Genomic DNA, 115,343 nt, shown 5'->3' on the forward strand with positions numbered 1-115,343 from the left:
GCCCAAGCGCTAGGACAATGCTATGCTGATGCGAACACGGTAAAGTCGGGCTAGCCCTCGACCGCATCCGGCTCTATCGTGGTGGATGTGCTTGAGTACGTCCTTTGTCTCCTCTCCAACCGGGGACGGCACACACCGTTTGCGCGGTCGGAAGTTCACTGCGGGAATGACCGAGGCAATAGTGGCCGGGGCCTTACCATTCATCGTCTTCGGTTCACGAAACATATGAACGGACAGGGGATAATCAGCTAGGCTTTTGTCCGTCAGGTCCAGCCCTTCGTCGAACAATCACTTTTCCATCATTTTCAGCAGAGACTTGTAGGTCGCACGTAACGCGCCAGATCGCGTCTGATAGCCGCACGCCAGCCGGCTTGCGCGCTGGAACACTCTTTTGTCCTGATCGGCCCAAGTCCTCCGACGCCTGCGGGTGTCTGCCACCACCATTCGTTGCCACACTAACGCTGACAACCGGCCAAACTAACGCTGACAACCGATTCCTCATAGTTCGCCTCCGGTAGGGTAAATACGGGGCAACTCAAAAATCTGAGCGTCAAACAGACAAAAGATTCAGCTCAAATGAGATTGCGCCCCGTATGGGTCAAAATGTCCGGCGTAGTAGACTGGGCGAGAGCAATCGGATTCCGTCCAGGATGGCATCCTCCGGAGGAGGCGGGCCGCGGCCCCCATGGAGCAGATTTTCACCTTTCTCTTCAAATACCGGCCCTTCCACTTCAGGGAGGGAGAGTTCCTCCTGCAGTGGCGCCTGGAAGGGTGGTTGTTGGCGATCCTGGTCTGCGCCGTTCTGCTCGCAGCGTGGCTGCCCTATCGGGGATGGTTGGGCCGGGGCGCCCCGCGAGCGTGGATCCTGCCGGCCGCCAGAGCGGCTTTTCTCCTGGGCATCATGGTGCTGCTGATGCGGCCCAGCCTGGTCCTTTCCACCCTGGCGCCGCGGGAGAACGTGCTGGCTCTGCTGGTCGACAACTCATTGAGCATGGGGATTGCCGACGAAGAGGCGCCGCGGGGCGAGCCGGTTCGGACGCTGCTGGAGGCCGGCAGCCCGTTGCGCCAAGGTCTGGATGATCGATTTCGGCTGCTCCGCATGGGGTTCGACGCCGAATCCCGCCTGCTGCGGGAGGACGGAAGGCTGGACTGGCGCGGGAGCCGCACCGACATCGCGGGCGCCCTCCGGGACGTTCTGACCCGCACCCGGCACGAAGCCCTGGGTGGAATCGTCCTTTTCAGCGACGGTGCGGACAACGGCGTCGGCGGCTTCAAGGAGATCCTGGCCGATCTTCAGGCGCGAAGAATTCCGGTGCACACCGTGGGCGTGGGTCCCCGGGTCCAGGAGCCCGACCTGGAGCTGGCCCGGGTGAGCCTTCCGCGGATCCTGGTTCCCGAGACCCGGACCATCGCCCGGGTCACGGTCAGGATCAACGGCTACCAGGGACGCGAGAGCCGCCTGGAGGTCTGGGAGGGAAACTCTCTGATTCAGGAACAGGAAGTGAAGCTGCCGTTTTCCCAGACGGCCCTGGTGGAAGTTCCCATGACCCCTCGAAGCCGAGGCATTCGAATCTACCGCTTCAGGATCCGGCCACTCGACGATGAGGCCCTTCAGGAGAACAACGAACGGTCGGCGGTGCTTCACGTCCGGGACCTGGAGAACCGCATTCTGTACGTGGAAGGGCGTCCCCGCTGGGAATACAAGTTCATCCGGAGCGCGGTCTCCGGCGACCGTCACCTGCGGTTGGAGAGCCTGTTGCGAACCGCCATCAACAAGTACTACCGGCAGGGCATCGAGGAGGAGAGCACCCTGGCGGCCGGCTTTCCTGCGACCCGGGAGGAGCTGTTCTCGTACCGGGCCCTGGTGGTGGGGAGCGTGGAATCCTCCTTCTTCACGTATCCTCAAATGGAGATGCTCCGGGAGTTCGTGGACAAGAGGGGCGGCGGGTTCCTCATGTTGGGAGGCAGTTCCTCTTTCTCCGCGGGGGAATACCAGAACACGCCGGTGGAGGAGTTCCTGCCGGTCTGGATGCTGCCGGACGGAGACCGGGCGCCATCCGCCACCCTCTACCGGCGGGGGTCCGCCCGGGTCCGGTTGACTCCCCAGGGGCTCCGGCATCCCGCCCTGCAATTGGGCGCCGGAGATGCGGTCAACCGGCGGCAGTGGGAAGAGATGCCCGACCTCAGGGACTGGAATCGGGTGGGGGAGCTCAAGCCGGGCGCCACGGTCCTGGCCCGCCTCCAGGATTCCCGGGACGGGACCGACGTCCCCTTGATGGCCTTTCAGCGCTATGGGCGGGGCTTGGCCATGGTCTTTCTCACCGGCAGCAGTTGGCGCTGGCAGATGCTTAAGGAACATGAGGACCGGTCACACCAGAACTTCTGGCAACAGGTCCTGCGCTGGCTCGTGAACTCGGCCAAGGATCCCGTGGAAGTGGAAACGGAACGGGAACTCTATTCCCAGGGGGAGGAGGTCAAGGTTCAGGCTCAAGTTTACGACCCCACGTTCAACCCGGTCCAATCAGCCCGTCTGGCGGCGACCCTGGTCTCTCCGTCGGGCAATGAAACCGGGATCGATTTGGACTGGAGCCCCCGGGACGGCGGCATCTATGAAGGGGTGACCCGGCCCGTGGAAGAGGGGCTCCACCAGGTCCGATTGGAGGCGGAGGGGGTCCGCGGCGCGGATCTGATCTCCTATGGCGCCGGCGACGCCTACTTCCTGGCGCAATCCGGCCTCAGGGAGTTTCACGACGCCAGCCGCAAGGTCGAGTTTCTGAATTGGCTGGCCCAGGAGACGGGAGGCCACTATTACAGTCTGGATGACGTGGGGGATCTCCCGGAGGAGGTTTCCTACGTCGAATCCCAGACGTCCGTTCCCCAGACTCTGGAATTGTGGGACATGCCCGCGAACTTCCTTTTTCTGGCGGCTCTGCTGCTGACGGAATGGGTGATGTGGCGGCGTCTGGGAGGGATGTAAGGGCCGGTGTCCGGATCAACTCCACGGGAGACGTCCCCGAAAACCGTTGCGGCCGGCGGCATGGGCCGGTTCCTTCCGCGACGCTCGATCTCCTCCCGGCTTGCGGCGCTTCTCGGGGTAATGATCCTCTGCTCCTCTCCGATCCGGGGAGAGAGTTTCGACCGCATCAGCCTCATCGTCACGGGACTCGCCGGAATGCCGGAATACGGGGCCAATTTCGCCGATTGGGCAAACCGCATGGAGGAGGCGTTTCAGGGAGAACGGTCCCGGGTGCTGCGAATCGACGGGAGCGTCCGGACCCGGGATGAGATCCTGCGGACCGCCAGGGAGGAGGTGAAAAAGCTCCCTCCCCACGGCGAGTGGTGGCTGATTCTCGTCGGACACGGCAACTACGACGGGCGGCGGTACAAGTTCAATATCAAGGGTCCCGACCTCACGGACCAGGACCTGGGACAGCTCCTGGAGGGACTGGACGGGCCCAGAGCGGTCGTCGTTGCGGGGACCAGCTCGGCCGGCGCGCTGGTTCCGGCGCTGCGAGGCGCCAATCGAGTGGTGGTGGCTGCAACGCGGGAGCGCGAGCGGCAACCACCCCTGTTTCCCCGTTTCTTCGCCGAGGCCCCGGAATCGCCGGATGCGGACCGGGACAAGAACAATCGCGTGTCGCTGCTGGAAGCTTTTCTGTACAGCCGGCAAAAGGTGAGCGCCTGGTTCGAGGAAGCGGGCCGAATCCAGACCGAGCACGCCATACTGGACGACTCGGCCCGGTTTCAGTTGGCCAAGGAGGACGGCGATTCCCAGGCGGAGGTCCGGCAGGGAACCGGTTTGCTGGCCGCCGTCTGTTACCTGGACCCGGCGAGCGCGCCGGCCGAGCGACCGGAGGAAGGGAGCCGAGCGGAGACCCGGTCCCGGATCCAGCGGCAGATCGACGAACTCAAGCTGCGCAAGGGAGAGTTCACGGAAGGTGAATATTTCCGGAGGCTGGAAGCGTTGATGGTGGAGCTGGCGGCCAACGAGGAGGCGGAAGGCGCCGCCGAAAAGGAGGACCAGCCTTGAGCAGACCGTGGGCGCCCACGGGGGGCGCCTCAGCACTTTTCCTTGGCACCCTTCTTCTGACGGGGCTTCTGGCGGCGGCCGGTTCCCGGCAGGAGTCCCCCGCCCCGCTGAAGGAGGTCTTGGAACTGATGGAGGCGGGGTCGTACCAGGCTGCCGGGGAGCGGCTCTCGACCGGCGGAGACCGGAACCCCCATGTCCTGCGCCTCAGGCTGGAGCTTGCGGAGCGCGGCGGAGACGAGTCGGGGATGCGGCGCCTCGCCGGACGCCTGCTCGGCCTCTATCAATCGGGCGCTCTTCAATCCCCCGCGGAAATCGCCGAGGCCGCCTACGCCGCCCGGCAAATGGAGCAGTGGAAGCGGGCCAACCAACTCTACCTGGAGGCGGCTCGGGGCTCCGGGGTTCCTCTCTGGGTGTACGTGGACTGGGGCAACCTGTATCTGGAGAAGCACAACGGAGCCGAGGCCGAGTCCATTTTCCGGGATGCCCTCAAGGCTCCTCAGCCGGACGGGTGGTCCCGCTGGGAAACGGACGACGCCCGGCTTGGCGTGGCCCGGTCCCTCAAGGCCCAGCAGATGAGCGGGGTGAACGCGGCGCTGGAACACGTCCTCAAAGAGAACCCGGGGAACCTGGACGCGCACGTCCTAAAGGGGTTGCTGGCCATGGAGGCGGGCGACTGGAAGGAAGCCGAAGAATGGATTGAGCGGGGACTGGACGAAAACCCCAACTACGTCCCCCTGCTGGAGCTCGAGTGCGTCCAGCTTCATTTCCGGGAGCAAAACGAGCGTTACGAGGAACGCCTGAAAAACCTCCTGGAGATCAACCCCCGCAACGGGAGCCTCTACCGGATCATGGGAGATTTCACCGCCCTCCGGCGCCGCATGGAAGACGCCATCGGCTACTACCGGGAGGCGGTGAGAAGAAATCCCAGGGAATGGCCGGCCCTCGCCTCGCTGGGCGTCAATCTGTTGCGAATGGCCCGGGAGGAGGAGGGCAAGAAGGTCCTGGAACGGGCCTACGAGAACGACCCCTACAACGTCTCCACCGTCAACACGCTGCGCCTGGTGGACAGCTTCGACCGGTTCGTCCGCAAGGAGACGCCCCGGTATTGGCTCCGGCTGCACCGGAAAGAGGCCGGGGCTCTGGGGCCCTATGTGCGGAGGCTTCTGGACCGGAGCATTTCCTTCCTGGAGAAAAAGTACCGGCACCGTGTCGACCACAAGTTCCTGGTCGAGTTCTATCCCGACCACGAAGACTTCGCCGTGCGTGCCCTGGGCCTCCCGGGACTGGGCGCGTTCGGAGCCACTTTCGGCCGCATCCTGGCCATGGACTCTCCCTCTGCGCGTCCCAAGGGAAGCTATCACTGGGGATCGACACTGTGGCACGAGATGGCCCACGTGGTCATCCTCTCGCTGAGCCAGGACCGGGTGCCCCGCTGGCTCACCGAAGGGATCTCCATGATGGAAGAGCGCCTTGCGGGACCCGGCTGGGGCGATGGCTTGAGCCCGGCCCTGGTGAGAGCCTACGAGCGGGGAGAGATCGCTCCCGTGAAGGACCTGAACAAGGGATTCGAGAGTCCCCGGACTCGCGAGCACCTCCAGATCAGCTATCTTCAGGCCGGATTGGTGGCCCGGTACCTGGAGGACCGCCACGGGACCGAAAGGGTGCGGGCGCTGGTGGAGGGCTTTTCGCGGGGGCTCGACCTGGAGGAGTCGTTCCAGGAAGCGTTGGGGATCTCCCCGGCCGACTTCGACCGGGAATTTCAGAAAGAGCTGGACCGGACCCTGAAACCGCTGGTCGAACGCATGCGGCCCCCGGAGGTTCTGAGGGACCGGGCCAGGAGCCAGTCCCGGGACGAATATCTGAAAACTCTGCTGGAGGCGGCGAGCGAGGACGAGGAGAATTACTTTTTGAACCTGGCCCTGGGCGAGACGCTTGACGAGGCCGGCAGGAGCGACGAGGCCGTGCCCTTCCTGGAACGGGCGATTCGAACCTTTCCCGACTTCGCCACCCCGGAGAGCCCCTACGGGGTTCTGACCCGGATTCACCGGAGGAGCGGCGACACCTCCAAGCTGATCCGGATCCTGGAACAGTGGTACGGGGCGGCTCCGCAACTGGCGGAAAACGGCCTCGAGCTGGCCCGCCTGCTGGCTGACGCGGATCAGGACGAGCGGGCGGCCGGGGTGTTGGAACAGGTCCTTTTTGCCGATACGCTGAATCCGGAGGTTCACCGGTTGCTGGGCAGTCTTTACCTGGAACTGGGACGGGGACCGGAAGCGGCGGCGGAATACCGGGTCCTGTTGGAGCTGTCGCCGCTGGACACGGCGGACGCGCACTACCAGTTGGCCCGCGCCCTGGATCTGTCCGGCGACTCCGCTCAGGCCCGCCGCCAGGTGCTGCTGGCCCTGGAGATCGCGCCGGGTTACCGGGACGCCCAGAAGTTCCTGCTGGAGCTGGTCCGAAGATGAAGCGATACGTTTCGTGGGCACTGCTGCTGGCCGCGCCGCTGCTCCTGAGCACCGGTCCGGAAGTCGCCGCGGACCCGGAGCCCAACGACTCCACCCTCTTTCAGTTCGTGCGGATCCGCTACAACGGATTCGTCTCGAGTTGGGGCGGTGGTCGGGGACGATGGGTCCCCCCCTGGATGCACGACTACCCTCGGGCCGAGCAGAACTTCCTGAAGATCTTCATGGAGCTGACGGGAATCGAGACCACGCCCGAATCCTACCTGGTGCTGGATCTGAACGACCCGCGCATCATGAACTACCCGGCGCTTTACGTGAGCGAGCCGGGCTACTGGAACATCACGGACGAGGAGGCCGCCAATCTCCGCGAATACCTGCTGCGCGGGGGCTTCATCATCTTCGACGACTTCCGCGGCGCCAGGGAATGGCACAATTTTACGACCTGCATGCAGCGGGTCTATCCGGAGCGCGGCTTCGAGGAGCTGACGACGGATCATCCGGTGTTTCACTGTTTCTACGACATCGACAGCCTGGACATGGTGCCGCCCTACAACGTCCCGGGAAAGCCCCGCTTCTACGGCCTGTCGGACGAGGAGGGGCGGCTCCTTGCCGTGGCCAATTTCAACAACGACATCGGAGACTACTGGGAGTGGTCCGACGATTCGCTGGTCCCCATCAGCGCTTCGAACGAGGCCTACAGATTCGGAATCAACTATTTCGTATACGCCCTCACGCACTGAACGCGGGTCGGCGGAGGACCGAACATGCACGAACAGGACCGCACAACGGAGGTTTCCACCGCCGAGTTGATCGATTCCATGCGCGACTCGCAGACCCGCATCCTGACGGAGCTGCACAAGGCCATCGTGGGACAGGACCAGGTGATCGAAGAGGTGCTCATCTCCCTCTACGTGGGAGGGCATTCCCTCATCACCGGCCTGCCCGGCCTGGCCAAGACGCTGCTCGTGCGCAGCATCGCCAAGACCCTGGGCCTCTCCTTCAGCCGCATCCAGTTCACGCCCGATCTCATGCCTTCGGACATCACCGGAACCGAGATCATCGAGGAGGACCGCGCCACCGGGAAGCGGGTGCTGCAGTTCGTGCCGGGGCCGGTCTTCACCAACATCCTCCTGGCCGACGAGATCAACCGGACGCCTCCCAAGACCCAGGCGGCCCTCTTGGAAGCCATGCAGGAACGGCGGGTCACGATCCGGGGCATCACGCACGAATTGGACCTGCCGTTTTTCGTGCTGGCGACCCAGAATCCCATCGAGCTGGAGGGGACCTATCCGCTTCCGGAGGCCCAGTTGGACCGCTTCATGTTCAACATCCACATCGGCTATCTGAACGAGGAAGAGGAGATCCAGGTGGTTCTCCAGACCACCGGGGAGGGCGGGGAGGAGGTTCGGCAGGCGGTCACGGGGGAAGAGATTCTTCGCTTCCAGCGGCTGGTGCGCAAGGTGCCGGCTTCGGAATCGGTCAGCCGCTACGCGGTCCAACTGGTCCGCAGCACCCGTCCCGGGGACGAACTGGCGCCCGGCTTCGTTCGAGACTGGGTCAGCTACGGCGCCAGCCTCAGGGCTTCCCAGTACCTGATCCTGGGAGGGAGGGCGCGGGCCCTGATGAAGGGCCGCTACCATGTCTCCTACGAGGACGTCCGGGAGCTGGCCCTCTCGGTCTTCCGCCACCGGATCCTGATCAACTTCCACGCCGAGTCGGAGAACGTGACCCCCGACCAGATCGTCCAGCGCCTTCTGGAGGCGGTTCCTCCTCCCGCCTCGGGACTGTGACCCGCTGGGGAATTCAACCTGGAAACAATGCAAGCCAGATTCATCGACCCGGCCCTGCTGGCCAAACTCGGCAATCTGCAGTTGGTGGCCAAAACCGTGGTGGAAGGGTTCATTCTGGGGATGCACCGTTCGCCCTACCACGGGTTCAGCCTCGATTTCGCCGAGTACCGGCAGTATGCGCCGGGAGACGACATCCGGACCGTGGACTGGAAGGTCTACGGCAGGACCGACCGCTTCTACGTCAAGAAGTACGAAGGCGACACCAACACCCAACTGCACATCATCCTGGACGGCAGCCGAAGCATGTCATTCGCCGGCAACGGCCTGTCCAAGCTGGACTACGGACGCTTCCTGGCGGCTTCCCTGGCCTACCTGTCCGTCCGCCAGAACGACGCCACCGGGTTGGCCGTCTTCGATTCGGATGTCCTGGAGGCGGTGCCGCCGCGCGCCCAATACCGGCACTTCCTGTCCATTCTCCACCTCCTGGAGCGGCTCCAGCCGGGCGGACGAAGCCAGATCACCGAATCGCTGGGCCAGGTCTCCCGCTTCATCCGCAAGCGGAGCATGGTGGTGATCATCAGCGACTTCTACCAGGACGCCTCCTCCCTTTCCCGGGCGCTCCACTACCTGCACCACCGGGGGAACGACGTGGTCCTGTTCCACGTTCTGGACCCGGTCGAGCTGGAACTCCCGCTGGAGGCCGTGAGAACCCTGGAGGACCTGGAGACGGGCGAGCACCTTCCCTATGTTCCCGGAGACTCCCGGCAGGCCTATCTGGACCTGCTGGAAAACCACATCCAAGAACTCAGAAAAGAGTGCCGCGACATCTTCATCGACTACCAGTTGTTGAACACCCGGGAGCCGCTGGACCGGGCGCTCCGCTCCTACCTGGTGGCCCGCCGGAGGAAATACTGATGGGCGCAGGAGGGGGGACTTTCCTGTCCCCCTCTTCATCTCTTCATTTTCGACCCCCCACCGGCACCGAAGCTTCTGACCTCGTAGAACCATGCAATTCCTGACCCCCCTCTTCTTCCTCGGAGCCTTGGCCGTGGCCGGTCCCATCCTGCTTCACCTGGTTCGCCGCGACCAGAGAAACCGCATGCTCTTCCCCTCCCTCATGTTCCTGCGCCGGGTTCCCATCCAGGAGTACCGGCGCCGCAAGCTCCGCTACCTCCTGCTCCTCTTCCTGCGCTGCCTGGGCCTGCTCCTGCTAGTGGCGGCCTTCGCCTCGCCCGTGACCCATCTGGCCTGGTTCGGGGCCGTCAGCGGCCAGGTCTCCCGGTCGCTGGTGGTGCTGTTGGACAACTCCATGAGCATGGCCCGGCCCGGAGTCTGGGACCGGGCCCTGGAGAAGGCCCGCGCCAAGATCCGGTCGATGCAGGGAACGGACCAGGCCTGCCTGATCCTGTTCGCCGCCAAGCCGGCCGTCCTCTCGGCATGGGAATCCCGCTCCGCGCGATTGCTCCAGATCCTGGAGAGCCGGGCGGAGCCCTCTTTCGAGAGCACCTCGTACCTGGAGGGACTGCGGGCCGCCGCCCAACAGTTCGACGAGGAGGTGCCGGGACGCCGGGAGATCTACCTGATCACCGACCTTCAGCAGACGGCCATGCCCCGGGACGTCCAGTGGTCGCTGGACGGCGGCGTGCGCCTGGAGGTGGAGGACGTGGGGGAGCCGTCCACCAACGTCTTCATCCAGGAAGCGGACCTGCAGCGGCTCGTGTATTCCCAAGAGTATCCGCAGCCGGTCCGGGTTCAGCTTCGCTCGTCTCCTCCCGGGTCCGTCCGCGGCGAGCTTCAACTCTTCGTCGAAGGGCGGATGGTGGACCGCCAGTCCTTCGAGATGGACCAGGAGGGGTCGGCGCCTGTCACTCTCCGCCCCTTCGAGCTCAAGGAGGGCATCTTCCGCGGGCGGCTGGTGCTGGCCGTCGAGGACGCCCTGGAAGCGGACAACGTCTTCCATTTCGTCGTGGAGAGGACCACCCCCGGACGAATTCGGGTCCTCTCGGATCGGGGGGCCGGCTCCGTCTATCTGAGGAACGCCCTGGGGGCGGGCCGCAACCTGCCCTTCGCGGCGGAGTTCCCGGACCCGCGCGACACGGCGGAAATGGACCCGGAGCGGGTTTCCCTGGTCATTCTGGACGACCTGAGGACGCCTCCCCGCACCGATCGGCTGAGCCGCTACCTGGAGGCGGGAGGAGGCCTCATCGTGGCTCCGGGCAAGCGGGTCGATGGCCGCGCGTACAATCGCTCGGAATTTTTCCCCGCCCGGTTGGCCGAACCCCGGTTCGTCCGGGGCCGCGGACGGTCCTTCACCTCCATCACCCAGGTGGACTGGAGCCATCCCGCCTTCGCCATCTTCCAGGACCTCCAGCGGACGGCCCTGGCGTCGGTTCGCTTCTACGGACATTGGAGACTTGAGCCGAGGGCGGATTCCCGGGTGCTCGGACGTTTCGACGAGGGCGATCCGGCGCTGGTGGAGGGACAGGCCGGCGCCGGAAGAGTCCTGGTCCTGGCCTATCCCCTGGACCGGGTCTGGTCCGATTTTCCGTTGCGTCCGGCGTTCCTGCCCTTCTGGCAGAGCCTCGTGCATCACATGGGCGGGGTCCGGCAACAGGAAGCGGCCCTGCGAGTCGACCAGTCGCTGGCGCTGCGGGAGGAACCGGGGGCGGCCGAGTCCGGGAGCGGCGCACGATGGAACGTGCTGGATCCCCGGGGCCGGAGAGTGGTGGATCTGGACCAGCCCGCGCCCGCCGCCATAGATTTGCAGTTGCCGGGACACTATGAAATAAGAAAGGACAAGAAGACGGACTGGGTGGCGGTCAACCCCGATCCGAGCGAGTCCGATATCCAGCCTCTTCCCGTGGCCATGCTGCTGGACCGATTCCAGGCTGCAACCCTGGCCGCCGGTGAAGGCGTTTCCGGGAACGCCTCCGAAGCGGACGCGAGGGAGCCTCTCTGGTGGCTGTTCCTGCTGACCGCCGTCGTGGTCCTGGCGGCCGAGTCGGTGGTCGCCGGCCGCACCCGGCCGCGGTGAAGGTTCCGCTTGGAGCGGACCCGAGTCCAATCATGCTGGAAATCATCTCAACGGTGAGGCGGAAGCTCCTGGGGGAGCGGTTGCTCAGAGGCCTCGCCGTCGTGCTCCTGGCCACCATCCTGGCTTCCGTCCTCTTCAGCTACGTTCTGGCCCAGCACAACTTCTCGGAGCCGGCTCTCTTCTGGGCCCGGTTGCTGGGGGGAGTGATTCTGATACTGCTGCTGGCAGGCGGCCTCCTGGCCCCGTTTCTGCGCCGCCGCTATTCCCCCGGGCGCCTGGCCCGTTTCCTGGAGGAACGGAATCCGCAACTGGAGCAAGGGCTCTCCACCGTCGTGGAGATCCGGGAGGGACAGGCGCCGACCGATCCCGAGCTGAGGCGCCTGCTGGAGAGTGACGTGAGGCGGAAGCTGTTCCGCGTCTCACAGCCCCGCTTCTACGATCCCCGGGGCAGCCTCCTCTCGCTGTTGACGGGGGCGGTTTCGGTGCTCCTCTTCGGCTACCTCTTCTTCGGAGGGCCCGAAGCCTATCGCTACACTCTGGACCGGCTATTCCTGGGCTGGACCGCCGACGGCACGCTCCCCCTCTACTCAATTCGGGTCACGCCCGGCAGCGCCACCGTCGCCAAGCACGCCGACGTGGAGGTCCGCGCCGTGCTGGCGGGCTTCGAGAGCCAACGGGTCAGTCTTCTCGTCCGGTACGGGGAAGATCCGTCGTGGGAGGAGGTCCGGATGCGGCCCGATCCGGACTCGGGAGGGTTCGTCTTCCTCTTTTTCGACATCCGCGATCCCATGGACTACTTCGTGGAGGCCGACGGGATCCGGTCCGAGACCTTCTCGCTCGAGGTCTCGGAGATTCCCCGGGTCAACTCCCTCCAGGTCCGCCTGGTCTTTCCCCGGTACACGCGTTTGGAACCGGCCGTGCAGAAGGACGAGGGAGACATCGAAGCCCTGGTGGGCACCACCGCGCATTTTCGCATCGAGAGCGACCAGCCCATCCGGGGAGCGCTCCTGAAGCTGGAGGAGGGCGGCTCCATCGGGCTCGAAGCGGACGGCTCCGGCGGATACCGGGGTTCCTTCAAGATCGAACGCAGCGACTACTACCGCATCCACCTCCAGAATCAGGAGGAGGTGTGGAACCCCGGAACCAACGAGTACGTGATCCTGGCGGTGGAGGATCAGCCCCCCCGGATCGTCTTCAGGCAGCCCGGACGGGACCGGCGGGTGAGCAACATCGAAGAGGTCTTCATGGAGCTCCAGGCCGGCGACGACCACGGGATCCGGACCTTGGCGCTCCGCTACTCGGTCAACGGCGACGCGGAACAGGCCGTCGAGCTGACGCCGGTGGCCGGCGCGGGTTCATTCACCGTCAGCCACACCTTCTTCATGGAGGAGCACGACCTGGTGCCGGGGGATTTCGTCTCCTATCACGCCCGCGCCTCGGACGCCGTCTCCCATTCGGATACCGACATCTTCTTCCTGGAGGTCCAGCCGTACGACCGGGAGTACTACCAGTCCCAGACCGGCGGGATCGGCCTTCCCGGCGGCGGCTCCCAGGAGCTGGAGCTGTCCAAGCGCCAGAAGCAGATCATCATCGCCACTTTCAAGCTGCAGAAGGATCGGGCCTCGACGCCGGCGGAGGAGTTCAAGGAGCAGAGCCAGACGGCGGCTCTGGTGCAGCAGCGCCTCCGGGAGGAGGTCCAGGTGATCGCCGAACGTCTGGAACGCCGCCAGGCGGCCGCGTCCGACGAGCGCTTCGGCAAGATGAGGGAACGGCTGAGCGAGGCCATGACCCACATGGAGCCGGCCCACGAACGGCTCAACGAGCTGGAGCCGGAGCAGGCCCTGCCCCATGAGCAGAAGGCGTTCCGCCAGTTGCTGAGCGCCGAGTCCCTGTTCAAGGAGATCCAGGTCTCCTTCGGCGAGTCCCAGGGAGCCGGCGGCGCCACTTCGGAGGAATTGGCCGATCTTGTGGACCTGGAACTGGACCGCACCAAGAACCAGTACGAGACCATTCGCCAGAACCAGCAGTTCCGCCAGGAACAGCAGTTGGACGAGGCCCTGGAGAAGCTGAAGGAACTGGCGCGCCGCCAGGAACAGGCGGTGGAACGCTCGCGGCGCATGGCCGGCCGCGGCTCCGGCGCCGACCGGCTCACCGCCCAACAGCTCCGGGAGGAGATCGAGCGATTGACCCGCCAACTGGAGCGGCTCTCCCGTCAGGAAGAACAGCGGGAGCTGTCCCGGGTCAGCAACCGGCTCCGGGAGGCGGCGCGCGACCTGGGGCAGGGCGGAAGCGGCCAGACCGGGGAACGGCAACAGATGCTCGCCGAGCGCGCGCTCGAGCGTATGAAAGAAGCCCAGGAGGCTCTGGAGAAGGCCCGGCAGGAGCAGATCTCGGAGAAAATCCGGCAGTTGTCCCAGGACTCCCGCCGCATGCTGCACCAGCAGGAAGGGACGCTCGAGGGGATGGATGGGGTTGAGAAACGGCTGAATCAGGGAAAGGTGGACCGGGAAACCATCAACCAGATACGAAGCCTGCTCCGTGAGAAGGGTGAACTCCAACAGGAGCTTTCCCGGGTGGAAGGGGAACTGCACCAGACCGCCAAGCGGACCGCATCGCGGGAGCCTCAGGCGTCTCGCGAGCTGAAGCAGGCCGGGAACAAGATCCGGGACGACAGAATTTCCGAAAAGATGCAGGAGGGCTCCGAGTTGCTTTCCCGGGGCTGGGTCGATCTGGCCCGCGACCGCGAGGACGGGGTGACCAAGGGGTTGCAGGAGCTGGTGGAGAACATCGACGAGGCGGCCAAGGCCTTGGGCCGGAAGGGGCCGCCCGGCGCCGAGGAGAGCCTGAAGCAGGCCGGGGAAGAGATCGCCGAGCTGGTGGAGGGCCTTGAATCGTTGCGCCGCCGCCTTTCTCAGGGCAATGCCGACGGGATGGAGGGTTCCGAGGGAAAAGAGGGTTCCGGCGAAGGCGACGGCGAGTTGTCCGGCCGGGAGGGATCCCAGGGCGAAGGAGATTCGGGGTCACGGCCCCAGGGCAAACCGGCGGACTCCAGGCAGGCCGGCAGCCGCGCCAACCTCTCCGGCATCGACCCGCGCCAATTGAGACGGGAATGGCAGGAACGGCTTCAGGACGCCGAGTCCATATCCCGCCTGCTCCGGGAGGAGCATTCCCTGGGGAGGGACGCGGCGGCCCTGTCCCGGGAAATGCGGGAACTGGCTCTGGAGCGGATCTTTTCCGACCCGGAGGAGATCGCGCGGCTCAAGTCCAAGATCGTCCACGGCTTCCAACAGTTGGAACTGGAGATCAACCGCGCCCTGGACCGGGAAGAGGAGAACCTCGTATGGCTGTTCCAGGAGGAGGAGGTTCCCCCCGTGTTCCGCGATCGCGTCGAGGAGTACTACCGGACCCTCTCCAACGAACGCGGCGCCCGCTGATGCGCCCGGGCACTCCAACGGCCGCTTCCCCGTCCCCAATGAGAATATCGCGCCGCCGGGCACTGGCGAATCTGGGCGGAGGAGCCGCTCTCGCCTCGCTCTCGCCGCTGCTCTCGTGCGCCCCGGGCGGAGGACCGGGGGAATCCGGTTCCGAACGAATCCGGGTGCGGGAGCGGCAGTCGGGCGCCCCCGGTCTGGAACTCATCCTGGGACGGTCAAACGAGATCTTCCCGCGCCACTCGGAAGGGGACCTGGTTCAACTTTCCGATGGACGCCTGCTGGCCGTCTGGTCCCGTTTCTCGGGGGCGAGCGACCATGCCAGATCCCAGATCGTGGGCCGATACTCGGAGGATATGGGCCAGAGCTGGGGACCGATCCATCCGGTGGCCTCCCTGAGCGAACCGGAGCACGCCGCCAACTCGAACCTCATGAGCGCCAGCCTCCTGCGTCTCTCCGGCACCGAAGAGATCCAACTGTTCTACATGGGCAAGGAGGAGACGGAGCCGGAGAACCCGGCCTTCCACCGCAAGATCCGCAGCAGCATTCACACCCGGGTGTCCCAGGACGGCGTCAACTTCTCGAAGCCCGTTCGGCTCTCGGACCGGGACCACTACTACGTGACCAACAACGCCCGGGTCCTGCAGCTCTCCAGCGGCCGGATCCTGGTCCCCTCGGCCGTCGCCCTGGACCCGGGGAAGGAACTGGGCTGGGAGAAGCAGTCGGCCCTGGCGCACTACTCGGACGACGGCGGGAAGACCTGGACCCGCGGAGAGTCCTGCACCTTGCGCCGCGAGGACTACCCCGGCCATGAGTACTGGCAGATCACGCTTCAGGAACCGGGACTGGTGGAGCTGACCGACGGCCGGATCCTGATGGTGAACCGGACCAAGCTCAACCATCCCTACAAGTGTTTCTCGAGCGATTCGGGAGTGACCTGGAGCGACCCGGAGCCGATCCGGGAGATCGTCGCTCCCACCTCGCCCCAGACCCTGTTCCGGCTGCCCTCAGGGCGCCTGGCGATGATCTACAACAACAATCCCAAGGGAGCCGAGGCGAAATGGACCGAACGCCGGCCCCTGGCCTTCGCCGTCAGCGAGGACGAGGGGAACAGCTTCCGGTACGCCAAGACCATCGAGGAGGTGGAGGGACGCTGCTGGGCCTACCACTCGGTGCGAATCTATGGCGAGAACGTCTACCTCCTCTACTACGAGTGGCACCAGGGGCACCCCACCTTCTTCTTCTGCGACAAGAAGCTGTCCATCATCCCGGTGGAGTGGTTCGAGAGCTGATTCTCTCGCAACGTGAATTGGGATCCGGCGGTTAGGAAACCGCCGCTCCATCGTCGCCGCGGAGAAGGTACGTCCGGACCAGGTCGAGGGCATAGAGGCTCGTGCGGGTCCGGTCCGGACGGCCGCGGCCGGCCATCCCGAAACTGCGGGTTTGCATGGTCCGCCCGTCGGTGACGCAGAAAAAGGATTGGCCTTTCGCCAGGTTCCGGCTCCGATCCTCCGGGTCCGGAATCCCGTGCACGGCCAATCCCAGGTCGGCATGGCAGACCGTCCTGAGGGCCCGCGCCAGTTCCCGGGTCCGGAGCTTCGGGTCCGGCATCGGCGCGTCGGATCCCGCCGCCTCCAGGACCCGACGGGCGGAATCGGGATCGCCGGCGATGACCCCTTCGACAAAGCGATCCGGATCGGCCAGTTGCAACCGCTCCGCCACCATCCCACCGGTAATGTCCTCGTAGACGGCGATCCTCAGATCGGCCCGCCGCAACAGCTCCCCCACCGAATCCTCCATGGATTCCTCGTCGGCGCCGAAAACATGGTGTCCCAACAGGCCGCGGACCTCCTCCTCCACTGGAGCGATCAACCGCGCGGCCGCTTCCCGGTCGCGGGCTTTGGCGGCGATTCTCACATCCACCTGGCCGGGATGAGCCAGAACTCCCACGGTGGGGTTGGTGGATTCGGTGATCAGGTGACCGATCAGGTGATCCACGTGGCTCTCCCCCATGGCGGAGACCTTGAGGATGCGATAGACGATGATGCGGTCCAGGCGAAAGCGTCTCCTGAGACGGGGAATCACCTCATTGTCGAAGAGCCATTTGAGCTCGTGAGGCACTCCCGGAAGAGCGATGACGACGCCTCGCGGGTCCTCCACGAGGAAAGCGGGGGCGGTGCCGTTGGGGTTGCGGATCGGCACGGCCCCCTGCGGAATATCGGCCTGACGCTCGTTGTTGGCCGTCAGGACAAAACCCCGGTTGCGGAACCGGGTGTGGAGCTCCTGCAGCAGATCCGGGTCCCGGACCAGCGTCCGGCCCGTTACCCGGGCGATCACTTCGCGGGTCAGGTCGTCCCGGGTGGGACCCAGTCCTCCGCCGGTGATCACGATGTCGGACCGATCCAGGGCCCGGCCGATCACCTCCTCCATCCGGCCCGGGTTGTCCCCCACTACGGTTTTGTAGAAGAGATCGACGCCCAGCCCGGTCAAACGATCGGCCATCCAGGCCGAGTTGGTATCGACGATCTGACCCAGGAGCAGTTCAGAACCGATGGCGACGATCTCCGCGTTGGGCATTGAGGTCTCCTTTTCGAGAATCCTGTTGCCGGGAATCTTGGGGCATCCCGTTCCCGCTGTCCAGATTTCGGAACCGGCAAGGAGCGGCGACGCCTACGAGGGGCTGCTATACTGCCAGACTTGAACGCCAGTTCCATCGAAGGGAGCCGGAGTGGCGGAATTGGCAGACGCACCAGACTCAAAATCTGGCGGGTGGCGACACCCGTGGGGGTTCGACTCCCCCCTCCGGCACCAACTTTTTTGGGGGGGGCGTTGACTTCCCTTTTGTCTCTTGCTATACAAGTTCAAACGTGTGCATCCCAGTGCTACGTGCGTGCTCTTAAATGATGGGTAATCCGCACGACTTGGAATTTCGCTGCCTGATTTTTCCCAGCCGACACCAACAGATTTGTGTCATGGCCCACAGTGACGGCCGAATTCCGGGCACCCGCAACGGACGAGAACACCTCGGTTCCGCAATACATTAAGTAGGAGGGTTCATGAGACCGAAAATCCACCTGTTTACCTGCTGTCTACTGGTGCTGATCCTCGGCTTCCAGCTCGGTGGACCGGTTCAGGCGCAGCGCGCCCAGCAGGGCGCCGGAAACATCCAGGGGACCGTCACCGACGAATCGGGCGGCTTGATCCCGGGTGTGGAGGTGACCGCGCGAAACGTGGCCACCGGCATCGAGAGGATGTCGGTGACCGGCGACAGCGGCTACTACCTGATCCAGGCCCTCGGGATCGGCGAATATGAGATCTCGGCCGGCTTGACCGGATTCAAGACCAAGGTCGTGACCGGACAGCGAGTCACCTCGGAACTGACCCGGACGGTCGATATCGTGCTCGAGGTCGGCGACGTGACCGAAACGGTCACCGTCGCGGGTCAGGCGACACTGGTCAAAATGACCGACACCACCGTGGCCCACGCCCAGGACTCGGAAGTGCTGGAAGTCCTTCCGGTCCACATGAGCTTCTTTGTCCGGCAGTCCATGGTGCTGATCAACACCCTGCCCGGTGTGATCTTCAAGCCCACCTGGGACGGGAACAAGGGGACCATCCACGGTGTGGGCGACAACGGACCCCACCGGAACCCCCTCGGGTACAACACCGACGGTCATCAGAGCAGCATCAACTGGCATCAGGGGCTGCGCGACGAAACGGGACCGGCTCCCGAGTTGATCGAAGAGTTCCGCATCGAGACCAATCAGGACGCGGAGAAGGGGTTCAACTCCGGGGTGTCCGTCGAGATGATCACCAAGTCGGGGACCAACGAATTCCACGGGAGTGGTTTCCTGTTTCACCGCAACGACATCCTGGACGCGCGCCGGTGGACCGCCTCCGGGAAGGGCGAACAGATCCAGAACGAGTGGGGCTTCATTCTGGGGGGCCCCATCGTCCAGGACAAGGCCTTCTTCATGATGAACTACACCGGTTATGAGTGGTCCACGCAACCGAGCGGAAGGATCGGAACCGTCCAGACCGAACTCATGCGGCAAGGGAACTTCACCGAGATCCTCGGTGCATCCCTTGGGACCGACACCATGGGACGGGACGTCCGGGCCGGCATGATCTACGATCCCCTCACCACCCGGCCAGACGGGCAGGGGGGTTTCCTGCGGGATCCCTTTCCCAACAACACGATTCCCTCAAGCCGCATCGGCGGCGTCGCCAAGCACCTCCTGACCGCATATCCGGGACCGAACAGAGGCGGCGGATTGACCAACAACTACGAGGGCGAGGGTTCCAACATCTTCGACATCGACAAGGTCTATCTCAAGACCGACATCGAGCATGAAGACCACAAGGTCACCATCGGTTGGGAAGACACGCCGAATATGAAGCTGAGCTTCCTGTCGCCGCCGAATCGGCTGAACAGCGTCGCGGTCGAAAGCCGCGGCGTCCGGGTTCGCCTCAATCACCTTTGGACGGTAAATCCGTCTCTCCTCTTCAGCACCCGGCTCGGAATCAACCGGATCACCTACGGAGAGGGAAAATTGCCGCCCGCCTCGGACCACTGTCCGGGTGGTTGCGTCCAGGGTGCGTTGACCACCGCGATTCCCAGACTAAGGATTCAGAGCGCGGTGGGAGGCGGTTTCGGCGACAACACCGACACGGCCCAACACTTCCAGTCGACGGTTCCCGTCTTCATGGACCTGTCCTGGACCAGCGGGAACCACAACGTGAAGGTCGGCGCCCAGCTCAGCATCTGGGCTGGAAAATTTCTCGTGGAAAACCACACGGCCGGCACCTACACCTTCCGCAACCGCACCAGCGGCCTGCCCGGTTATCCGGACACGGGTGACGGATTTGCCTCCTTCCTCATGGGCGACGTGGACGAAGTCCTCCAGGAGACCGCCAGCGCCCGGAAGGTCACCAGCTACAGTTGGGCCTTCTACGTTCAGGACTCCTGGCGAACGACGCCGAAGCTGACCATCAACTACGGCCTCCGCTGGGAGATCCCCATACCTTTCCACGAGTCTCACCGGCGCTGGGGCCTCATGGACATCCACACTCCCAATCCGGAGGCGGGCGGCCTCCCGGGCGGCCTCACCTTCTACGGAGAGGGAGAGGGACGCAACGGGCGGGTCCGGGCGTTCAATGTCGGCTTCAGGAGTTTCGGGCCGCGGCTGGGTTTTGCCTATCAATTGAACGAAAAGACCGTGGCGCGGGCCTATTACGGACTGATGTACTTCCCCATGAACGGGGAAATGGGCAATGGCTCCGGCATGCCCAACCAGGGTTTCGGCGCCTCGGTGACCGCAACGACCCCGGACTTCGGTCTGACGCCGGCCCTCAATTGGGATCAGGGAATCAGCATTCTGCCCACCAACCTGCCTTTCCTGAATCCTTCCCTGATCAACGGCTCCTCGGTCGGTTTCGTGGACGTCAACGAGACCCAGCAGGGGACCGCCCAGAGGTTGGGTCTGGCCATCGAGCGGGAGCTCCCCTGGGATATGGTGTTCACCGCCGAATACATCGGTCTCTTGGGCCACGGCGTCATCGGCACCCAGATCGCCCGTTACAACCAATTGCCCCTGAGCTATCTGGCTCTCGGCAACCTCCTGCTGCAGGATATCGATTCCCAGGCTGCCAGAGACGCCGGCTACACCCGGCCCTATCCGGGATTCACCGGGACCGTGGGGCAGTCCCAGCGGCGCTTTCCCCAGTACAACTGGGTGGCCCAGTTGAACTCCCACTCGGGTTTCAACCTATACCACTCGGGCATCTTCATACTGCAGAAGCGGTTCTCCTCCGGGTTGAACTTCATGTTGTCGCACACCATTGCCAAATCGCTGACCTCGGGGGACGTCCGGGAGAGGGGCAGCTTCGCGCCCCGCGCCGGTTCCTCCCTGCAGCATTGGGATACCTGGAGTTCCTCCAAGACGCTCGTGCCGTTCAACCGCTCTTGGGCGACCAAGGCGAGCTTTTCGTGGGAACTGCCCTTCGGAAGAGGCAAAGCCATCGGCGGCGGCGTTGGCCGATTGGGCAACCTGTTGGTCGGCGGCTGGAGAGTCGCCGGTCACATCGTCTACCACGCCGGCAATCCCCTGACCGTCGGGACGGGACAGTTCCTTCCCTATATGGGACCTGCGTGGGCGGTCTGGAATCACGGCGTCGGGGTCACGACCGGCGTCAATTGCGGCGACTACGATCCCAACCAGACGGGACGAGACCGTATCTTCAATCCCGCAGCATTCAGCACCGCGCCCAATTTCACGTTGGGGAACTTCCGCGTCCATCCCAGTGCGCAAAACTGCGGATTCATGCAGGAAGACATTTCCATCATGAAGGATTTCCAGATCAGCGAGGGCGTGAGTTTCCGCTTCGCGGCGGAGATGTTCAACGCCTTCAACCGGGTCAACTGGCGCGAGGCGGGCAACAACGTGGACAGTCCCCAGGGTTTCGGAAAAATCGGCAACACCTTGGATCCGCGGATCATTCAGCTCTACTGGAAGATCAACTTCTGAGGATCGCCGCCGACGGGCTGCACCATGGAAACAGGGTTGTCACCATTCAGATGCAAAGGTCATAAACAATGAAAGCCATCTCTTTGTTCCTTACGGTCCTCCTGGTCTTCTCGACGAGTCTGCAGGCTGGACCTATCCCGGCTCAGAAGGCGATTCACTCGGTATCGATCGAGGATCTGAAGGGCCAGATCTCGGAACGGACGGCCGAACGCGCCGAAAATATTCGTGAAGTTCAGACCCTGCTTCGCCACCAAGCGGTGCAGGATCGTCTGGGACACCTCTACGACCTGGAGCAGATCGCGGTCGCTGTCCCCACGCTGGACGACGCGACGCTGGCCCGGCTGGCCCGGGAAAGCAAGCAGATGAACGAGCAGTTCCAGGCCGGCCTGCTCGGTCTGTCCTTCATGAGCTGGGTGGTCATCACCGGGCTCATCGTCTTCACCGTGCTCGTTCTGATTCACACGTACGACCGGGGCGAGCCTTGACGCGTCACCGCGTGTAGACGCGCTCTTTGCTTTCCGCTCGGAAATCTCACCATCGGGCTGGCCGCGCATGCCGCGGCCAGCCCGATATTTGTTATAGTCGCCTGATACGGCGTTCGGTTCCGCTCGCGAGTCCGGGAACGCTTCGACCAGTCGCGATTATGAAGAAGCAACACCACCCTCCGTTGCTGTCTCTGCTCCTCCTCATTGCGTCGCTTTCCTTTTCCGGCCCCGTGCTGGCCAAAGAAAAGGACGAGAAGAGAGACACCTCCGCCGTTCAAAAAGAGGAAGCGGAGGATTACTACCAGCGCTGGCTGAACCAGGATGTCACCTACATCATCAGCGACGAGGAGGAATCGGTCTTCAACAGCCTGACCAGCCCGGAGGAGAAGGAGTTGTTCATCGAACAGTTCTGGCGTCGCCGGGACCCGGACCTGAGGACGGCCATCAACGAATTCAAGGAAGAGCACTATCGGCGCATCGCCTACGTCAATGAGCGATTCTACGCCGGGGTGCCGGGCTGGAAAACGGACCGGGGGATGATCTACATCCTCCATGGACCGCCTCATGAAATTGAGAGCTATGTGACCGGGGGCAATTACAATCGCTCCTTCAGCGAGGGCGGCGGCAGTACGGTGGTCCACCCCTTGGAGGTGTGGCGCTACCGGCACCTCGAGGGTGTCGGGGACGACATCGTTCTGGAATTCGTGGACCGCACCTACACGGGGACGTACAAGCTGGCCCTTTTCCCCGACGAAAAGGACGCTCTGCTCCATTTCGACGGATATGGCCTGACCCTGTCGGAACAGTGGGGCATCAGCGACAAGCAGCATCGTCCTTCCCTGATCGGCGGCAGGAGCACCGCCTACGAAACCCGGCTCCACAACAACAACCCCTTCCAGCGCTACGAGATCTTCTCCCGGGTCATGGTCCCCAAGAAGATCAAGTACAAGGACCTCAAGGAGTTGGTCAAGGTGGAGATTGGTTTTTCCAACCTCCCCTTCCGAGTTCAAAGCGACTACTTCAAGCTCAACGACGGTCAGGTCCTGGTTCCCGTCACCGTCGAGATCCGAAACAAGTTCCTTTCGTTCGAGGCCGACGGCGAAGTACACTCGGCCCGGGTCGGACTCTACGGCGTCGTCACCAGCCTCACCAACAAGTTCATCGAAGAATTCGATCAGGACCTGGTGATTTCGTTCGGACCCGAACGGCTGATGAGGGGCCTGGAGGGGCGGGCGACCTACCAGAAGGTCCTGCTACTGGACAGCGGAACCCGGTACAAGCTCGACCTGATCATGAAGGACCTGACCAGCAACAACATCGGCGCCGTCAAGCACGGCATCATCCCACCGTCCAGCATGCGGCAAAGGGAGAAGCTGAGCAGCAGCTCCATGCTGCTTTCCAATTACATGCAGGAGCTTCCCGAGGCGCCGGACCAGGACCAGATGTTCGTCCTGGGAGACGTCAAGATCCGGCCCAGTCTCGACAAGAGCTTTTCCAAGAAGCTCCCGCTGGGCGTCTACCTGCACCTCTACAATTTCGGCATGGACCAAGCCTCAAATTCTCCCCAGATGCAGGTGTCCTACCGAATCTCCCGCGACGGCGAAGTCATCGGTGAAGCCACCGACAGCCGCGGAGAATCGGTCCAGTTCTTCTCCGACCGGAGAATGGTCCTGTTCAAGAGGCTGAGCCTGCGCACCCTGGAACCCGGCAAATACCGGCTCGAAGTCGAGGCCTGGGACCAGGTCAAGGACGTCAGGACCAGGATCCAGGAAAACTTCCAGGTCCAGGGAAGCTAGGAGCATAGGAGGGGACTCTTCTGTCCCCTCTTTGCACCCCGATCCCAAAAAATCGGCGGCTGGTAGTCACGGTAAGGAATCGTCAGGCAATTCCAGCCTGAATTTTCAATGCTGAAGTCGAGTAACTCCTTTATTTCCCGGCATGGACCGTGAGGATGATTCGGGCGACGACATAAATGTCTGTTTCTCCCGCACGGAGCGTTAACCGATTAACCCGCATTCCTCACCAGGCCGCTTTGCATATGATGAGAAAGAGTATGTGTTTGAGCATTTACGAGATTTTTTCCGAGTTTTCTCCGGGACACACTGCGCTGAGCGCGCGCTCGCTGGTGAGAAATGCGGTTTGAAGGCACCAATGAAGCTCGTCTGTGGACAATTTGGAAAGTGGAATGCCAAGAGTCGAATTCATCGGAGCAGTTGGTGGCTTGGCCGGTGAGATCAGCAACGAGTCGTGTACCGCACGTGTAGCTCCGAAAAGCCGTTCTGGTAGGGTAGAGTTCAGAGTGCAAGCATGACGAGGCTTAAACTCCCCATCGGCATTCAGACCCTCCGCAAGATTCGCGAGCAGAATCACTATTACGTCGACAAGACGGGCTACATTCGAACGCTCCTCGACGAAGGTTCGTATTTCTTCCTTTCGCGCCCTCGGCGATTCGGCAAGAGCCTGTTTCTGGACACGTTGAAGGAGTTGTTCGATGGCAACGAGCCGCTATTCATGGATCTGGACATCCACGATCACTGGGACTGGTCGGTGCGCCATCCCGTCGTACGCCTGAGCTTCAGCACGGGAAACTTCAAGGAGCCGGGCTACCTTCACGCGAACTTGATGGCGCAACTGGATGCGGTTGCGGAAGAAGCTGGTGTCGTCGCTCGCTACGATACCGGGCCAGAGCGCTATGGCGATCTGCTGCGGGCGCTGCATCGACAGGCCGGCCGGTCCGTCGTGGTGCTGGTGGACGAGTACGACAAGCCGATCCTGGACGCTTTGGACGTACCCGACGTAGCCAGGGCCAACCGCGACTACCTGCGCGGCGTCTACGCGGCCATCAAGGACAATGATTCGCACATCCGGTTCGTCTTCCTCACGGGCGTCAGCAAATTCTCCAAGGTGAGCCTGTTCTCCGGGCTCAACAATCTCAAGGACATCACCCTCGACCCCCGCCACTCCTCGATCTGCGGTTATACCGATGCGGACCTGGATACGGTGTTCGGGCCGGAACTGCCGGGCCTTGACCGGAACAAGATTCGTGACTGGTACAACGGCTATAGCTGGTCGGGTAGCGAGAAGGTGTACAACCCGTTCGACATTCTCCTGCTCTTCGACAGCCGAAAATTCAAGGCGCACTGGTTCGAGACCGGTTCGCCGTCGTTCCTCGTCGAGACACTGCTCAATCGGCGGGTCGGATCGCTGGCACTCGAAGACATGATCGGCACCGACGGCCTTCTGTCCAGGTTCGATGTAGACGACATCGCCACCGAGGCCCTGTTGTTCCAAACCGGCTACTTGACGATCACCGAAGAGATGAATCTTGGCGGCAAGACCCTCTACCGGTTGGGCTATCCGAACCGAGAGGTGAAGCAGAGCCTGAACGAGCACCTGCTGCACGGCCTGGGGCCGGACCCATCGCGCCAGGGGGCGCACGACATCCGCCTGTACGAACTGCTAACCGCCAACGATTTCGTCGGCCTTGAGGCGCAGTTCCGAGCGTTCTTCGCCAGCATCCCTTTCGAGTGGCACATGAACAATGCCATCGCCAACTACGAGGGTTACTACGCCAGCGTGTTCTATTCCTGGTTCGCGGCGCTGGGCCTCGACACGGCGGTGGAGGACAGCAGCAGCCGAGGTCGGATGGACATGGCGGTTCGCTTCAACGGCAACGTCTACGTGTTCGAGTTCAAGGTGGTCGAGTTGGCGCGTAAGGGCGCCGCGATGGCGCAGTTGAAAGAGAGGCGCTATGCGGAAAAATACCGGGGCCTGGGCCAGCCGATCTGGCTCGTCGCCGTGGAGTTCAGCCGGAAGGCTCGAAATCTGGCGTCGTTCGACGTGGAGCGTGCATGAACGTGGCGGCCCGTCGGAACATGAGTTAAGAGTGAATCGATGAACACAGTCATGCTCGGCTTGCTGGCCGAGACTCCCGATCCATTCCGGCGGCCGAGGACCACTGGCATAACTTTTTTTGGAACTTCGGGTCAGAACCCGGCGTCGAACTGACTGCTGGAAAGCTATGAAACCCGGTTCAATGGGATCCTCCAGCATTTGGGGCAGCGCCGGCAACCAGCGGCGGCAGTTTTCATCCGACGCTCAAGGCACGTGTGGGACGGCGCTTCGGCCATGCCGTGGTCACCAGCACATTGGGAGGCCGGACGTCGTTCTCCGAGTCCTTCCGCATCCTCGGCATCAGGAAGGCATCGACCTTCCGCAGTTTCACGGCAAGCCTGGAAATAGGAAGGTAGATCGCCTATCTCCTCGGCGGCTAGAAGCCGTTGCTCCAAGCCCCCGCTCCAACGCTGGGAAGCCCGGCCCAGTGATGAAAGGTCCGGCTACGAGTATCCAGACCCAGAAAGACATTCAGGAAATCCTGACCCAACACTCTGAAACGAACCCCCACCCCAACGTCCTGAAACCACTCCGCCGCTCCACCTAAAAACGGCCTGCCCGAGACGAACGCCGTATCGCTGAAGACGAATCCCCCCACCTCGAGGAGCCCCCACCTCCACAGCCTCCGCCCCAGTTCCGCGCCCAGGAGAACAAAATCGCGCCCCATGGGACTGTTCCCTTTCCGGCTGTCCCGCAGTTCCGGATGAGCCTTGAGAGGCAACCGCGCGTCGGGCCCGATCCCGAAGAGAAAATAGTGATCCAGCGGCAGGTCCCGGCCGGAGACTCCACCCTGAATCGACAATCTCAACCGGGACTCCGTTTTCCTGGCCAGCGTCCAATCGATCCCCAAGCCCGACATCATCCTGTGGGAAGGATCCCCCCCTCCCGCGAGAGGCGAAAAGGCATCGAACCGGGCCATCCAACTCAACCGGGCGTTCTCCCCGGCGTCGAGGCCCCAAAGCTGATTCCATTCCAGTCCCGCGGCCAGAAGGTGAGGACTCTGTGTATGCTGGCTGGCGTCTCCGCCGAATCGAAATTCCTGGCGCTGGTATCCGCCGTGAAAAGCCAGGGACCTGCGTGCGGACATCAACCATTCGTAGCCGCCGAAGACCTTTTCCGTCCGGTAGTCATATTCCGTACCCGATGCGGTGTGGCTCCACTCCTCGTCCCGGACATCGAAGCCAAGACGCAACAGGTCGGAAGAAGACGAAAAAAACGGAAACCAGGCGGATGCTCCGGCCCGTTTCCGGGGAGCGTCCCACCGAGCCCCTCCCGCCAATCGCCGGCCCCGGCCGTCCCGCAACCCGAGACCGATCTCCCGATTGAAGACGGCTCGGGAGGAATTCTCGATCAGAAACCCGGTCTTGTTGGAAAAAGAGTCGCTGGCTGGAGGAAGGTCGACACTTAGATCCCAACGTCCCCCGGGCTGCGGGTCGAGCTGCCATCCGAACCGGGGTCCCAGCCTGAACCTGGTCTGGACCCAATACGCCTGTAGGAGCTGCCTCCGCTCCAGGACCTCCTCTTCATTGAATCGGAAGAGGGACTCCACCAGTTTCGGCGCCGCGTCCTCGGAAGCCGCGACCTGGATCTGAGCGATTTGAGGCTCGCCCAGCAGATTCCAGTGGTGCAGAGCCTCCAACCGCCGGTCCTGGAGGTAGGAAAGGATGGCCAGGAAGCTCCGGGCGTAGCTGTTCTTCGGGTCCAGCTTCAGCGCTGTCCCCAGGCTGGCTCGGGCCTTGTCCCTCCGATCCTGTTTGAAATAGACGCCGGCCAGCTCCGCATGGGCCGCCGCGTCGCCGGGCCTCAGGAGGACGGCGCGCTCCAGTTCCCGTTCGGCATCGGCCCAACGCTCCTGCTTGGCCAGGGCCATGCCGAGCAGAAAGGTGGCCTCGCCGTTGGACGCCTCCTGTTGCAGAGCCTGCCGGAAGAGCAACTCAGCAGACTCGTATCGCTCCGCCTCCAGTTCCGTTCGGCCGCGGGAGAGTAGCTCTTCCGTGCCGGAGGCCAGGCCGGCCGAAGCGAAAAGCAGGCTCAGCAATACCAAGAGGGAGACGCGGACGGAAATCGGCGCCGGCCGGAAGTGCCCGAGCATACGCCGGACATTGTAGTCAGTCGCGATTTCGGTTGTTGCCGCAGCCGGCTCAGGATGGAGTCTCGGGGATGACCAGAAGCGTCCAGTTTTCCAGCCGCGACCGCTGACGCGCCATTTCTCCCGCCGGCCGCCGCTGATAGGGTCCCTTTACGGGATCGTGCACGATCCATTCCCGGCGGGATTCGTCCCAGCCCACCAGCACCACGTAGTGATTGTTGGTCGTCAGGATGGACGGGTCGATCACGGTGATCAGTGGCCGTCCCTGCCGCAGGTGATCGAGCATTTCGGTCGTGTCGCCGGCGAAGGAGTAGGCCTGGAACCCCTCCGCAGTAGCCAGCTCTTTCAGTTCGAGACCGCTCAGGCCCTTTTTCGGAAAGGGTTGGAAACGTCCCGCCAACTCACGGTGATCGGCCGGATGTTTCCAATAGCGCAGGAGCATGGCGAGCACGGCGGGACCGCAGTAGTTCTCCGCCTGGCGGACATAGGGGACTTCCAGGAAGAATCCCTTGGCGGGCGATTCCTCTTCTGCGTGTACGGTGAGGACCGATAGGGCCAGCATCAGAATGGAAAGGGCCCAGGCCGGACGCCTCAACAATCCTGTCGGAAAACTGGTGGGAGCGGCGGCTTTCTTGCCGCAGATTCTCGGGAGTGCGGGCGAAAGAAAGAATGGGCGACAGGAAAGTCGCCCCTCCCAATGGGGGACACGAATGTCCCCCCTCCTGGCGGTTATCCGAATCACCCGAAGAGGTTCCTGGGAAGACCGGTCTGTTGGAACGCCTTGGCTCCCGCTTCGACGTGGCGCTTTCCGCGCTCCAGGGAGAATGCCAGATGCGACGGGAGCAGAGCGTCGAAGTCGTAGTTCAGCAGCTTTTGCATTGAGGCCGCGCAGTCCTGAATGCTCGAGTCACGGACGTTCTGGAGAACCACCGCACCGCCCCAGAACACCTGGTCACCTGCCATGAGATAGGTCCGGTCCCGTCCCTTCAGCAGGAGGGAATAGTGGCCGCTGCAGTGACCCGGAGTGGCGATGGACGTGAGTTCCAGACCTCCCACTTCGAACCGGTCCCCGTCCGCCATTTCCCCCTCGACGTCACAGGCCTCCCAGTGGAAGTCCGCCGGATAGAAGCCGAAGTCCTGTGCCCAGGCCAGACCGGTCTGTTCCGCATCCCCCTCGCGGATCGTCGGCGCGGCTTCTTTTCCGGCGATGACGGAGGCGCCCAGTTCGCGCTTCAGTTGAGCCAGCGCCCCCACATGGTCGGCGTGGTAGTGGGTGACGAAGATCCGGCGGATCTCCCCCGGATCCAGGCCGTCGTTCTCGATGTTGCGGAGGATCTTCCCGGGCCCGTCAAATCCGGCATCCACCAGGGCCAGTTCGCCGTCCCCCCGGATCACGAACACGTGGCAGTCCATTCGATTGGAGATGTTGAAACCGGTGTCGCCGCCGCCCACCAGATAGACGTCATCCGTCAGCTTCATGTCGATCGGTCCTCAGCACAGGGAAGAAAACTGATTGCGGAGCGTCACTCCACCAGGGACGGCGCGGCGGTTTCCTTCGGCGCGGCTGCGTCGTACACCGCGGCCAGGCGGGAGTACTCCTGCTCCTTGGCGTCCATCTCCGCCTCGAGCCGCTTTCTCTCGTCCCGGATGATCTCGTTGGCGTTGGTCGAAGCCCATCGCGAGTTGGGAACGTTTTTCAGGCCGTCGTGGAGCCTCTGCACATGCCCCTTGGCCGAGTTGGCGGCCGGCCCTTCCACCACCGCCGCGCGGGCATAGGCCAACAGGGCGGTATCGTAGTCGTGGGTTCGGGACGCGGCGAATCCGAGACGGAACGCGGCATAGCCGTGTCCGGGATTCATCTTCAGAGTCTGTTTCAGGTGCTCCACCGCCTCCTCAAGGTCCGAAACCGGCTTTTTGGGAGACTTGGTCCACACTTCGAGGATCGAACGCCCCATTGCATAATGTGCGTCCGCCGCCCAACCCTGCTTCATGGCGATCCAATCGGCCGTGTTCTGGCCCATCGGTTTCTCCAACTGATCCAACAAGCCGAGGGCCCGGGTGGCGTAATCGCTTGCCCGGTCGATCCTTTTGCTCTCGGAGTAGATATTGGCCAATGGCGCCAGCAGCTCGACCGTGTCGGGAAGCTCCAGCAGAGCCTCCTCTCCGTGCCGAATGAAACGATCGACATCGTTGCGCGAAAAAGCCGCGTTGGCAATCGCAAGGTGGGCCCACGCGGTCAATCCACTGTCGGGAAATTTCTTCAGGAATCTCTCTGCCAACCGGGACTGCTTGCGAACGTCGCTGGTCTCTCTGATCTCCTCCCACGCTCGGAATTCCTCTCGGGACCGGGGCTTGCCCACGGTGCGGGCTTCGTCCAGCACCTGGTCTTCTACGAACTCCACCGGCGGGTCACCCTCGGATTGTTTCTTGTCCTGAGGCGAGAGCGGGCGGGCTGGAGTCGTGGCCACCGTCATGGCCAACAACAGAACGGAGGAAAGCAATCGTGGATTCTTTATCATGATGTCCAAATCTACCGGATTTCAGGACTTCCGGCCACGGAGCGGCGGTTTCCTAGCTGCCCGTTCCTCCTCGCTCCAATCATTATTCCAAGAATCGGCGGTTGGAAACCGCCGCTCCTTCTCGGCGATTGGAAATCGTCCCTCCAAGGTTCAAGCCAAAAGCTTGGTCACCACCTCGCCGCCCACGTCGGTCAGCCGGAAGTCTCGTCCCTGAAAGCGGTGGGTCAACCGGAGGTGGTCGATGCCGAAGAGATGGAGGATCGTGGCGTGGAAGTCATTGATGGAGACGGGCTCCTCCTCGACTCCCCAGCCGATGTCGTCCGTCCTGCCGATGACCTGTCCTCCCTGGATGCCACCGCCGGCCATGAAGACGCTGAAGGCGAAGGGGTGGTGATCCCGGCCGGTGTTGATTTCCTCTTCTCCTCCGTTGTTCTCCGCCAACGGGGTCCGGCCGAATTCCGCGGCCCAGACGACCAGCGTCTCGTCCAGCATGCCGCGCTGCTTCAAGTCCTGAATGAGCGCGGCCACCGGCTGGTCGACGATCCCGCAGTTGGTGGGCAATTGTTTGTCCAGACTGCTGTGATGATCCCATGAGGCGTGATAGATGTTGACGAATCGTACGCCCCGTTCCACCAGGCGGCGGGCCAACAGGCAGTTGCGTGCGTAGCTGCCGAACACCCCATTGGTGAAGCCGCGTCCCCGACTGCCGTCGGGATCCTTCCGGTTGACCCCGTACATCTCCAAGGTCTTCTCGCTTTCCTGGGAGAGGTCGATGAGTTCCGGCGTCGCTGACTGCATCCGGTACGCCAGCTCATAGGAGGCGATTCGAGACAGGATCTCGGGGTCGCGGGCCTGCTTGTAGTGCTGCCGGTTGAGCTGTTTCAGCGCCTCCAGGCTCCGGCGCTGGCATTCGTGCGGCAGGCCCTCAGGATTGGACAGGTGCAGCACCGGGTCTCCCTGGTTTCGGAAGAGCACCCCCTCGTAGCTCGAAGGCAGGAAGCCGCTGGACCAGTTGGAGGCGCCGCCGCTGGTCCCCCTGCCGGCCGTGAGCACGACGTAGCCCGGCAGGTCCTCCGACTCGCTGCCCAGCCCGTAGTTGATCCAGGAGCCCATCGACGGACGGCCGAAGGTGGGCACTCCCGAATTCATCATCAACTGTCCCGGATGATGGTTGAAGGCCTCGGTGTGCATGGACCGGATCAAGGCGATGTCGTCGGCGCAGCCGCCGATATGGGGCAGGTATTCGGAGATCCTGATGCCCGATTCGCCATGTTTGGGAAACTTGGCATTGCTGCCCATCAGCACCGCCGACTCCTTTTTGATGAAGGCGAACCGGACCTTCTCCAGCATGGACTCGGGCATGGGTTGGCCGTTCAGCTCCGTCAGTTTCGGCTTGGGATCGAAGAGGTCGATCTGGCTGGGAGCGCCCGCCATGAATAGGAATATGCAGCTCTTGGCCTTGGCCGGGAAATGGGTCGACGTCATCTGCTGTCCCAGGGTTCCGGCGGCATTCGCCTGCCCCAGGAGTCCCTTCTCCGCCAGCATCGTCGTCAGCGCGATACCGCCCAGACCGCTGGCGCTGCTGGTCAGGAAGTCTCGACGCGATTCCAGAATTTTTTCCCTCAAAGAACTCATGTCCTACTCCCGAGTGACAAACTCGTCCAGGTTGAGGATGGTGCGCGCCACCGTCGTCCAGGCGGCGGCCTGCTCCTGGGACAGCTCGCCGGGGAATCCCGGCCCCGCGACCTTGGCGGCCGACCCTTCCCCCGCTGCGAAGACCTGTTCCTGGTCGTCCAAAAGCTTCGTCAGAACGCTCATCTCGACCGGGTCCGGCTCTCTCGCCAACGCTCTCCGAAACGCGTAGCGGAGCCGGTCCTCGTCCGTGGACTTCACCTCGGTGATCTTCCTGGCGAACGACCGGGCGCAGTCGACGAAGACGTGATCGTTGAGCAGCGTCAGCGCCTGCAGCGGCGTGTTGGACCGGGTTCGGCGAATACAGGCGGTGTTGGAGTCCGGGCTGTCGAAGGTCATGAGCATGGGATACGGAACCGTGCGCTGAAAATGGATGTAGAGCCCGCGGCGGTACTTGTCTGTCCCCTGACTCTCGGGCCATTTGACGCCGGAACTGTACCCCACCTTCGCCACGTCTTCGGGCAGAGGCGGACGAATGCTCCGGCCGCCCACCCGGCGTTCCAACAGGCCTCCCACGGCCAGGAAGAGATCCCGGGTGACTTCCGACTCCACGCGGAATCGGCTCTGCCGGGACAACCACACGTTGTTGGGATCGGTCTTGAGGAGTTCCGGATCTACTTGAGAGGACTGCTGATAGGTCGATGACAGAACGATCGTTTCGATCAGGTCCTTGCGGCTCCAACCCAGATTCACGAACTCGCGGGTGAGCCAGTCCAAAAGTTCCGGGTGGGAAGGCTTCTCTCCACGGGTCCCGAAATCGTCGCTGGTCGCCACCAGTCCCCGTCCGAAGAGCTTTTCCCAGATTCGATTGACCTCCACGCGCCCCGTGAGCGGATTGGACGGGCCCACGATCCACCGGGCCAGGTCGAGGCGATCCGGCCGTTCTCCCCGCCAACGCATGGGAGGCAGCACGCCTGGAGTTCCCGGCATCACCTGCCGGCCCTTGCGCAGGAAATCGCCCCGGACGTGGATATGGGTCTTGGGCGGTTCCGGGTTCTGGGCGATGGTCTGGGCCAGCGTCTCGGGGACCTGAGGCATCGCCTTGTGATGCCCTTCCAGTGCGGCGTGCCATTCCCGCATCCGCGGCTGCTGGTCGACGGCGTAGTCCAGCAGCAAGGCGGTCTGCTCGTCGGACCGGTCCCGCGGCTCCAGGGCCAGCACCCGCTCCACGTCGATGGGGACCAGGGACTGCAGCAACTCCCTCGGGGCCGTCGTCGCCGAAAGCCGGAACCGGCCCATGGTCCGGTGGTCGCCGAGGCGCTGCTCCAGCTTGAAATGGAAGGTGATTCCGGATGAAGAACCGGCGTCCTCCTTGAGGATCACGACAATCTGACGGTTGTGGTTGGGTCCGTCGAGCCCGCCCGGCGACCAACCGGTCACCTCTTCCCCGTCGACGGCTCGAGCAACCTCGAACCCGTCCAGCTCCTGCAATGCCACCGCCGAATCGATCTCCAGCTCCTGGGGTTCCTTGCCCTCTTCACCCGTTGAAGCTTCAATGCCCACTTCCGAAAGCGCGAATTCTCCCTGGGCGGCCCGGCCCGGACCCGAATTCGGAAGCGTCGGGTCCTTGAGCGCCTCGATCCGGAACCCGGTGATTCCGGCCAGTGAGCTCCTCACCTCGACCTTGTAGTTGTTGTGGGCGGGATTGGCGCCCCGGGCCAACAGGCTGCCGTCCTCCTGCTTGACCAGCTCGGCCTCCTTGGAGTCGGTGGTGGTGAAGCTGACGGGATCGAGCACCTGCCACTGGCCCAGCAGAGGATACGGATTACGCGCCTCCCAATCGTCCAGCGTCGGGGCCAACTCCTCCTCCAGAGGCGTTCGCTCGGCCTCCATCTTCCCCATGAGCATCTCCTGCCTCAGGTCCCATTCCCGCTTGGCTCGCCAATAGGCCGCCATCTCCGGTTCCAGGGTCGCCGGGAGGTTCTTTTCCTCCGCTTCGTTGAGAAAGGCGAAGAGTTCGTAATACTCCTGCTGAGAAAGGGGGTCGTACTTGTGGTCGTGGCACTGGGCGCAGGCCATGGTCAGGCCCAGAAAGACCGAGGCCGTGGTATTGGTCCGGTCCACGATCTGCTCGATGCGAAACTGCTCCTTGTCGACTCCCCCCTCGCGATTGGTGAGCGTGTTTCGGTGAAACCCGGTCGCCACGCGCTGTTCGATTCCGGCATCCGGCAGCAGGTCTCCCGCCATCTGCTCGATGACGAACCGGTCATACGGAAGGTCCCGGTTGATGGCCTCGATCACCCACTCCCGGTAGCGCCACGCGTGGGGGCGGACGCCGTCCTTCTCGAATCCGTCGCTGTCGGCATAGCGGGCCAGATCCAGCCAATGCCGGGCCCAGCGTTCCCCGTAATGGGGCGAGGCAAGGAGCTGGCGGACCAGACGTTCATAGGCATTGGGGAGCGGGTCGTTTACGAACGCCTCCACCTCGGCGGGGGTGGGCGGGAGTCCCAGCAGGTCCAGGTGCAGTCTTCGAACCAGGGTTTCCCGGGAGGCCCGGGACGAGGGCTGGAGTCCCCGTGTTTCCAGGGCTTCCAGCACGAACGAGTCGATGGGATTCCGAACCCGGTCCGGGTTGCGCGTCGCCGGGACTGCGGGGGCACTGATCTCCTGAAACGACCAATGGCCGTTCGCGCCCGCCTGCAGGTCGGCGCCGGCGACGTCAGTCTCCGCCGGCCAAGAGGCGCCTTCGTCGATCCAGGCGCGGAGGCGGTCGATGAGGACGGCGCTCAGCGGATCGCCTTGAAGCGGCATGATCATGCCGCCCTTCCCCGAAACCATCTGGATCAATCGGCTCGCCGAGCTGTCGCCCGGGACGATGGCGGGACCCGAGGCGCCACCCTTGAGGGCCGATTCCCGGAGATCGAGGCGCAGACCGCCGGACGCCTGCCCGGGACCGTGGCAATGGTGGCATCGCTGGCTGAAGATGGGCTCGATGTCACGCTTGAAATCCGGTGCTTCGGCCGATTGATTCTGACCCAGGCCGGGCACTGCCACGAGCGCCAGGGAGAACAGAACCAGTCCTGAATACCACCGTCGATAAATCAGCATAAGTTGCTCAACAATATGGATTTGGCGCGATTTTACCAGAACCCCCTTGAACCGGGAAGGAGAGAGGAGTACAGGTTACGAACGGGAAGGGAGTCCGACCATTCAAGGAGGCTGGAACATGACACTTCAACAGGGATGGAGCCGCCGCAGGTTTCTCGGCACCGCTTTCGTCGCGCCGGCGATGCACCGGAGCTCATTCACGACACCGGCGCCTCCCGAAAAGCCGGGTGGAAAGCCTGCACTGGTCATCGACAACCATGGACACGTCGGGGCCCTGAAGCCCGAGGATCTCGTGGAGGGCTACAATCCACAATTGGACCGCACCATCTTCCAGGTCACCGAATCCAAACTCGGGCTGTCTCCCCGCCAACTGATTGAAGTGATGGATACCCACGGAGTGGACATGGCGGTGCTCCACACGCTCAGAGTGTGGGCCAACAAGTACCAGGCCCGGGTCCTGCGGGAGTTCCCCAACCGATTCATTTCCGTGTGCAAGCTCGACGAGCAGAAAGCGTACAAGAGTGAACAAATCGACAAGCTTCATCGCTACGTCGGAGATTGGGGTTTCCGGGGGTTGTACTACGATCCTCCACCCGGCTCCGATGGCCACGACAGCCTGGCCACATCCAAATACGATCCCTTGTGGAAGGCGGTGGACTCACTGAAGATTACCGTCTCCTTCGTGACTTACACCGGCAGTCCCTCCATCGGCTACGGATCGAATTTCGAGAGCCTGTGGCCCATTCTCCTGCGGCTGCTGGAGAAATTTCCCGACCTTCCGGTCGTGATCGTCCATGGCATCCCACCGCAGCCCTGCCTTCAACCGGACAACTCGGTCAAGCTCCCGGAAAAGGCCATCCGGCTGGTCAAGGAACACAACGTGATCCTTGGCATTCTGGCGGGACACCTGAACTATGGACCCAACGACGAAGTCCTCAAGAGCCTCTACGACAACTTCGGTCCAGGGAAATTGGCCTGGGGTTCGGAATTCGTCAAGAAGGGACTGAGCAGTCCAGCCGAGTACTCCCGGAGGTTCCACTACCTGCAAAACAACTGCCCCTACATGTCCCAGGAGGACCTGAGCCTCATCCTCGGACGGAACGTCCAGCGACTCTACCGCCTGGAGCCGAAGGCTGCCGGACTTCAGTCCCCGCCGCGAGCATGAACGTCCGGAAAAGCTCGTCGGACGCACAACATCTATCTTTTCTGTTTCCCCCTTAAATGGCCAGGAATAGCAACATAAATGTATTTATATACTGGAAATTACTGGCCTTTTCCACCCTTTTATCCCCCTGATTAATCACCCTTTTTGTATCAGCATTTGGATCTCCCTACGGGAGATCTCATTGGGGGGAAGCGGGGCGGCTGTCGGTGACGGACACCTCTGCTTGTTTTCCCCACGGCTCCTGATGTAGAATTTTGATCAGCAGTACGCCTAACGGAGATCTCTACATGCGATCCATTCCGGCCCTTCTGATTCTGGCTTTCCTTTCGGTTCAACTCGAAGCCGCAGATCCGCCTGCCAGGCCCAAGCTGGTCTCCCTGTATCCCTTGGGAGGACAGGCGGGGGACACGCTGGAAGTCGAGCTCGTGGGCAAGCATCTGGACCCGCTCCAGGTGGCCTGGTTCCGTTACGATCAAGTGGAGGCGGAGGTCCTGAAGCTGGAACGGACCGAGGAAGTCGAAAAGGCCGGCGCCGGCCAGGAGCAGGGCGCCGAATCCAAGCCGTATCAGGGGAAATACCGGGCGCTTCTGAAAGTTCGTATCTCCCCCGACGCCGAATTGGGAGCCCACTACTTCCGCGCCGTGACCCCCGGCGGGATCTCCAACCCGCTGAGGTTCCGGGTCACTTCCGAGCCCAACGTGCTTGAAGTCGGCACCAAACACAACGAGTTGGACACTGCCCAGCCCATCGATGGCTTCCCGATCGTGATTCAGGGCAGCCTGCCGGAGCTGGGCGAGGTGGATTTTTACGCGTTGCAGGCCACCCGCGACCAGGTTCTCTGCTTCCAGGTGGACTTCTTCTCGAGCACCGCTCCGCTCGGCCTGTGGACGATGCGGCCGAAGCTGAGCATCCATGAGCGGGGAGGCAGCTGGTTCGATCCCGGCCGCGATCATCGACTGGTCATCAACGACCCCATGCAGCATCGGCCGACCTTGGCCTACAAATTCCCCAGGGACGGCGAATTCTTTCTGGCCGTGGCGGAGGTTTCGGGCAAGGTCGGGATGTTTGAGAATCCCGGCTACCAGTTGAAGGTCTTCCCCGGCGGGGCTGCCGGGGAGGCACCCTGTTCCTTCACCGCGGATCGGCCCGCCCATGACGGACCCCTGCAATGGACCTGGGCGGGAGAAGCTGCCCAGGCCCTCGTGCCCACGGTGTCCGAACGGGACTTCGGCCGGAAGATCGAAGCGGATTGGATCGAGAGACTCCATGCCAGGGGCGTCCCGGAAGAAACCAACGAGGCGTCCGGCGGAGGCATCTCGTTCGAGTCTTTCGCCGAACAGGAGCCGAATGACCAGCCGGCACAAGCTCTCGACGTGGGAGCCATCCCCGCAGCTCTGGAAGGGACCATCGGCGGGCCGGGTGACATCGACACCTTCAAGTTCAAGGTGGCCGACGGAACCCTTGTCGCATTCGAGATCGAGACCCCGCTGAGGAAACCGTCATTTTTCGTCCCCTGGATGAAGGTCACAAACGCCGACGGCGAGGAAGTCGTGGAAAACCTCAACAAAGTGTGGGGCAGAAGCGGGAACTTCGTCGTCAAGCACCTGGAGGCGAAGACGGTCTACACCTTTGAGAAGGGGGGCGAGTACACCCTCCAGGTTCGCGACATCACATCCCGGAACGGAGGTTCCGATTTCAGGTACAGAGTGCTGGTCCGGGACCAGGTTCCGCACGTCGGATCGATCCGGCCTGAGGAAGATCACCTTCGGATCACGCCCGGCCAGGCCAGCACGTTGACGTTGTCCGTGGACCTGGAGGAGGGATTCCAAGGCGACGTCCTGCTCAGCGTCAAAAACCTTCCGCCCGGCGTGAAGGCGTTTCCGGTCATGGCGCGTCCGAAGGAGAGCCGGTCAACGGAGGACCTGCCTCCATTGAGGGACCAGAAACGCTACAAGCCGGCCACGCAAAGGGCCATGATCGCGTTGATGGCCGACTCCAGCGCCTCGCCGAGCCGTACCCCCTGGCTCATCGATCTGACGGCCCGGCCCATCAACGGGGGAAAAATAGGAGAGGCATTCGCCATCGGCACGCTCCCGCTGCTGGTGGATGGGAGTGAGAAAGAGCGGCAGCTCGCCTCCAATCGGTAAGAGCTGCAAGGAACAGGCACCGTGAGTCTGCAAGAACCGAAATTCGCGAGCGGCCTCGGCGTATCCACAACGATCCTGCCGTTGGTGCTGGCCATCGTCCTGAGTCTGTCCGTTGCGTCTCCCCAGGGAGAGCCGTTGGCGCCGGCCAGCAGCCACGCCCTGACCCTGGTCTCCGTCGAAATGTTTCCCGAGAAGGTGGATCTGAGAGGAGCGGATCCTTCACAGCGGTTCGTGGTGCTCGGCACCTTCTCCGACGGGCTGCAGCGTGACGTGACCTCGCGCAGCAGTTTCCATGTGGACAACGACGAGGTCGCCAAAATCGACGGGACTTCCCGAATCGTCGGCGTCTCCGAGGGCGAGACGAGAGTCCGGGTGGAGGTCGAAGGCCACACGGCGGAAGCGGCCATCCAGGTTCAGGACCTGGTCCGGGAAAAGACCTACAGCTTCACCCGGGACGTGGGCTCGATTCTCACTAAGCACGGGTGCAACAGCAGCGACTGCCATGGCGGCGTCAAGGGGCAGGGCGGATTCAAGCTCTCGCAGAACTCCCTCTACCCCGAGGATGATTACAAGTGGATCATGGAGGGCGGCACCTTCCATGTCCTCACCGACAAATCGGACGAACCGAAGGTCCCCCGGATCGACCTGAAAGAACCGGAGAAGAGCCTGCTGCTGATGAAGCCGACCATGGCCATGGCACATGGAGGCGGACCCAGATTCGCTCTGGACTCTCCCGACTACCGGACCATTCTGGGTTGGATTCAAGCGGGGGCTCCTTTCGGCGATGCGGCCGACAAGGAATCCGCCGGAATCGACGGCGTGGAGGTGTTTCCCCACAAGTTCGTGCTGGAGCCGGGCGGGACCCAGCAACTGGTGGTAATGGCTCACCTTTCGGACGGGCGGAGCCAGGATATCAGCGACCAGGTGCTCTACTCCTCCATCAATCCCGCGGTCGTGAGCGTGGGCAACGACGGGACGGTGAAGGCGGTCGGCAAGGGAGAGACGGCGATCATGATCCGCGCGGCCGGCCACGCGGTCAGTGCGCTCGCCGGCGTGATCACGGACCTGATTCCAGACTACCCGGCCGTTCCCGAAGAGAACTACATCGACGAATACGTCTTCTCCAAGCTCCGGCGCTTCAACATCGTTCCTTCCGGTCTTTCGAGCGATGCCGAGTTTCTGAGACGAGTGTGCCTCGATCTGGCGGGCACGATGCCGCCGCCCAACCGCGTCCGCGAGTTCCTGGCTTCCGAGGACCCGAAAAAGCGGGAAAAACTGATCGAGACGCTGCTCGACTCCCCAGAATACGTCGACTACTGGACGTATCGATTCTCTCAACTGTTTCGAGTGGGACGCCTGGTGAACGGCGGCACGACCGAGTTCAACGCGGCGTATTGGGAATGGATCCGGGACAGCGTCATCGACGGAAAACCGTACGACCAGATGGCTCGGGAACGGATCTCCGCCCAGGGATGGGACGGGCCCTCCCGGCATTTCACCCGGTTCGCTACCGAGAACGATCCCACCGGTCCCCAACAGGTGATGGGGGAGCAGATCCGGCTCTTCATGGGCCGCCGGCTGGATTGCGCCCAGTGTCACAACCACCCCTTCGACAGTTGGAGCCAGGATCAGTTCTGGGGGCTGACGGCTTTCTTCGGCAGCCTGGTTCAAGTCGGATGGTCTGACGAGACCGACATGGTGATCTTCGACAACCCCGCCGGCCGGGACTATGCATGGGGCCAGCCTGAGGAAGTCGCCAAGGTCATTCATCCGCGCACCAAGAAAGAAGTGAAAGCGACCCTGCCCGACGGCGCTCCTCTACCCGCGGACAGGCAGTTCGACCCGCGGATGGCCCTGGCGGAATGGATCACCGAACATCCCCACTTCGCGGAAGCGACGGTGAACCGGATCTGGAGTTATTTCTTCGGGCGAGGGATCGTCGATCCGGTGGATGACTTCCGGTCCACCAATCCCCCCTCGCATCCGGACCTGCTCGCCGCCATGGCCGATGAATTCAGGAGCCAGGGGCACGATATCAAGAAGCTGATCCGGACCATCGTTCGCTCCCGGGCCTATCAGTTGACGTCGGTCCCCAACGAGACGAACCGGCACGACACCACGAATTACTCCCACTTCCAGCCCCGGCCGTTGGACGCCGAGCTGTTCCTGGACGCCATTTCCTTCGTGACGGGCGTGACCGACGAGAAGTACCTGGATACGACGAGAGGCCATGAGCCGGTGGGAACCCGGGCCATGAACCTGAAAAACTGGTCCATCGACCATAGCAGTTTCATGGAGGTCCATGGCCGCTACGACCGGGCCGGCAAGCCGAACAAGCCCGGACCCACGCTGTTGCAGGCCCTGCACTCTTTTGCGGGCCGGACCTACAACGAGAAACTGGGACGCGAGGGCGGAAGGCTGGACCGGATGATCCGGAGCGGCCACTCCAATGAAGAGATCGTGGAAGAACTTTATCTGTTAGCGTTTACCAGATTCCCGAGCCGGGACGAACTCGATCGCCTGTTGCGGTTGCTTGAGGAGAGCCCCTCCCGGAAGACGACTCTGGAGGATCTGACCTGGGCTTTGATCAGTTCCCGGGAGTTTGCGTATAACCATTGAGCGCCTTTAGGCTTTTTTGAAGCCGCCCAAGGAGAAGCCAACGATGTTGAGAAAAGCAGGTTGCCTGGATTACCGGCTCGCCAGTCGAAGGGACTTCTTGCGATTGGGGTCTCTCAGCCTGCTGGGAGCCAACCTCACGCAATACCTTCAGTTCAAGAGCCTGATGGCAAGTGCGGGAGTGGATGTCGAGAAGGAGGCCACGGCGAAATCGATCATCGTGCTCTGGCTGGAGGGTGGAGCGAGCCACATCGACACGTACGATCCCAAGCCGAACAGCTCGTTCAAGCCGATTTCCACCAACGTTCCTGGGATTCAGGTGACGGAGCTCTGTCCTCTCGTCGCCCAGCAGATGGACAAGATCGCAGTCGTTCGGTCCGTCCGTACGGAGGAATCCAACCACCTCGAGGGCGCCCACAACGTGCTCACCGGACATCGTCCCAGTGCGGCCATGGCGTTCCCCAGCGTCGGTTCCATCATCACCAAGGAGTTGGGTCCCATAAACACCATGCCCCCGTACGTCCTGGCCCCCCAGTTCGACGTGGACCGGCAATACGAAGTGCTCTGGAAGAGCGCCCACCTGGGGGCGAAATACGACCCCTTGATCCTGGGCGACCCCACGGGGTGCAGCTTCAAGGACATCACCACGGTCTGCGACCCCGATTTCGCGGTCGCGGATCTGACGCTCCCCAAGGGATTGCCGGTGGAGCGGTTGGAGTCCCGGCTTTCGATGCTGGAGATGGTCGACTCCATCTACCGGAAGAAGGTGGAAAAGGCCGAATTCACCGCCATGGACGGTTTTCGTGAGCAGGCATTGCAGATGATTCTGAAGCCCGAGGTCCGGGAAGCGTTCGAACTGACGCGGGAGCCGGAAAAAGTCCGAAACGCTTACGGCCGAAACGGCTTCGGACAGAGCGTGCTCCTGGCTCGGCGCCTGGCGGAAAGGGGATCCCGTTTCGTGACGGCGGCCGGCTACAAGTTCAACGAGTGGGACACGCACGGCAACAACGACAAGCAGCACAAGGACGCGTTGGTTCCGCCCCTCGATCAGGCCCTCTCCGCCCTGCTGGTCGACCTGGACGAGCGAGGGATGCTGGATACGACCATGGTCATCGTCATGGGCGAGTTCGGACGGACACCGACCCACAACGCCAGCGGCGGACGGGACCACTGGCCCCATGCCTGGACCCTGCTCATGTCCGGCGGCGGAGTCAAAGGCGGCATGGTGCTCGGAGCCAGCGATGAGAGGGGCGCCCACGTGGCGGAGCGCGAGGTTTCCATCGGAGACATCTACGCCACCGTCTACAAGGCGATGGGAATCGACTGGACCAAGGAGTACATGACTCCGGTCGGACGTCCCGTAAAGATTGCCAACTCCTTCGAGGACAAGACCGGGAAGCCCATCCCCGAACTGCTCGGCTAGGAGGAGCGGCGGTTTCCAACCGCCGATTCCCAAGGAACACTGAAGAACAGAGGGGGACAGGAATGCCCCCCTTCCTTTCGCCTCTACGGGGCTCGATTCAATTCTCTCAACAGATCCAAGGCGGACTGGCGGATGGCGGGGTCCGGGCTCTCGGACGCCTTCCGCAAATGGGTCATCGCCTGTTGCAGATTCCCCGAGAGGGCGAGGACGGCACCGTAGCTGTAGTGCGTCCGATGATGGGCAGGGTTCAGTTCCAGGGCCTTCTCGAAATAGGTGACGGCCTCTTCGATCTTGCCATCTGACGCCAGAATCTCTGCCATCAAACTGTGAGCGTCCGGCCGGCTGGGGTCCAGCTTGAGAGCGTCGTCCAGATAGCTCCGAGCCCGCTCGTAGAGCCCCCTCTGGGCCAGGATGGCCGCATAGTCCAGGTAGATCTGCACGTCCGACGGATTGTTTTCGATAGCCCTCTCAAGATGAAATTCCGCCTCGCCCCAGTCTCCCCGAGCCACCAGGACGGTGGCGAGATTGTGATGGGCGGCCGGCAAATCCGGCTCCAGTCGGACAGCCTCGCGCAACACCGTTTCCGCCTCGCCGAACAGTCCCTTTTCAAGCAGAAGCGCTCCCAGGTTGCTGTGCGCCTCCGAGCGCTCCGGGTCCGGCTTGATGGCTTCCCTCAAGGTCTTCACCGCTTCGTCGACCCGCCCCGCTTCCCGGTGGAGGAGAGCCAGATCGTTGAGAATCGCTCCCGGCTCCGGATCGTTCCGTGACGCCCGCTCCAGGACGGTCACGGCCCGGGAAAGCTGGCCGGATCTGGCCAGGGCCAGTCCCTGGCGGTGAAGGGCGGTCCAAAAATCGGGCTGCCGGCGCAGGGCCTCCTCATACATGGGAATCGCCTTGGCGAACTGCCCCGTCTCGAAATAGGCCTCGCCCAGATGATGGTAAAACTCGGGCTCCGACGGCTGGTGGGTCTGGATCGCTCTCTCCAGATTCGCGATTCCCGCTTCCAGATTCGACTTGTCCTCCACTTGCGCCACGGCCAGATAGAGTTCCTTATCACGCGTTGCGACCCGGCTCGGATAGTAGAGCTTCACCTCTCCTCGATACGGCCTCCGGTAAAAGGGTTCCTCCTTCAATGGGGCCAGAAGATCCCGCTCCGGCTTGAAACGCTGGATGTAGTGATCGGTCATCACCGCATGAACGACGTCGTCGGTCCGGCGCTTCGGCATGTGACAGGTCAGGCATTCCGACGACGAAGTGTGTTCCCTTGACGCGATCTGCTCGTCGAGCGCCGACGCGTGGCAGCTCCGGCAGACTTCCGCGTAATGGCGCGCGGCGGCCTCTCCCCGGGGGATGTCATGAGGATCATGGCACGTGACGCAGGTCATCGCTCCGCCGCTCTTCTGGAAACAGAGCGACTGTCGCAGCCGGTACGCCGCATTGACGATGACGAACTTGTCGTCATGTCCGGCGCCCGGGGCATGATCGAAATGGAGGACGTAGTTCGCCAGTTCCTCGCCCGGCCGAAAGGAGAACACACCCCGCCCGTAGCGGTGAATGAACGGCGGCAGCCGGGCGCTGGTGGTCTCCAAATGGCACTGCATGCAGACTTCCATCTGCCGCTCCGGACTCATCCTTCCCGGGTTTTGAATGCTGGCTCGAACCGCTTCCAACGAGCCGTCCTCCTTCTTTGCCACGGCGACGTGGTCCTGCCCGGGCCCGTGGCAGCGCTGACAGTCGATGCCTTCCGGGATGTTCCCCCTGAAATAGGAGGGCCGTCCGAAGGAGTCGCTTCCCGGCTCGATCTCCGGATACGCGTTGTGACAGAACATGCAGCCGTGATGGATTCTCCGCTGGAATCCATGGTGGGAACGGGAGTCGTAGCCGGGACTCATGGCCCAGAAAGACCCCTTTTCGCTGTACCAGCTCACCGGAAGCTCGAAAAGCTTGCCGTCGGGCGCGTGGTGGAGATAGGTCCGCGTCCGGTTGCCCGAGCCCACCACGAAGTGGATCTCCTTCTCCACCACGTTGACTTCCTTGCCGCCGTACCCGATCTGGTGGCGGCGCTGGAAGTAACGGCCGTCCCGCTCGAACATGGTGTAGTAGCGCTTCGAGGCCGCGTGGTAGTAGACGTTGTTCCCGGTCCAATCTTCGACCGCTTTTTCGGGCCGCATGCGATAGAAGGAGCGGCCCATCCCCGTATGTTGGTAGGTTTCGTAGATGTCCGAGTGGCAAGGCCGGCATGATTCGGCATTGACGTAGCCCGCATCTTTCCCGGCAACGAGAAGAGGTTCCGGGTCCTGACCGGAATGCCAGAAGGCGGCGCCGAGAATGAAGGCTGGAATCAGCAGAAGCAAGGCCGGGGAGGACTTCAAAACCGCCGTCAGGATAGCAAAAGCTCCGAGAATCGCTCAAACATGATTTTGTTGGTCCTACACTCCTCCCTGCCTTCTGGCCGTTGTATACTCAACGCCGACGCCAACCCCCACGGAGTTCAGAAGCGATCGCAAGCGTCTCGAATCGGCTCGGCATTTTCTCACTATTCGCGCTCCTGCTGTCCCTCGGCGGCACCGCTCTGGGAGCCAGGCTCGACGCACTCGACGCCAAGGAAACCGAAGAAGGCGTCTTGATCACGGACGGCGGCCAACCGGTCCTCTTCTACCAGCGGCGCACCAAATCTCATCAGGGCAAGATGCCCCGGGCCAACTACATTCATCCGCTGTACGATCTGGATGGCCAGATGCTGACGGAAGATTTTCCTGAGGACCATCTTCACCACCGGGGCGTCTTCCTCGGGTGGCACCAACTCACCGTGGACGGAAAGCCTGCGGGAAACCCGTGGCGGGCCGAGAACATGGAATTCGACGTGCGCGACGTGGAGGTCCTGTCCGATGACAAGAATCGACTGACTCTCGCCACCCATGTCTGGTGGAGATCCCATTTCCTGCGCGAATCCAATGGCGATCCCAAACCGATCGTTCGGGAAAAGGTGAGGGTTCGAGTCGGCGCCGTCCGGGACGACATCCGTCCCATCGACTTCGACATCCGGCTGCAAGCCATGGTCGATGGTGTCCGGCTGGGCGGGTCCGCGGGAAAGAAGGCCTATGGGGGCTTCACGATCCGGCTCGGCTTGCCGGAAGACACCCGTTTCACCGGCGAATTCGGGCAGGTCGAGCCCATAGAAACTCCGCTGACCGCCGGCCGGTGGATGGATCTGACCGGCACGTTCGATTCCAACACGGGTCTCTCCGGATTGACCATCCTCTGCCATCCGGACACGCCGGGTACGCCCCGGCGCTGGGTCTTGCGCCGGGGCAGAAGCATGCAGAACCAGGTCTATCCCGGACGAATTCCGGTCCCGATTTCCAAGGAGACACCGGTCCGGCTGCGATACCGGGTGCTGATCCACCGGGGTGAGCTGGCCCCGGAAAGAATCGCGGAAATGTTGCGGCAATATGGAGAGGATCAGTGATTTACGTCCCTCCGAAGCGGAGAGCCTCTCCTTCCTGATTCCCTATGCAACCTCCAGCCTACAAGGTGGCTGCCGCTCACGTGGCCCCGGTGTTCCTCGACCAAGAAGCCACGCTGGAAAAGGCCTGCGCCCTGATCGGCGAAGCCGCCCGCAACGGCGCTCAGCTCATCGTCTTTCCGGAGACTTACATACCGGCCTTTCCGCTCTGGTGCGCCCTGCAGGCCCCCATTGAAAACCATGCTCTTTTCTGCCAGCTCGCTGCCGGCAGTCTGCGGGTGGACGGGCCTGAAATCGCCAAGGTTGCAGACGCGGCCCGCCGCAACGGCATTTTCGTCTCCCTGGGATTCAACGAGGTCTCGCCGATCAGCGACGGGTGCCTCTGGAACGCCAACCTCCTCTTGAGCGACCGGGGGGACCTGCTCTGCCACCACCGCAAGCTGGTTCCGACCTTCTACGAGAAACTGGTCTGGGCGCCCGGGGACGGCAGCGGACTTCAGGTGTCCGAGACCCGGCTGGGTCGAGTGGGGATGCTGATTTGCGGAGAGAACACCAATCCGCTGGCCCGTTTTGCCCTGCTGGCCCAGGGCGAACAGGTCCATCTCTCCACCTACCCGCCCATGTGGCCCACCCGAAATCCCGCCACCGGCGGCAACTACGATCTCAAGCAGGCGATACTGATTCGGGCCGGCGCCCATTCCTTCGAAGGCAAGGTCTTCAACGTGGTGGCCTCCGGCTTCCTGGATACGGCGGCCCGGGAGCTTCTGGGCCGACTGACCCCGGAGGCGGGGAGCGTTTTGGACGGGAGCCCCAGAGGCATCTCGGTGGTCATGGGTCCGGAGGGAACCCCGGTCAGCCAGATTCTCCAGGACGAGGAAGGCCTCCTCTACGCCGAAATCGATCTCTCCCAAACGGTGGCTCCCAAGCAGATCCACGACGTGGTGGGCGGGTACAACCGGTTCGACGTCTTCAAGCTCACCGTGGACCGGTCCTTTAGATCGCCCGTCAACTTCGAAACCACAGACCCTCGTCTCGAATCGGTGGATGCCGACCCACTCGAAGAGGAGGAATGACCAACGTGCCCGCGACGCCAATATTTCCTCGTCCTTTGCCGCTCTTTTCTCATTCCTCATTCCTGTAGACTGACGCAATGATTCGACCAGCGAAGCAGCACTCCACATTCGGCCTTCTTGCATCGATCTCCTTCCTGCTCCTTGGTTTCGCTGCCTGCAGTCCTCCCGAGAGCGCCCCTGATGTCCAGACATCTGGTGAGACTTCGGAAAAGCCGAACATCGTCCTGATCCTGGCGGACGATCTGGGTTACGGAGACCTGGGCCTCTACGGCCATCCCGAGGCCAAGACTCCCAACATCGACCGCCTGGCCAAGGAGGGCGCGCATTTCACCCAGCATTACGCCAACGGGCCGGAGTGCACGCCGACCCGGACGGCACTCTTGACCGGGCGTTATCAGCAACGGGCCGGCGGACTGGAGTGCGCCATCGGCACCGGCAACGTGGGCCGTTACGACGACGCCATCCGGCTGGCCGAGCAACGGGAGTTGGGGCTTCCCGCCGAACTAACGGTGATGCCGGGAGCATTGAAGGAATCCGGCTATGTCTCCGGCACCTTCGGCAAGTGGCACCTGGGTTACGAACCGCATTTCAACCCATTGGAACATGGCTGGGACGAGTTCTTCGGCTACCAGGGCGGCAATGTGCACTACTTCAACCACCGGGAACTGAGCGACCTGCACGTCCTCTTCGACGGAAGAATGCCGGTCTATCGGGAGGGTTACATGACCCACCTGATCACCGACGCATCCATCGACTTCCTCCAACGGAACAAAGACCGTCCCATGTTTCTCTATGTGGCCCACGAAACCCCTCACTTCCCGTTTCAGGGGCCCGAGGACCAGGACAAGGTGGTCACCAAGGAGAACTGGATGGAGAGTGACCCGGCCACCTACGTCGCCATGCTGGAGGACATGGACTCGGAAGTCGGGCGGTTGCTTGCCGCCATCGACGACGCCGGGCTCCGGGAAAAGACCATCGTCATCTTCGTCTCGGACAACGGCGGACTGAAGGGGGCGGCCAACATGGCTCCCTTGCGAGGCGCCAAGGGGACGACGCTGGAAGGAGGCATCCGCGTCCCCCTCATCATTCGCTGGCCCGGCCGTATCGAAGCGGAGACCAGGAGCGAACAGGTCTCTGCGACCTTCGACCTGACTCGATCGTTCCTCAAATTGGCCGGGGCCGACGTGCCGGCGGAACGGCTGGACGGCTACGACATCATCGGTCACGTGGCGGAGAACCGCGAAGATTTCGACCGCACCCTGTTCTGGCGCGGCCGCCGCGGCGACAGGACCTGGGCGGCCGTGCGCGACAGCGACCTCAAGTACATCCGACTGATCGAAGGTGAGCGGACGGAGGAATGGATGTACAATCTCTCCACCGACATCCACGAAGAGAACGACCTGCTCGGATCCAGATCGGAGGATGCCGATCGATTGAAGGGACTCCTTGGACAATGGGAGGCCGATATGAAGCCGGCGCGGTGACCGCGCCGATAAATTGTGTGTTTACGGGTCCGTAGAGCGAGGATAAACCTATGACGACGCAAGACAACAATCATGCCCAATCCGGCCAGGACACCACGGACTCGCGCCGGAACTTCATGAAATCGGTGGCGGCCGGAACCGTCGGTGCCGGATTGTCCCTGGGATTCAACGCGGCGAGCTATGCCAAGGTGAAGGATGCCAATGACCGCGTTCGAGTCGCCGTGGTGGGTCTGCGCGGGATGGGATGGGGTCACGTCACGGGCTACGCGGGACTCGAGAACGTCGAGGTGGCGGCCCTCTGCGATGTGGACGAGAACATCAGCGCCAAGCGGGTCAAGGAGATGGACGAAATGGGCTTGCCGCGGCCCGCAACCTATTACGACCTGCGCCACGTGCTGGACGATCCCACCATCGACGCCATCAGCGTGGCGACTCCGAATCACTGGCATGCCCTGGCCGGTTTCTGGGCGGCTCAGGCCGGCAAGCACGCCACCCTGGAAAAACCGGGCACCCACAACCATTTCGAGGGGCAGCAGCTCATCAAGGCGGCCAAGAGATACGACCGCCTGATTCAGCACCACGCGGAGCGCCGGACCTTCAAGGGCTACAAGGCCGCCATGAAGTTCCTGCACGAAGGCGGACTCGGCGAGGTCTACCTGGCGAAAGGGATGTGCTACAAGTGGCGCAACACCATCAAACGGAAAGGCCCCGAAGCCGTTCCCCCCGGCGTCCACTATGATCTCTGGCTGGGACCCGCGCCCAAGCGCGAGTTCACCCGGAACCGCTTCCACTACAACTGGCACTGGCACTGGGACTACGGCAACGGAGACATCGGCAACCAGGGCGCCCACCAGGTGGATATCGCGCGCTGGGGCCTGGGCGTCACCCTTCCGACCAAGATCTCTTCCATGGGCGGCCACTTCATGTTCGACGACGACCAGGAGACCCCCAACACCCAGATGGCTCTCTTCGAGTTCCCCAGCGAAGAGGGGGGCGGCGACAAGAAAAAAATCATGCAGTTCGAAGTCCGCCACTGGGTCACCAACCACGAAGGGGGACTGGGGAAAGGGGCCGGCAACAACATCGGCAATCTCTTCTACGGCTCCGAAGGGTACATGGTGATCGACGGAGGCGGGAACTGGCGAACCTACATGGGCAAGGGACGGGAACCGGGTCCGTCAGGCAGCGGAGGCGGAGACATGTTCCGCAATTTCGTGGAGGCCATCCGCGCCAACGACCGCTCCATCATGGAAGGGGACATCGTCGAGGGCCATCACAGTTGCGCGCTGATTCACATGGCCAACACCTCGTACCGCCTGGGCAGAACCCTGGACTTCGATCCCGTCACGGAGCGCTACCTCGGCGACGAGGAAGCCAACGCCATGCTGACCCGGAACTATCGTGCGCCCTACGTGATTCCGGAGAAGTTCTAGGACGGGGATCGGGAGAAAACGGCGGCCCGGGTAACACCGGCGGCGCTCGTCACACGCCGCGCTCCAGCGGATGCGTGCGATCCTTGAGCGGAAACGTCACCCGTGCGCCCGTCAACTGGGACTGGTAGACGGACGAGATCATCTCGGTGGTCCAGCGGCCGTCATACTCGGTGACGGCCGGTTCACGATCCTCCTCGATGGCCTGCAACAGGTCGGCCACCATGAGGGTGGCCAACTGGTCGGATCCGGCCCGCTCTTCCGCAGTGAGTTCGATGGGTTCCCACGCTCCGCTGTGCCAATCGGGAGAGCGAAGGATTGCCGCGCCTGATACGGTCGGCAGGTAGATCACACCCTTGCTGCCATAGAGGTAGATTCCGAAGCGCCGTCCCGTCTTGACGTCGTTTGCCTTGGATCCGAAGTAGGCATGGACGCCTTGACCCAGATAGAATATGGTGGCGACCTGGTCTCCCGCCAGCGCTCCCATGCTTCCTGGTCCCTGCTTCTCGCGGGCGTGGCTTCGTTCCATTTCGAACTCGTGGTCCGTGACGTGGGCGAACACCCATTTCGGGTTGCCGGCAAACATCCTCAACAAATGCATCAGGTGGCACCCCAGCACCATCAGGTCCTCGCCGCCTGCGCGCCGGTCCTCCTTGCCGCGGGCGCGGATCTCCTGAAGCACGCCGATCTCGCCTTGCCGGACCATCTGCAGGACACGCCGCGTCATGGGCAGCGTTGCCGTCACGAAGCCAACCTGCACCTTTACGCCGCTCTTCCGGATAGCCTTTACCATGGCGTCCGCTTCCACCAGATCGCGTGCGAACGGTTTCTCCATCAGGATATGGGCGCCTGACTCGGCGGCGGCCGTGACCATCTCCAGGCGGTGGTCCAGGGCGTGGGGACAGATTGACACCAGGTCGGGATTCTCCTTGCGGAGCATTTCCTGGTAGTCGCGGTAGCCTTGCTTCGCTCCGGTGTGGGCCATGACCTCTTTTCGACCGGTGGCGTCCGGGTCGGCGACCGCTACGACGTCGATGGCGTCGAAGGGGTTGAAGGCTTCGTCCCAACCGTGACCGTAGCCGCCCACACCGGTGTGACCGATGACGGCGGCGCGGTATTTTCTGTTGGCCGAATAGAGATTGGCGGTGTTGCCGGTGAGGTGGGCTGCCGCCCAGGCTCCGGCGGTGGAGGTGATGAAATGGCGTCTGTTCATATTCTCCTCAGTGATGTGGAGGACTCGGAGTGGGGACTCCGTCCCCCCTGCCCCCCTGTCGGCGGCAAGGATGCCGCCGCTCCTTTTCGGCGATTAGAAATCGCCGCTCCTACTGGTCTACGTCCTGCTCCCAGTTCGCGTACAGGCGCTTGATTTCTTCCACGAGTTCCGGCTTTTCGTAGGTCAGTGTCTGACGCTCACTCGGATCGGTCCTCAGATCGAACAACATGTCCACCTGCTCAACGCCGTCCAGGACGTACTTCCAGTGCCCCTTGCGGACCGCCTTCTGTACGTAGCACTGCCAGTAGGGCCGCTGTGGATTGCATTCGCCCACGAACTTGACGCGCCAGAAGAAGGTGCGCTCCTGTGGAGGTTTCTCTCCGCTCAGGATGGGGAGGATGTCGATGCCGTCCAAGGTGCGTCCCTCCGGAGGGGCGCTCCCCGTGGCCGCCAGGATGGTGGCCGAATAATCCATGGTGATGACCGCCTGATCGGAGGTCTTGCCGGCCGGGAGGCGCTTCGGCCAACGGACCAGGCCGGGGACTCGAATCCCGCCCTCCCACAATGTGGCCTTGTGATTGAAAAAAGGTGCGGTGCGCGAGAGGCGCTCGCCTCCGTTGTCGCTGGTGAAGATGACCAGGGTGTTGGAAGCCAGACCCTTCCGGTCGAGCACATCCAGAATTTCGCCGACCCCGTCGTCGATTGCCTCGACCATGCCGTTGTAGTCCTCGCGGGTCCCTTCCAGCCGATTTTCCGCCGTCGCAACCCAGCGCCGGTTCGGTGGCTGGAACGGCCAGTGAGGTGCGTTGTAGGAGACGAAGAGGAAGAACGGCTTGCCCGCGTGGCGTTCGATGAAGTCGACGGACCGCTCGGTGATGAGATGGGTCATGTACCCATCTTTCTTCACCGGTTTGGTGTTTTCGTAGAGATCGGGGAAACCTCTCTCCGGGATCACTTCGCGATGGGTGTAGAAATCGATGTTTGCACCCAGGAAACCAAAAAACTCATCGAATCCGTGGGCATTCGGTCCCGTCTCGGGGGTGATTCCCACGTGCCACTTCCCCATCAGTCCCGTCGCATAGCCGTTGTTCTTCACCATCCTGGCCACGGATGTCTCCGACGTGGACAGTCCCGGAGAACCCGCGCCCGCGAACGCCCATTCGATCCCACTACGCTGTTGGTAGCGTCCGGTAAGAAAAGCGATGCGCGTCGGCGTGCACACCGGGGCCGCCGCGTAATTGTCCGTGAGTTTGACTCCCTCCCGAGCCATGCGGTCCAGGTGAGGGGTTTGGAGATCCGTGGCGCCGTAGGGCCCCACGTCGCCATATCCCATATCGTCGACCAGAATGAAGATAACGTTCGGTTTGTCACCGGCTTCAGCGTCCGGCTGTATGGAGACGGCGAGCAAGAGACCGAATATCGTCGAGCACCACTTCATTTGCGTTTTCCTCCTCCTGGATGACAACGGTAGTGCCGCCCGCATCCTTGCTGGAGCGAGTATACGTTCTCGATGCAGCGAGGGCACGGGTGCAGCTATCGGCAACGGGCGCTTTCCAATAGAATGAGCCTGAACCTGACCATGGCATTGAAAGCAGGAATCATCGGTACCGGGACCATCGCACTGGACCATGCCGTCACCTGCGTGCGTCACCCCATGGTCGAGTTGGCAGCGGCCTGCGACCTTTCCCCAGAGGCCTTGAACGTCTTCGGCGACCGATTCCAGGTCCCCAACCGCTACACCGACCTGGACCGGATGCTGTCGGAAGAACGGCTCGATATCGCCATCGTCGCCACCTGGGGCCCCGCCCATGCCCCGGTCAGCATCGCCGCGGCGAACTCGGGAAACGTCCGCGCCATCCTGTGCGAGAAGCCCATTGCCGGGGACGCCGCCGAATGCGAAGCCATGGTCGACGCCGCGCGCGGGAACGGCGTCATGCTGGTGGAAGCATTCAAGTGGCGGCACGATCCCCAACATGTCCGGATCAAGGAGATCATCGACTCGGGCCGGATCGGGCGGGTCGTCTCCGTCCAGGCCACATTCTCCTCTCCGTTGGTTCGATTCTCCGAGCCGGACAACTGGCGCTACGACCGGCGGCGGGGCGGTGGATCCGTCTACGACACGGCGTGCTACCTGATTCATTTCTCGCGGTTCGTCATCGGCGAGGAGCCCCACCGGGCCTATGCGGTGGGCCGGTTCATCGAGTCGGCCGATGCGGACATGACTGCCGTCATTCAGCTCGAGTTTCCGGGAGGCGCAACCGCCCAACTGACCACCAGCTATCAGTACGGCTACTGCCAGGCGACGGAGGTGCTGGGCCTGACCGGGTGGATCCGCGCCGACCTGCCGTTCGACCAGCGCAGCGTGAGGGAACAGGAGTTCGTCGAGAAGGAAGACCTGCCCGCCACCATCGAAGTCTTCCATGACAACTTCGACCACGAAGTCCACCGCTTCGACCCCGTGGACCAGTTTGCCCTGCAGCTCGACCATCTGGTGGAATGCCTGGAGACGAACACACCGCACCGGGTTACCCCGGAGTTCAGCCTCGGCAACATGAAGGTCATCGACGCCGTCTGTGAGTCCATGAAGACAAGGAAACCCGTGGACTTGAAATCCAACTAAAGGAGGGGTGCACCAATGGCGTTCCAATACTCCGTCATCTCCGAGACCATCGGGAGAATCGGACACTACATCCTCGAGACACCGCAGCCGATCCTGGAAGCCATCAAGCGGGCCGGGTTCGACGCCGTCGACCTGCCGGGCAATCCGCCGAAGCTCGATGTCGACAAGTTCCGGAGGTTGCTGGATTCCACGGGGCTGGAAGTCAACGAAATACTGGGCGCCTGGGCGTATCATCACGCCGGAGAAAGCAGGGACTTGGCCGGCGACGACGTACAAGCCCGGCAGAGAGGCATCGACTACGGCAAGGCCTGCGTCGACCTGGCGTCCGCCTTGGGGGCAAAGTACTACCAGATCTGCGCTTCCCAGACTCCCGTCCCCCAGATCCCCTTCCCCAAGCTGCCCATGCACGTTCTGAGAAGCAATTTTCTCGAAGGGGCCAGAGAAATCTGCGAATACGCGGGAGAGCGGGACATCACGGTTCTGTTCGAGCCGCTGAACCGCTATGAAGCCTATTCCGGCATCTTGACCTCCGTCTTCGACGCCATCAGCCTGATCGACGACCTGGGCCTGCCCAATATCGGCGTCCAGCCGGACATCTACCACATGAACATCTCCGAGGCCTCGACCACCAGCGCCCTCCTGGCGGCGGGCGACCGGATCAAGGTCATGCACGTGAACGAGACCAATCACTGCTTCCTGGGCGAGGGCCACGCCGACTATCCGGCCATCTTGAGCACCCTGAAGGAGATCGGTTTCGACGGATACCTTTCCATTTACATGGGCCTGGTTCCCCCGGAAATCTCCTATCGGGCCGGCGTCAGCGAAGAGGCGGCGAGACCCGGCCTCCAGGAGTCTCTGGAGAGGCAGATCAATTTTCTGAAGGCGGTTGAAACTTCCGTCGACTACCAGCGGCGGCTCTACGGTTCGGGCGCCGGTTACGTCACCCGGGAGGGATCGGCGGAGGCGGGCAAGAGCGGGACGGAATATTGAAACCTTGCCACAACGAGACTATTTCTGAGCTATGCAAACGAACCGCGCAAAGGAAAAACTGAATTCCGGGGAAGCCGCTCTCGGCACCTTCATGGGGCTGGGCAGTCCCAGCGTCGCCGAGCTGTTGTCGCAGGTCGGCCTCGACTTCCTGGTCATCGAAACCGAGCACAACGGCCTGGACTCGGCCGAGATCGAGCACATGCTCATGGCCATCAAGGGGACCGGAACCGTACCCATCGTCCGCGTCCCCTCCCATGAGCAGGTCTTCATTCAGCGGGCCTTGGACATGGGCGCCATGGGCGTCATCGCCCCCATGTTGAGGACCGCGGCCGAGGCCGAGGCCCTGGTGGCTGCGACCCGTTACCCGCCGCACGGGATCCGCGGTTGGGGCCCCATGCGCGCCAGCCAGTACACCATCGACAACGACGACTACATCAAGCGGGCCAATGACAACATCATTGTCGCCGCGCTGCTGGAGACCACGGAAGCGGTTGAGAACCTGGAAGAGATCACGTCGGTTCCGGGCTTCGACGCCCTCTATCTGGGGATGTGGGATCTCTGTTTCAACATGGGCTTCAATCCCATGGAGATGCCCTTCCCGGAGACGGACGCCGTGATCGAATACGCAGCGGAGATCGGGAAGAAGAACGGAGTCGCCATCGGGATCGGTTCCACGACGCCTGAGGAATTGAAACAGCGCATGGACCAGGGGCTGACCTTCCTGGGCTTCGGTCCCGACTACAGCCTGGTCCTGAATGCGGTCCGGGCCGGGGTCGACGTCTTTCACGGATCAGAGCAAGGGAGTTGAAATCGCCATGATGGAATATCGACCGCTGACGGATTCCACCGGGCATCTGGGCGACGCCGAGCGTCTTTCGGAAAACCTCGCCCAAGACGGCTACCTCCTGCTGCGGGGCCTGGTCGATCCGCAACGAGTGTCGCAGGTCAAGAAGGACGTCATGGGGGTCCTGCACGAGACTCACATCATTGAAGAAACTGACACGGAAGATCCCATGTGGAGCGGGGGGCCCCACCCTTCCGAAGCGGAACACATGAGGTACTACGACAAGATCGTGCGGCTCGACTCCTTCAACCGCCTGGCGGAGTCGCCGGAGATCGTCGCGGTCATGGAGAGCGTGGTGGGCGAAGCCGTCACGGTCTGGAAACAGCGGCTCATCCGGATCATGTTTCCGGATCCCGATGCGCCGGACGACGCCGGCGTGGGCACCCACCAGGACGGAGCCAGTAACCTCGGGTACCAGGCCGACCGGTTCTACACCTGCTGGTTGCCACTCATGGAAATCGACCCCAACATCGGGGGGCTGGCCATCGCTGTCGGTTCCCACAAGATGGGATTCCTGGAACACGCGGGCTCCAGTCCCAGCGATGCCAAGAAAGCGAGGTCCAAGGGATTCGGACTGGATTCGTCGGACTTCACCTGGGGCACCACCGACTACCATCCCGGAGACGCCATCATCTTCGGCCATGTCACGGCCCATCGCGGACTGGTGAACCGGTCCGACCGGATTCGCCTCTCCTGCGACTTCCGCTACCAGTCCGTCAACGACACGGTCAGTTGGATCGCTCATACGCCGGGTCCCGACTGCCGGCGAGTCGCGCAGCAGATCGATGCCGTCGTCACCAGCCGGGCGCTTTACGTGACCACCCACGCGAACAAGGACACCCTGCAGGAAGTCCGCCGGCTTATGCTGGTGGAGAAGGCGACGACCCTGGAACGCGCCCAGGAACTCGTCGCCGAGGTTGGACAACGGAACTAGACCCCTTTATGAATGATTCCGAGGCCGAGACCTGCGACCTCGGCGTCTTCTCCATACGCCCTCCCCGGCTGCCGCTCCTCTTCCTGGCGGCGTTCCTGACTAGTGGATTGTCGGCGAGCGGAACCGCCGCGCCAAGAACCGATCTCTTCACCAAAATCCCCTCCTCCAGCAGCGGCATCGTCTGGGTGCACGAGAACGCCATGTCGGAGATGCGCCATCTCCCGGAAACGCTGGGGCCCGGCTGCGCCTTTTTCGATTACGACAACGACGGGTGGGTGGACCTCTACCTGGTGAACACCGGTCCCTCCGATTTCTTCAAGCCCGGGAAGAGTCCCGGCAACGCACTCTACCGGAACAACGGCGACGGGACCTTCAGCAACATGACCCAAAAGGCGGGAGTCGCCGCCGGCAGTTTCGGAATGGGGGCCGCCGCCGCCGATTACGACAACGACGGAGACGCCGATCTTTACGTCACCGCCTACGGCCGCGCCATTCTCTACGAGAACCAGGGGGATGGAACCTTCCGGGACGTCACCCAAAGCGCCGGACTGGCCGCTCCCGGTTGGACGACCAGCGCCGCGTGGTTCGACTTCGATGGCGACGGATGGCTCGACCTGTTCGTCTGCAGCTTCGTCAAATACCAGGTCGACAACCCGGTGCGATGCGGAAACAACCAGTTGGGCAAGAACTACTACTGCATCCCCACCTTCTTCGAACCGACGCCGAGCCTGCTTTTCCGAAACAAAGGCGACGGCACCTTCGCCGACATCGGAGCCGCGAGCGACATCGGCCGGTCACTGGGAAAGGCGCTGGGGGTCGTCGCCACCGACGTCAACAACGACCGCAGGATGGATCTCTTCGTCGCCAACGACACGGTCCAGAACTTCCTCTTCGTCAACCGGGGAGACGGCCGGTGGGACGAGGTCGGCTTCCTCGCCGAGGTGGGGTTCAGCGCCAACGGGAAGGCGCGCTCCGGGATGGGCGTCGATGCCGCCGACTACGACCAGGACGGCCGGCAGGACCTGTTCGTGGCCAACGTGGACCAGGAGATGTTCGCCCTCTACCGGAATCAGGGAAACGAGTTGTTCCGGGACCTCTCCCATCCCAACCAGGTGGCTCAGTCCACCCGGTTCCTGAGCGGCTGGGGACTGAAATTTCTGGACTTCGACGTGGATGGGGACATGGACCTGTTCCTGGCCAACGGGCATCCCGACGACATGATCGCCTCCTATTCCCTGCAGGTCACCTACGCCATGCCGCTGCTGCTTTTCGAGAACGTGGACGGCAAGTTCAGGGACATCAGCGAGGGGGCGGGCGCCGTCTTCGCGGAGAAGTATCCGGCTCGCGGGATGACGGTGGGCGATTTCGACAATGATGGGAGAGTCGACGTTCTGGTGGCCAACAACGGGCAGGCGCCCGTGCTGCTACGGAACCGGTGGGGGGACGGCAACCACTGGATCGGCTTGACACTGGTGGGCAGGAACTGCAATCGGGACGCCATCGGTGCGGTGATCCGGTGGTCCGCCGGGGGAGTGGTCCGGAGCCGTTTGAAGACGAGTGGCGGTAGCTATTTGGCGTCCCATGATCCGCGCGAGGTGTTGGGGTTGGGCCAGGCGAGCAAGCTGGACTGGGTCGAGATTCATTGGCCGGCTCCCAGCGACCGGGTCCAGAGGCTCAAGAATCTGCCGATCGACGCGTATATGACGATCACGGAGGAATAGTGGGAGCGGAGCGGCGGTTTCCTAACCGCCGATTCATGGAATGAGGGGAAACGGACGATTGGAAATCGCCCCTCCTCATTCTCCTCACTCGCAGATTTGCCCGCTTCCCCTCTGGAGCGTGACGTATCGATCGGCTTCTAGTCCGCTCCAACCTTCACACAGACCGTCGGGCCAATGGACCTCCACCCGGTCCACGTCCTTCGATGAACCCAACCCGAAGAGGATTCGGCTGTCGTTGGCGCTGAGATAGCTCCCGTCGGCGTGGCAGCGGCGCCACAGAGGCTTGCGGCCCTTCCGGAACAACGCGACCCGGGCTTGGTAGACGGTCAACGGAGTACCCCGCTCTCCAACCAGCCGGACGCCCAGCCAATGATTGCGGGAGCCGATCTGGTTGAGCAGCAGGCGGGCCGGCCCGTTGTTGTTGGAAACGGCGATGTCCATGTCCCCGTCGTTGTCGATGTCGCCGAAGGCGGCGCCCCGGCTGACTTCCACGAGATCCAGCGCCGAACCCGCAACGTCGGATCCAACCTCCCGAGACCGGCCGGTACCGTCGCCCCGGAAGAGCTGGTTCTCCTGCGCGTACGGGTAGGGTGAATCGGCCGGCTGACGATCGTCCATGACCACGGCTCCATTGGCCACGAAGAGGTCCAGCCACCCGTCGTTGTCGTAGTCGAACCAGAGCGTGCCGAATCCGGAATAGGGGACACTTGGATTGGCCAGCCCGAAGCGGGAAGTGACGTCCGCGAATCCCGTTCGCCGTCCATTCAGATAGAGGGTGTTGGTCTCCTTCTTGTTGTGGGTCACGAAGAGGTCGTCGTCCCCGTCGCCGTCGAAATCGGCGGCCGTGACGCCCATGCCCGCCTCGGCCATGCCGTCGATGTTGTACGCGGTTCCGGACACCAGGCCCTGGTCCAGGAAGGTCCCGTCCCCCTGGTTGATCCACAACTGATTGGGGGTCCCGTCGTTGGCGACGTAGACGTCCACGCGGCGATCGAGATCCAGATCGACGGCCACGACCCCGAGACCGGCTCCGAAGGCCCGGCCCAGACCGGCCTCCTCCGACCGGTCGGTGTATCTTCCGTCGCCTTCGTTGCGAAAGAGTCGGTCGGGCAACGGCTGGTAGACATCGGGTGCGCAGTAGTCCCGGCGCTCCCCGCCGCATCTGCGGTTCCCCTGGATGGTGAAGGAGACATAGTTGGCGACGTAAAGGTCCAGGTCGCCGTCGGAATCGTAATCGAGAAAGGTGCTGCTGGCGCTGTACCGGGGATCGTCCACTCCGGCGTCGCGGGTCACGTCGATGAAGGTCCCGTCGCCTTCGTTGCGGTACAGAACATTGGAGCCGAAGTTGGTCAGGTAAAGGTCCAGGTCGCCGTCGTTGTCGTAGTCTCCGACGGCCATGCCCATGCCGTAGCCCGGATGGCCAACCCCGGCCTCACGGGTGACGTCGATGAACCGGAGCTTCCCAGTCGGAATCAGTTCATTGCGGAACAGCCGGTTCCGGGGCGGCCCCTCTCCATAAAAGGGGAACGACGATTGGGACACCTCCTTCGAACGGTCCAGCATCGCTCCCTGGACGAAATAGAGGTCCAGGTCCCCGTCGCCGTCATAGTCGAACATCCCCACTCCCGATCCCATGATCTCGGGTAAGAAATATTCGCCAGTCGCTCCAATGAAATGGTGAAAGTCCAGACCTGTCTCCCGCGCGGCTTCCCGAAAGACAGGTGGACCGGAAGCGGAAACGACCCGGGAGAGAAAACAGAAACCCAAGAGCCCAACGGTCACGGAAAATCGTACGGGAGCGGAAAGCGGCTTCCTAATTCCCATGGGAACTGGCCGCTCGTTCGAGCTCGTTCAGCAGACTCTCGATGTTGCGGGCGATTCCGGCCTGGTCCGGAGCGACAGCCTTCCGCTTCGCCAGAAGAGCATAGTGCTCCGCTTTCTCCAACTCGCCCAGTTGGGCATAGGCCAGCGCCAGGGTGTAGACGTGCAAGGGGTCGCCGTCGTTTTCTCCGTCGAGCGCCTTGTGAAGATGCCGGACGGCTTCTTCATACCGTCCCTGGGTCAGCAGCAGACGCCCCAGGTTGAAATGCGGGAGCGGGAAATTGGGTTGGTGCCGGATGGCGAGACGCATGTGCTTCTCCGCCTCGGTGCTTCTGCCCAACTGGGCCAACAGGTGCCCCAAATTGCTGTGGCTGTCGGCGTGAAACGGGTTGATCTCCACGGCCTTTCGAAGTGCGGCAATGGCCTCGCCGGTGCGCCCCCGCCACCCCAGGTAGGTGCCGAAATTGTAGTGCGTCTTGTACAGGCCGGGATCGCCGGCGACAGCCGAACGATAGTGTTCCTCCACCTTGGCGGGGTTTCGGAGAGCGATGTACAGAGAGACCAGGTTGGCGTGTGCGATGGAGTGGCCGGGCTCCAGCTTCAGCACTTTCTCGAAGGCGGCCGCCGCCTCCTTGTAATTCCGTTCCTCTCTGAAAACAAAGCCTTCCCGAAGAAAGTGTCCGGCACGGGATTCCAGGGCCTGGACGGCATCGAGCAGGGGATCCTCCACCGGCGGCTGTTTCGCCGAATGGCGCTGGAAATGGGAGAGATGCTCCTGCATTTTTTCCAGATTGCCCAGGCTCCGGTGCGCCAGCCCCAAGGCGTAATGGGCGGCGCCGTACCTGGGGAACCGGTCGACGGCCTTTTGGTAGTTCTCGACGGCTTCAGAAACCTCTCCCGCTTCCCAGGAGATCCGGCCCAGACCGGCCCAGGCCGAAGCGGACTCGGGGCGGTCCGTGACGATCCGGAGGTAGAGTTCCCGGCTTTCCTCCAACTCTCCCAGTTTCCGCAGCGCCTCGGCCAGCGCCAATCGTGCAGGCAGATAGTCCGGTTTGAGCTGGACCGCCAGTCGCAACGATGACGATGCTTCGGCCGGTTTTCCCAAGCGTCCCTGAATGATCCCGAGACAGTAGGCCCACGAAAACGAGCCGGGGTCCAGAATCCGGGCCCGCAGGTAGAAAGGTTCCGCGAATTCGTAACGTTGATGAGCATGCAGCAGCATGCCCATCCTGCCGTTGGCTTCCGCATCCCTGGGATGCAGACGGACCCGCTCGCCGGCGTCCCGGATCTGCTTCCGGCTCGTCGCGTCGAACTCGTCGAGCCGAGGAGCCAGATCGGGAACGGGAGGCAGCGGCTCGGTCTGCGCCGGACGGAACGGCGCAATCGAGGTCACAAGCAGGAGAACACCAAGAACCATACGAACCGGAGACTGTCGCTCCACTATCTCCTGTGCCGCAGACTGCTGGCCAAAGACGACCGCTCAGCGAGCCTTCAAGTGACCAATGGCCGGAATTCCGGGCCGTTCATGGGTTCGTGCTTGTCCCAACTGCCGCACATCTCGATCAATACCCGCTGCTTCGACGGCGCAGGCTGGGGATTCACCCGAACCACCCGTGCAGAGTATTCGGGAGTTTCGGCCATAGCCGCGACCAGATCCGCCACAAGGTAACGAGGCGCCCACCCGACCATATGGTAATCCGTCGTCTGAATCTGCACGGCCGTTGTGGACACCGGATTAGTCAGTTCCAATGTGACGTACAATTCTTCGCCGTCGGCCAACTGATCGATCCGCACTTGCGCCGATGGGTTGACGTGCCGCCATCCGTGCAAAAAGAAGCGGCAGGTGAAGCTGCCGTCGGAGCGCTTCACGAGTTTCGGGAAGACCTCGTAGGTGTCCGTCACGCGGCTGCCGCCATTCGCTGACAGAATCTCGACAGGGTCCGCCTTGGGAGAAAGATCAAGACTGCGCAAGTAGTCGGTGAAGTCCGGCCTCCTTCGATTCATCACCCGGTTCTGGAACACGGGAAAAAGCTCCGGAGATCGATAATCCGCCTTCAACTCGGGGAATTCGATCAACAACGGAAATCCCGACGTCTCTTTCGCCTGTTCGGCACCGCCAATGTAACGGAAGCGATACCGCGGGCGTTCGACGTCGGCGTCCAGACGACCGATGGGAAACCACCGCCGACTATGCGCCTTGTCCTGCCAAGCCAGATACAAGGTCCTTTCATTCATCTGAAAATCTCCGACAATTGTTCGACATTGTAGCGCATCAACTCAATCGCGAATTCTCGGGCTGTCGGCGACATCCAACCAGATCTTTCTCTTGCTCCCCATCTCTTCACCTTCACGATTCCACTCCGGCAGTACTTCAATGACGGGGTAAGGATCGACTATCCTGGAAACATGGTCCTCGACCACGGCATCCTCCGAGTCCAATCGGTCCTTGACCGCCGGGGGCGTCAGGGCTGCGCCTGACCACCAACGGACTGCGGACCCTCCCGCTGACTCCGGTAGATCCGGTCCAGCCGCAGGAATTCGCCCCGTGCCCGTTCCGCTTCCGCTTTGCGGCCGGCCCTCGCGTAGGCCCGGGCCAGAGCGAAGTGCATCTCGGGGTCCTCGGGTTTCAGTTGGACTCCGACTTCCAATTCCTGGACGGCTCGTTCGACCTGTCCCGTCTCCAGAAGAACCCGGCCCAGGACCTTTCTGGATGTGAAGAAGTTCGGCATCAGCCCGTGGGCCCTTTCCGCCAGAGGCAGAGCCTCCTGGTACATGCCCTGACGCAGGTATTCCATGGCGATCTGGAGGAGACTCGGCACATGATCGGGATCCTTCTTCAACTCCTGCTGGAACTGCTGGACCGCCACCTCCGGCTTACTTCCCATGAGGAATGCCCCATAGGCATAGTGCACGTTGGATTCGCCGGGGTAGCGGGATACGAGCTCCTGATAGGCCCGATCGGCGCTTTCTGCTCGCCGGGCCGCCGTCTCGTAGGCAGCCCGCCCCGCCAGCATGACGAGTTCGCGTTTGGCCGGCGGATACTCGGAAGGCAGATACCGCATCCTCAGGATGGACAGCCCCAGGGCCTCGACCACCTTCGGACTGGTGTTGTTCTGATAGACGAACTGCTGCAACGCCTCGTAGGCCGATTCGAATTGCTCCATCCGGGTCATCAGGATGGCGCTGTGGAAGCGCACGACTGCCGCGATCTTGTTGATATCGGTGCCGACGATGCGCCCGATGGCGGTGAGATCGTCGGGCTCCTCGGCAGCCGTCTGTCCGAACGATCTCGAACCGGCTACGGCCAACAACAACACCAGAAGGGCCGCGGCACCGGGTCTCCTACAACTTGGAGCTCCTGTCACTGTCCGGTTCATCAGAAGAAGATCGAAATAGAAGGGAAGACACGGTTCGCGCTCAAGTTAGCAAGCATCCCCATGCAGGACAAGTCGGGCTGCGAAGCCGGATTTCGAGTCAGGTTGTGCCGGGACCGGCGAGCCCATACACTGAACCCCAACGTTCACTTCCTTTCCCCGGAGGAAACATGGCTTCACTGATTCGCCGCATCCCCACCATTATCCTGCTTCTGACTGTCGCCGCCTGCGCGCCGACGGAAACCGCTCAGGACGACCAGGCTCTCGATCCCCAGCGGTTGGTCCTCAAGGTCGACAAGGAGGTCAGCATCATCAAGCCCGGCCATGAGACCGGCCTGGCCCATGAAATGGTGGGCATGGTCCGCCATCCCGATGGGACCATCTACGTGAACACCATGACCCAGGGAACGGGTGAGGCCCTGGGATATTTCAAGAGCACCGATCAGGGCGAGACCTGGGAGCCAGTGCGGCTGAACATCTCTGACGCTCCGCCCGGCCAACGTCTGATCGGTTCGGGAGTCACTCGTGACGGACGCCTCTGGCTCCTGCATCAGAGCACCCCGAAAGAGCTATTCGTCTCCTGGTCCGCCGACGTCGAGACCTGGAACACGACGCCCATCGACTTCCGGCCGCTGGGTTCCCGGGGCATGGAGCATCCGTACGTCTACTGCTACAACGACTACAACACCTTTATCGAGAAGCCTGACGGCACTCTGATGTTCTCGGTGGGCTTGCGCTACGACGGCTCCTATTACAAAGACCCGAAGAACCGGATCGACGGTCTCATGCGGTCCGATCTGGACTTCGGGGGAGAGACCATCTTCCGCTCCACCGACGGTGGCAAGACCTGGGGGGACGTAACCATCATGCACCCTCACGTCACCGAGGTGGGCCACGCCCTGGATCCCTTCGATCCCAACCGGATCCTCTCCATGACCCGTACCCAGCGGGAGCTCCTCCACGGCGAGGATCGGGAGGCGACCATCCGTAGAACCGGCGCCCCCGACGACATGCCCTCCGACATGCCCTCCATCTACAAGAACGGCCTCCTGATGGGATCGACCGACGGCGGACGGACGTTTCATGAGGTGCCGGGCGGCTTGACCGAGTTCTACGGCCACCGGGCGACCATCGTCTGGGGCAGCAACAACGTGGTCGTGGTCGCCGCCAACTTTCAACGCAAGAACTCCAGCCGGGTCTTGAGAATCAGCTTGGACGGGGGGCGGACCTGGGTGGACGGGACTGCGGGAGGCACCGGAGAATTCAATCAGGCGAAGAAGTTCCCACTCCTCACGCCTCCCCTCACCGTCTCCTTCACCAGTCCCATGCTCGAATTGTCGCCCAATCACTTCATGTCGGTCTATGCCTACTGGGAGAACGAGTCGCTGAAGCGATACTACGAGGCGCCCAAGAATCCGTGCCCGCAGGGGACCGAAGTCGGAGACTGCCCCTGGTTGGGGCTGCGGGCGGTCTTCTGGCGCCTGGAGAACGCCCCGCCGGAACCGGCCGAGGCGGGGTGATCATCCGGAGGGTTCTCCGGAAACGCGGTCCAGCTCCCAGAAATACCTCTCATGGCGCCTCTCGGAACGAGGCTGCCAAATCCGGGCGTCCCATTCCTCAGTCCTCTCAATAGGGGACTGCTAAAATGGTTTCAAATGAGACGGCCTCTTAGAGCCGGCATCCTCTGTCTCCTGGTATTGCAGCTCTCCGTCCCGCTGTTCTCCTCGTCGGACGGAAACAGCATGTTCCTGCGCATTCTCGTGGTGCGCAACTTGTCTTTAGCCGAGCAGATCCTCCAAGAACTTGGCCAGGGTGCATCTTTTGCGGACTTGGCGCGCCAGCATTCCATCGACCGTTCGGCTGCGGACGGCGGCTATTTGGGAAACATTTCTCCGACACGGATGAACCGGGAGTTTCAACAGGCGGCCCAGGGCCTGGAACCCGGTGCCCACAGCTCCATCTTCCGGTCCGGATACGACTACGCGTTGCTTTATCGCATGCCGGCTGACTTCCAGGAGAGGGCTCGCGGTCTGGAGGAACAGGGCGACCGGTTGCGCGAACAGGGGGAGTGGGGCCGGGCCATCGAGATCTACCGCGAAGCCTTGGACCTGGACCCCAACTTTGCCGAAGCACTGGCCAAGCTCGGCTCTTCGTATGCCCGGGTCGGCAAGGTCGCGGATGCCCGTACGGCCTTCTTCCGTGCCTACCGGCTCGCCCCCGATTCGGCCCGGGTCCTATACGGCTTCGGGAAATTTCTGGTTTCCCAAGGTCAATTGCGGACAGCCGAGGGCCACTTGAGGCGTGCGTCGGATCTGGACCCCGACCTGACCCAGTTGGCAGCCGTCGAGATCTCGGCGGGACAAGTGGAACAGGCCTTGATGCGCAGTCCCAGCGATCCCAAGTTGCTTATCCTCAAGTCCCGGTTTTCCTTCGAGCGGGGTGACCTGGAGCTGTCTTCGGCCGTGCTGGACAAAGTGGACCGGACTACTCTCGACAATCAAATGAGCTTGAGGCTGGCGGAGCAACTCTTTTGGCTGGCACGCTCCGACGAGGCCCTCGCGCTACTGGAACGACTCACGCTCAACCCGGAAGAAAAGGAGGAAGCGGCCCGAATTCTCATCCGGTTCAAATACAACGACGAAGGGGAACGGATATTGAAGCCCCTCTCCGCCTCCTCGGCCCAGTTGAAATTGGTCGAATTCTATGTGAACCAAAGCCGCTTCCAGGAGGCGAAAGAAGTCCTCGAACGAGTCACGGCACGGAACCCCGGAAACTGGGAAGCGCGCTACTATCTGGGTTCCACCATGAACTCCCTGGACCAGTTCGACCAGGCTACCGATACCCTGCTCGAGGCCCTGCGGCTCCGACCCGGCCAGGAGGAAATTTTTCATCAGCTGGCCAGCGCCCATTCCCGGTCGGGCCAGACCGGCAAAGCGTTGGAGTGGTTGGATGAAGGAATCGAGTTGAACCCGGATTCCTTCCTGCTCCATCTGGAGAAGGGGCGAATCCTGATGAAGGGGAAGGAGGTCAGAGGGGCCCTTGAGCATCTTCAGAAGGCTCTGGCCCAACATCCCGACCACGTAGAAACCCACTATCTACTGGGAAGACTCCACCACCGGCTGAAAGACCCCTCCACCGCCCGGACATACTTCGACCGGTTCGACATGCTGCAGAAGAGAAAGCCCAAGTCGAGCCGCAAGCCGGGAATGAGAAAGATCGACCCGAGCCTCCCATAGGAGGAGGTTGTTAACCCCCGCGTCAGGGGGGACTAACAGTCCCCCCTCCTGCCGACTCGTTGATCTTGTGGTATTGGTTCGGTTGGAGCCCGGACAGCTTGGTCTTGACGCCGCTGGGCCAATGGACCTGCACCCAGTCGAGAGTTTTGGCTGCGCCCAGACCCAGGATCTCCCGGGGATCGCTGGAGGAGAGGTAGCTTCCACCGGCCCTCTTCAAGCGGCGGCGCTCGACACCTGCGGCCGACCAGGTGATGAGGGCGCCGACAGCGGTTTGGCCTTGGCTGGGAATCAGATCGAGGCCGACCCAACGGTTGCGGTTGCCTCCCCGGTTCAGGAGCAGCACCGGCGGTCCGCCGTTATCGGTGATGATCAGGTCCGGATCACCGTCGTTGTCCAGGTCGCCGGTGGCCAGACCCCGGGCCGAAAACTCGCGAGAGAAGACGGCGCCCGATTGGCGGCTCCGGTCGCGGTAGTGGCCGGCGACGTTCTCGAAGTAGAGGAGGGGTTCCCGATACCCCAGGCCCGGGCGGAACTCTTCCACCATGTCGTCCGGGTGGCCGTTGGCCAGGAACAGGTCGTCGTCGCCGTCGTTGTCCGCGTCGAAGAAGCGCAATCCCCAACCGCTCAGCAGCCAGGTCAGTTTCCCCACGTCGGCCGCTTCGTCGGTGAAGGTCAGGTCACCCTGATTCCGGTAAAGGCTGAACACTTCATGGTCGATGTTGGAGACGAAGAGGTCCTGCCGGCCGTCGCCGTCGTAGTCGGTAGCATCCACGCCCATGCCGGAGCGCGGCTTGCCGCCGTCGTCGAACGCGACTCCGGCCCAGAGGCCCATCTCCCGGAAGGTCCCGTCTCCCTGGTTCACGAAGAGAAAGTCCGCCACTGTGTCGTTGGCGACGAACAGGTCCAGATGCCCGTCGTCGTTGACGTCGGTGGCCACCACGCCGAACGCCTTGCCCGGGTGCCCGGCGATCCCTGATTCCCGGCTGACGTCGGTGAAGCGGCCGTTGCCGTCATTGCGAAAAAGATGACTGGAAGTGGGATCGAAGAGGGTGGGCAGGCAGTAGTAAGTCCGTTTCCGCAGGTGATCGAAGCAGAGCTTGCTGAGGGACTCGTCGTAGCGGACGAAGCTGCAGACGAACAGGTCCAACCTCCCGTCACCGTTGTAGTCGAACCAGACCCCGCTGGTGGACCAGCCGGGAGCCCGGACCCCCGCATCCCGGGCCACCTCCGAGAAGCTTCCGTCGCCGTTATTTCGATAGAGATAGTTGGGCCCGTAGTTCGTGACGTAGAGGTCCTGCCAGCCGTCGCCATCGTAGTCGGCCACCGCCACGCCCATTCCGAATCGACCCCCTGCCACTCCCGCTGCGTCGGTGACGTCGGTGAAGGTCCCATCCCCGTCGTTGCGGTAGAGGGCGTTCCGGAGCGGCGTCGCAGGAACGTAGAAGTCGGATTTTCCGCTATTGACCAGGTACAGATCCATCCATCCGTCATTGTCGTAGTCGAAGAAGGCGCACCCCGGACCGACCGTCTCCGGCAAGTGCCGCTGGGGAGACATGGCGTTCTCGTGAACCCAGCGGATGCCGCTGGAACGGGAAGAGGCTTCCTCGAAGACGATTCCGGGACTGGCGGGTTCTTCAGCCGCGCCGGTTACGGGAGCGAGCCAAAGCAACGATACGGCAACCCAACTCACCCGGTCTTGGATCACGTACCCTCTCCGGAGATCACGGACTCAACTACCTGAATGGGTCGGTCCCTGCCCTTCACGGATGGTGATGATCCGGTCCACGGGCAGATCCGACAGAGTCTGGCTCCGGCCGCTGGGCCAAAGGATTTCCACCGACTCGACCTGTTCGGCTCGGCCCAGTCCGAAGTGCAGCCGGAAGTCGGAGGAGGAGGAATAGCTGGCTCCGCTGATGACGTCCCCCCGCTGCCGCCGGCCGCCGGCGGTCACGAAGACGGTGGCCCCGATGGCGTCGCGGGGGCTCTTTTCCCCGCCTACCAGCCGCAGGGACAACCAGTGATGCCCGGTCGTCGAGGCCTCGTTTCTTAGGACCACCGGCGGGCCGTCGGCACAGTTGAGCACCACGTCGACGCGCCCGTCGTTGTTCAGGTCGCCGAAGGCGGCTCCCCGGGCCGAGACGACGACGGCCAGACCGCTCCCCGTGGCGGGAGGGACCACCTCGAAGCGTTCTCCGGCCAGGTTTCGGAAAAGTTGCGGCCGCTGCGAGTAGGTGGTCCCCCAATCGTAGGAATCCACGGCCGCATAAATATGTCCGTTGGCCACGAACAGGTCCTTCCACCCGTCGTTGTCATAGTCCAGAAATCCGGTTCCCCACCCCAGAAAGGGAAATGTAGCCTCGCCCAATCCGACTTGGAAGGTCACGTCCAGGAAAAAATTATCCCCTTCGTTCTTGTAGAGGGTGTTGTGATCGTCTGAGAAATTGGTCACATAGAAGTCGACCTGCCCGTCGTTGTCGTAGTCCCCCACCGCCAGGCCCATTCCCGCCTGGGCTTTTGCATATTGGTTGAACGCGAACCCGGACGGATAGCTCATGTCCTCGAAGGTCCCGTCCCCCCGGTTCCGGTAGAGATAGTTGGGTTTGGAGTCGTTGGCGACCACCAAGTCCACCCAACGGTCTCCGTCCACGTCTACGAAGGTGCTGGCGAACCCGTAGTGCCGGTTCGGATCGTCGACGCCGGCGTCGGCCGCGATCTCGGTGAAGGTGCCGTCCCCGTTGTTGCGAAAGAGGAAGTCGCGGATGCCGATGAGGCCAAGGGGACCGCAAAGGACCTGTTTTCCGCGAAAAGAGCAGGCGTGCTTGGGAATCATGGAAAAGGACCGGGCCAATGCCTCCTCCGAAAGCCGAATCTCCGGAGCCGTCTCCATCTCCGCTTTCCGGTCCCGCAGACATTCTTCCGGCGGGTTGTCAGCCGCTGCGGGGCATGGCGGAAACTCCAGGTATCCACAGACGAAGAGGTCCAGATCTCCGTCCCGATCGAAATCTCCGAAGGAAGCGGCCGTTGACCATCCCGGAATCGAGATCCCGGCCCGGTCCGTGACGTCGGTGAAGCTCCCGTCGCCGTTGTTTCGATAGAGCCGGTCCTTGCCGAAGTTGGCAACGTGGAGGTCGGGCCAGCCGTCGTTGTCGTAGTCCCCCACGGCGGCGCCGAAACCCCAACCTTGGTTGGCCACTCCCGCCGTCACCGTGGTGTCGGTGAAGGTGCCGTTCCCGTTGTTGCGGTAGAGGGCCGCCCTCGGATGTTCCTGCTGGCCACGAACCGCCTCGAAGCTGGAACCGTTGACCAGGTAGATGTCCAACCACCCGTCCCGATCGTAGTCGAAGAGGGCCACTCCCCCGGACGGGACTTCCATCAGGAACCGCTTCACCTTCGATCCGGCGCTATGCAGGAAACCGTCCAGCCCGCTCGAGGCTGTGGCGTCGGAGAAGACCACGGGCGCTCCGTCGACGAAACCGCCGGCCGTGATGGGACGCATCATTTCGTCCCGTACGGGGGCGCGCGGAGCTCCGGCCGCCACAGCGCTTTCGTCCTGGGCGAGAGCCTTCGCGGGGAGACTCAGCAAGAGCAGGGCGATCAGGAGGAAGGATCTTCTCATCCCGGACTTATTTGACAGAAAGAAGGTCTCCACCCCGCGCCGACCCCCGCAATGCTGGCCGAAAAAGGGAATTTGGGTACACAGACTTCCCGGCCAACGGTTTCGGATCGGAGATGAAGAGGGGGACAAGACTGTCCCCCCACCTACGAGAACAACTCGTGGACGAACGTGCCGTTTGTGGCGATCTTGACGGGGCGTCCGCCGGCATGGAACTCCCCTTCCGGGTCGATTCCCAGAATGCGGTAGACGGTAACCGCCAGGTCTTCCACCGACACCGGCCGGTCGTGGGGATCGGAACCGGTCGGCGTGGTGCTGCCCACGACCACTCCTCCGCTGATTCCGGCTCCAGCCAGAGCCACGGAAAAGGATCGTGGCCAATGATCCCGTCCTGCCTGGTTGTTGATGCGCGGCGTCCGTCCGAACTCGGAGAGGACCAGGACCAGCGTCGTCTCCATCAGGCCGCGGGCCTCAAGATCGTCCAAGAGGGCGCCGAAGGCTTGGTCGAACGGAATGTTGACCTTCTCCATCCCAGGTTTGTTGTCGAAGTGCGTGTCGTAGCCGCCCTGGAAGACCGTCGCCACGCGAACGCCCGATTCGATCAGCCGCCGCGCCAACAGCGCTCCCTGCCCCACCGTGGTGTGCCCGTAGGCGTCCCTCAGTTTCTCGCTCTCCTGGGAGATGTTGAAGGCCTCCTTGGCGGCCGGCGAACTCACCAGGTCGTGGGCTTTCTGGGAAAACTGATCCATCCGATCCAACAGACCGGATCTCTCCACCTTGCGGAAACGATTGTCCAAGGCGTTGAGCAGCTCCGATCGGGCCCGGGCCTGATCCAGCTTCATTCCCAGCGGAAGAGTCAGGTCCTTGACCGAGTAGTTCTTCTGGTTGGGATTTCCGGATTGGAAGGGATCATAGACCGAACCCAGAAAGCCGGCTCCGCCGGAACGGCTGTTCCTGGGAATGGCGACATAGGGCGGAAGGCCTGCCGAGGAGCCCCACTCATGGGCCAGGACCGAACCCAGAGCGGGATGAACCAGGTCGTTTCTACGCTTGGTGCCACTGATCACGTATTGCTGGGCGCTCTCGTGGACCGCATCGTCCGAGTACATGGACCGGATCACCGCGTACTTGTCGAGCCGCTTCGCCGACTCGGGCAACAGCTCGGAGAATTGAATCCCCGGAATCACCGTCGGTATCGTCTTGAAGTAGCCTCGAATCTCCGCCTCGGCGTCCGGCTTGGGATCCCAGGTGTCGACCTGGCTGTTGCCCCCCGCCTGGAACAGCACGATGCAGTTGAGATCCCTCTTCTTCGATCCCAAGACGCTCTGCTGCCGCAACAGGCTGGCGAGACTCAAGCCTCCCAGACTCGCCATTCCGATGCGGATGAAGTCCCTCCGCGACGGGCTGCAGGACAACTCCGCAGGATAGATTCTCATAGTGTGCGGTATCCCTAATGATTGACCAGGAATTCCTGGGAGTTTATCACTGTCCAAAGCAGGTCATCAAGAATCTGCTTCCGTTCCACCCCCTGGGAACCCATGCTGGCGACGTAATTGGAGGCGAGGTTCCACTCGCGATCGGTCGCCTTGCGGCTGTAGGCGCTCATGAAGACATGATCGTAGATCTCGCGATCGGACTTGCCCGATTCGAGCAGCTTGGCCACCACATTCTCATCCGATTGGACCTTGTCCATGACCGTGTCGCCGAACCTCATGTGGAGAGCCTGGCTCAGCGTGGGTTCGTTGGGCCGTTCCTCCAGGCTCAAGCGCTCGGGGTAACCGAAAATGCTCAGGAAATAACCGGCGTAGTCGGGGTAGATGACCTCCTGGGCCCGGGTTCCCTTGGGACTGACCTGGAAGGAGTGTTCGACTCCGGTGACTTGCGACAAGGCGTCGAGCATGGCCTCGGCGGGAAGAATCCGAATGTTGTAACGGGTGAACAAGCGAGGATCATCCAGCTTGTTCCGGGGGTTGGGAGAGGATGTCCGCTGGTAGGTCGCGGAATTGAGGATCGCCCGGTGCACCGGCTTCAAACGAAAGCCGTTGTCGATCAGATGCCGGGCCAATCCGTCCAGCAGAACCTCGTTGGAGGGAGGGTTGGTGGTTCGGAAATCGTCGTAGGGCTCCACGATTCCCAGGTTGAAATACTCCCTCCAGATACGGTTGACGATGGACCGGGCGAAATAGGGATTCTCGGGTGAGGTGATCCACGCCGCCAGGTCCTTGCGGTAGTCCCCGTGGGCTCTCACGGGAAAATCCGGTTCGAAAGGAACTCTGGGCCGCACCGATTTCTTGGTCCGCGGGTGCACAAAATGGGACTTCGGGTCCAGCCACCAGACTCGGCGGTAGGTCTCGTATCCCCGTTTCTGACGCAACTGTCCGAAAAACGCACTCAAGTCGAAGAAGTCGTCCTGGGTCAGATTCTCCAGGGGATGGTTATGGCATTCCACGCACTCCATCCGGATCCCCAGGAAGAGGCGGCTGACCGTGGTCGTCACCTGATTGACGTTGGTGACGTCCAGAACCGTATTGGACATGGGGGCCCAGAACATGGCCGCAGGATTCCTGGCCTGGTCTCCGGTGCTGGTCAATATCTCTCGAACGAACTCATCGTAGGGGCGGTCTTCGCGGAGAAAGGTCCGGATGAATCTCTTCAGCAGGCCCTGCGCGCGACTGGGAATGTTTGTCTGGTGGACGCGGAAACTGTCTCCGAGCTTGGTCGTCCAGTAGATGGCGTACTCGTCCCGCTCCAGCAGTTCGTCGATCAGGGCCGCCCTCTTGCCGGTCCGGGTATCCGCCAGGAAGCGCTCACTCTCCTCCACCGTCGGCAGCAACCCGATCACATCCAGATAGACTCGTCTCAGAAACTCCTCGTCGCTGCAGATCTCCGACGGGACCAGATTCAGCTCTTTCCACTGCCGGAGCATGGCCTCGTCGACGAAGTTGCGAGTCGACAGGGGAGGATAATCGGCCATTGGAGGCTCATCCACGACGCCGACCCGGGCCACCGCGACCCGGCCCATGGCCCGGACCATCACGTGAGTCTGGCCGCGCCCGACCGCCTTGGAATCACCCTCCGGCGTCACCTGGACGACGTTGTCGTTTCCCACCTGGTACTTGACCTCCCCGGTCATGTCCCGCGTGGTTCCGTCGGACAGGGTCCCCAAGACCACCCAGCGCTGGGTGGTCCCCAGGCCGAGGAGTATCCGCTCCCGGGGATAAATGGCGATACCCGTCACCCGAGGTCCGTCCGAGTTGTAACGGGCGCCCTGGTTCAGCCAGCCGGCGATGGTTTCGTATTCGGCCGATTCCAGGGTCAGCCGCTTGCCGCCACCGTGGGGCACGCTGAAGGTGGGCTTCATCAGAAGCAGGCTCTTTTCCGGGTCTTCCAGATCGACCCGGCGCCCTTCCTCCGCTTCGACGATCATCCGGTAGTCGGCCTGTGGATCGTAGCCGAACAGCGAGAGCTTGAAGCCGGCCTGTCCGCCGATGGCGCCGTGGCACGTGGGAGTGTTGCAGGACCTCTGAGTAAAGATGGACAGGAGGTCCTGACTGAAGTTGATGCTCACCTCCGCGGCCTGGTCGGAGACCCGAGCTTGAAGGACGGAGCGGGCCTCCCCCAGTTGCGCTTCGACCTCGGCGCGTCCCGGCGCCAGAGCCCGGACGACGCCATCGGAACTGATCGAGAGGACCTGAGGTGCGGAGGAGACGTAGCGGCAAAGGAGGCTCACGTCGTGGGCCGTCCCGTCGGCGTAGTAACCCGTGACCACAAGTCGTTGGGTCGCGCCGGGATGAGACAGAACGAGGTCCTTCGGCTCCAGGACGATACGCTTCAGATCGGCTGCCGGGGCGGACAAAACGCTGGCAGCCGGCTCGGTGACTTGAGAGACGTCCGGCTTCGCCGTTTCTCCCCGATTCTCCGACGCAGCGCTCGGCGTAGCTACCGCCAGACCGAGAAAACCGATCAGACAAAAAGCGGTCAGAACTCTTGCAGCGATCCCCAGAACCCCCGGTAGGATTCGTGCGCACTTGGGAGTCGCGGCGGATCCGTAGACCGTTTTCATCGTGGCGTTACGGCGTTTGAGGGTCACGGCGTATGCTCCCTCGCAACGACCTGGACGGTAAAGCGGTGGCTCGAGACGATTCGCCTGCCGACGTCGAACTCGACGTAGACATTCTCGGTGGACTCGATCCCCGTCTCCTCGGCCGCCCGGATGCCCACGCGCAGGTTCCCCTCCGGATCCGATTCCAGGTGCGCCGAAACACCTTCAGGGGCGTTCGTCAGCCAGACGTCCGGTTTCAAATCCGCCGCCACGGGGATCCGGTTCTTGATCCCGACCAGGGAGGTCTCTCCCTGCATCACCACAACTTTGTCCCCTTTCGCATCCAGTTCAACGGTCACGGCACCCGGCTCGATGACGGTGAGAGCCGTTTCGGCGACGGGCCGGCACGGAAAATTATACAGCTCGGTGATGCCGCCCATGGAGTCCATGGCTCTGCCGACTGCGGTGATTCCTTCATTTCCAACGACTTCGCCCAACACGCGAAAGGGGTAAGTCCCAGGCGGCACCTGGGCATCGGCGCGAATCGTGAGCAGCCGTTCCGGCACCATGAAGGTGGCTCCATCTCCCCCCGGCTCGACGACCTCATCGGCGCGAAACCGATGCTCCTCGGTGGTCACTCCCGGCGGAAGCCCCTCGACCCAGACCCGAACCTCCCCTTCCATTGCGGCCCCCGGAGGCGGGGCCAGGGCGGCGGGAATAGGATCGTCGGTATGAATCTTGGGGGGCATCCGAATCATGCCCACCACCATGTTGCTCTCTCCCCCCTGCTCCACGGTGAAGTTGGACAGGGAGATCGATTGGAGCCCGAACTGCGGAGAGACGACGAGGAGAAACCCCGGCTCCTCCGACTTCACATGGAGACGGTAGTCATACCCGGGACCGCCCCGGCCGACCCGGTCCGATACGGAGATGACGACCCTCTCGTCCCGTTCGGGGATGTAGTACAGGTTGCTGTCGACACTTCCGGTGTAGAACCCGCGGCCGTGCGTCAGATCGTCACTCTCCGCCAACAGTTTTCCGTCCGTATCGAACAGGCTGACGACGGTGTCGATACTCGGCGAGAGGAGCTGGTAGGCGTTGGTGTGAATCCGTAGCGGCATGCCCTTCTTGGCGTCGAGGGCATAGAAATCCTTGTCCTGACTCAGCTCCGTCACCTCGCGCCGCTCCAGCCTGCCGTTGACCACCAGGTTCTTGCCGGCGGAAAAAGGCAATTCCTGCGGTTCGTCGCGCCGGTCATTGGACTCGATTTCCGCGACCTCCTCTGACGGGGTGATCTCGAAATACCTGGGATCCGCGATCCCGCTCTCGTCCTCCACAAAAAGGGACCAGATGCCCAGGGGTTCCTTCGGCAGTTGGAACTCGACTTCCATGGCTTCGGCTGCTCGACGCAGGATCTTCCCCTCCACCCTGGGAATCTCCGACGCGGTGGAATAATCGTCGGCAAATCGGACGTCCATGGTCCAGGGAATCGTCAGGGTGACATGCTCCCCCCGGCGGGTCGGTGACAAAAAGACCTCTTCCACCTGCTGCAAGCCCTGACCCGAGAGCCGGACCGTGACCCGGCTGCCCGCGCGGCCTCCCAGAGGCGAGACGTGGTCGACCAGGGGGATTCGGGAGACCCGCAGGACGTAGCCGTTGTTCTTGGTGAAACCCCACCCCCGTACGCCCCGGAAAGAATCGACCTCGATGAAATAGGTGCCGTCTTTCTCGAACGTGTGGTCGATCAGCGAGTTCACATCGAAGTCGGAGCGATCGTCGTTGAAGACCAGTTCTCTCCCGGTTTCGTCTCGCAGGTTGAGATAGCTCTCGAACATGGAACCGTACTGGATGCTCCGAACTTCGAAGATCCAACGGTCCCCCTTCTTCACCTGGAGAGAATAGAAATCGCGCTCCTTCTTCTCCATGGTCCCGTAGATCTCACAGGGTGGAGAGATGGCCTGAGCACCGGCGAGGGTTTCGTTGGGCTCCTGTTCAGGAACCGGATCGAATTGCCCCACCGTGAACCAGAGGGCGGTGGTGTAGCCGTCCTTGGTCCTGGCCCTCAAGATGTGCTGTCCCAGGGGGGCATCCCTGGAGATCCGGATCGTTCCCTCGATTCGTTCCGCCGTCGCCTTGGTCAAGGTGAAATCGAGGTCGTCGCAATCGAACTCGACCGATTCGGCATTGGAGAGCATGTCTCCGAGAAGTACGACCTCGACCTGGGCGCCGGCCTGGCCCCCGATGGGACGCATGGCTTCCAGGTGGGGAAGGCGAACGCCCTTGTCATTGCCGTGGGCATTCCCGGCGACGAGCACCGTCAGGAAGGCCAAGACTCCGAGTCGCTGTCTGACAGAGGGCAAAGGACTGTCTCCCTTGAACTTGAGGCTCTCTCGCGATCCGGATCTCCGGCTCTGGAATGTGGCCGTTCTCTCCGGGGCGGAGAACTCATCGGACACGAAACATTCTAGCCCATCGCAACGAATTCTGCTCAGCGCACAGTCTTCCTGCTGGATTCAGGTCATGGTTTTGATGGCGGCAAACGGGACTGATAGGCTACCCGCGAGAGGCCCGATGGCGGCGCAGAACGACAGAGGAAATCCAGGTCGAAGATTTCGGGGCAAGGTGGCCCTCGTGACCGGCGGGTCCCGGGGGATCGGCCGGGCGGTGTCCCTGCGCCTGGCTCGGGAAGGAGCCCGGGTCGGGATCAACTTCGTGAGCAACGAGCCGGCCGCCGCCGAGACCGTCGAGCATGTGAACCGGCTGGGATCGAAGGCCGAGGCGGTGCGAGCGGACGTCTCCGATGGCTCCGCAGTCCGGGCCATGGTCGACCGGATCCTGGAGAGGTTTTCCCGCATCGACGTCCTGGTCAACAACGCCGCCATCGTACTCGACGGTGACGTGACCTCATACGCCTCCGATGACGACCTGGAGCGGGACCTGGAAGCCATGTGGGGCGTCAACGTCCGGGGCATCATCAACTGCACGCGCGCGGTCCTGCCACAGATGCAAGAGCGGCGTTCCGGCGCCATCGTCAACATCTCGTCCATTGCCGGCTATGGCAACATCTCCCCGCTCAGAACCTTCTACAGCGCGACCAAGGCGGCCGTCATGAACCTGACCAAACGCTTCGCGCTGGAACTGGGTCCGGACAACATCAACGTCAATTCCGTGGCTCCCGGCCTGGTCCGTACCGACCTGCTTGTGCAGCAAACGCCGCCAGGGGAGTTGGATCGGGTCATTGAAGAGTTCGCTGGACGCAGCGTGCTGGGAAGGATCGGCGAACCCGACGACATCGCCGCTGCGGTGGCCTACCTGGCCTCCTCCGAAGCCCGCTTCGTGACCGGACAGATTCTGACTGTCGACGGCGGGCGGATGGACTACCTGAGCTCTTCCGGATAGGGCGGCTACGCCAGCTTCCGAATCAACGCCGACACTCTATCGACGACGATCTCCTCGGCATCGGGGCGCGGCGCGACCGGCACGCCATAGGATTGGAAGAGCAGGTCCGGCACGTGGTAGATCTCCCCCAATTGCCAACCGCCTTCGGGATAGTCCACTTTGCGGGGCAGGTAGCTGACGGAGCTGTTGGTGTATCCCAAGGGAAGTGTGTGCTTCAGAGGTGATCGCTCCTTGATGGCCAGTCCCGTCTCGAAGAAGATCTCCATGTTCATGCCCACCAGGACGATGTCGTTGACCCGGATGGCCTGCGCTTCCAGGTCCAGCGTCGGATGGTCCGCTTCGGCGGCCGCCAGCAGGTTTTCGGACCACTCGGCAAACCGGGCCGCGACACGAATCTCCCACTGACGGGCATTTCCGGCCTTCCGCCGCTCCAGCTCGGCGCTCCACTGGTCGCGGATCCGGCCGGCCTCCTCGGGGGTGGGGAGATTTCCGAATTCGAGCCCGATGGTCTCTTCAACGGCCCCCAGGTAGGTGCAGGTGTCCCCCTGCGCGGACCGCCAGGGCCGGAACAGGATGTTGGGAACGTTGCCGAGGGGGATCCGGTCTCCCGGCTCCAGGTGGGTACGAATCCCGCTGGCGACCCGCAGGGCTTCTCCCCCCAGCGCCATTCCGATTCGCCCCTTCACGTCACGGCAATCGACCTCGTAGCCGATGCCGGGGCGGGGATTGATATTTCCGCCGCACGCCTGCAGGAATATCGCCGTCGTACCCAGGCACTTCTCGAGCACCTCTCGCGCCGGACCCGGAAAGTCGGTCGAGGCCACCATGGAACGCGGCCCCACCGTGACCGGATGGCAGCCGTAGCTGAACAGGACCGCGATGGGGTTGCCGTTCAGATCGTCGACCCGGACCACACCCACAGATGTGTCGATGGGGTGATCCGGCACTTCGCCCAGCACATCCCGGCCGTCCGTCCCGGTCTCCCGCCGGTAGATGCCGATGTCGCTCTCCCCCCAGCCGGCGCCGATCCGCGCCGGTTGGAGACGGGAATCGGCCTCCTGGACCGCCTCGACGAGCCAATCACTAAGGTTGTCCCGGTATCGGGACTTCAGCCGGATCTGCTCATCGGTGTCGGGAACCCATTTGGGCAGGCAGGGCGAGCTGTGATTGTGGCTCAGATTGAGCATGACGTTGGCCGCGGGGACACCGATGGCGTTTCCCATGCGCTCGCGCATCGCCAAACCCTCGGAAGGAGAGAACACGGCAAGATCCAGGGCGGCGATGGCCACCTTGGTAGCCTGGTTCGACAGCACCAGGACGGTTCCCGTCAAGTCGCTCTCGATGGCCTGAATCGGACTCGAGAACAGCCTCAGCCCTCCCATGGCCGTGCCGATCTCGGGGTTGATCACCCTGCGGGCGACACCCGCGTAAAGTGTTGACGACATGACTTGAATCTCCCTTCGGACGTGACGAAAAGACGCAAATTGGTTAGCCGGGGACTCTCACGGCGCCGAAAGTATATGACGAATATGCGCTATTCTTCAGTCTGCTTCCGGTGTTTTTCCGGCCGAATCGCCAAGGCGCAAGTTGAGATAGACTGACTGGACGGAGTCCTGAACGGGAGCCGGTCCACGAACGTTGCCACACACTGGGATGGGGACGATGGAACGTATCGCTTACATTATGAGACTGAAGCCGGACAGGGTTCAGGCCTACAAGGAGGCCCACCAGCAGGTCTGGCCTGAGTTGATCGAGGCGGGGAACAGAGCGGGAATCAGGAATCACAGTTGTTTCGTCCGAGGAAATACTGTGATCATCTACCTCGAAACCGAGGACTACGCGGCAGCCGCCCGAGAGCTATCGGAGAAAGACGTCGTCAAGCGCTGGAATGCGTACATGGCAGATTATTTCGACGGCAGCATCCAGGCCCGGCAGTCGGAACCCTGGGAAGAAGTCTTCCACATGGATTGATGCCGGCGCCCCAAAGAGGAACCGGCGCCTCCCAACCGGCGGATATCCGGGTGAATCGATGACTAGTCCGGGACTTTGACCTCGAAGAGGGCTTCTCCGGCCACGTTCGCGTCGGCGATCCGATCCTCGACTTTGATCTCCAACCGGTAATCTCCCGGATCCAGCGACTTGAGGTCGAACACCTGAGCGACCAGCACCCGGTCGGCATAGGGCACAATTTGATTCTGTCCGGGAGCGCTCAGGATCGCCTTTCCTTTCCGATCCCAGATCCTGGCATGGATGCCCAGGTCCGGAGCCTCGCTGGCGCCGTCGACGGCGTAACCGTAGATCTCGAAATAGGTCCCCAGCGGATCACCCGGCTGAAACTCCCCGTCCATGGAAGGGTAGACTTTCCAGCCCAGCGGCGTGACGAAGGGTGCGGTGACCGTTTCCCCCTGCGCCGGGACGATGTAGTCGGCCAAGGTCACCGAGGAGAGATTCAGATTGCTGGGAACCTTCATGGGAAGACCCAGCCGACGCTGGATCGCGCCCATACGGCCGCTCTGTTGGTCGCGGACAATGACGTTGAGTTTGTAGATCCCGGGAGAAACGGGAAGCTTTTTCTGGAAATAGACATCCCGAGCAACCCGTTCCTGTTCGCTGCGAAGATCCCGGTAGATCGATTCCTCGAACTCATGGACCATCCGGCCCCCCATTGCCGTAATGGATCCGTACAATTCGACGGTGGCGCGGCGCGTTCCGTCAGCCAGGTCCTCATAACTCAACTGCGAACCGGGAACCACGACGGTGATCGGCACCAGGAAGGTATTCGGATTCAGCACCTGGTAGGAGTCGGTCACCTGCATGGCAAGTTCGTCGTAGGTAACCCGCGTCTGTACCGCGGTCCGGAGATCGTCGAACTTGATTTCGGGCGGTCGTTGGGCCTGGAAAAAAGTTTCCAACATCCGGAAAGGACTCGAAGAGGTCCGGTGGTGTCCCTCCCCCTCGAACCCCGTAGTTCGCATCAGATCCCTGGTGATGAACCGCCCGGGCCGGGTTTCCGCACCGATCATTTCGTAGAACGTCCACCCGCCCGCCGGCACATTCATCAGGGCGTCCTTCTCCTCGGGACGCAGGGCCAACTGGAAGTCGCCGGTCTGGGACCGGTCCACGAACTCCAGATCGACTCCCTGGCCAATTCCCGGCATCTGGTTGTAATGCCATCTCTCATAGGGAAAGGTTCGAGTCCGCCCTCCGCCCTCGGACAAAGGCCGGAAATACATGGCGCCTGACGTATACCGCTCGCGGCTCTGGGGCTCTCCGAAAATGATGTAGATCCGGCCCCGGTCCGTTCTCCATCCGGAGACGCCGGCATAGTGGAAATGATCGTTGGCGAAGGCGATCCGCCGGTAGTGCTCTTCCTTGAACTCGTTCTCCCGTGTCGAGCGGTCCGGATCTCTCCGCCGCCAGAATTGTTCGATGAAGTTTTCCTTCTCCACGGCGGTCGTCAGATTTTGGAAAGTGCTCTTCTCCTCCTCCGCGATGATGTAGAGGACGTCCTCCTTCAACCACTTTTCAAAGGGATCGACCTTCTCTTCCTGTTGTTGGGAGATCGCATGCGGCGGGAAAACCAGGAAGGAGAGTGCGAAGGCCAGGAAACGTCTTGCTGGTTTCGCCTGAATCATCTTGAGGTTTCCATTCTACCCCAACCGGACTCAGAGGTCTGGAGCAGAGTCATTCCCGGCCCAGACCCGAAGCCAATTGCTTCAGCGCGGCTCTGGTCTCAATGATCTGCCGTTTCAGGTTCTCCTTGTGCCTGACAGCCTGGTGATCGCTTCTCTTCCCTGGTTGGGCCAGATCCTCTTCCAGCTCGTTCAGGTAGCTGCGACATAGCTCGAGGTAGTGTTCGGCCGTTGCCGGGTTGTGGAAGCCCGCACCGTTCACTCTGACGTAGACCGGCGTCGTATGGGCGACTTGGGTGTGGGCGGCATCGGTCCGGGCGGCGACCCAGATCCCACGTTGCACCGGCAACTCCATCTCGATCGAGAGCAATTCTTCACTCTGTCCCGGCTCCCCCGCAGAGACTTTCTTCAGCGTTTCGGAATGCGCTACGATTTCCAGTTGACGCAAGGGGATTTGAGACGCCTTCCCGTAGGCTTTGGCCGAGATCCTGATTGCAGTGCCCGATTCCACATCCAGCGTCGCGCCGGGAAGCCGGTCATTCACCGTAAACTCCAGCATCGGTCCGCTGGTCACGAAGGTGTGGCCTGCCTTGACGCCCTGCAGCCAGCGCTCAAACGAGAGTCCGTCGCCGGTATAGGTGTAGAACCGGGCGTCGCCGATCTGCGAACACCCCTCTTCAAGGCCGAAGCGAGGTCCTCGCCCACACCAGGGAAAGTCGGAGCCACCCAGCGCCGTAAGCCGGTATCCGAGATCCAGGAAATGGTAATAATGCTTCAACGCCAGCGGCCCTTCCTTGGGACAGAACTGCATCACCTCGAGAAAGTCGAGCTTCCCTCGCAATACGTTGAGTGTCATTCCACGATAACCGTGAAAGGTCATCGCCTGATGGGCGAAGCCGGTAATGCCTCCCAGCTCGTGGACTTGGTCGAAAACACGGCCGTAGTCGTAGTAGTCGTCCCGAAATCGGACGAACTCTTCCGCCCCGAGCGAGATGGTGTGACCGATCTCGGGCGTCCGGGGGCCTTCCTGGCCGGACGAGAGGATAGTGTCCCCTTCGCGGTAACGGCCCCGGCTGCCCCAAGCATATTGAGAGTAGTAAGTGGCCCAAAAATCCCCCATCTGGAGAAGGTGCGCCACATGCACATCCTCTGCGGCCGCCCAGCGCAGAATAGCCGGATCGTCGCGCGGCGACCGCCGCAGGTGAATGTGATCGTCCCCCGAGTACCAGCCGCGCTGGGGCATGTCGATCCATCGCTCCAACTTGTACTCTCGGGAAAGGCGCTCGCCCGGATTGAGATCGAGCTTCACGGTTTGCGGGACGAACTCGTATCCCTTGGACAGCTTGAGCGAATACGATCCCGGGGGCAGTTGCGCGTCGAAAGAACCGTCGACGTAGAAGGAGCCGTCGGGCTGGAGCAGATACCCTTCCGCGCGACCGTAGCGTCCGTACATGACTGCAATGGCGGCGTCCGGGATGGGGATCGCAGATTCCGAGACCGCCAGGGCGCCCGTGACCCGGGGAGTGTTGCCGTCCGAGTCCTTCAGCAAGACCCGCACCGGCGTGGGTTGACCGGTGCCGGCATCGAGGACCCGAACCGAAAGCGAAGCATCGCGGCTCGAGCGAGCGCAGTAAATGAGGCCGAACACGAAAAGCGCTGCACAGACGAGCCGCCGAACCGGAAGAGACATGAGACCTCGCGCGGTTTTCAACGGGACCTCCAATGCCATCGTTGGGCCATCGTCAGACTACCTCGTTCCTCCTTATTGTGATCCGTTTGTCAACTTAAGGACCGGTCCGGTTTTGGCGTCCATGTACGATCCACTGGGGAAGGTGCAGAATCAGATCGTTCATGACCCGCTCCGTGTTTTCCACATAGATCTGTACCTTGCCCTCATAGGCCTCACCACCTTCATCACCAACCAGATCCGTAACCCCGCGCAAAATGAGACATCGGACCCGGTTTCGGTTGGCCACCCAGGCGATTGCGCCCGATTCCCAGTCTCCCGCCACTGCGGCGTATTTGGACTTCAAGTCTGGAATATTTTCCGGCATGAGATCCCGATCTGCGGATACCAGAACGTTTCTCAACACGGGATGGGGATAGGGTTCGCTCAACCACGAAAGATCGATCTCCGTCGAATAGTCTCGGATCGCTTCCTCCGCATCCACCATCTGCTCGACAATGTCATAGACGACCGTCCGCTCGACCAGCACGACGGTGTTCTTTTCAACTTCCCCTTCAAACCCGCCACAGGTGCCCAGATTCACGATCAGATTTGGAGACCAACGGTCGATCACGTATTGCGCAGATGACGCCGCAGAAATCTTGCCCCATCCACCGTGAAAAAAGATGACGGACTGCCGGTCATCTCCAAGGTCAAGGTCCGTCTTAAACCATTCGCCAAAAGGAGATGCTTGGGGGACAGCCTCGGGGAGTATTCTCCTGACGGCTTTCCATTCAATATTGGCTGAGATGATCACAAGAACGGTCACGGGAAGCTCCTTGCTGTATTTTCGGAACAACCTTGAAATTCTGACTATATCAGGCGGGTTAGAAGGGGACAGTCCTATTCTCACGCACGCACGCGCAGCAATCGTTCGCCGGCGTCCTTCTTGACAGGAAGAGATTCTTGTAGCTACATTGAAGCTACCCGATAGAAGGGAATCGAAGATGAGTTCAGACACCGTTGTACGCGCTCGAATCGACAGCAACACCAAATCACGTGCGACCGAGGCGCTACGGGCTATGGGCTTGACCGTCTCGGATGCTATTCGGCTCCTGTTGTTGCGGGTGGCGGACGAGAAGCGACTGCCCTTCGCCATCCAAGTCCCCAATTCGACGACCCTCAAGGCCATGAAGGAATTGGACGTCGGCAAGGGCCAACGTTTCGACAGCGCCAAGGAACTATTCCGAGATCTCGACATCTGACATGTTGATCCCGGTTCGCTCATCGCAGTTCAAACGCGATGTGCGAAGAGCCAAGGCGCGAGGCAAGGACTTGGCGAAGCTACGGTCGTTGCTGTCCTCGTTGATCAAGCAGGAACCTTTGTCCGCGCGGCACCGCGTCCATCCGTTACGGGGAATTTGGAAAGGTTACCGCGAGGCGCATCTCGAACCGGACTGGCTCGTGATTTGCCGTGTTGAGGGCGGCGAATTGCACTTGGTCCGTACCGGGACCCACTCCGATCTCTTTAGGGAGTAGTGCGGACTTCTCGAAAACCTCCGTTTGGATTGGGCAAGCGCTCGCCAGAAGGGGACAGTCCCGATTTCGGTCGCAGGGGGGGACTATTCAGTTCCCTGCTGCTTCTGGTTTACTTGCTCCGGGGGTTGGACAACCATCGCTCTCAGACGTCCGGTCCTCGTACCTGCCGGAGCGAATCTTGAAGTATGAGCCAATCGTCTCGAATCGCCCTCGGCACAATCTTCACCGAGTCCAATCACCTCGTCGGCACGTTCACCGATTTGGCCTGCTTCAATAGAACAGAGCTGCGCCGGGGACAACAGGTCTTGGAGTCGACGGACGGAGTCGTCGGGGGAATCCTGGCCGGATTGAGGGAACGTGGCGCCGAAATCGTGCCGCTGCTGGTGGCCACCGCCGTCCCGGGGGGCATCCTGAGCCGGGAGTGCTACCTCAAGCTGAAAACGGAGCTGCTGCAAAGATTGCGGGATTCCACGCCGGTCGACGGAGTGCTACTCCCCTTGCACGGCGGCGCTGCGGTCGAAGAGATCGGGGACCTGGAAGGGGATCTGCTGGAGGCCGTGCGTAACGTCGTGGGACCGGAGATTCCCATCGTCGGGACGCTCGATCTGCACGCCCACGTCAGCGAGAAGATGGTCGAATGCACCGAGGCCCTCCTGGCCTGGGAAACCTATCCCCACCGCGACACCTACTCCACCGGAGTCCGCGGCGTCCGGATGCTGCTCGACATCTTGGACGGGAGGGTTCGGCCGGCCATGGCAATGGCCAAGGTGCCGGTCATCGTGGGCGGGATCATGGGCTCCACGGAAGGTTCGGCTCCCTTCGCCGAGGTGATGCGCTTCGCCAAGGCCATGGAGCGGCAACCCGGCGTCCTCTCCACAAGCACGTTCCTGGTTCAGCCTTATCTTGATCTTCCCGGGATGGGGGGAGGCGGCCTGGTCATCACCGACGGCGACCTCTCCATGGCCGCCGAGTTGGCCACACAGATCGCGGAGATGTACTGGGAGCGCAGATTCGATCTGGAACCTCAAGTCCGGACTCCGAGTGAGGCGATCGCCCATGGCTTGGAGTTGGAGGGAGGGCCCATCCTGCTGCTGGAAACCGCGGATTCCGTCGGAGGAGGCGCCGCCGGGGACAGCGTGGCCACGTTGCGCGCGCTGTTGGAGAACCCGGTTTCGGTGCCCGCCCTGGTGCCCGTCGTCGATCCGGAAGCCGCAGCCAAGTGCCACCGGGCAGGAGCCGGCTCGGAAATCGATCTGACTCTGGGTCACAAGGTGGATCCGCGCTGGGGGCGGCCCATCCCGGTGACCGGACGGATCGAGCGGCTGACCGACGGAAAATTCGTCTATTCGGGCGGCATCTGGGGAGGCCAGGTCGCCGAAATGGGTCCTTCGGTGCGGTTCCGGATCGGCTCGGTGGAAGTGCTGATCTGCACCTACCCCACCTACGATTGGGCGGACGAGCAATACCGGTCGGTGGGTATGGATTCGCGCAGCGCCAAGTTCATCGTGGTCAAGAATCCCATGAACTACCGTGTCGGCTATGAGGGAAAGTTCACGGAGGCGCTGGTGCTGGATACGCCGGGACCGACTCCGGCGGTCTTGCGTCACGTTCGATTCAAGGAACTCATGGGCCCGTATTTCCCGGCGCAGGAGGGGATTCCCGGGCTTCGGCCGGTTGTCCTCCGCCGGGAGCCACGGTGAGGAGGAGCGGCGGTTTCCTAACCGCCGAACTCCGATGGGGCAACTCGGCGACGAAGACCGGGCGATTGGAAATCGCCCCTCCTGGAAAGGCACACGAAAATGGCATTAGAGACAGCACCATCGGTCCGGGTGGGATTCATCGGGGCGGGAAACTGGGCGCAGACCAATCACATGCCTGTCCTGCAGGCCCGAGACGACGTGGTGTTGGGGGGTGTCGCCACACCCACCAAGGAATCGCGGGACCTGGCGGTGCGACGATTCGGCTTTCCCTACGCCACGGACGACTACCGGGAACTGCTGGAACAGCCCATCGACGCGGTGGTGATCGCCTCGCCGCACGGATTCCACTACGAGCAATCCAAGGCCAGTTTGGAGTCGGGCCGTCACGTCCTCGTGGAGAAGCCCATGGCGCTACGGGCCGCGGAGGCCTGGGACCTGGTGGAGACGGCAAACGCGCGCGGGTTGGTGCTCTCCATCCCCACCGGCTGGCACTACGTCCGCATGGTGGCCGCCGCCAAGGAAAAGATGGATCAGGGGGCGGTCGGCGAAGTTGAGTACATCGTGTGCCACATGGGCTCGGCCCTGCGGGCGCTCTACATGGGACAGAAATGGCCCTATCCCATGGAGGACATCCCCGACCCGGAAACCTTCTACAGCGACCCCGATCTCGCCGGCGGCGGGCAGGGATACTCCCAGTTGTCTCACAGCGTGGCGCTCCTGTTCTGGCTCACCGGTCTGCGAGGCAGCGAGGTGTTCGCCTACATGAGCGGAGCCGGCGCTCCGGTCGAGATGTACGACGCCATCGTGGCCAAGTTCGACAACGGCTCCATCGGCACCATTTCCGCCGCCGGTACCCAACCCTCCAGCAAGCCCAAGCACGAGATGGACATCCGCATCTACGGCAGCGAGGGGGAGCTAAGTCTCGATCTGTTTCATGAGCACCTGACCATCCACCGCAACGACGGCGGAAGTTTCGAGCTGGAGGTCGAGCCGGGGGAGGGAGACTACGCCTGCGACGGCCCGCCCAACCGGTTCATCGATCTGATTCTGGGCCGGAGCCGGGAGAACTGGTCGCCAGGAGAGATCTCCGCGCGCACCATCGAGCTGCTGGAGGCCGCCTACCGGTCGGCGGCCGGCGGCCGTTCGGAACGAGTGGTCCTCGACGCATCCAGGGGTTCACCCTGATCGTGTCGAGACCGCGATACGAGGCCCGGAATTTTGCGATCGGGGCCGGTGCAACGGATCACAACACGCTTGCGACATCCGCCCGCGCAAAATCCGCTCCAACAAACAACAAGGGACAGTCGTACGTCTTCGCGACTGCATACGCGAAACAGTCGCCAAAGTTCAGACCGGCGGGATTCATTCCTTTACCCCATTTCGCGTAGGCATCAGCCACCTGCCGCGCCACCGGCAGCGAGACCGTTGCAGTCTCCACGCCGAGTCCATCGATAAGCCCGGCCATTTCCACTCCGAGGCCCCGCCGCTCGGCAACGATCAGTGCTTCGGCTACCGTTGCAGCGGAAATCATGATCCGGTCGTTTGTCGACAAGGCCTCTGTGCAGGCCGGCGCCTCCGGTTCGTTCAGCAGGATCGCCATCAGGGCCGATGTATCGACTGCGATCATTTCGGCAGGCCGTTCTCGTCGTAGAGAAAATCCTGACTGCGGGCTGCGCTCGCGCCATCGGTTCGTTTACTCGCAACGGCGGCCTGAATCGCACCAATCACCTTGCGCCGCCCCTTGGCATCGGGCCGCCGCAGCACCGGCACCAGCATGACCGTCGCATGGCCATGACGGGTAAGCACCACTTCGTCGCCCGCCTCTGCACGGCGGACAAGTTCAGTCAATTGCCCTTTCGCTTCGGTGACGGAAATCCGCATCGGCATGCTCAAATATGGACTATTGGATGGTCCATTTCAAGGAGGCCGGCGCGCGAAGGCTGCTCGGACGGATGACCCCGGATCGTCCTGCACCAGATGCGGCGTTTCTGGATCACCAACATCCCCCTAGGCTATCTTCCGCGGATCCTCACTGGGCCCATCCCGGGAAAGTATCTCCTTGTTGAGTCAATGAAAGGAATTCAGGACGATTATTAGTATGTAAATTCGAGAACTTGCAGCCACCAGCGGTACCCCGTAGAATTTGTTCACTGCGCGATAATCAGGACTTGTTCGATGACTGAGCAACGGCCCAAATCATTTGCGGCGCGTGCCAAGGACGCCCGGTGGGGGAAGGATCTGAGACCCTACTTCGCCTACCGCGACCTGGGGATCAAGGAGGCCACCGATGGCCGGGTGCTGGCCCACGTCATACGGGCCGAGCAACCGTGCGGGGGGCCTATGGGCTACCACTCCCACGACCTGGAATTCCAGATGGTCTACCTGATCCAGGGGTGGGCGCGGCTCTACTTCGAAGACATCGGCGAGATCCGCGTGGAAGCGGGCGACGCCTGGTACCAGCCGCCTGGAATCAAACACGAGGTGCTGGAATACTCCGACGACTGGGTGGTGCTGGAGATCACCATGCCGGCGGAGTTCGAAACCCACGACGAATCGCGTTAGCCCGAATTTCTCTCCTTCTATGGCGCCGAGGACTTCACCTGCTCGATCTGCGCCAGCAGGTCCAGGGCCACGGCATCGTCCGGTTTCACCTTGAGCAGGCGGCGGAGCACGTCCTCGGCTTTCCCGATTTCGTTTCCCCGAAGGCGGGTCATGGCAAGGTTGATATAGGCGGGCCTGAACTCGGAGTCGGCCCGGATCGCCCCCTCGAACGCGCGGCCCGCGTCTTCGAACCTGCCCTTTCGCAAGAAGACCGTCCCCCTGTTGTTCTGGGCGCTGGCGTATTCGGGCCGCAGCCGTAGCGCCCTGTCGAAGGACGCCAAGGCGTCGTCGAGCCGGCCCGATTCCAGAAACGCGTAGCCCTGGTTATGGTGGACCTCGGCGGAATCCGGCCGCATGCGCAATGCCTTGCCGTAGGCCGAGACCGCTTCCTGAAATCGCTTCATCTGCAGATAGGCGTTGCCGAGGTTGACCAGGGGTTGCGGGGCCTCGACGTCGATCTCATGGGCCTTCCGGAACGCACGAACAGCCTCGGCGTGCAGACCCTTTTTCAGCAGCGCATGGCCCAGGTTGCTCTGGACGTCGGCTGACCAGGGAGCCAATCGCCCGGCGGTGCGGTAGCTGTCTATGGCCTTGTCGATTTCCCCCGCCTTCAAGCGCATCGCGCCGAGATTGTTGTGGCTGTCCGCGTAGTCGGGATTCAGCCGGAGGGCCTTTTCGTAGGCCTCACGCGCCTGGTCCAATTTCCCCTCTTGCTCGTAGAGAAGCCCGAGGCTGTTCCACGACTGGGGCGTGTCGTGGCCCTGCTCCAGCAACTGGTGCTGATAGTAGACCGCCGCCTGGTCGTTGAGTCCGGCCCTTCGGAATGAATCGGCGATCATGGTGTAGTCCCGGGCGAATTCCATGCCGATGGATTTCCCGGGAAAGGGAAAGGCGGCCCGGACCAGTTCTTCTTCAGACCGAGGGGTGCTTTGAATGTCCCGGATGATCTGGCGGGCCGGAACTCTGCCCCGGTAGATCTTGACGATGTTCCCGTCCCGATCCAGAAGCATGGACGTGGGAACGGCCAGGTCGCGTATCTTTTCGAACAGGAAGCGATTCACCAGGTTGTACGCCGCGATGACGTCCTCGTCGGCAAGCAGCACCGGGAAGGGGAACTCCTCCTCCCGGGCATACTCCAGCACCTTTGCGCGGTCCGCGGGATCATCGACGGAGATGGCCAGAATCGCGGCGCCGAGGTCTCGCAGATCGTCCTGATGTGATCGCAGGTCCCGCAGTTCTTCCCGGCAAGGCGGACACCAGGTCGCCCAGAAGTTCAGCAACACCCGGCGGCCCCGGTACATGCCCAGGGAATGATGCCTTCCGTTCAAACCGGGCAACCGGAACTTGGGTGCGGCAAGTTTCTCCAGCAACCAGGTTCCGCTGTACAAAGGAGGATCCCCAGCGGGCGCTTCCCCCCCTTCGTCCGGCCTGGGGTCATCTTGCGGGAGAGACCGAAACGGAATGGTCTCCGTCCTGTCCCACCCCTCTACGATCACGATCCTGTGGTTGGCCGGAAGATCGCGAACAGTCTGGACATCCCCGCTGGGCCACTCGATCCTGACCTTCCGGATCCCGTCCTGGTTCCCCAGGCCGAACCAGACCCGGCGGGAGCTCTGGGACAGGAAGCCGGATCCGATCTTGACGAATTTCGACCTGGAGCCGGCGCCGGTCTCGATGGTGATCTTCGCTCCGACGGCGTCCCTGTTGCTGCGGGTGCCCCTGAGGTCGAAACTGGCCGCGTTGTAGCCGCTCCCGGCATGGTTTCGCATCAGCCGGAGTTGCGGCGAATTTCGATTCTTGAGGATGAGGTCCAGGTCGCCGTCCTGGTCGAGGTCGCCCACGGCGAAGGCCCGTCCATCTTCGGGGAAGTCCAACCCTGTGATGCCCGAGGCGTCGGCGAAGGTTCCGTCGCCACAGTTGATGTAGAAGTTATTGGTCTCGCGCGCACTCAGGGAACCGCCCTGCCGGATCAGCAGGTTCACCGCGTCCCATCCGTTCCGGTATTCGGAACCGATTCGCGCTCCGCACGGGGCCGAAGCCACAGCAGATTTCGATGGCGATTGCGACACGACCTGCCGCCAGAGGAAGCTTCAGAGGTCCTTCGTGTCTTCGTTGGTGATGAAGCCGTTCACCACGTACAGGTCTTCATGACCGTCGTTGTCGAAGTCGAAGAAATCGCTGCTCCAGGCCCACCGTCCCAACTCCACGTCCGCTTGTGCGCCGACCTCCTCGAACGTGCCGTCGCCCCGATTGGAGAACAACGAGTTGCCCTTGGCATGCCGTTGATAGTTTTGGACCTCTTCCTGCGGCCGCTGGCTCTGAAACTGCCGCAACGAAGTGATCCGCTGACCTGCCGACGACCACATGTTTCCCACGTAGAGGTCCAGTCGGCCGTCGTTGTCGTAGTCCTCCCAGGCCGCGCTCATCCCCGCTCCGATGTCCTCCACTCCCGCTTCCCGGGCCACGTCGGTGAAGGTACCGTCACCGTTGTTCCGGTAGAGGTTGTTGCGACCGAAGTCGTTGGCGACGTACAGGTCCGGGTATCGGTCGCCGTTGTAGTCACCCCACGCCGCGGCGAAGCTGTAACGCAGATTGTTCCGGTTCATTCCGGATTGGAGGGTGACGTCGCGGAACGACCCATTCCCCTGGTTCCGCAAGAGGATGTTGGGGGCGCCGTTGTTGGCGTCATGGTAGGGAAAGGGATAGTTTCCCAATTCCTCCTGTCCCCGCCAAAAGGCGTATGAACAGACGTAGATGTCCAGGTGTCCGTCCCGGTCGTAGTCGGCCAAGGCGGCGGACACTTTGCTGCCGTCGGTGTCATCGATGGCCTCGAACCCGGAGTCGCCGGCCAGGCTGAACCGGCCGGAACCGTCGTTTTGAAACAGCAGTGAGCTGGTCCCGATGAGGATCAGGTCCGGGTCCCCGTCGTTGTCCGTGTCGGCCAGGAAACTGGAGGCCGTGTTGTCCAGGACGTCGACTCCCGCCATTTCCGTGACGTCCAGAAAGGTGCCGTCTCCCTCGTTGCGAAACAGCAGATTGGGCAGGCCCGCCGGCTGGGAGACATGGAAATCCTCGTCGCCGTCGCCGTCGATATCGGCAATTGCGACGCCGTTGTGACCATAGACATCCATTCCGGCCACATAGTCGAGGACTCCCTGCCAATACTCGACTCCTTGAAGCAACTGCTTCCGGTAAGAATCATTCTTTCCCAGCGCTTGATGCGTGACCTCCGTGAAGGCGCTTCCGGCACTTCTCGCCCGCGACGCGGCAAGGACTTTCAGCCGCGAGAGTTCCCAGCGGCCCGTTCGGTCCTTTTGCCAACTGAGTTGCCAGTCCCCCTTCCACTGCAAGGATTCGCCATCCTTGCCCTGACCGACGATGGTGTAGATGACGTCGCTGACGACGGATGATCCTGGAAACCGGGGCGATTCGATCCTCGTCACCTTGAATTTCACATCACGGATCCGGACGGCTTCCCGCAGGAGCCTGGCGATCTCCGACGGGAACGCCGCAGCCGTGACACGCTCCTCGCCGGCCGGCTCGCCGCGGAGAATCTCCAACCCCTCTTCGGACTTGACCTTCCGGGTGGCGGCCGGCTCCAGCGGCGTCCCCTTGAATCCGGAGCTCAACAGCCCGGAAGGAAACGAATCGGAATCCGGCGTGTCCTTGAGCGCAACGGCCAGCTTCTCGAGCCGGCTCTCGATTTCGACGTCCAGTTCTTCCGTATCCCATTCGTCGGAGCCTTCCGGAACCTTCTTCAACGCTTCTTCCACATCCCCGAGCGGAAGATTCCTGGGAGGGATGGTGTACTCCTCTGTCCAGACGTTCCGGGTAAAAGATTCAGTTCGTTCTTTGAAGAAATAGAGAGTTCCGGCTGCGAGAATGGCGCCTAGGACCGCCAAGCCCAGGTAGAGGCTCCTGGGCCTCCGGTCCGGGGACGGTTTCTTCGGAGCAGTTCGAGAGCTAGTCTTCCCCGAGGTCCTTCGAACTCGTTTTTTCTTTCTCGGTCGGCGCCGCGAGCCTCGGCCTTTCCGGGCCATGACGCAGATTATATGGATGGGAGCGGCGGTTTCCTAACCGCCGATTCTTGGAATTGTGGAGAGACAGGAATGGGGGACAAGACTGTCCCCCCTCCTGGCTACCATCTCGAGCATGACGTCGCGTGGTCAGTCGGCCGGCTGTTTCCCGGTTCTCTGCCTGAGTCTCTTCTTGCTCAGCCCCGCCCGGCCCTCCGCCGGCGGGGTCTCATCCGAACTCCCCCAGCCCACGGATGCGGAAGCCTTGGGAACGAAGATTCGGCAGGCGTGTACCCAGTGCCACGAATGGACGCCCCCGGAGATCCTCCCCAAGAAGGAATGGCCCGGCCTGATTCAGAGGAAGTTCAAACTGGCCAACATCACCCTCCTGCAATCCCACAACAAGCCGATCTGGGACGTCGACGCCCTGCAAGTCGCCTCCTACTTCCGGTCGAAGGCGCCTGACCGATTGGACACGCCGCGTTGGACGGCAAAGCGTGGGGGGCCGGAGCTCAAGTTCGACCGCCGACTCTTGCCGGGCAGGAAGGTTCGCGGTCTCCAACCCGGAGCAGCCAATGTCCGGCTCCTGGAACTGTTTCCGGATCTGGAGGGCCCCGAACTGGTGGTCAGCGACATGATCTCCGGGTGGGTGAGCTGGACCGATCCCGATGACGGTCAAATGGACCTCCGACCCATCGCCAAACTCACCAATCCCTGCCATGCGGAGGTCGTGGACCTGGATCGGGATGGAAGGACCGACCTGCTGATCGCAGATCTCGGATGGCCCAAGCCGACCGACCAGCGAACCGGATCGGTGGCTTGGCTCCGGCGGACCGGGAAGCGTGAATTCGAGGTCCACCGTCTGGCTACCGGGATCGGCAGGGTCGCCGACGTCCGGGCAGCAGACTTTGACGGGGATCAGGACGTGGACGTCATCGTCGCCGAGTTCGGATGGAGGACCGTAGGGGGCATTCACTATCTGGAAAACGGGTCCGGTCCGGAAAAAGCCTCGAAACTCGGAGCCGGAGATTTCAGGTCCGTGGAACTGGATGACCGGGCCGGCGCGATTCACATTCCCATCGTGGACCTCGACCGGGACGGAAGGACCGACTTCATTGCCCTGCTCTCGCAGGAACACGAAGCGGTGGTCGCGTTCCTCAATCGGGGACCGGGGACCTTCGAAAAGAAAACCCTCTTCGTCGCGCCTCACCCGCACTGGGGCTCGAGCGGGCTCGAAATGGTCGATCTGGATCAAGACGGGGACCTGGATGTGCTCTTCACCCACGGAGACACACTGGACGCCATGGCGGAGATGAGGCCCTACCATGGGCTGTCGTGGCTGGAGAACAAAGGCGACCTTTCCTTTGTCCATCACCCCGTGGACGTCTACTACGGCGCTCTCCGCGCCGAAGCGGGGGACCTGGACGGAGATGGCGATCTCGACCTGGTGGCAGCTTCCTATTTCCCCAATCTGACCGAGGAGGTGCGCCGTCGATACAATCTTCCGGGAGTGGTCTGGTACGAACAGACCCGACCCGGGTCCTTCCAACCCCGCTCTTTGGCCGATATTCCGTGCGACTACATCACCCTTGAGCTGGGTGACATCGACGGAGACGGCGGCACCGACATCATCCTGGGAAACTTCGGCCAAGCCAGGGAAGGAGTGGACTGGGAGCTGGTCCAGATCTGGCGGCAGCGGCCGTAACCTGCGGAACTCCCGCATAAACCAACGATTGTCGTACCATGACTCCGATGCATCCCATGGGATGGACCCTGGCGTGGAGCCGACTATTCATTCCGGTATTGGCTGTCCCTTTCATTTGGGTCTTGAGCGCCCCGTCCGAAACAGCCGCCCGCGGGGAGGATCCGGGATCCATTCGATTCACCGACATCGCATCCAGATCGGATATTCGCTACCATTCCAATAACGACTTCACCGGGCGCAAGTACTTTCCCCAGCCCATGTGCGGCGGCGTCGCCATCTTCGACTACGACGGCGACGGCAGGCTGGACATCTTCTTCACCAACGGCGCCAAGTTGCCCGAAGTCGAGAAGACCAACCGCTCGTTTCACAACTGCCTCCTGCGCAACCTGGGCGGAGGCAGATTCGAGAACGTCACCCGGCAGGCCGGCCTGACGGGGGCCGGATTGGGCTACTGTTTCGGGGTGACCGCCGGCGACTACGACAACGACGGCGACCGCGACCTGTTCATCGGCAACGCCGGACCCAACACCCTGTATCGAAACAACGGCGACGGGACGTTCAGCGACGTGACCATCGGGTCGGGCCTCGACGACAAGCCGGAAGACCTGTTGAGCGTGGACGCCGCCTGGTTCGACTACGACCAGGATTCCCTGCTGGACCTGTTCGTCTCCCAATACACCTATTGGAACGCCAAAACCGACAAGCCGTGCCTGTTTCCCGACGGCACTCCGTTCTACTGCAGTCCCAAGACCGTCCGGAGTGTTTCCAACACGCTCTACCGGAATCTGGGCGGCGGGAAATTCACCGATGTCTCACGCGAGGCGGGCCTCGACAACGCGTTGGGCAAGGGCATGGGGTTGGGAATTGCCGATTTCAATCAGGACGGCCGTCCGGACGTGTTCGTCGCCAACGACACGGTGCAGAATTTTCTCTACCTGAATCAGGGCGACGGAACCTTCCGGGAAGCTTCGTTTTTCCTGGGCGTCGCCTACAAGGGTTCGGCGGTGGCCGGCTCGGGCATGGGCGCCGACGCCAAGGATTTCAACAATGACGGGCAGGTCGACATTTTCTACAACGACCTCAGGAATCAGCTCCACGGGCTCTTTCAGAACCGGGGCGGGCGGTTTTTCGAATATGTCAGTTACCGGACTCAGGTGGCCAAGCTGAGCCGCAGCTTCACGGGCTGGGGCAGCGGGTTCATCGATTTCGACAACGACGGTTGGAAGGACATCTATTCGGCCAACGGGGGCCTGGAATACCTGAGTCCCGACACCGCCCAGCACGACACCATGCTGCGGAACCTGGAGGGGACGGCCTTTGCCGATGTCTCCGAGAGCCTGGGCAAGGATTTCATGCGCATCGCCTACCAGCGCGGTTCATCCTTCGGAGATCTGAACGATGACGGATTCCTGGATATCGTCGTTACGTCGCTGAACCAGATGCCGAGGATTCTGCAAAATTCGGGCGGCAACGGAAACCACTGGCTGATGCTGGATCTCCGCGGCCGGGCCAGCAACCGGGACGCCATCGGAGCCTCCGTCCTGCTGCGGACGGCCTCGGGACGGACCCTTCACAACCTTGTTTCCTCGACGGTGGGCCTCATGTCCTCGCCGGACCGTCGGGTTCATTTCGGTTTGGGGAAGGAAGAAGGCGTCGAGTCTCTGGAGATCCGCTGGCCGTCGGGCAAGGTTCAGGTATTGAACGGCGTCCAACCCGACCAGATTCTCAGGGTCGAGGAGCCGGACTAGCGCCGCGGCGGTGGTTTTATTCCTTTGAACCGGTCTTCCTGGACCGGTACGCCCTTTCCAGAAGACGTTGGATACTGGGGAATCTGGCGGCGGCGGGCCGGGCTCGCTCAAGAGTCTCGATGGCCGGCTCGGTCTCTCCCAACTCCAGGTAGAGAGCGCCCAGCTTGCGCAGATGATTCGGGTTGTCGGGAGCTCGCTCGACAGCCTTGAGGAAAGCCTCTTTCGCCCCCGGCATGTCCTTCAACAGGTACCGGGCCGTTCCCAACAGTGAATAGGCAAGATCGTTGTCCGGTTGCCTTCTGATGCTCCCTTCAGCGGAGGCGCGGGCTTGCTCATAGTCTCCCTTGCGGAGATGGATCTGGCCCCGCATGAGATCGACGCGCGCGTTTTTCGGTTCCCGGTCGGCCAGGAAGTCCAGGACCTGGAGAACCCGGTCGTGCTCTCCCATCTGAAAATAGGTGTCCCCCAGAATCCAGGCCTGGCGGGAGTTCAGTTGCGGCCATCGATCCCGGCCCAGAGACTCAAGGACCGGCCGGGCCAGTTCGTGCGCTCCCGATTGCGCCAATGCGTTCGAATAGTAGATGGCGTACTTGGGATTGTTGCCATCCAATCGAACGGCCTCTTTGAACTCTGCGGCGGCGCCCGGCCAATCCTGCTCCTGCCAACGCCCCATCCCCTGATGGAAGTAGGGCTCGGGATCGGACGGATCCGCCTGCTTCTGGCGCTCGAACAGCTCCGAGGCCTGCGCGATTTGTCCCATCTTGATCAGGTGCTGCCCGTCCCTGCTGGTCCGCAGCCGCTCGGCGGCGACCCGGTGGCGTTCGGCTTCCTCCTGCCGTCCCAACCGGAAGTACAGGCCGGCCAGAGTCACGTGGCCTTCCAGGAAATTGGGGTTTTCATCCACCACACTCTTCACGGTTCGGATCGCCTCTTCGATCCGGTTGGAGGAGCTGTAGACGAGTCCCATCTGAAACCGCGCATCCGCATCGCCCGGCCGCGTCCGCAGCGCACGTTCGAAGCGGGCCAGGGCTTCCTCATATTGCTGTTCGTTCTCAAAGAGAAAGATGCCGCGGTACAGATTGGCGTCGTAATCGTCGGGATTGATCTTGAGTTCTTCCAGGAAGGCCTGGTTCGCTGTGTCGTGCCGGTTCATGAGCCGGAGCAACTTCCCGTACGTGGCGTTCAACGAAGGGACCCGCGGGTCGAGCGCGAGGGCTCTTTCCAAGTGCCTGGCCGCTCCCGGGTAGTCTCCGTTTTCCATCAACTTGCCGCCTCGGCGCGCCAAACGATTGAGCCAATCTGCGCGCATCTCGGACCGGAACCGCGATGTCGGCCAGTCCGTGTCTTTCAGGGCGTTCTCGACGAGCGGCGTTCCCTCTTCCGCCCGCCCGTCCTCTTCCAGGGCAACTCCCAACAGATAGGTCAGGGCTGGAGATTGGGACAATTCCATCTCAAGCGGCGACAGAAGTTCGATCATCTTCCGCCACTCGCCCAGGTTGAAGTGGCAGGAGGCCAGCAACTGAAGGGCTTCCCTGCCCTTCGATCCATCGGCGACGACCTGGACCAGGATCTGCTTGGCCCTCTCGAAGTCGGCCGTTCGATAATGGGTCCACCCGAGGGCGTATCTGGCGCCCGTCGGGTCAATGAGACCGCCGGATTCAATAGCCGATTCGTATTGGGCGACGGCATCCTGATACCGGCCGCTCGAAGCGTAGGCGTTGCCCAGCTTGACTCGGACCTCCGCCAGACCGGGGTTACGGGCCAGCAAGGACCGGTACACTTCGATGGCGCCTTGCAGATCACCGTCCTGTTGGAGTTGAACCGCCCGCCTCAGGGCCTTCTCCGGCTCGCCCTGCGCCAACAGCAGGAAACCCGCAAGTGCCGCGATTGCCGGGATATGGAGCATGGGGATCACTTAGACCAGCGACTCGGATACACTATTCTGAGTGGGTGATATGAGTATAAACAGATTCAAATCGATGCGGGTCTGGTTTCCGGCAGCGACGCTGACAATTAAGGAGCACACGTGGACCTGGGACTAAGAGGAAAGGTCGCTATCGTCACCGGCGGCAATCGCGGGATTGGAAGATGCTGCGCCCTGGCGCTTGCCCGCGAGGGTGCGCGGATCTGCATCACGGCCCGTGACCGGAATCTACTGGACCAGACGGTCGGGGAGATCAACGAGGCGGGAGGCGAAGGGTATGCCGTTTCGGCGGACCTGACCACCTTGGAGGCGTGCCGCCGGGTCGTGGACGAGACGGTCGAACAGTTCGGAGGGGTCGATATCCTGGTGAATTGCGCCGGTGCGGCGCGGGCGCACGACATCCTGGATCTTCCCACCGATCTGATCGACGATGCGCTGAGCCTGAAGAGCTACAGCTACCTTCGCATGTCCCAACTCGTGATCCCTCACATGAAGTGGGGCGGCTGGGGACGCATCGTCAACATCGCAGGAAGCGCCGGCGCGAGTCCGGCCCAGGGCAACATTCCGGTGAGCCTGGCCAACATCACCATCCTCAACATGACACGCGCACTCTCGGACGCGGTCTCGGGGGACGGCATCCTGGTCAATACCATCTGCCCCGGTTTCACCAACACCCAAAGGGCGCGCGATCTGTTTCAGGCGAAGGCGGACAAAGAGGGCCGCGACGTGGAGGAAGTTCTCAGGGACCTGGGGCGCGGGCTCCCGGCCGGACGCATTGCCGAGCCGGAGGAAATCGCCGACGTGGTCGCCTTTCTGGCATCGGAGGTCTGTTCCTACATGTTCGGAAGTTCCATCTACATGGACGGCGGCGATCGGCGCGGCACGCCGTAGATTCACATCGGTCCTGACTTCACGCCGGCCGTGATCCCCGCGAAACAGGGACCGGTAGAAAGGTGCCGATATGAGAATCGGATTCATCGGCCTGGGCGCCATGGGGAACCCCATGGCCGCCAACCTGCAGAAGGCCGGATACGAACTGACCATCCACGACATCCGTCGCGAGCAGGCCCGCAATCTCGAGGATGGGGGCGCCGTCTGGGCGACGAGCCCCGCGGACACGGCCGAGCGATCCGACGTGGTGCTGCTGTCCCTGCCCGGCCCGGTGGAAGTGGAATCGGTCGTGCTGGGCAACAACGGCGTCTTTTCCGGTCTGGCCGCGGGAGGCGCCTGCATCGACACCAGCACCAATTCGCCGGCGGTCATGCGCCGCATCGCGGAAGCCGGCGCCTCCAGAGGCATTCAGGTCCTGGACGCGCCCATCAGCGGGGGCATCTGGGGTGCGCGGGATGCCTCGTTGACCGTATTCGCCGGTGGAGAAAAGGCAGCGTTCGAGAAGTATCGTCCGCTTTTCCGGTGCATCGGAAAGACCGTGGTCCACATGGGGCCGCTCGGTTCCGGCCACGCCGCCAAGCTGGTGAACAACCTGATCATGTACATCAACTTCATCGGCGCCTGCGAGGGGATGGCCCTGGGCGTGAAGGCCGGGTTGGATCCGCGGATTCTGCTCGACGTCATCAAGCCGAGCATGGGCCACAGCACGTTCATGGAAAGGACCATGAAGCTGTCCCTGGACGGCCAACCGCTTCACTTCGTGACTGATGGGGCGGTCAAGGATCTTCGTCTGTGTGTCGAACTGGGCAGGGACCTGGGCGTGCCGCTGGCGGCGGGTCCGCTGGTGGAAACGCTGGTGACCCGGTACCGGGACGCGGGACACGGTCAGGAGGACACCCTCACGTACATCCGTGACTACATGCGGCGGTCAGGCGTCGATTGGGGATAAACACCCCTCCTTACAAAAAAAGGGCGCCCGCGAGGGGCGCCCTTACGTTTTCCACAGTAGTGGGATGCGTCAGAAATAGACCTTCAAGGCAGTTTGTATCACCCGGCCGAACAACGCGCTACTGACCCTTCCGAAGGCTGCACTCTGAATATTGGAGCTCGGTCCCCCGAAGTTCGGGTGGTTGAAGGCATTGAAGAACTCGAACCTGAGCTGCAACCGCCCCTCTTCGGTGGGTAGCATCGGCAGGGCCCAGTTCTTGATCAGAGCCAGATCCTGGTTGATGATGCCGTCCCGATCGATGATATTCCGGCCGCTGTTCCCATATGTATTGATGGGATTCAAGGCAAAGGCGGCCGTATTGAACCATTGTTGGATGTCCTGGTTGCCCCTGGTGCCGTTGCGCAACCGGTTCGGCTGACGCGCGTTGTACGTGCTTCCCGTGTTGGAGTTGTCGCTGGACATGCCGATCGTAATCGGCAGTCCGCTGTTCAGCGTCGTAATTCCACCAAACTGCCAACCGCCCAGGAGATTCCGGATCAAGCCGGACTGTCCTTCCATTTTCGGAAGCAGGTAGTTCCAACTGAACGACAGACGATGTCCCATATCCCAATCGCTTCGAGCGTTGTTGGTGTCGGTGAGCCGATACGTCGTCACCGACCCAAAGGAATCCCAGTCGGTTGTCTTCGCATAGGTATAGCCCATAAGGAAGCTCAATTTGGTGCCGGTTTTTCTGAGGGTGACTTGAAGCGCATTGTAGTCGGACATCCCCGCACCGGCATCCTGGATATTGAAGCCGATATTGGGCCAGGGGCGCCGCTCCTGTTCGAAGGGGGGCGCGCCAAGCTGCGGAAGCGGCCGATTGAGTTCCTGCCTCTGGGACAGCTTCCTTCCCGTCGATCCGACATAGGCCGTCTCAAGCAGGACTTGGCCCGGAAGCATGTTCTGGATACTCAGGGTCCAGTTCTGCAGATAAGGGCTCCGTCTCTTGCTGGTAATCAGTGAGACGTACCCGATCGGATCGCTCATATCCAGAATCTCGTTAAAGTTGTCCGGATCGAATACGGGAGGATCCTTGAACAGTGTGGCGATGTCGATGGGGTTCTTCGGGTCCCGGCTGATGGCGTTGTTGATGAATGCATTCTGCGGACCGGAGCTGTCCCAGGCCAGATCGTTACCCGGTGTTTCATCATAGAAGACACCGTAGCTGCCCCGGAGCACGAAATTCTGGTTGGCAGTGGGTGTCCAGGCGAACCCGATCCGGGGAGCAAAGTCATTGAAGTCGGTGTCGATGAGACTCCCGGGCCCTCCAAAGATCACGCCTCCGCGCGGACGCGTGAAGTCCATGATGTCCAGATAGTTGCCCCCTTCAGGTCCCACCTCCAGAGCCAGCCAGGGGTGCACCTGGTAGCGCAAGGCCAGGGTCAGGCTGAAATTGGGCGTGACGCGGATGCGGTCCTCGAAATAGGCGTCCCACCACATGGAGACTCGATTCGCTCCGGCCGCCGCGGCGCCCGTGGAGTTCTCGGGATGTCCCAACAGGAAATCGGCAACGTCGTTCCCGGTAATGATTCCCGAAAATTGGAAGTTCCCCTGGGTCCATGAAGCAGCCAGTTGCTGTGTGAACCGGTCGATGATGGTCATGCCGAAGGTCATCTCGTGCCGGCCCTGGGTGTAGCTCATGTCGGCCATGTAGTAGAGGTCGTTGTTGACCGGGACGATGCAGTTGCCGGCGCCGCCAAAACGCGTATAGCTGACCATGCCTGCAGCCGGGGCATAGTTGCAGGTCCGAGTCGTGTTGATGTTCCGGATGCCGTACCTCTCCGACCAGATCGGGTCCGTGTCCCGTTCCAGGTTTTGCGCCAGCGACATGATGGCGCGGTTCAATCCGGCCCGCGCATCCAGAACCAGGTTATTGGCGAATACGTGGGTCCAGTTGACGACGGCATTTCTTCCGTAGAGCGGATACTCGACATTCGCGCCTCTGTTGATTCTGCTGTCGAACAGTTGCGAGTCGGAGTGGATCACACGGGCAAAGACTTTATCGTTGTCTGTAGCCTGCCAATCTCCACGCCAGATCCATTTCGTGTCGTCCTGGATTCTCGGCGCCGCACCCGTGAAGTTGTTGGCGGTGCCCGGAAGATTGGGCGCCGGGATCAGTCCATCCTCCATGTACAACCGGGCCCAGGGGTGAATGCGATTGGACGGAATCTGGTTGTTGGGAAAAGGCTCACCCGTCATCGGGTCAATGACGGGAGTCGACAAGGAAGAAAAATCCCCCTGGAGAAATCTTGTCGGCGGTACGGTGAGGAACTGCGTGTTGAAACGGCTTGAGTTCAACCCCTCCAAGGAGACGTACCAGAACAACTTGTCCTTCAGTACCGGCCCCCCGACCTCGAATCCCCACTGGTGTTGCCGAAACTCTCCGAGTTCCCGGTCAAAAAAGCTTCTGGCGTCCAGGTTGTCGTTGCGGTGAAAGAACCAGGCGCTTCCACTGATCGCGTTGGTTCCCTGTTTGGTGACGACGCTGACCACGCCCGGGGTCTGCCCGCGGCCCGTGAAAAAGCCCTTCTGGACCTTGAATTCCGAAATGGCGTCGACTTGAACGAGGGCCCCCGGAGCACCGTAGAAATGCTCCTTGAAAGGAATTCCGTCGAATACGTACGACGTAGAACTCACCCGCGTCCCGGATATGGCCGCGGAGGTCTGGCGAGGACCGTAAGCCCACTGCGCGACGCCGGGAGCCGAATCGCCGGCCTGCACGCCGGCCTGAATCCCGGCGAGCTGCAGGAACCCTCTTCCGTTCAGCGGCAGTTCCTCCACCATCTCCTCGCCGATCACGGTGCCCAGCTCGGCGGTTCTCCGGTCGACGACCGTCGCCTCGGCCGTGACCAACACCGTATCGCTGACTTCACCCACCTGAAGCGTCAAGGTGTGATCCACTACGGCGAACACCTCGAGTTGGATCCCTTCCACCACTGCCTTCTTGAAGCCGGGCATCTCTACACTGAGGGTGTAGGAGCCCACCGGCAAAGCGGCGAAACTGAAGACCCCCTGTTCGTTGGAGATGCCGGTTCTGCGGAGGCCCGTCGCCTCGTTGACGGCCTCAACGTCAGCCCCGGGAACCACCGCGGTGGTGTCGTCCAGCACTCGGCCGGTAATGGTCCCGGACCCTTCCGCCTGGGCCCTGAGACCGCCGGTCGACGCCAGGACGATGGCGACCAACAGCACTAGGGCCAATGAATTACGTCGCATTTCTTTTCCTCCCGATCAGTGGGAAATAGTGAGGCTGAGGGAAACCGCCCGACGTGAATGCGCAGTTTTCGTCTTGCAGTAGAAGAGCCGACTGGACTGATCGAATCGAACGGATCAGCGTATACGCGGTCGGACATACTTGGTCCCGTAGCCTGGGATGGCGAAAGTTTAAGGTATGCCGTCCAGCCATGTCAACAGTCCGAGTTCGGGGGGGTGCACGACAAAAAAGTGACGACGGATCAAGCTGCAGCCTTGGAATTGGCTCTCCATTCCCAAGGGTCCTCAAAGCGCCCACTGAGCCGAACACAGCGCAGGGCCATGATCGAATTCGCTCCTGGCACGCTCCAATGCATTCCGGATCGCTTGAGCCGAGCCCCGATGGCATTCTTGCATCCGGCTTCCACTACTCCGGTGGACGTGCAGAGCCCTTGCGCCTCGAATCGGGCGTAACGCATGCGATGTCGATTCTGCTGGAAACAGGTGCAGGCCGCTTTCGCTTCCTCGTTGTGAGCGGCCTCGGTGGCAAGCTCAGATAAGAGGGTCTCGATCCGACCGGCATCGAGTTCCAGGCAACGTTGTTGCGCCCAATCCTGGGCCAACTGGCGATCAGCGAATAAGTTCCTGGAGAGGGTATGAAGTCGCTCTTTGGCGTGGAAACGATCGATAATCTGCACCGCCTCCGGGAAGAGTTCCCCGGTCAGGTTCCAAATCCACTTCGCTCCGTCTCCCAGAACATCTTGCCGTTGCGCTTGCCCCAAACGGCGGCGTTGAGCCTCAGGCTCCGAATCCCATCAGCCGGGCTCGTCACAAGCCGGTTCTACAACTTCGTGATAGCGATTGAGTTTAAGGTCCTTGAGCACCGATGTCTTTCCGCTGGGCCAACGAATCTCAACCCTGAGCGCCGCTTCCCCGTCGGGCACGCCAAAGAGAATGCGCGGGTCATTTTGTGAGCAATAGCTGGAGGAACTCCGTACCTCTCTCATCTGCTGAGGACCACCCTTTTTTGAAGACAGAAAGACACGCGTCCCCAGGGCGTCGCCATTGCTGCATGTTCCCTGGAGTCTCAGGCCCAGCCAGTGATTCCCCAGTTGGTCTCGACGGTAGACCAGCGGTTGATCATCCAGATTGGAGACGACGATCTCGAGACTTCCGTCATTGTCGAGATCGACAAATGCCGCCCCGCGTCCAACGGCGGCGGTTGGTGAGGGGAATGCCTGATTCGAAACATCGCGAAACCGGCTGTTCCCAATATTCAAGAACCACTGATCCGGCATCGAATAGGGTGGCACGTTGGGGTAGAGATGACCATTCGCGACAAAGAGGTCCACGCGACCATCACGGTTGAAGTCGATGAAACCTGTGCCGAATCCCAAATAGCTCATAGTGGGTTGAGCTAATCCGGTCTCGCGGGTGCTGTCGATAAAAAAGCCGTTCCCCAGATTGCGATAGAGGGTGTTGTACTCTTCCGAAAAATTCGTCACATACAGATCCATCCAGCCATCGTTGTCATAATCCCCGGCGTCGACCCCCATCCCCGCTTGCTCTTTTCCGTTGGCATCCACGGCTACGCCAGCCTGCAGCGCCACATCTTTGAACTGACCCCGGCCGTTATTCTGAAAAAGATTGTTGGGAACCGAATCATTGGCGACATAAACGTCGAGATCGCCGTCGTTGTCATAGTCGGTGCAGACCACTCCAAGTCCATAGTAGCTGCGGTCGGCAATACCACTCGTTCTACTGACATCCGAAAAGACTCCGTTGCCCAGGTTTCTGTAAAGGACATCGCGGGAGGCCGGATAGCGCTTCGGCCCGCAATAGGCCGGTCGTCCTTTGAAACGGCAGAATCGGCCGGATGTGGGGGGGGCAGAGAAGTCGAAGTCCACGTAGTTGGTCACATAGAGGTCGACCCAGCCGTCCCCATCGAGGTCCGCAAAAGCTGCACTGGCACTCCAGGCACTACTGCCCGTGCCCGAAGCCTGCGTGAAGTCGGTAAAAGTACCATCGCCGTTGTTGCGGTAAAGCCGATTGGGACCGAAGTTTGTGACGTAAAGGTCCGTGTCGCCGTCGTTGTCGATGTCAGCCGCTGTCCCGCCCATCCCCCAACCCAAATCTGCCACTCCTGCCTCCTTAGCTACCTCTTCGAAGTGTCCGTTGCCTTTATTGCGAAAGAGAAGGTTAGGAGTCTTCTTTCCGTCTCTCTGGGCTCCATTGACCAAGTAGACATCAATGTAACCGTCGTTGTTATAGTCAAGACAAAGGACCCCTCCACTCATCGAATCAACGATCAGAGGTTTGTCGGCGTCGCCAGTGATATTTTTTCCCAGGAATCCGAGTTCGCTTGAGACTTCTCTGTATTGATTCGGCTTGGAGAGAACGGCCATCGGCAGCCACAGAAGCAGGATCACGCCGAGGCTCTTCAGTTTCATCATCACTGCCTATTCGCCAATCTCATAGGTGTTCCGCTCAAAGACCGTGAGGCCCGCCAATAAGCAAGTTTGCTCCCTGCTGTAGGTAAGAGAAAGAATTAGTGGGGTGGCGAAAAGCGGCCCGAAAGCTTTCGGATCTTGCTCAAGACTCGTCTGGCGGGACCTGGAAGCGGGTCCTTTGCAACACCTTCTTCTGCAGGATCCGATCCTCCACTTTCAACTCAAGGTCGTACTTGCCTGCCCCGAAGCCCTTCAAGCCGAAGACAAAAGCGACAGCTATCCGGTCCCCCAGGACTTCGAAGAGTGCCTGGTCCGCCTGGTTGACCAGCACTTTTCCATGGCTGTCTTTGACTTCTGCCAGGATGTCCAGATCTGGGTACGAGCTGGCACCATCGATTGCGAAGTTATACACCTCGAAATACATGCCGAGGGATTCTCCTGAGCGGAAGTGGTTGTTGCTGACCGGGTAGACTTTCCATCCCAGCGCCGTCACAAAAGGATCCGGCAAGCTGCCCTCTTTGGCCGGAGTGATGAGATCGGAAAGGACAACCGACGAAAGCGAGAGTTCGTCGCTCATCTTGACAGGAAGATTCAACTTCTTTTCCAGGTAACCCATCTCGCCACTGCTGACGTCCTCGACTACGAGACTTAGTTTGTACAGACCAGGCGACAGCGGGATGATCTTCTGGTAGCGCTTGTAGGGGTAGATATAGGCGTCCGAGGGATCCAGTCCCGCGCGCCGGTCATCGTAAACAGTCTCCTCGAACTCCTGAATGACCCTGCCGGCTGCACTTCTCACGGCACCGTAGAGATTCACGGTGGCGCGCTCCGTTTCCTCTCCCAGCGATTGGTAAGTCAATTCCGAGACCGGAAGATAGACCGTGATCGGAGCCAGAAACGAAGAATCATTCAACCGCAAGTGCGAGTTGTTGGCTGAAACGGGAAACCGTGTGTAGCGGACCCGCGTGTCTACTTGCGCCTTCAAATCAGTGAACTTGATCTCGGGAGGCTTTTGCAGCTGGAAATACCTCTCCAGACGAAGAAAGGGATTCGCTCCTGCTTTGTGGTAGACGTCGTCGTCCCCGCCGAAGCTTCGCATCAGCTCCGAGCCCCTGATCCGAGAGGCTCTCGTCTCGAAGCCCATCTTCTCGAACAGGGTCTTCCCACCCCCGGGCATACGCAGGAGGGCATCCTTCTCCTCGGGCCGCAACGCGATCCGGAAGTCGCCTGTCATGGAACGATCCACGAATTCGATCTCAATGCCGTTGCCTATCCCCTCAATGTAGTTGTAGAACCACTTTTCCATGGGGTAGACCTGGGTCGCGCCTCCACCCTCCTCGATCTCCCGATAGTAGGTTGCTCCTGCACCGTATTTGTCGACTGATTCAGGCGGGCCGAAAGTAATGTAGATGCGACCCCGGTCAGTCTGCCATCCGAACACACCCGCATTACTGTAACGCTCATTTGCATAGGCTATACGCCTGTAGTGCTCGACCTTGAACTCGTTGAAGTCCGTGGACGGATCGGGGTCGCGCCGGCGCCAGAACTGCTCGATAAAAATCTCCTTCTCCTCGTCAGCGGTGAGTTTCTCGAAGACCGATCTTTCCTCGGGAGTCACGATGTAGAAGACGTCTTCATCGAGCCAATCGGAATAGGGATCTACACTCTCCTCCTTCTGGCGCTGTTCGTCCCGTTGAGTTCCGGGGAGAATGAAGGCGGGCGTGAGAAGGAGTAGAACCGTGACTGCAACGAGCAGCAGACGCTCTTTGGAATGTCCGGTCTTGCGCAGCATGCGTCTTTAGCAAGCTAGTATGCGACGTGGGTGGTTCGTCTTCAAGCACCTTTGACTGGTTTGACTGGCAACAGCCGGTGGGGGAGCAAACTCTTTCGGCGCCCGAGGCGCCTCCTACATTCGCTCCGGAGGATGGTGCCTCCGGTTCGCACAATTGCACGCAGCACCTGTTTCAAGGTATGTAATTAGCCTGTGAATTGGACAGGCAAGCTTGCCGTGCTACTCGTCACAACCCTCGCGATCTTTGCCCCGGGACTGTCGCAGGAGCATTTAGAGACTCGCCAGAAGGCCCTGGAACTTCTCAACCAGAACAAATCGGCCGAGGCCGAGAAACTCTTTCGAGAATACCTTGATTCTTACCCGGACGACGCTCAAGCCCTTTACTACCTGGGCGTCAGCTTGCACTTTCAGTCTCAATACAAAGCAGCGATCGAGGTCTTGGAACGGGTTGTGGCGCTTCGTCCCCAGGTGGACAATCCTCAGTTCGAACCTTCGCGGCTGCAATACTTCCTGAGCCTGCTCCACTTCCAGAATGGGGATTTGGACTCGGCGCAAAGCAAGCTCGAACCACTCGTCAAAGAAGGCGCCGCCGCACCCGTTTACTTCCTGCAAGGCCGGATGGATTTCGCCAGGAAGGACTACGAATCCGCCGAGCGGCACATCTCCAGCGCCTTGCAATTGGACCTCCCGGATTCTGCGGAGGTTCACTACCAACTTGGATTAATCTATTCCGCCCAAGGAAAACATGATGAAGCCGCGCGCTCTATAGAGGCAGCTCTGGAGCAACAACCCTCAAATCCAGATATTCTTTTCAAGCTGGCCGATACTTATTTTCAACTGCAAGACATTCCCCGTGTTGAGGAGTTGTCCCGCGAAGTTCTGGCTGAGGATCCGTCCTCGGCCATGGCGCACTACAACCTGGGCCGTGCGGAGTTTGCACGTGGCAATCTGGAGAAAGCTGGCGAGTATTTCGTCCGAGCGACTGAACTGGAGACGCGTCCCCGGTACTTCAATTCTCTGGCCCAGGTGCGGATACAGCTGAACCAGCCGCAGCGGGCCATCGCTGCACTCAGAGAGAATGTACGCCTGGATCCGGCGACGCCCTCTCCACGGCTTCAACTAGCGGGACTCCTTTTTCAGGCTCTCGACATGAACGGGGCCGAGGTGGAATACAAAAAGATCCTCAACATGAACCCCGACAATATGCACGCACTGTTCGGATTGTGCTTTACCCTCGTCGCTCGGGGGAACGAAACGGCGGCCGTCGAGACGTTTCGCAAAGCCTGGGGGACCGATCCCGGTCTACTGAAGGAGATGATCGTCTCAGCAGTCATATCAGCCCGGGAACATCCCGGATACACTCAGATCGCCGGTAGGCTGCTGCGGGCTGTGGCCCCTGCGGCAGCGGAGCACAGCCTCGAATTCATTGTGGCGCGTCAGTACCTGTCCGCCAATCGAGCCGGGAAAGCGCTGGAATGGATCGACCGCTATCTCTCAAACGGAGCCCCCGACGATCACACCCGTTTGCTCATGGGCTCGGCATTGCGGATGCTGGGCAGAACGCAGGAAGCTGAGAAAGAGTTGCTGGCTATCAATCAGGCCTCACCGTTGGGGGTGCACGCCCTCTATCAGCTAGCGGTTCTTGAAGCCCTCTACGAGGAAAACCAGAAGGGCGGGAAAGCCGACGAGTATCTGGATCGTGTGCTGGCGCTGGACTCAGATCATTTTCAGGCTCTCGTGATGAAAGCCGAACGCCAGATCAAGGATGTCAATCTGGCCGAGGCCGAAAGGCTGCTCAAACATGCTGTCGGCATCCAGCCGGATAGTCCTGAAGCGCACTACGCCTTGTCCACGCTCTATCGGCGGTCCGGGCGGAATCAGGAGGCTGAAGCAGCACTCAACCAGTACAAGCGGCTCAAGGCGGAGTCTGCCCTGTTTCCGGAACTGCAGTATCCGTAGCTTGGATCGGGAACGGTTCAACCGCGCAGGCCAGAATGCTTTGCGCCCCTACAGAGCGCTAAAAGCCAAGCTCGCCCGGTGAAGTTCGAGACTGTAATCATCGGAGGAGAGCAAAGAAGGGACGGACACCGAAGGCACCTTCGGTGTCCGTGCTCCAGCTTCTCAACGGGGTACTAGAAGATGAGCTTCAATCCGAATTGGATCCTTCGTGCATCGGTAGCTGTCGTGATCCGCCCGTAGGATCCAGACTCCAAATTGGCGCTTGGTCTTCCAAAGTTGACGTTATTGAAGATGTTGAAAAACTCTGTCCGGAACTGTACTTTTGCTTCTTCCGAGATTCCTGGGATATTGAAATTCTTGAATAGCCCTAAGTCCTGACCGACAAAACCATCGCTGTACAGGAATTGAGCACCCGAGTTACCAAAGGTGCCAGGGGCCGGCAATGAAAAGGCGCCGAGATCAAACCATCGATCCGGTGATCGCTGACCGGCCGGCAGGTTGCCGTCTCCCAAGCGATTGGGACGCTTGTTGAAGATGGCCTCACTGTTGGCTGGATCCGAGCTTGTAGTTGGGTGGAAGTTGAAACCGCTCATGAGCGTCGTGATGCCCGACAGCTGCCAACCTCCCAATGCGTGTCTCATGGCTGCGCTTTGGCCTTCAAAAAGAGGCAACTCGTATACGAAGCTGAAGTTAAAACGGTGCCGCAAATCGAAAGTACTCAAGCCTTTGTCCCGATCCCAGGGCACATAGTTACGGGCTCCCTTACTGTCAAACGAATCAGTATCCAACGATTTCGCCCAGGAGTAAGTGGTCAGAAAACTCAATCCCTGACTCAAAGCTTTTCGTAGCGTGAATTCCAGGCCGTGATACCAGGACTGTCCCATGGCATGATCCGTGAGAATGAATTGAAAATCAGGCCAAGCACGATTCGCCTGACGGCAGGCCGAATCGCAGGACGGGTCGTTTGCCGTTCGCCCCCCTTCACGCCAACGTGCGATGGACCGATTGATATTCCACCGCTTCGACATGCTCACACCATGAGAGCCCACATAAGCCATCTCACCAAACAAGCCCCAGGGAAGCATACGTTGGACGCTCAGGGTCCATATCTGCTGATAGGGATCCGACCGCCTCTGAGGAGTACTCAAGAGTATGAGGGATATGTCTTTTATATCAAACGGATCACCCGGGGGCGGATCCGGAAAAAGTGTTGAGATTTCGATCGTCGGCTTGTCGGTGTCGCTGAAGAAGGTCTGGACAATACTATTGTTGGGCGAAAGGATAGCGTCCCACGCCAGTTCGTTTCCGGGCACCTCGTCGTAGAAGATTCCAAAACTGGAACGGATGGCAAAATCCTGAGAACCCCCTGGGCTCCACGCAATTCCAATCCGGGGAGCAAAGTTGTTCTTATCGACGTCAATCACGCGTCCGACATCCCTCTCGGCGCGAAAGCCTCCGGCGCCTCCGTTCGCGGCTCCGTCAAATAGGCCGAGCCGGTCCCCGGTTGTGGAGACCAGCCAGGGGTAGAGCTGATAGCGCAGACCGAGGGTCAGGCTAACGTTGCGGCTGATTTTGAACTCATCCTGGATGAAGCTGTTGAACCAGATTCCTTCTTTGTCGACTGCGGGACCGGTCTTGTGACCGATAACTCGATTCGTATGCCCCAGGAGAAAGTCTGCTACCGGATGCCCGGTGAACTGACCCAAATACTGAAAGTTACCCTGCTGGTTGAAAGTGCCGATCAGCGTGTGACCCTTATCGCGCACCTCGAATCCCCAGGACACGTTATGGCGCCCCTTTATCCATGACATGTTGAAGATGTAGTGCCAGTCATTCTGGAAAGGGGCTATGCAGCTGCCTGGCCCACCAAACGTCGAAAAGCCACCCATTGACACTCCTGGCACCGCATTGCACTCAGGAACAATGTTAATGTTCCGTATTCCAAATTCCGTCGGCCAGTCGGGATCCGTCAGGGCGTTTGTTGGACTCCAGTAGCTGATTTCCACCTTATTCAGACCTGCTTTCGCATTGGCTACCAGTGTGGGTCCAAACGAATGAACCCAATCAAAAACCAGATTATGGGCAGTTAACGGACGCGCCGTTTCTGACCCGGGCAACAAACTTCGATCGTTGACGATACTGTCAATCCCGGACCATCTTCCGAAGAATCTATCCGTCTCCGAGAGTGCAAAATCCACTCGCGTGATGAATTTGTCATCATTTCTCACGAGACCCGTCTCGCCAATGAGATTGAAGACGTCACCGGGCGGCTGATTGGGCGCCGGTATGAAACCGAGACCTATGTATTGGTTGGCAAATGGATGAAACCTGCTCGACGGGATGATATTCCCTGGGAAGGGCTCTCCCGTGGTTGGATCGATCAGGGGCTCTGCCAAATCCGAGAAATCTCCCTGTAGATGCCGAGACGTGGGGACGATGTTGCGACCGGTCGCGGCCTTTCGTGAGCGAAAACCTTCGTAGCTAAAAAACCAGAACAGTTTATCTTGAATCACCGGACCGCCCACCTCAGCTCCGAACTGGTTCTGGAGGAACTCCGGATTGCCGACTGAAAAAAAGTTTCGCGCGTCCAGATTGTCGTTGCGATGAAACATCCAGCCGGAACCGTGAATTGCGTTGGTTCCCGACTTGGTGATTGCGTTGACGACCGCTGGATTATCGTTTTGACCTGAGAAGAAACCCCGCTGGACTTTCACTTCAGCCAAAGCATCGAGAGCCGGAAGTTGAGCGGAAGATCCGTAGAAGGGCTCTTTACTCGGGATCCCATCGAACATGTAATTGGTCGAGGTCTCCCGCTGACCTGAAATCGTCACGGTGGTCACCCCGCGGCCTATGCGAAAACCATGGGATTCGCCTGCGTTACCGGACTCTGTAAAGGGGGAACCGTGGGCCCCCGCAGTTAAGCGAGTCAGGCCGACAAAACTTCTCTGATTGATGGGAAGCTCTTTGATCTCCCGTTCCTGCAGTACTTCACCGATCGCCGGTGTTTCCGTTTCGACACGAGTCACCGCAGCCTGGACGGTCACTTGTTCCGTAACCTCGCCCACTGCCAACGTCACCTGGCGACGGACGTGCGAATCCACCCGAATCTCGATCTGGGTCAGTAGGGCCGTCTTGAAGCCGGGCATTTCGGCTCTGAGGTCATAGACACCTGGTCTCAAATACGGAAGTCCGAAAACACCCGTATCATCGGTGATCGCTTCACGTTCTTCACCGGTGTCCACATTGGTTACAGTCACTGTGGCCCCTGGAATCACCGCCTCGACCTCATCGACGACGGTGCCCGTTATCGTCCCCGTCGTAGCCTGCGATAGAAGTAAAGGAGTGCCTGCTAAGATTAAAATAATTAATAGAGAAGTTGCTTTGAGATGTTGTTTGCCAAGTAGCATACGGTGCCTCCCCTTGACGAAAATCTAGCCCACACAAAGAATCAAAAGGCTAAGGTGACGTTACAGCGTATCAACAGTGGCTGCCAATAACGATTCCACTCGATCCACTCGAAACTGAAAACCCCCTGGTCGTTGGAAATGCCGGTTCTTCGGAGGCCCGTCGCCTCGTTGACGGCCTCTCGGCGGGGAATAGTGAGGCTGAAGGAAGAATCCCGGCGCAACTCCGCCGTGCTCCTTTTGCTGAAGCGGACTGAATTGGACTGGACGAATAGCAGAGATCTGCGTATTCAGCATTGAGCATTCGACATCCGCGAACCTGGGATTGCAGAATTCTACGGGATGCCGTCCGCCGATGTCAACAATCCGCGTGCACCGGGGTGCCCGACACGAGAGTGATGCTGATGATGAAAGCCAGAGAACGTCAGCGATTGGGCTTAGACTCTCTGTCAGTTACTATAACTGTCAGGTAGGAGTGTGCCCCTGTCCCCAGACCGTTCCCCTCAGCGCCAGCTCCAACATCGACGCCAGCGGTTGTTGCAGGCCGTGCTCGAAATCGGCGACCTCCGTCCCGGGTCTCTCGCGACGCGTTACCGCCGTTGCGGCAAGCCCAACTGTCACTGTGCCCAGCCCGGCGACCGAGGCCACGGACCCAGTTTCTCCTTGACCCGTCGCGTCGGCGGCAAAACCGTGACCAAGATCATTCCCCCGGGGCCGGCGGTTGAACGCACCCGGGCGCAGATCGCCGAGTATCGTCGATTGCGGAGCTTGGTGAAGGAGTTGGTGGAGGTCAGCGAGCAGATTTGTCAGGTTCAGCTGGACGCTTCTTCGGCCCGGACGGGCCAAAAAAAGAGCTCCAAAAAACGCTGGCGCAGGAGATCCGGCAAGAAGTCCGGACCCTGATGGGTCCCCTGGCGGCCGAAGCCTTGGACTTCGAAGCTCTGGAGACCGCCCTCCGGCGCCAAGTCTTGGAGTGGGCGGCCCGCACGGTGGAAGCGCAGCTCAACCAGGATCATGTGGATTTGGAACCTGACCGGGGAACTCTTCCCGGAGGCGGTGCAGATTATCGATCGTTTCCACGCCAAAGAGCGACTTCATACCCTCTCCAGGAACTTATTCGCTGATCGCCAGTTGGCCCAGGATTGGGCGCAACAACGTTGCCTGGAACTCGATGCCGGTCGGATCGAGACCCTCTTATCTGAGCTTGCCACCGAGGCCGCTCACAACGAGGAAGCGAAAGCGGCCTGCACCTGTTTCCAGCAGAATCGACATCGCATGCGTTACGCCCGATTCGAGGCGCAAGGGCTCTGCACGTCCACCGGAGTAGTGGAAGCCGGATGCAAGAATGCCATCGGGGCTCGGCTCAAGCGATCCGGAATGCATTGGAGCGTGCCAGGAGCGAATTCGATCATGGCCCTGCGCTGTGTTCGGCTCAGTGGGCGCATTGAGGACTTTTGGGAATGGAGAGCCAATTCCAAGGCTGCAGCTTGATCCGTCGTCACCTTCTTGTCGTGCACCCCGTGCACCGGTTTCGTTAGTACCTGAAGTGTCCGGTCCATTGAGGGCGAGGTTAGGATGAGCTTTTACCCCCACAAAGAGGAGGTGGGGATGGAACTGTATCCGCCGAGCGCCGTGGAGCGGACGATGAAGGTGCAGGAAATCATCCTTCGCGAGCGGCGTGACAATGATGACTGTCCCCTTCTCTTCGGTCCGCTTACTTGTCGTGAGGCCGGTAGAGAGGTGCGATTGATTTCACCGACTGATCACGTCGATAAAAATTCTTATGACCACACCTACGAAGGGAACAAGCAGACACCAGGCTATCCATGGGCGACGATGCTTGACGGTGTAAGCAGCGGCAACAAATGTAAGCGGAAAGGCCGCATAGACAACTGAGACCCAAATACCATTGTTCCAAACAGCGCTTAGATAGAGGCTGAACGGAGTCGCCAAGACAGCCGCCACGAGAATCAAACCAGGTTTTGCGGACACGATCCCAAACACAGCCAAGGTCACCGACAAAAAAACGGCGGGCCAGCCTAGCAACAACGGCCACCACTCAAGCAAACCATCCTCCCAACTGGTGTGATTCTCTACCGACTACGAATCCACCGTGAAAGACTTCCGAATCGTGAGTGTTTCGAAGCTGTTGGGAGCATTATAGCGGACGCTCTGGCGGACGGTATTTTGCAGTGCTGGATTGGCTCGATAGGATCCAAACCGAGCACATCCTTTCCAACTGACGGAGCAAGAGATGACGCCCGTTCTCCGCATCCTTTTCTTCTCGTGGGTAGGCGCCACCGTAGCGACGGCCAGTGCACCGGAGATCATTTCGGTCCGAAAGATCTGGGACCGGGCGCCTCATAGCGCCTTCACCGACCTGGTCCGCCATCAGGGGAAATGATTCTGCACCTGCCGGGAGGGGGGACGAGGCTACGGCGTCTCCAAATTGGGTGAGACCGCCACCCCCCGGCGAGCATTCCTCTACTGGACGACCGACGGGATCGAATGGAACTGGATCACGGAG

77 protein-coding genes and 1 tRNA gene (1 of these 78 running past the window's edge) are annotated in these 115,343 nt (G+C 61.6%); 45 read left to right on the forward strand and 33 right to left on the reverse strand.

Annotated elements, in window-relative coordinates:
* The first annotated feature begins 685 nt into the window (after positions 1–685).
* The 9 genes from OXT71_20775 to OXT71_20815 all read left to right on the forward strand — a co-directional run bounded on the left by OXT71_20775 (position 686) and on the right by OXT71_20815 (position 16,039).
* Positions 686–2,977 (forward strand): glutamine amidotransferase, encoded by a 2,292-nt coding sequence (locus OXT71_20775; GenBank protein ID MDE2928826.1) that lies wholly within the window; start codon positions 686–688, stop codon positions 2,975–2,977.
* Positions 2,978–3,097: 120 nt separating this feature from the next.
* Positions 3,098–4,030: a hypothetical protein gene (locus tag OXT71_20780; GenBank protein MDE2928827.1), complete on the forward strand. Its 933-nt coding sequence runs from the start codon at positions 3,098–3,100 to the stop codon at positions 4,028–4,030.
* Positions 4,027–6,495: a tetratricopeptide repeat protein gene (locus OXT71_20785; GenBank protein MDE2928828.1), complete on the forward strand. Its 2,469-nt coding sequence runs from the start codon at positions 4,027–4,029 to the stop codon at positions 6,493–6,495. The genes OXT71_20780 and OXT71_20785 overlap by 4 nt, the downstream gene beginning before the upstream one ends.
* Positions 6,492–7,232: a DUF4159 domain-containing protein gene (locus OXT71_20790; GenBank protein MDE2928829.1), complete on the forward strand. Its 741-nt coding sequence runs from the start codon at positions 6,492–6,494 to the stop codon at positions 7,230–7,232. The genes OXT71_20785 and OXT71_20790 overlap by 4 nt, the downstream gene beginning before the upstream one ends.
* A gap of 24 nt (positions 7,233–7,256) precedes the next feature.
* A complete protein-coding gene (locus OXT71_20795) occupies positions 7,257–8,282 on the forward strand; it encodes a MoxR family ATPase (protein MDE2928830.1) in 1,026 nt (341 codons plus the stop codon).
* Between the two features lie 27 nt (positions 8,283–8,309).
* Complete coding sequence (locus OXT71_20800) at positions 8,310–9,197, forward strand: DUF58 domain-containing protein (protein ID MDE2928831.1); 888 nt, start codon at positions 8,310–8,312, stop codon at positions 9,195–9,197.
* A gap of 91 nt (positions 9,198–9,288) precedes the next feature.
* On the forward strand, positions 9,289–11,316 hold the full coding sequence (locus OXT71_20805; GenBank protein ID MDE2928832.1) for a BatA and WFA domain-containing protein: 2,028 nt from the start codon (positions 9,289–9,291) through the stop codon (positions 11,314–11,316).
* A gap of 32 nt (positions 11,317–11,348) precedes the next feature.
* A complete protein-coding gene (locus OXT71_20810) occupies positions 11,349–14,750 on the forward strand; it encodes a hypothetical protein (GenBank protein ID MDE2928833.1) in 3,402 nt (1,133 codons plus the stop codon).
* Between the two features lie 38 nt (positions 14,751–14,788).
* Entirely contained in the window at positions 14,789–16,039 is a 1,251-nt protein-coding gene (locus OXT71_20815) for a sialidase family protein (protein ID MDE2928834.1), read from the forward strand.
* 31 nt (positions 16,040–16,070) lie between these two features.
* Here the strand turns inward: OXT71_20815 and OXT71_20820 are convergent, their stop codons facing one another.
* Positions 16,071–17,324, reverse strand: a complete 1,254-nt coding sequence (locus OXT71_20820; protein MDE2928835.1) for a CinA family nicotinamide mononucleotide deamidase-related protein — start codon at positions 17,322–17,324, stop codon at positions 16,071–16,073.
* A 145-nt stretch (positions 17,325–17,469) separates the two neighbouring features.
* Between OXT71_20820 and OXT71_20825 the strand changes: the two genes are divergently transcribed.
* From OXT71_20825 to OXT71_20845, 5 genes are all read left to right on the forward strand, one after another.
* Positions 17,470–17,558 (forward strand) — tRNA-Leu (locus tag OXT71_20825).
* Between the two features lie 245 nt (positions 17,559–17,803).
* A complete protein-coding gene (locus OXT71_20830; protein MDE2928836.1) occupies positions 17,804–21,274 on the forward strand; it encodes a TonB-dependent receptor in 3,471 nt (1,156 codons plus the stop codon).
* 68 nt (positions 21,275–21,342) lie between these two features.
* A complete protein-coding gene (locus OXT71_20835) occupies positions 21,343–21,759 on the forward strand; it encodes a hypothetical protein (protein ID MDE2928837.1) in 417 nt (138 codons plus the stop codon).
* A 158-nt stretch (positions 21,760–21,917) separates the two neighbouring features.
* Positions 21,918–23,555, forward strand: a complete 1,638-nt coding sequence (locus OXT71_20840) for a GWxTD domain-containing protein (protein MDE2928838.1) — start codon at positions 21,918–21,920, stop codon at positions 23,553–23,555.
* Positions 23,556–24,066: 511 nt separating this feature from the next.
* On the forward strand, positions 24,067–25,614 hold the full coding sequence (locus OXT71_20845; protein MDE2928839.1) for an ATP-binding protein: 1,548 nt from the start codon (positions 24,067–24,069) through the stop codon (positions 25,612–25,614).
* 415 nt (positions 25,615–26,029) lie between these two features.
* Here the strand turns inward: OXT71_20845 and OXT71_20850 are convergent, their stop codons facing one another.
* The 6 genes from OXT71_20850 to OXT71_20875 form a co-directional block, all read right to left on the reverse strand.
* Positions 26,030–27,745 (reverse strand): tetratricopeptide repeat protein, encoded by a 1,716-nt coding sequence (locus tag OXT71_20850; protein MDE2928840.1) that lies wholly within the window; start codon positions 27,743–27,745, stop codon positions 26,030–26,032.
* Between the two features lie 49 nt (positions 27,746–27,794).
* The gene (locus tag OXT71_20855; protein ID MDE2928841.1) at positions 27,795–28,337 is read right to left on the reverse strand and encodes a C39 family peptidase; all 543 of its coding nucleotides are present in this window, start codon (positions 28,335–28,337) and stop codon (positions 27,795–27,797) included.
* A gap of 143 nt (positions 28,338–28,480) precedes the next feature.
* The gene (locus OXT71_20860; protein MDE2928842.1) at positions 28,481–29,221 is read right to left on the reverse strand and encodes an MBL fold metallo-hydrolase; all 741 of its coding nucleotides are present in this window, start codon (positions 29,219–29,221) and stop codon (positions 28,481–28,483) included.
* A 44-nt stretch (positions 29,222–29,265) separates the two neighbouring features.
* Positions 29,266–30,261 carry a tetratricopeptide repeat protein gene (locus tag OXT71_20865; GenBank protein ID MDE2928843.1) on the reverse strand — a complete coding sequence of 332 codons (996 nt, stop codon included), beginning with the start codon at positions 30,259–30,261 and terminating at the stop codon, positions 29,266–29,268.
* A gap of 150 nt (positions 30,262–30,411) precedes the next feature.
* Positions 30,412–31,896, reverse strand: a complete 1,485-nt coding sequence (locus OXT71_20870) for a DUF1501 domain-containing protein (protein MDE2928844.1) — start codon at positions 31,894–31,896, stop codon at positions 30,412–30,414.
* Between the two features lie 3 nt (positions 31,897–31,899).
* Positions 31,900–35,001: a PSD1 and planctomycete cytochrome C domain-containing protein gene (locus tag OXT71_20875; GenBank protein ID MDE2928845.1), complete on the reverse strand. Its 3,102-nt coding sequence runs from the start codon at positions 34,999–35,001 to the stop codon at positions 31,900–31,902.
* Between the two features lie 118 nt (positions 35,002–35,119).
* On the opposite strand from OXT71_20875, the gene OXT71_20880 reads away from it, so the two are divergent.
* The 4 genes from OXT71_20880 to OXT71_20895 all read left to right on the forward strand — a co-directional run bounded on the left by OXT71_20880 (position 35,120) and on the right by OXT71_20895 (position 42,352).
* On the forward strand, positions 35,120–36,166 hold the full coding sequence (locus OXT71_20880; protein ID MDE2928846.1) for an amidohydrolase family protein: 1,047 nt from the start codon (positions 35,120–35,122) through the stop codon (positions 36,164–36,166).
* 287 nt (positions 36,167–36,453) lie between these two features.
* The gene (locus tag OXT71_20885) at positions 36,454–38,313 is read left to right on the forward strand and encodes a hypothetical protein (protein ID MDE2928847.1); all 1,860 of its coding nucleotides are present in this window, start codon (positions 36,454–36,456) and stop codon (positions 38,311–38,313) included.
* A 21-nt stretch (positions 38,314–38,334) separates the two neighbouring features.
* Positions 38,335–40,932: a DUF1553 domain-containing protein gene (locus tag OXT71_20890; GenBank protein MDE2928848.1), complete on the forward strand. Its 2,598-nt coding sequence runs from the start codon at positions 38,335–38,337 to the stop codon at positions 40,930–40,932.
* A gap of 43 nt (positions 40,933–40,975) precedes the next feature.
* Entirely contained in the window at positions 40,976–42,352 is a 1,377-nt protein-coding gene (locus OXT71_20895) for a DUF1501 domain-containing protein (protein ID MDE2928849.1), read from the forward strand.
* A gap of 83 nt (positions 42,353–42,435) precedes the next feature.
* Here the strand turns inward: OXT71_20895 and OXT71_20900 are convergent, their stop codons facing one another.
* Positions 42,436–44,706, reverse strand: coding sequence for a tetratricopeptide repeat protein (locus OXT71_20900; GenBank protein ID MDE2928850.1), 2,271 nt, complete (start codon positions 44,704–44,706; stop codon positions 42,436–42,438).
* A gap of 269 nt (positions 44,707–44,975) precedes the next feature.
* Here OXT71_20900 and OXT71_20905 point away from each other — a divergent pair, with 269 nt between their 5' ends.
* The 4 genes from OXT71_20905 (at position 44,976) to OXT71_20920 (ending at position 49,808) form a co-directional block, all read left to right on the forward strand.
* A complete protein-coding gene (locus OXT71_20905; protein ID MDE2928851.1) occupies positions 44,976–45,821 on the forward strand; it encodes a PmoA family protein in 846 nt (281 codons plus the stop codon).
* 44 nt (positions 45,822–45,865) lie between these two features.
* Positions 45,866–46,891, forward strand: coding sequence for a carbon-nitrogen hydrolase family protein (locus OXT71_20910; protein MDE2928852.1), 1,026 nt, complete (start codon positions 45,866–45,868; stop codon positions 46,889–46,891).
* Between the two features lie 77 nt (positions 46,892–46,968).
* Positions 46,969–48,375, forward strand: a complete 1,407-nt coding sequence (locus OXT71_20915) for a sulfatase-like hydrolase/transferase (GenBank protein MDE2928853.1) — start codon at positions 46,969–46,971, stop codon at positions 48,373–48,375.
* A 50-nt stretch (positions 48,376–48,425) separates the two neighbouring features.
* On the forward strand, positions 48,426–49,808 hold the full coding sequence (locus tag OXT71_20920; GenBank protein ID MDE2928854.1) for a Gfo/Idh/MocA family oxidoreductase: 1,383 nt from the start codon (positions 48,426–48,428) through the stop codon (positions 49,806–49,808).
* Positions 49,809–49,857: 49 nt separating this feature from the next.
* Here OXT71_20920 and OXT71_20925 read toward each other — a convergent pair whose 3' ends face one another.
* Together OXT71_20925 and OXT71_20930 are read right to left on the reverse strand one after the other, a co-directional pair.
* Positions 49,858–51,018, reverse strand: coding sequence for a Gfo/Idh/MocA family oxidoreductase (locus OXT71_20925; protein MDE2928855.1), 1,161 nt, complete (start codon positions 51,016–51,018; stop codon positions 49,858–49,860).
* A 109-nt stretch (positions 51,019–51,127) separates the two neighbouring features.
* The gene (locus tag OXT71_20930; GenBank protein MDE2928856.1) at positions 51,128–52,456 is read right to left on the reverse strand and encodes a sulfatase-like hydrolase/transferase; all 1,329 of its coding nucleotides are present in this window, start codon (positions 52,454–52,456) and stop codon (positions 51,128–51,130) included.
* 72 nt (positions 52,457–52,528) lie between these two features.
* On the opposite strand from OXT71_20930, the gene OXT71_20935 reads away from it, so the two are divergent.
* The 5 genes from OXT71_20935 to OXT71_20955 are packed head-to-tail and all read left to right on the forward strand — an operon-like array spanning position 52,529 to position 58,127.
* Positions 52,529–53,638 carry a Gfo/Idh/MocA family oxidoreductase gene (locus tag OXT71_20935; GenBank protein ID MDE2928857.1) on the forward strand — a complete coding sequence of 370 codons (1,110 nt, stop codon included), beginning with the start codon at positions 52,529–52,531 and terminating at the stop codon, positions 53,636–53,638.
* 15 nt (positions 53,639–53,653) lie between these two features.
* Complete coding sequence (locus tag OXT71_20940; GenBank protein MDE2928858.1) at positions 53,654–54,628, forward strand: sugar phosphate isomerase/epimerase; 975 nt, start codon at positions 53,654–53,656, stop codon at positions 54,626–54,628.
* A 31-nt stretch (positions 54,629–54,659) separates the two neighbouring features.
* Positions 54,660–55,436, forward strand: coding sequence for an aldolase/citrate lyase family protein (locus OXT71_20945; GenBank protein ID MDE2928859.1), 777 nt, complete (start codon positions 54,660–54,662; stop codon positions 55,434–55,436).
* A gap of 7 nt (positions 55,437–55,443) precedes the next feature.
* On the forward strand, positions 55,444–56,406 hold the full coding sequence (locus OXT71_20950; protein ID MDE2928860.1) for a phytanoyl-CoA dioxygenase family protein: 963 nt from the start codon (positions 55,444–55,446) through the stop codon (positions 56,404–56,406).
* 8 nt (positions 56,407–56,414) lie between these two features.
* Complete coding sequence (locus OXT71_20955) at positions 56,415–58,127, forward strand: CRTAC1 family protein (protein MDE2928861.1); 1,713 nt, start codon at positions 56,415–56,417, stop codon at positions 58,125–58,127.
* Between the two features lie 84 nt (positions 58,128–58,211).
* On the opposite strand, the gene OXT71_20960 is transcribed toward OXT71_20955, so the two are convergent.
* The 4 genes from OXT71_20960 to OXT71_20975 all read right to left on the reverse strand — a co-directional run bounded on the left by OXT71_20960 (position 58,212) and on the right by OXT71_20975 (position 63,265).
* The gene (locus OXT71_20960) at positions 58,212–59,744 is read right to left on the reverse strand and encodes a CRTAC1 family protein (GenBank protein ID MDE2928862.1); all 1,533 of its coding nucleotides are present in this window, start codon (positions 59,742–59,744) and stop codon (positions 58,212–58,214) included.
* Between the two features lie 196 nt (positions 59,745–59,940).
* The gene (locus tag OXT71_20965) at positions 59,941–61,389 is read right to left on the reverse strand and encodes a tetratricopeptide repeat protein (GenBank protein MDE2928863.1); all 1,449 of its coding nucleotides are present in this window, start codon (positions 61,387–61,389) and stop codon (positions 59,941–59,943) included.
* A gap of 50 nt (positions 61,390–61,439) precedes the next feature.
* On the reverse strand, positions 61,440–62,183 hold the full coding sequence (locus OXT71_20970; GenBank protein ID MDE2928864.1) for a DNA-binding protein: 744 nt from the start codon (positions 62,181–62,183) through the stop codon (positions 61,440–61,442).
* Between the two features lie 227 nt (positions 62,184–62,410).
* Positions 62,411–63,265, reverse strand: coding sequence for a tetratricopeptide repeat protein (locus OXT71_20975; protein ID MDE2928865.1), 855 nt, complete (start codon positions 63,263–63,265; stop codon positions 62,411–62,413).
* 227 nt (positions 63,266–63,492) lie between these two features.
* Between OXT71_20975 and OXT71_20980 the strand changes: the two genes are divergently transcribed.
* A complete protein-coding gene (locus OXT71_20980) occupies positions 63,493–64,842 on the forward strand; it encodes a sialidase family protein (protein ID MDE2928866.1) in 1,350 nt (449 codons plus the stop codon).
* A gap of 135 nt (positions 64,843–64,977) precedes the next feature.
* Complete coding sequence (locus tag OXT71_20985) at positions 64,978–66,558, forward strand: tetratricopeptide repeat protein (protein ID MDE2928867.1); 1,581 nt, start codon at positions 64,978–64,980, stop codon at positions 66,556–66,558.
* 22 nt (positions 66,559–66,580) lie between these two features.
* On the opposite strand, the gene OXT71_20990 is transcribed toward OXT71_20985, so the two are convergent.
* The 5 genes from OXT71_20990 to OXT71_21010 form a co-directional block, all read right to left on the reverse strand.
* Positions 66,581–68,263, reverse strand: a complete 1,683-nt coding sequence (locus OXT71_20990) for a CRTAC1 family protein (protein ID MDE2928868.1) — start codon at positions 68,261–68,263, stop codon at positions 66,581–66,583.
* 24 nt (positions 68,264–68,287) lie between these two features.
* Entirely contained in the window at positions 68,288–70,174 is a 1,887-nt protein-coding gene (locus tag OXT71_20995) for a CRTAC1 family protein (GenBank protein MDE2928869.1), read from the reverse strand.
* A 143-nt stretch (positions 70,175–70,317) separates the two neighbouring features.
* Positions 70,318–71,607, reverse strand: coding sequence for a DUF1501 domain-containing protein (locus tag OXT71_21000; protein MDE2928870.1), 1,290 nt, complete (start codon positions 71,605–71,607; stop codon positions 70,318–70,320).
* Between the two features lie 14 nt (positions 71,608–71,621).
* Positions 71,622–74,261, reverse strand: coding sequence for a DUF1549 and DUF1553 domain-containing protein (locus OXT71_21005; protein ID MDE2928871.1), 2,640 nt, complete (start codon positions 74,259–74,261; stop codon positions 71,622–71,624).
* Positions 74,258–76,573 (reverse strand): hypothetical protein, encoded by a 2,316-nt coding sequence (locus OXT71_21010; GenBank protein MDE2928872.1) that lies wholly within the window; start codon positions 76,571–76,573, stop codon positions 74,258–74,260. The genes OXT71_21005 and OXT71_21010 overlap by 4 nt, the downstream gene beginning before the upstream one ends.
* Positions 76,574–76,784: 211 nt before the next feature.
* On the opposite strand from OXT71_21010, the gene OXT71_21015 reads away from it, so the two are divergent.
* Positions 76,785–77,612 (forward strand): 3-oxoacyl-ACP reductase FabG, encoded by an 828-nt coding sequence (locus OXT71_21015; protein MDE2928873.1) that lies wholly within the window; start codon positions 76,785–76,787, stop codon positions 77,610–77,612.
* Between the two features lie 5 nt (positions 77,613–77,617).
* Here OXT71_21015 and OXT71_21020 read toward each other — a convergent pair whose 3' ends face one another.
* Positions 77,618–79,057 carry a hypothetical protein gene (locus OXT71_21020; GenBank protein MDE2928874.1) on the reverse strand — a complete coding sequence of 480 codons (1,440 nt, stop codon included), beginning with the start codon at positions 79,055–79,057 and terminating at the stop codon, positions 77,618–77,620.
* A 217-nt stretch (positions 79,058–79,274) separates the two neighbouring features.
* Between OXT71_21020 and OXT71_21025 the strand changes: the two genes are divergently transcribed.
* Positions 79,275–79,583, forward strand: a complete 309-nt coding sequence (locus OXT71_21025) for an L-rhamnose mutarotase (protein ID MDE2928875.1) — start codon at positions 79,275–79,277, stop codon at positions 79,581–79,583.
* A 62-nt stretch (positions 79,584–79,645) separates the two neighbouring features.
* Here OXT71_21025 and OXT71_21030 read toward each other — a convergent pair whose 3' ends face one another.
* The 3 genes from OXT71_21030 to OXT71_21040 all read right to left on the reverse strand — a co-directional run bounded on the left by OXT71_21030 (position 79,646) and on the right by OXT71_21040 (position 83,739).
* Complete coding sequence (locus OXT71_21030) at positions 79,646–81,247, reverse strand: GWxTD domain-containing protein (protein ID MDE2928876.1); 1,602 nt, start codon at positions 81,245–81,247, stop codon at positions 79,646–79,648.
* A 49-nt stretch (positions 81,248–81,296) separates the two neighbouring features.
* A complete protein-coding gene (locus OXT71_21035; GenBank protein ID MDE2928877.1) occupies positions 81,297–82,955 on the reverse strand; it encodes a CehA/McbA family metallohydrolase in 1,659 nt (552 codons plus the stop codon).
* Positions 82,956–83,028: 73 nt separating this feature from the next.
* Positions 83,029–83,739 carry a hypothetical protein gene (locus OXT71_21040; GenBank protein ID MDE2928878.1) on the reverse strand — a complete coding sequence of 237 codons (711 nt, stop codon included), beginning with the start codon at positions 83,737–83,739 and terminating at the stop codon, positions 83,029–83,031.
* Positions 83,740–83,917: 178 nt separating this feature from the next.
* Between OXT71_21040 and OXT71_21045 the strand changes: the two genes are divergently transcribed.
* From OXT71_21045 to OXT71_21060, 4 genes are all read left to right on the forward strand, one after another.
* Entirely contained in the window at positions 83,918–84,175 is a 258-nt protein-coding gene (locus OXT71_21045) for a type II toxin-antitoxin system RelB/DinJ family antitoxin (GenBank protein ID MDE2928879.1), read from the forward strand.
* A gap of 1 nt (position 84,176) precedes the next feature.
* Positions 84,177–84,449, forward strand: a complete 273-nt coding sequence (locus OXT71_21050) for a type II toxin-antitoxin system YafQ family toxin (GenBank protein MDE2928880.1) — start codon at positions 84,177–84,179, stop codon at positions 84,447–84,449.
* A 185-nt stretch (positions 84,450–84,634) separates the two neighbouring features.
* Entirely contained in the window at positions 84,635–86,149 is a 1,515-nt protein-coding gene (locus tag OXT71_21055) for a M81 family metallopeptidase (protein MDE2928881.1), read from the forward strand.
* A 99-nt stretch (positions 86,150–86,248) separates the two neighbouring features.
* Entirely contained in the window at positions 86,249–87,334 is a 1,086-nt protein-coding gene (locus OXT71_21060) for a Gfo/Idh/MocA family oxidoreductase (GenBank protein MDE2928882.1), read from the forward strand.
* A gap of 58 nt (positions 87,335–87,392) precedes the next feature.
* On the opposite strand, the gene OXT71_21065 is transcribed toward OXT71_21060, so the two are convergent.
* Positions 87,393–87,776 carry a type II toxin-antitoxin system VapC family toxin gene (locus OXT71_21065; GenBank protein ID MDE2928883.1) on the reverse strand — a complete coding sequence of 128 codons (384 nt, stop codon included), beginning with the start codon at positions 87,774–87,776 and terminating at the stop codon, positions 87,393–87,395.
* Positions 87,773–88,030 carry a type II toxin-antitoxin system prevent-host-death family antitoxin gene (locus OXT71_21070; GenBank protein MDE2928884.1) on the reverse strand — a complete coding sequence of 86 codons (258 nt, stop codon included), beginning with the start codon at positions 88,028–88,030 and terminating at the stop codon, positions 87,773–87,775. The genes OXT71_21065 and OXT71_21070 overlap by 4 nt, the downstream gene beginning before the upstream one ends.
* Before the next feature lie 294 nt (positions 88,031–88,324).
* Between OXT71_21070 and OXT71_21075 the strand changes: the two genes are divergently transcribed.
* Positions 88,325–88,711 (forward strand): cupin domain-containing protein, encoded by a 387-nt coding sequence (locus tag OXT71_21075; GenBank protein ID MDE2928885.1) that lies wholly within the window; start codon positions 88,325–88,327, stop codon positions 88,709–88,711.
* 17 nt (positions 88,712–88,728) lie between these two features.
* Here the strand turns inward: OXT71_21075 and OXT71_21080 are convergent, their stop codons facing one another.
* Together OXT71_21080 and OXT71_21085 are read right to left on the reverse strand one after the other, a co-directional pair.
* Entirely contained in the window at positions 88,729–90,732 is a 2,004-nt protein-coding gene (locus tag OXT71_21080; GenBank protein ID MDE2928886.1) for a tetratricopeptide repeat protein, read from the reverse strand.
* Between the two features lie 108 nt (positions 90,733–90,840).
* The gene (locus tag OXT71_21085; protein MDE2928887.1) at positions 90,841–92,511 is read right to left on the reverse strand and encodes a VCBS repeat-containing protein; all 1,671 of its coding nucleotides are present in this window, start codon (positions 92,509–92,511) and stop codon (positions 90,841–90,843) included.
* A gap of 520 nt (positions 92,512–93,031) precedes the next feature.
* On the opposite strand from OXT71_21085, the gene OXT71_21090 reads away from it, so the two are divergent.
* Both OXT71_21090 and OXT71_21095 read left to right on the forward strand, forming a co-directional pair.
* Positions 93,032–94,471, forward strand: coding sequence for a VCBS repeat-containing protein (locus OXT71_21090; GenBank protein ID MDE2928888.1), 1,440 nt, complete (start codon positions 93,032–93,034; stop codon positions 94,469–94,471).
* A gap of 38 nt (positions 94,472–94,509) precedes the next feature.
* Entirely contained in the window at positions 94,510–96,219 is a 1,710-nt protein-coding gene (locus OXT71_21095) for a CRTAC1 family protein (GenBank protein ID MDE2928889.1), read from the forward strand.
* Between the two features lie 16 nt (positions 96,220–96,235).
* Here OXT71_21095 and OXT71_21100 read toward each other — a convergent pair whose 3' ends face one another.
* Positions 96,236–98,125, reverse strand: coding sequence for a tetratricopeptide repeat protein (locus OXT71_21100; protein ID MDE2928890.1), 1,890 nt, complete (start codon positions 98,123–98,125; stop codon positions 96,236–96,238).
* 120 nt (positions 98,126–98,245) lie between these two features.
* On the opposite strand from OXT71_21100, the gene OXT71_21105 reads away from it, so the two are divergent.
* Positions 98,246–99,034, forward strand: coding sequence for an SDR family oxidoreductase (locus tag OXT71_21105; protein ID MDE2928891.1), 789 nt, complete (start codon positions 98,246–98,248; stop codon positions 99,032–99,034).
* A 70-nt stretch (positions 99,035–99,104) separates the two neighbouring features.
* On the forward strand, positions 99,105–99,983 hold the full coding sequence (locus OXT71_21110) for an NAD(P)-dependent oxidoreductase (GenBank protein ID MDE2928892.1): 879 nt from the start codon (positions 99,105–99,107) through the stop codon (positions 99,981–99,983).
* Positions 99,984–100,052: 69 nt separating this feature from the next.
* Here the strand turns inward: OXT71_21110 and OXT71_21115 are convergent, their stop codons facing one another.
* From OXT71_21115 to OXT71_21130, 4 genes are all read right to left on the reverse strand, one after another.
* Positions 100,053–103,235, reverse strand: coding sequence for a carboxypeptidase regulatory-like domain-containing protein (locus tag OXT71_21115; protein MDE2928893.1), 3,183 nt, complete (start codon positions 103,233–103,235; stop codon positions 100,053–100,055).
* A gap of 239 nt (positions 103,236–103,474) precedes the next feature.
* Positions 103,475–103,993 carry a UPF0236 family protein gene (locus tag OXT71_21120; GenBank protein MDE2928894.1) on the reverse strand — a complete coding sequence of 173 codons (519 nt, stop codon included), beginning with the start codon at positions 103,991–103,993 and terminating at the stop codon, positions 103,475–103,477.
* Positions 103,994–104,026: 33 nt separating this feature from the next.
* Entirely contained in the window at positions 104,027–105,664 is a 1,638-nt protein-coding gene (locus tag OXT71_21125) for a CRTAC1 family protein (protein MDE2928895.1), read from the reverse strand.
* 139 nt (positions 105,665–105,803) lie between these two features.
* On the reverse strand, positions 105,804–107,453 hold the full coding sequence (locus OXT71_21130; protein MDE2928896.1) for a GWxTD domain-containing protein: 1,650 nt from the start codon (positions 107,451–107,453) through the stop codon (positions 105,804–105,806).
* A 216-nt stretch (positions 107,454–107,669) separates the two neighbouring features.
* On the opposite strand from OXT71_21130, the gene OXT71_21135 reads away from it, so the two are divergent.
* A complete protein-coding gene (locus OXT71_21135) occupies positions 107,670–109,412 on the forward strand; it encodes a tetratricopeptide repeat protein (GenBank protein ID MDE2928897.1) in 1,743 nt (580 codons plus the stop codon).
* A 173-nt stretch (positions 109,413–109,585) separates the two neighbouring features.
* Here OXT71_21135 and OXT71_21140 read toward each other — a convergent pair whose 3' ends face one another.
* A complete protein-coding gene (locus tag OXT71_21140) occupies positions 109,586–112,819 on the reverse strand; it encodes a carboxypeptidase-like regulatory domain-containing protein (protein ID MDE2928898.1) in 3,234 nt (1,077 codons plus the stop codon).
* Positions 112,820–113,830: 1,011 nt separating this feature from the next.
* Between OXT71_21140 and OXT71_21145 the strand changes: the two genes are divergently transcribed.
* The 4 genes from OXT71_21145 to OXT71_21160 all read left to right on the forward strand — a co-directional run.
* Positions 113,831–114,307, forward strand: coding sequence for a hypothetical protein (locus OXT71_21145; protein MDE2928899.1), 477 nt, complete (start codon positions 113,831–113,833; stop codon positions 114,305–114,307).
* 117 nt (positions 114,308–114,424) lie between these two features.
* On the forward strand, positions 114,425–114,712 hold the full coding sequence (locus OXT71_21150) for a hypothetical protein (protein MDE2928900.1): 288 nt from the start codon (positions 114,425–114,427) through the stop codon (positions 114,710–114,712).
* Between the two features lie 358 nt (positions 114,713–115,070).
* Positions 115,071–115,220 (forward strand): hypothetical protein, encoded by a 150-nt coding sequence (locus OXT71_21155; GenBank protein MDE2928901.1) that lies wholly within the window; start codon positions 115,071–115,073, stop codon positions 115,218–115,220.
* Positions 115,221–115,265: 45 nt separating this feature from the next.
* Positions 115,266–115,343 carry the 5' end (the start) of a hypothetical protein gene (locus OXT71_21160; GenBank protein MDE2928902.1) on the forward strand. 237 nt of this gene lie beyond the right edge of the window, so 78 of the gene's 315 nt are visible here — the first part of the coding sequence; it begins with the start codon at positions 115,266–115,268; its stop codon lies beyond the right edge, outside the window.

The organism is Acidobacteriota bacterium (assembly GCA_028874215.1).
GTDB lineage: Bacteria > Acidobacteriota > UBA6911 > RPQK01 > JAJDTT01 > JAJDTT01.

Bases quoted from the DNA above. Each gene is read 5' to 3' on its own strand.
- OXT71_21100 (MDE2928890.1), bottom strand. From the start codon at position 98,125: ATGCTCCATATCCCGGCAATCGCGGCACTTGCGGGTTTCCTGCTGTTG.
- OXT71_20895 (MDE2928849.1), top strand. From the start codon at position 40,976: ATGTTGAGAAAAGCAGGTTGCCTGGATTACCGGCTCGCCAGTCGAAGG.
- OXT71_20930 (MDE2928856.1), bottom strand. From the start codon at position 52,456: ATGAAGTGGTGCTCGACGATATTCGGTCTCTTGCTCGCCGTCTCCATA.
- OXT71_20860 (MDE2928842.1), bottom strand. From the start codon at position 29,221: ATGAAGCTGACGGATGACGTCTATCTGGTGGGCGGCGGCGACACCGGT.
- OXT71_20970 (MDE2928864.1), bottom strand. From the start codon at position 62,183: ATGAATGAAAGGACCTTGTATCTGGCTTGGCAGGACAAGGCGCATAGT.
- OXT71_20840 (MDE2928838.1), top strand. From the start codon at position 21,918: ATGAAGAAGCAACACCACCCTCCGTTGCTGTCTCTGCTCCTCCTCATT.
- OXT71_20880 (MDE2928846.1), top strand. From the start codon at position 35,120: ATGACACTTCAACAGGGATGGAGCCGCCGCAGGTTTCTCGGCACCGCT.
- OXT71_20950 (MDE2928860.1), top strand. From the start codon at position 55,444: ATGATGGAATATCGACCGCTGACGGATTCCACCGGGCATCTGGGCGAC.
- OXT71_21150 (MDE2928900.1), top strand. From the start codon at position 114,425: ATGGAACTGTATCCGCCGAGCGCCGTGGAGCGGACGATGAAGGTGCAG.
- OXT71_21140 (MDE2928898.1), bottom strand. From the start codon at position 112,819: ATGCTACTTGGCAAACAACATCTCAAAGCAACTTCTCTATTAATTATT.
- OXT71_20980 (MDE2928866.1), top strand. From the start codon at position 63,493: ATGGCTTCACTGATTCGCCGCATCCCCACCATTATCCTGCTTCTGACT.
- OXT71_20920 (MDE2928854.1), top strand. From the start codon at position 48,426: ATGACGACGCAAGACAACAATCATGCCCAATCCGGCCAGGACACCACG.
- OXT71_20830 (MDE2928836.1), top strand. From the start codon at position 17,804: ATGAGACCGAAAATCCACCTGTTTACCTGCTGTCTACTGGTGCTGATC.
- OXT71_20985 (MDE2928867.1), top strand. From the start codon at position 64,978: ATGAGACGGCCTCTTAGAGCCGGCATCCTCTGTCTCCTGGTATTGCAG.
- OXT71_21020 (MDE2928874.1), bottom strand. From the start codon at position 79,057: ATGTCGTCAACACTTTACGCGGGTGTCGCCCGCAGGGTGATCAACCCC.
- OXT71_20945 (MDE2928859.1), top strand. From the start codon at position 54,660: ATGCAAACGAACCGCGCAAAGGAAAAACTGAATTCCGGGGAAGCCGCT.
- OXT71_20955 (MDE2928861.1), top strand. From the start codon at position 56,415: ATGAATGATTCCGAGGCCGAGACCTGCGACCTCGGCGTCTTCTCCATA.
- OXT71_21050 (MDE2928880.1), top strand. From the start codon at position 84,177: ATGTTGATCCCGGTTCGCTCATCGCAGTTCAAACGCGATGTGCGAAGA.
- OXT71_20925 (MDE2928855.1), bottom strand. From the start codon at position 51,018: ATGAACAGACGCCATTTCATCACCTCCACCGCCGGAGCCTGGGCGGCA.
- OXT71_20885 (MDE2928847.1), top strand. From the start codon at position 36,454: ATGCGATCCATTCCGGCCCTTCTGATTCTGGCTTTCCTTTCGGTTCAA.
- OXT71_20875 (MDE2928845.1), bottom strand. From the start codon at position 35,001: ATGCTGATTTATCGACGGTGGTATTCAGGACTGGTTCTGTTCTCCCTG.
- OXT71_20850 (MDE2928840.1), bottom strand. From the start codon at position 27,745: ATGCTCGGGCACTTCCGGCCGGCGCCGATTTCCGTCCGCGTCTCCCTC.
- OXT71_21095 (MDE2928889.1), top strand. From the start codon at position 94,510: ATGACTCCGATGCATCCCATGGGATGGACCCTGGCGTGGAGCCGACTA.
- OXT71_21060 (MDE2928882.1), top strand. From the start codon at position 86,249: ATGGCATTAGAGACAGCACCATCGGTCCGGGTGGGATTCATCGGGGCG.
- OXT71_20805 (MDE2928832.1), top strand. From the start codon at position 9,289: ATGCAATTCCTGACCCCCCTCTTCTTCCTCGGAGCCTTGGCCGTGGCC.
- OXT71_20790 (MDE2928829.1), top strand. From the start codon at position 6,492: ATGAAGCGATACGTTTCGTGGGCACTGCTGCTGGCCGCGCCGCTGCTC.
- OXT71_21075 (MDE2928885.1), top strand. From the start codon at position 88,325: ATGACTGAGCAACGGCCCAAATCATTTGCGGCGCGTGCCAAGGACGCC.
- OXT71_21015 (MDE2928873.1), top strand. From the start codon at position 76,785: ATGGCGGCGCAGAACGACAGAGGAAATCCAGGTCGAAGATTTCGGGGC.
- OXT71_21025 (MDE2928875.1), top strand. From the start codon at position 79,275: ATGGAACGTATCGCTTACATTATGAGACTGAAGCCGGACAGGGTTCAG.
- OXT71_21110 (MDE2928892.1), top strand. From the start codon at position 99,105: ATGAGAATCGGATTCATCGGCCTGGGCGCCATGGGGAACCCCATGGCC.
- OXT71_20940 (MDE2928858.1), top strand. From the start codon at position 53,654: ATGGCGTTCCAATACTCCGTCATCTCCGAGACCATCGGGAGAATCGGA.
- OXT71_21030 (MDE2928876.1), bottom strand. From the start codon at position 81,247: ATGATTCAGGCGAAACCAGCAAGACGTTTCCTGGCCTTCGCACTCTCC.
- OXT71_20870 (MDE2928844.1), bottom strand. From the start codon at position 31,896: ATGAGTTCTTTGAGGGAAAAAATTCTGGAATCGCGTCGAGACTTCCTG.
- OXT71_21055 (MDE2928881.1), top strand. From the start codon at position 84,635: ATGAGCCAATCGTCTCGAATCGCCCTCGGCACAATCTTCACCGAGTCC.
- OXT71_21155 (MDE2928901.1), top strand. From the start codon at position 115,071: ATGACGCCCGTTCTCCGCATCCTTTTCTTCTCGTGGGTAGGCGCCACC.
- OXT71_21065 (MDE2928883.1), bottom strand. From the start codon at position 87,776: ATGATCGCAGTCGATACATCGGCCCTGATGGCGATCCTGCTGAACGAA.
- OXT71_20775 (MDE2928826.1), top strand. From the start codon at position 686: ATGGAGCAGATTTTCACCTTTCTCTTCAAATACCGGCCCTTCCACTTC.
- OXT71_20835 (MDE2928837.1), top strand. From the start codon at position 21,343: ATGAAAGCCATCTCTTTGTTCCTTACGGTCCTCCTGGTCTTCTCGACG.
- OXT71_20780 (MDE2928827.1), top strand. From the start codon at position 3,098: ATGATCCTCTGCTCCTCTCCGATCCGGGGAGAGAGTTTCGACCGCATC.
- OXT71_21115 (MDE2928893.1), bottom strand. From the start codon at position 103,235: ATGCGACGTAATTCATTGGCCCTAGTGCTGTTGGTCGCCATCGTCCTG.
- OXT71_21130 (MDE2928896.1), bottom strand. From the start codon at position 107,453: ATGCTGCGCAAGACCGGACATTCCAAAGAGCGTCTGCTGCTCGTTGCA.
- OXT71_20935 (MDE2928857.1), top strand. From the start codon at position 52,529: ATGCAGCGAGGGCACGGGTGCAGCTATCGGCAACGGGCGCTTTCCAAT.
- OXT71_20795 (MDE2928830.1), top strand. From the start codon at position 7,257: ATGCACGAACAGGACCGCACAACGGAGGTTTCCACCGCCGAGTTGATC.
- OXT71_20800 (MDE2928831.1), top strand. From the start codon at position 8,310: ATGCAAGCCAGATTCATCGACCCGGCCCTGCTGGCCAAACTCGGCAAT.
- OXT71_20815 (MDE2928834.1), top strand. From the start codon at position 14,789: ATGAGAATATCGCGCCGCCGGGCACTGGCGAATCTGGGCGGAGGAGCC.
- OXT71_20995 (MDE2928869.1), bottom strand. From the start codon at position 70,174: ATGAGAAGATCCTTCCTCCTGATCGCCCTGCTCTTGCTGAGTCTCCCC.
- OXT71_20960 (MDE2928862.1), bottom strand. From the start codon at position 59,744: ATGTTCGACTATGACGGCGACGGGGACCTGGACCTCTATTTCGTCCAG.
- OXT71_21125 (MDE2928895.1), bottom strand. From the start codon at position 105,664: ATGATGAAACTGAAGAGCCTCGGCGTGATCCTGCTTCTGTGGCTGCCG.
- OXT71_21145 (MDE2928899.1), top strand. From the start codon at position 113,831: ATGTGGATTTGGAACCTGACCGGGGAACTCTTCCCGGAGGCGGTGCAG.
- OXT71_21045 (MDE2928879.1), top strand. From the start codon at position 83,918: ATGAGTTCAGACACCGTTGTACGCGCTCGAATCGACAGCAACACCAAA.
- OXT71_20910 (MDE2928852.1), top strand. From the start codon at position 45,866: ATGCAACCTCCAGCCTACAAGGTGGCTGCCGCTCACGTGGCCCCGGTG.
- OXT71_20810 (MDE2928833.1), top strand. From the start codon at position 11,349: ATGCTGGAAATCATCTCAACGGTGAGGCGGAAGCTCCTGGGGGAGCGG.
- OXT71_21070 (MDE2928884.1), bottom strand. From the start codon at position 88,030: ATGCGGATTTCCGTCACCGAAGCGAAAGGGCAATTGACTGAACTTGTC.
- OXT71_20820 (MDE2928835.1), bottom strand. From the start codon at position 17,324: ATGCCCAACGCGGAGATCGTCGCCATCGGTTCTGAACTGCTCCTGGGT.
- OXT71_20915 (MDE2928853.1), top strand. From the start codon at position 46,969: ATGATTCGACCAGCGAAGCAGCACTCCACATTCGGCCTTCTTGCATCG.
- OXT71_21000 (MDE2928870.1), bottom strand. From the start codon at position 71,607: ATGAGAATCTATCCTGCGGAGTTGTCCTGCAGCCCGTCGCGGAGGGAC.
- OXT71_20865 (MDE2928843.1), bottom strand. From the start codon at position 30,261: ATGATAAAGAATCCACGATTGCTTTCCTCCGTTCTGTTGTTGGCCATG.
- OXT71_20845 (MDE2928839.1), top strand. From the start codon at position 24,067: ATGACGAGGCTTAAACTCCCCATCGGCATTCAGACCCTCCGCAAGATT.